The sequence below is a fragment of the Halopelagius longus genome (assembly GCF_900100875.1).
In the GTDB taxonomy this organism is placed as follows: domain Archaea; phylum Halobacteriota; class Halobacteria; order Halobacteriales; family Haloferacaceae; genus Halopelagius; species Halopelagius longus.
The window spans coordinates 602,510-711,408 of record NZ_FNKQ01000003.1 but is presented as its reverse complement, the minus strand read 5'-3'; the positions used below and the strand labels follow the sequence as shown (position 1 = coordinate 711,408).

At 67.2% G+C, this 108,899-nt stretch carries 124 protein-coding genes and 1 tRNA gene (2 of these 125 running past the window's edge); 58 read left to right on the top strand and 67 right to left on the bottom strand.

Going from position 1 to position 108,899, the window contains the following annotated elements:
- Positions 1-362, top strand: the 3' portion of a protein-coding gene (locus BLS11_RS14430) for a DUF7537 family lipoprotein (RefSeq protein WP_139172803.1). Its footprint begins 382 nt before the window's first position; the window shows 362 of its 744 coding nt (coding positions 383-744); the start codon falls outside the window, past its left edge; it ends in the stop codon at positions 360-362.
- A 57-nt stretch (positions 363-419) separates the two neighbouring features.
- Positions 420-794, top strand: a complete 375-nt coding sequence (locus BLS11_RS14425; RefSeq protein ID WP_217629021.1) for a hypothetical protein — start codon at positions 420-422, stop codon at positions 792-794.
- 9 nt (positions 795-803) lie between these two features.
- Here the strand turns inward: BLS11_RS14425 and BLS11_RS14420 are convergent, their stop codons facing one another.
- The 16 genes from BLS11_RS14420 to BLS11_RS14345 all read right to left on the bottom strand — a co-directional run bounded on the left by BLS11_RS14420 (position 804) and on the right by BLS11_RS14345 (position 17,121).
- Entirely contained in the window at positions 804-1,976 is a 1,173-nt protein-coding gene (locus tag BLS11_RS14420; protein ID WP_092538444.1) for an MFS transporter, read from the bottom strand.
- Between the two features lie 111 nt (positions 1,977-2,087).
- A complete protein-coding gene (gene argF, locus BLS11_RS14415; protein WP_092538443.1) occupies positions 2,088-2,984 on the bottom strand; it encodes an ornithine carbamoyltransferase in 897 nt (298 codons plus the stop codon).
- Positions 2,985-2,999: 15 nt separating this feature from the next.
- Complete coding sequence (locus BLS11_RS14410) at positions 3,000-4,073, bottom strand: [LysW]-lysine hydrolase (protein WP_092538442.1); 1,074 nt, start codon at positions 4,071-4,073, stop codon at positions 3,000-3,002.
- Complete coding sequence (locus BLS11_RS14405; RefSeq protein ID WP_092538441.1) at positions 4,070-5,206, bottom strand: aspartate aminotransferase family protein; 1,137 nt, start codon at positions 5,204-5,206, stop codon at positions 4,070-4,072. Before BLS11_RS14405 ends, BLS11_RS14410 begins: the two co-directional genes overlap by 4 nt.
- Entirely contained in the window at positions 5,203-6,108 is a 906-nt protein-coding gene (locus BLS11_RS14400) for an acetylglutamate/acetylaminoadipate kinase (RefSeq protein ID WP_092538623.1), read from the bottom strand. The genes BLS11_RS14405 and BLS11_RS14400 overlap by 4 nt, the downstream gene beginning before the upstream one ends.
- Positions 6,109-6,194: 86 nt before the next feature.
- Positions 6,195-7,244, bottom strand: coding sequence for an N-acetyl-gamma-glutamyl-phosphate reductase (gene argC / locus BLS11_RS14395; RefSeq protein ID WP_092538440.1), 1,050 nt, complete (start codon positions 7,242-7,244; stop codon positions 6,195-6,197).
- The gene (lysX, locus tag BLS11_RS14390; RefSeq protein WP_092538439.1) at positions 7,241-8,110 is read right to left on the bottom strand and encodes a lysine biosynthesis protein LysX; all 870 of its coding nucleotides are present in this window, start codon (positions 8,108-8,110) and stop codon (positions 7,241-7,243) included. Before lysX ends, argC begins: the two co-directional genes overlap by 4 nt.
- Position 8,111: 1 nt before the next feature.
- Positions 8,112-8,291: a lysine biosynthesis protein LysW gene (gene lysW / locus BLS11_RS14385; RefSeq protein WP_092538438.1), complete on the bottom strand. Its 180-nt coding sequence runs from the start codon at positions 8,289-8,291 to the stop codon at positions 8,112-8,114.
- A gap of 241 nt (positions 8,292-8,532) precedes the next feature.
- Positions 8,533-9,996, bottom strand: a complete 1,464-nt coding sequence (gene argH / locus BLS11_RS14380) for an argininosuccinate lyase (RefSeq protein WP_092538437.1) — start codon at positions 9,994-9,996, stop codon at positions 8,533-8,535.
- A 4-nt stretch (positions 9,997-10,000) separates the two neighbouring features.
- Complete coding sequence (locus BLS11_RS14375; RefSeq protein ID WP_092538436.1) at positions 10,001-11,227, bottom strand: argininosuccinate synthase; 1,227 nt, start codon at positions 11,225-11,227, stop codon at positions 10,001-10,003.
- A 376-nt stretch (positions 11,228-11,603) separates the two neighbouring features.
- Complete coding sequence (locus tag BLS11_RS14370) at positions 11,604-12,065, bottom strand: DUF2243 domain-containing protein (RefSeq protein WP_092538435.1); 462 nt, start codon at positions 12,063-12,065, stop codon at positions 11,604-11,606.
- 45 nt (positions 12,066-12,110) lie between these two features.
- The gene (locus tag BLS11_RS14365; protein WP_092538434.1) at positions 12,111-13,298 is read right to left on the bottom strand and encodes a cation:proton antiporter; all 1,188 of its coding nucleotides are present in this window, start codon (positions 13,296-13,298) and stop codon (positions 12,111-12,113) included.
- Between the two features lie 3 nt (positions 13,299-13,301).
- Entirely contained in the window at positions 13,302-13,787 is a 486-nt protein-coding gene (locus BLS11_RS14360) for a cation:proton antiporter regulatory subunit (RefSeq protein WP_092538433.1), read from the bottom strand.
- Between the two features lie 69 nt (positions 13,788-13,856).
- Positions 13,857-14,477 carry a diacylglycerol/polyprenol kinase family protein gene (locus tag BLS11_RS14355; RefSeq protein WP_092538432.1) on the bottom strand — a complete coding sequence of 207 codons (621 nt, stop codon included), beginning with the start codon at positions 14,475-14,477 and terminating at the stop codon, positions 13,857-13,859.
- 6 nt (positions 14,478-14,483) lie between these two features.
- Positions 14,484-16,274 carry a glycine--tRNA ligase gene (glyS, locus tag BLS11_RS14350; RefSeq protein WP_092538431.1) on the bottom strand — a complete coding sequence of 597 codons (1,791 nt, stop codon included), beginning with the start codon at positions 16,272-16,274 and terminating at the stop codon, positions 14,484-14,486.
- Position 16,275: 1 nt separating this feature from the next.
- Positions 16,276-17,121, bottom strand: coding sequence for a CBS domain-containing protein (locus BLS11_RS14345; protein ID WP_092538430.1), 846 nt, complete (start codon positions 17,119-17,121; stop codon positions 16,276-16,278).
- A 267-nt stretch (positions 17,122-17,388) separates the two neighbouring features.
- On the opposite strand from BLS11_RS14345, the gene BLS11_RS19490 reads away from it, so the two are divergent.
- The 6 genes from BLS11_RS19490 to BLS11_RS14320 all read left to right on the top strand — a co-directional run bounded on the left by BLS11_RS19490 (position 17,389) and on the right by BLS11_RS14320 (position 23,629).
- The gene (locus tag BLS11_RS19490; protein WP_175454459.1) at positions 17,389-17,556 is read left to right on the top strand and encodes a DUF7556 family protein; all 168 of its coding nucleotides are present in this window, start codon (positions 17,389-17,391) and stop codon (positions 17,554-17,556) included.
- Between the two features lie 183 nt (positions 17,557-17,739).
- Complete coding sequence (locus tag BLS11_RS14340) at positions 17,740-18,159, top strand: PPC domain-containing DNA-binding protein (RefSeq protein WP_092538429.1); 420 nt, start codon at positions 17,740-17,742, stop codon at positions 18,157-18,159.
- Between the two features lie 3 nt (positions 18,160-18,162).
- Positions 18,163-21,762, top strand: a complete 3,600-nt coding sequence (locus BLS11_RS14335) for a DNA polymerase II large subunit (RefSeq protein WP_092538428.1) — start codon at positions 18,163-18,165, stop codon at positions 21,760-21,762.
- Between the two features lie 219 nt (positions 21,763-21,981).
- Complete coding sequence (locus BLS11_RS14330; RefSeq protein ID WP_092538427.1) at positions 21,982-22,284, top strand: DUF7130 family rubredoxin-like protein; 303 nt, start codon at positions 21,982-21,984, stop codon at positions 22,282-22,284.
- 60 nt (positions 22,285-22,344) lie between these two features.
- Positions 22,345-23,241: a ketopantoate reductase family protein gene (locus BLS11_RS14325; protein WP_092538426.1), complete on the top strand. Its 897-nt coding sequence runs from the start codon at positions 22,345-22,347 to the stop codon at positions 23,239-23,241.
- Positions 23,242-23,302: 61 nt separating this feature from the next.
- On the top strand, positions 23,303-23,629 hold the full coding sequence (locus BLS11_RS14320) for a DMT family transporter (protein ID WP_092538622.1): 327 nt from the start codon (positions 23,303-23,305) through the stop codon (positions 23,627-23,629).
- A 58-nt stretch (positions 23,630-23,687) separates the two neighbouring features.
- Here BLS11_RS14320 and BLS11_RS14315 read toward each other — a convergent pair whose 3' ends face one another.
- The 3 genes from BLS11_RS14315 to BLS11_RS14305 form a co-directional block, all read right to left on the bottom strand.
- Positions 23,688-25,226 carry a sulfatase gene (locus tag BLS11_RS14315; protein ID WP_092538425.1) on the bottom strand — a complete coding sequence of 513 codons (1,539 nt, stop codon included), beginning with the start codon at positions 25,224-25,226 and terminating at the stop codon, positions 23,688-23,690.
- A 124-nt stretch (positions 25,227-25,350) separates the two neighbouring features.
- Positions 25,351-25,713, bottom strand: coding sequence for a NifU family protein (locus BLS11_RS14310; protein ID WP_092538424.1), 363 nt, complete (start codon positions 25,711-25,713; stop codon positions 25,351-25,353).
- A 38-nt stretch (positions 25,714-25,751) separates the two neighbouring features.
- Entirely contained in the window at positions 25,752-26,069 is a 318-nt protein-coding gene (locus tag BLS11_RS14305) for a DUF5783 family protein (protein WP_092538423.1), read from the bottom strand.
- Positions 26,070-26,207: 138 nt separating this feature from the next.
- Here BLS11_RS14305 and BLS11_RS14300 point away from each other — a divergent pair, with 138 nt between their 5' ends.
- From BLS11_RS14300 to BLS11_RS14290, 3 genes are read left to right on the top strand one after another with little or no spacing between them, the layout of a single operon-like run.
- Positions 26,208-27,041 carry a phosphoenolpyruvate hydrolase family protein gene (locus BLS11_RS14300; RefSeq protein ID WP_092538422.1) on the top strand — a complete coding sequence of 278 codons (834 nt, stop codon included), beginning with the start codon at positions 26,208-26,210 and terminating at the stop codon, positions 27,039-27,041.
- Entirely contained in the window at positions 27,038-27,472 is a 435-nt protein-coding gene (locus BLS11_RS14295; RefSeq protein WP_092538421.1) for a cupin domain-containing protein, read from the top strand. The genes BLS11_RS14300 and BLS11_RS14295 overlap by 4 nt, the downstream gene beginning before the upstream one ends.
- Entirely contained in the window at positions 27,469-28,677 is a 1,209-nt protein-coding gene (locus BLS11_RS14290) for a Tm-1-like ATP-binding domain-containing protein (RefSeq protein ID WP_092538420.1), read from the top strand. The genes BLS11_RS14295 and BLS11_RS14290 overlap by 4 nt, the downstream gene beginning before the upstream one ends.
- Positions 28,678-29,889: 1,212 nt before the next feature.
- On the opposite strand, the gene BLS11_RS14285 is transcribed toward BLS11_RS14290, so the two are convergent.
- The 7 genes from BLS11_RS14285 to hemC all read right to left on the bottom strand — a co-directional run bounded on the left by BLS11_RS14285 (position 29,890) and on the right by hemC (position 37,162).
- A complete protein-coding gene (locus tag BLS11_RS14285; RefSeq protein WP_139172802.1) occupies positions 29,890-30,081 on the bottom strand; it encodes a hypothetical protein in 192 nt (63 codons plus the stop codon).
- 44 nt (positions 30,082-30,125) lie between these two features.
- A complete protein-coding gene (locus tag BLS11_RS14280) occupies positions 30,126-32,720 on the bottom strand; it encodes a PAS domain S-box protein (protein WP_092538418.1) in 2,595 nt (864 codons plus the stop codon).
- A 126-nt stretch (positions 32,721-32,846) separates the two neighbouring features.
- Positions 32,847-34,259, bottom strand: coding sequence for a RecJ family nuclease (locus BLS11_RS14275; protein ID WP_092538417.1), 1,413 nt, complete (start codon positions 34,257-34,259; stop codon positions 32,847-32,849).
- A gap of 26 nt (positions 34,260-34,285) precedes the next feature.
- Positions 34,286-34,417 (bottom strand): hypothetical protein, encoded by a 132-nt coding sequence (locus tag BLS11_RS19880; protein WP_258555477.1) that lies wholly within the window; start codon positions 34,415-34,417, stop codon positions 34,286-34,288.
- A gap of 18 nt (positions 34,418-34,435) precedes the next feature.
- On the bottom strand, positions 34,436-35,179 hold the full coding sequence (locus BLS11_RS14270; RefSeq protein ID WP_092538416.1) for a uroporphyrinogen-III synthase: 744 nt from the start codon (positions 35,177-35,179) through the stop codon (positions 34,436-34,438).
- Positions 35,176-35,967, bottom strand: coding sequence for a uroporphyrinogen-III C-methyltransferase (cobA, locus tag BLS11_RS14265; protein ID WP_092538621.1), 792 nt, complete (start codon positions 35,965-35,967; stop codon positions 35,176-35,178). Before cobA ends, BLS11_RS14270 begins: the two co-directional genes overlap by 4 nt.
- Positions 35,968-36,049: 82 nt before the next feature.
- A complete protein-coding gene (hemC, locus tag BLS11_RS14260) occupies positions 36,050-37,162 on the bottom strand; it encodes a hydroxymethylbilane synthase (protein ID WP_092538415.1) in 1,113 nt (370 codons plus the stop codon).
- A gap of 138 nt (positions 37,163-37,300) precedes the next feature.
- Here hemC and BLS11_RS14255 point away from each other — a divergent pair, with 138 nt between their 5' ends.
- A complete protein-coding gene (locus BLS11_RS14255) occupies positions 37,301-37,738 on the top strand; it encodes a hypothetical protein (protein ID WP_092538414.1) in 438 nt (145 codons plus the stop codon).
- Between the two features lies 1 nt (position 37,739).
- Here BLS11_RS14255 and BLS11_RS14250 read toward each other — a convergent pair whose 3' ends face one another.
- A complete protein-coding gene (locus tag BLS11_RS14250; RefSeq protein ID WP_092538413.1) occupies positions 37,740-38,192 on the bottom strand; it encodes a hypothetical protein in 453 nt (150 codons plus the stop codon).
- Positions 38,193-38,293: 101 nt separating this feature from the next.
- Between BLS11_RS14250 and BLS11_RS14245 the strand changes: the two genes are divergently transcribed.
- A complete protein-coding gene (locus BLS11_RS14245) occupies positions 38,294-39,103 on the top strand; it encodes a YhjD/YihY/BrkB family envelope integrity protein (protein WP_092538412.1) in 810 nt (269 codons plus the stop codon).
- A 21-nt stretch (positions 39,104-39,124) separates the two neighbouring features.
- Here BLS11_RS14245 and hemL read toward each other — a convergent pair whose 3' ends face one another.
- Positions 39,125-40,462 (bottom strand): glutamate-1-semialdehyde 2,1-aminomutase, encoded by a 1,338-nt coding sequence (gene hemL, locus BLS11_RS14240; protein WP_092538411.1) that lies wholly within the window; start codon positions 40,460-40,462, stop codon positions 39,125-39,127.
- 185 nt (positions 40,463-40,647) lie between these two features.
- Between hemL and BLS11_RS14235 the strand changes: the two genes are divergently transcribed.
- Positions 40,648-42,450 carry an alkaline phosphatase D family protein gene (locus BLS11_RS14235; protein ID WP_092538410.1) on the top strand — a complete coding sequence of 601 codons (1,803 nt, stop codon included), beginning with the start codon at positions 40,648-40,650 and terminating at the stop codon, positions 42,448-42,450.
- Positions 42,451-42,493: 43 nt separating this feature from the next.
- On the opposite strand, the gene BLS11_RS14230 is transcribed toward BLS11_RS14235, so the two are convergent.
- The 4 genes from BLS11_RS14230 to hemB all read right to left on the bottom strand — a co-directional run bounded on the left by BLS11_RS14230 (position 42,494) and on the right by hemB (position 46,458).
- The gene (locus tag BLS11_RS14230; protein WP_092538620.1) at positions 42,494-43,210 is read right to left on the bottom strand and encodes a CPBP family glutamic-type intramembrane protease; all 717 of its coding nucleotides are present in this window, start codon (positions 43,208-43,210) and stop codon (positions 42,494-42,496) included.
- 197 nt (positions 43,211-43,407) lie between these two features.
- Positions 43,408-43,776, bottom strand: a complete 369-nt coding sequence (locus BLS11_RS14225; protein ID WP_092538409.1) for a nitrogen regulatory protein GlnK1 — start codon at positions 43,774-43,776, stop codon at positions 43,408-43,410.
- 2 nt (positions 43,777-43,778) lie between these two features.
- Positions 43,779-45,125, bottom strand: a complete 1,347-nt coding sequence (locus tag BLS11_RS14220) for an ammonium transporter (RefSeq protein ID WP_092538408.1) — start codon at positions 45,123-45,125, stop codon at positions 43,779-43,781.
- A 352-nt stretch (positions 45,126-45,477) separates the two neighbouring features.
- On the bottom strand, positions 45,478-46,458 hold the full coding sequence (gene hemB / locus BLS11_RS14215; protein WP_092538407.1) for a porphobilinogen synthase: 981 nt from the start codon (positions 46,456-46,458) through the stop codon (positions 45,478-45,480).
- Positions 46,459-46,579: 121 nt separating this feature from the next.
- Here hemB and BLS11_RS14210 point away from each other — a divergent pair, with 121 nt between their 5' ends.
- Positions 46,580-47,098, top strand: a complete 519-nt coding sequence (locus tag BLS11_RS14210) for a DedA family protein (protein ID WP_092538406.1) — start codon at positions 46,580-46,582, stop codon at positions 47,096-47,098.
- 124 nt (positions 47,099-47,222) lie between these two features.
- On the opposite strand, the gene BLS11_RS19480 is transcribed toward BLS11_RS14210, so the two are convergent.
- Both BLS11_RS19480 and BLS11_RS14205 read right to left on the bottom strand, forming a co-directional pair.
- Positions 47,223-47,387, bottom strand: a complete 165-nt coding sequence (locus tag BLS11_RS19480) for a DUF6757 family protein (RefSeq protein ID WP_175454456.1) — start codon at positions 47,385-47,387, stop codon at positions 47,223-47,225.
- 65 nt (positions 47,388-47,452) lie between these two features.
- Complete coding sequence (locus BLS11_RS14205) at positions 47,453-48,283, bottom strand: PHP domain-containing protein (protein WP_092538405.1); 831 nt, start codon at positions 48,281-48,283, stop codon at positions 47,453-47,455.
- 143 nt (positions 48,284-48,426) lie between these two features.
- Here BLS11_RS14205 and BLS11_RS14200 point away from each other — a divergent pair, with 143 nt between their 5' ends.
- A complete protein-coding gene (locus BLS11_RS14200; RefSeq protein ID WP_092538404.1) occupies positions 48,427-48,711 on the top strand; it encodes a DUF5789 family protein in 285 nt (94 codons plus the stop codon).
- Here BLS11_RS14200 and BLS11_RS14195 read toward each other — a convergent pair.
- Entirely contained in the window at positions 48,708-49,697 is a 990-nt protein-coding gene (locus BLS11_RS14195; protein ID WP_092538403.1) for a DUF5784 family protein, read from the bottom strand. The two genes, BLS11_RS14200 and BLS11_RS14195, sit on opposite strands and share 4 nt — an antisense overlap.
- A 100-nt stretch (positions 49,698-49,797) precedes the next feature.
- Between BLS11_RS14195 and BLS11_RS19475 the strand changes: the two genes are divergently transcribed.
- Positions 49,798-49,971, top strand: coding sequence for a DUF5786 family protein (locus BLS11_RS19475; RefSeq protein ID WP_175454455.1), 174 nt, complete (start codon positions 49,798-49,800; stop codon positions 49,969-49,971).
- A 14-nt stretch (positions 49,972-49,985) separates the two neighbouring features.
- Here the strand turns inward: BLS11_RS19475 and BLS11_RS14190 are convergent, their stop codons facing one another.
- The 3 genes from BLS11_RS14190 to BLS11_RS14180 all read right to left on the bottom strand — a co-directional run bounded on the left by BLS11_RS14190 (position 49,986) and on the right by BLS11_RS14180 (position 53,450).
- A complete protein-coding gene (locus tag BLS11_RS14190; protein WP_092538402.1) occupies positions 49,986-50,711 on the bottom strand; it encodes a DUF7530 family protein in 726 nt (241 codons plus the stop codon).
- A complete protein-coding gene (locus tag BLS11_RS14185) occupies positions 50,712-51,734 on the bottom strand; it encodes an NAD(P)H-binding protein (protein ID WP_092538401.1) in 1,023 nt (340 codons plus the stop codon).
- Between the two features lie 840 nt (positions 51,735-52,574).
- Complete coding sequence (locus tag BLS11_RS14180) at positions 52,575-53,450, bottom strand: YkgJ family cysteine cluster protein (RefSeq protein WP_092538400.1); 876 nt, start codon at positions 53,448-53,450, stop codon at positions 52,575-52,577.
- A 93-nt stretch (positions 53,451-53,543) separates the two neighbouring features.
- Between BLS11_RS14180 and BLS11_RS14175 the strand changes: the two genes are divergently transcribed.
- The 7 genes from BLS11_RS14175 (at position 53,544) to BLS11_RS14150 (ending at position 59,188) form a co-directional block, all read left to right on the top strand.
- Positions 53,544-53,747, top strand: a complete 204-nt coding sequence (locus tag BLS11_RS14175) for a DUF7561 family protein (RefSeq protein ID WP_092538399.1) — start codon at positions 53,544-53,546, stop codon at positions 53,745-53,747.
- A gap of 253 nt (positions 53,748-54,000) precedes the next feature.
- The gene (locus tag BLS11_RS14170) at positions 54,001-54,456 is read left to right on the top strand and encodes a response regulator (RefSeq protein WP_092538398.1); all 456 of its coding nucleotides are present in this window, start codon (positions 54,001-54,003) and stop codon (positions 54,454-54,456) included.
- Positions 54,453-56,129 carry a bacterio-opsin activator domain-containing protein gene (locus tag BLS11_RS14165; RefSeq protein WP_092538397.1) on the top strand — a complete coding sequence of 559 codons (1,677 nt, stop codon included), beginning with the start codon at positions 54,453-54,455 and terminating at the stop codon, positions 56,127-56,129. Before BLS11_RS14170 ends, BLS11_RS14165 begins: the two co-directional genes overlap by 4 nt.
- A 138-nt stretch (positions 56,130-56,267) precedes the next feature.
- Entirely contained in the window at positions 56,268-56,525 is a 258-nt protein-coding gene (locus tag BLS11_RS14160) for a hypothetical protein (RefSeq protein WP_092538396.1), read from the top strand.
- Between the two features lie 41 nt (positions 56,526-56,566).
- Entirely contained in the window at positions 56,567-56,689 is a 123-nt protein-coding gene (locus tag BLS11_RS19875; protein WP_258555475.1) for a hypothetical protein, read from the top strand.
- 107 nt (positions 56,690-56,796) lie between these two features.
- Entirely contained in the window at positions 56,797-58,653 is a 1,857-nt protein-coding gene (locus BLS11_RS14155) for an ATP-dependent DNA helicase (protein WP_092538395.1), read from the top strand.
- A gap of 340 nt (positions 58,654-58,993) precedes the next feature.
- Positions 58,994-59,188, top strand: coding sequence for a DUF7317 family protein (locus BLS11_RS14150; protein WP_092538394.1), 195 nt, complete (start codon positions 58,994-58,996; stop codon positions 59,186-59,188).
- 15 nt (positions 59,189-59,203) lie between these two features.
- On the opposite strand, the gene BLS11_RS14145 is transcribed toward BLS11_RS14150, so the two are convergent.
- Both BLS11_RS14145 and BLS11_RS14140 read right to left on the bottom strand, forming a co-directional pair.
- Positions 59,204-60,331, bottom strand: a complete 1,128-nt coding sequence (locus tag BLS11_RS14145) for a 60S ribosomal export protein NMD3 (RefSeq protein WP_092538619.1) — start codon at positions 60,329-60,331, stop codon at positions 59,204-59,206.
- A 128-nt stretch (positions 60,332-60,459) separates the two neighbouring features.
- Positions 60,460-61,350, bottom strand: a complete 891-nt coding sequence (locus tag BLS11_RS14140; protein ID WP_092538618.1) for an NAD-dependent epimerase/dehydratase family protein — start codon at positions 61,348-61,350, stop codon at positions 60,460-60,462.
- A 77-nt stretch (positions 61,351-61,427) separates the two neighbouring features.
- Here BLS11_RS14140 and htpX point away from each other — a divergent pair, with 77 nt between their 5' ends.
- The 3 genes from htpX to radA all read left to right on the top strand — a co-directional run bounded on the left by htpX (position 61,428) and on the right by radA (position 64,211).
- Positions 61,428-62,297, top strand: a complete 870-nt coding sequence (htpX, locus tag BLS11_RS14135) for a zinc metalloprotease HtpX (RefSeq protein WP_092538393.1) — start codon at positions 61,428-61,430, stop codon at positions 62,295-62,297.
- 4 nt (positions 62,298-62,301) lie between these two features.
- Positions 62,302-62,907: a PspA-associated protein PspAB gene (pspAB, locus tag BLS11_RS14130; RefSeq protein WP_092538392.1), complete on the top strand. Its 606-nt coding sequence runs from the start codon at positions 62,302-62,304 to the stop codon at positions 62,905-62,907.
- 272 nt (positions 62,908-63,179) lie between these two features.
- Positions 63,180-64,211, top strand: coding sequence for a DNA repair and recombination protein RadA (gene radA / locus BLS11_RS14125; protein ID WP_092538391.1), 1,032 nt, complete (start codon positions 63,180-63,182; stop codon positions 64,209-64,211).
- Positions 64,212-64,375: 164 nt separating this feature from the next.
- Here radA and sufU read toward each other — a convergent pair whose 3' ends face one another.
- The 4 genes from sufU to BLS11_RS14105 all read right to left on the bottom strand — a co-directional run bounded on the left by sufU (position 64,376) and on the right by BLS11_RS14105 (position 67,449).
- Positions 64,376-64,798, bottom strand: coding sequence for a Fe-S cluster assembly sulfur transfer protein SufU (gene sufU / locus BLS11_RS14120; protein ID WP_092538390.1), 423 nt, complete (start codon positions 64,796-64,798; stop codon positions 64,376-64,378).
- A 72-nt stretch (positions 64,799-64,870) separates the two neighbouring features.
- Positions 64,871-66,151 carry a bifunctional cysteine desulfurase/selenocysteine lyase SufS gene (gene sufS / locus BLS11_RS14115; protein ID WP_092538389.1) on the bottom strand — a complete coding sequence of 427 codons (1,281 nt, stop codon included), beginning with the start codon at positions 66,149-66,151 and terminating at the stop codon, positions 64,871-64,873.
- Positions 66,152-66,403: 252 nt separating this feature from the next.
- A complete protein-coding gene (locus tag BLS11_RS14110) occupies positions 66,404-66,706 on the bottom strand; it encodes a DUF424 domain-containing protein (RefSeq protein WP_092538388.1) in 303 nt (100 codons plus the stop codon).
- Positions 66,706-67,449: a tetratricopeptide repeat protein gene (locus tag BLS11_RS14105; RefSeq protein WP_092538387.1), complete on the bottom strand. Its 744-nt coding sequence runs from the start codon at positions 67,447-67,449 to the stop codon at positions 66,706-66,708. The genes BLS11_RS14110 and BLS11_RS14105 overlap by 1 nt, the downstream gene beginning before the upstream one ends.
- Before the next feature lie 148 nt (positions 67,450-67,597).
- Here BLS11_RS14105 and thpR point away from each other — a divergent pair, with 148 nt between their 5' ends.
- On the top strand, positions 67,598-68,158 hold the full coding sequence (thpR, locus tag BLS11_RS14100; RefSeq protein ID WP_092538386.1) for an RNA 2',3'-cyclic phosphodiesterase: 561 nt from the start codon (positions 67,598-67,600) through the stop codon (positions 68,156-68,158).
- Here thpR and BLS11_RS14095 read toward each other — a convergent pair whose 3' ends face one another.
- A complete protein-coding gene (locus BLS11_RS14095; RefSeq protein WP_092538385.1) occupies positions 68,159-69,097 on the bottom strand; it encodes a DMT family transporter in 939 nt (312 codons plus the stop codon). It lies immediately after the preceding gene.
- A 149-nt stretch (positions 69,098-69,246) separates the two neighbouring features.
- Between BLS11_RS14095 and BLS11_RS14090 the strand changes: the two genes are divergently transcribed.
- The 6 genes from BLS11_RS14090 (at position 69,247) to ftsY (ending at position 72,824) form a co-directional block, all read left to right on the top strand.
- The gene (locus BLS11_RS14090; RefSeq protein ID WP_092538384.1) at positions 69,247-69,399 is read left to right on the top strand and encodes a 50S ribosomal protein L39e; all 153 of its coding nucleotides are present in this window, start codon (positions 69,247-69,249) and stop codon (positions 69,397-69,399) included.
- A 3-nt stretch (positions 69,400-69,402) separates the two neighbouring features.
- Entirely contained in the window at positions 69,403-69,681 is a 279-nt protein-coding gene (locus BLS11_RS14085; RefSeq protein ID WP_092538383.1) for a 50S ribosomal protein L31e, read from the top strand.
- A gap of 3 nt (positions 69,682-69,684) precedes the next feature.
- Positions 69,685-70,350 (top strand): translation initiation factor IF-6, encoded by a 666-nt coding sequence (locus BLS11_RS14080; RefSeq protein ID WP_092538382.1) that lies wholly within the window; start codon positions 69,685-69,687, stop codon positions 70,348-70,350.
- A 211-nt stretch (positions 70,351-70,561) separates the two neighbouring features.
- Positions 70,562-70,747: a 50S ribosomal protein L18Ae gene (rpl18a, locus tag BLS11_RS14075; protein ID WP_092538381.1), complete on the top strand. Its 186-nt coding sequence runs from the start codon at positions 70,562-70,564 to the stop codon at positions 70,745-70,747.
- Positions 70,747-71,208: a prefoldin subunit alpha gene (pfdA, locus tag BLS11_RS14070; RefSeq protein WP_092538380.1), complete on the top strand. Its 462-nt coding sequence runs from the start codon at positions 70,747-70,749 to the stop codon at positions 71,206-71,208. Before rpl18a ends, pfdA begins: the two co-directional genes overlap by 1 nt.
- Positions 71,209-71,261: 53 nt before the next feature.
- Entirely contained in the window at positions 71,262-72,824 is a 1,563-nt protein-coding gene (gene ftsY / locus BLS11_RS14065) for a signal recognition particle-docking protein FtsY (protein ID WP_092538379.1), read from the top strand.
- Between the two features lie 268 nt (positions 72,825-73,092).
- On the opposite strand, the gene BLS11_RS14060 is transcribed toward ftsY, so the two are convergent.
- A complete protein-coding gene (locus BLS11_RS14060; protein WP_092538378.1) occupies positions 73,093-73,707 on the bottom strand; it encodes a LysE family translocator in 615 nt (204 codons plus the stop codon).
- A gap of 163 nt (positions 73,708-73,870) precedes the next feature.
- Here BLS11_RS14060 and BLS11_RS14055 point away from each other — a divergent pair, with 163 nt between their 5' ends.
- Both BLS11_RS14055 and BLS11_RS14050 read left to right on the top strand, forming a co-directional pair.
- On the top strand, positions 73,871-75,271 hold the full coding sequence (locus BLS11_RS14055) for a signal recognition particle protein Srp54 (RefSeq protein ID WP_092538377.1): 1,401 nt from the start codon (positions 73,871-73,873) through the stop codon (positions 75,269-75,271).
- Positions 75,272-75,516: 245 nt separating this feature from the next.
- A complete protein-coding gene (locus tag BLS11_RS14050; protein ID WP_092538376.1) occupies positions 75,517-76,479 on the top strand; it encodes an AAA family ATPase in 963 nt (320 codons plus the stop codon).
- A gap of 81 nt (positions 76,480-76,560) precedes the next feature.
- Here the strand turns inward: BLS11_RS14050 and BLS11_RS14045 are convergent, their stop codons facing one another.
- From BLS11_RS14045 to BLS11_RS14030, 4 genes are read right to left on the bottom strand one after another with little or no spacing between them, the layout of a single operon-like run.
- Positions 76,561-77,265, bottom strand: a complete 705-nt coding sequence (locus tag BLS11_RS14045) for a DUF7519 family protein (RefSeq protein ID WP_092538375.1) — start codon at positions 77,263-77,265, stop codon at positions 76,561-76,563.
- Complete coding sequence (locus BLS11_RS14040) at positions 77,262-78,527, bottom strand: DUF58 domain-containing protein (protein ID WP_092538374.1); 1,266 nt, start codon at positions 78,525-78,527, stop codon at positions 77,262-77,264. The genes BLS11_RS14045 and BLS11_RS14040 overlap by 4 nt, the downstream gene beginning before the upstream one ends.
- A complete protein-coding gene (locus BLS11_RS14035; protein WP_092538373.1) occupies positions 78,524-79,234 on the bottom strand; it encodes a DUF7269 family protein in 711 nt (236 codons plus the stop codon). Before BLS11_RS14035 ends, BLS11_RS14040 begins: the two co-directional genes overlap by 4 nt.
- Positions 79,231-80,040: a DUF4129 domain-containing protein gene (locus tag BLS11_RS14030; protein WP_092538372.1), complete on the bottom strand. Its 810-nt coding sequence runs from the start codon at positions 80,038-80,040 to the stop codon at positions 79,231-79,233. The genes BLS11_RS14035 and BLS11_RS14030 overlap by 4 nt, the downstream gene beginning before the upstream one ends.
- A 250-nt stretch (positions 80,041-80,290) precedes the next feature.
- Between BLS11_RS14030 and BLS11_RS14025 the strand changes: the two genes are divergently transcribed.
- From BLS11_RS14025 to BLS11_RS14000, 6 genes are all read left to right on the top strand, one after another.
- Positions 80,291-80,872, top strand: coding sequence for a magnesium transporter (locus BLS11_RS14025; protein ID WP_092538371.1), 582 nt, complete (start codon positions 80,291-80,293; stop codon positions 80,870-80,872).
- On the top strand, positions 80,873-81,430 hold the full coding sequence (locus BLS11_RS14020; protein ID WP_092538370.1) for a magnesium transporter: 558 nt from the start codon (positions 80,873-80,875) through the stop codon (positions 81,428-81,430).
- An 18-nt stretch (positions 81,431-81,448) separates the two neighbouring features.
- Positions 81,449-81,691: a hypothetical protein gene (locus tag BLS11_RS14015; protein WP_092538369.1), complete on the top strand. Its 243-nt coding sequence runs from the start codon at positions 81,449-81,451 to the stop codon at positions 81,689-81,691.
- Positions 81,692-81,733: 42 nt separating this feature from the next.
- The gene (locus BLS11_RS14010) at positions 81,734-82,717 is read left to right on the top strand and encodes a nucleoside recognition protein (RefSeq protein ID WP_092538368.1); all 984 of its coding nucleotides are present in this window, start codon (positions 81,734-81,736) and stop codon (positions 82,715-82,717) included.
- A gap of 208 nt (positions 82,718-82,925) precedes the next feature.
- Complete coding sequence (locus BLS11_RS14005; protein WP_092538367.1) at positions 82,926-83,249, top strand: HalOD1 output domain-containing protein; 324 nt, start codon at positions 82,926-82,928, stop codon at positions 83,247-83,249.
- Between the two features lie 198 nt (positions 83,250-83,447).
- On the top strand, positions 83,448-83,969 hold the full coding sequence (locus BLS11_RS14000) for a gamma carbonic anhydrase family protein (RefSeq protein ID WP_092538366.1): 522 nt from the start codon (positions 83,448-83,450) through the stop codon (positions 83,967-83,969).
- A 30-nt stretch (positions 83,970-83,999) separates the two neighbouring features.
- On the opposite strand, the gene BLS11_RS13995 is transcribed toward BLS11_RS14000, so the two are convergent.
- Together BLS11_RS13995 and BLS11_RS13990 are read right to left on the bottom strand one after the other, a co-directional pair.
- The gene (locus tag BLS11_RS13995) at positions 84,000-84,413 is read right to left on the bottom strand and encodes an RNA-binding domain-containing protein (protein WP_092538365.1); all 414 of its coding nucleotides are present in this window, start codon (positions 84,411-84,413) and stop codon (positions 84,000-84,002) included.
- On the bottom strand, positions 84,410-84,988 hold the full coding sequence (locus BLS11_RS13990; protein WP_092538364.1) for an AAA family ATPase: 579 nt from the start codon (positions 84,986-84,988) through the stop codon (positions 84,410-84,412). Before BLS11_RS13990 ends, BLS11_RS13995 begins: the two co-directional genes overlap by 4 nt.
- Positions 84,989-85,177: 189 nt before the next feature.
- On the opposite strand from BLS11_RS13990, the gene BLS11_RS13985 reads away from it, so the two are divergent.
- Both BLS11_RS13985 and BLS11_RS13980 read left to right on the top strand, forming a co-directional pair.
- Positions 85,178-85,612 (top strand): YccF domain-containing protein, encoded by a 435-nt coding sequence (locus tag BLS11_RS13985; RefSeq protein ID WP_092538617.1) that lies wholly within the window; start codon positions 85,178-85,180, stop codon positions 85,610-85,612.
- A 50-nt stretch (positions 85,613-85,662) separates the two neighbouring features.
- A tRNA-Arg gene (locus BLS11_RS13980) sits at positions 85,663-85,737 on the top strand.
- A gap of 452 nt (positions 85,738-86,189) precedes the next feature.
- On the opposite strand, the gene BLS11_RS13975 is transcribed toward BLS11_RS13980, so the two are convergent.
- The 5 genes from BLS11_RS13975 to eif1A all read right to left on the bottom strand — a co-directional run bounded on the left by BLS11_RS13975 (position 86,190) and on the right by eif1A (position 90,858).
- Positions 86,190-86,795 carry an FxLYD domain-containing protein gene (locus tag BLS11_RS13975; protein WP_092538363.1) on the bottom strand — a complete coding sequence of 202 codons (606 nt, stop codon included), beginning with the start codon at positions 86,793-86,795 and terminating at the stop codon, positions 86,190-86,192.
- Between the two features lie 189 nt (positions 86,796-86,984).
- On the bottom strand, positions 86,985-88,640 hold the full coding sequence (gene thsA / locus BLS11_RS13970; protein WP_092538362.1) for a thermosome subunit alpha: 1,656 nt from the start codon (positions 88,638-88,640) through the stop codon (positions 86,985-86,987).
- A gap of 258 nt (positions 88,641-88,898) precedes the next feature.
- On the bottom strand, positions 88,899-89,441 hold the full coding sequence (locus tag BLS11_RS13965; protein WP_092538361.1) for a KH domain-containing protein: 543 nt from the start codon (positions 89,439-89,441) through the stop codon (positions 88,899-88,901).
- A 112-nt stretch (positions 89,442-89,553) separates the two neighbouring features.
- Entirely contained in the window at positions 89,554-90,483 is a 930-nt protein-coding gene (gene rio1 / locus BLS11_RS13960; RefSeq protein ID WP_092538360.1) for a serine/threonine-protein kinase Rio1, read from the bottom strand.
- A 78-nt stretch (positions 90,484-90,561) separates the two neighbouring features.
- The gene (gene eif1A, locus BLS11_RS13955; RefSeq protein ID WP_092538359.1) at positions 90,562-90,858 is read right to left on the bottom strand and encodes a translation initiation factor eIF-1A; all 297 of its coding nucleotides are present in this window, start codon (positions 90,856-90,858) and stop codon (positions 90,562-90,564) included.
- A 167-nt stretch (positions 90,859-91,025) separates the two neighbouring features.
- Here eif1A and BLS11_RS13950 point away from each other — a divergent pair, with 167 nt between their 5' ends.
- On the top strand, positions 91,026-91,214 hold the full coding sequence (locus BLS11_RS13950) for a DUF7470 family protein (protein ID WP_092538358.1): 189 nt from the start codon (positions 91,026-91,028) through the stop codon (positions 91,212-91,214).
- Here BLS11_RS13950 and BLS11_RS13945 read toward each other — a convergent pair.
- Together BLS11_RS13945 and BLS11_RS13940 are read right to left on the bottom strand one after the other, a co-directional pair.
- Positions 91,211-91,999, bottom strand: a complete 789-nt coding sequence (locus tag BLS11_RS13945; protein ID WP_092538357.1) for an alpha/beta hydrolase — start codon at positions 91,997-91,999, stop codon at positions 91,211-91,213. The two genes, BLS11_RS13950 and BLS11_RS13945, sit on opposite strands and share 4 nt — an antisense overlap.
- 90 nt (positions 92,000-92,089) lie before the next feature.
- On the bottom strand, positions 92,090-93,085 hold the full coding sequence (locus tag BLS11_RS13940; RefSeq protein WP_092538356.1) for a tyrosine--tRNA ligase: 996 nt from the start codon (positions 93,083-93,085) through the stop codon (positions 92,090-92,092).
- A gap of 93 nt (positions 93,086-93,178) precedes the next feature.
- Between BLS11_RS13940 and BLS11_RS13935 the strand changes: the two genes are divergently transcribed.
- Positions 93,179-93,478: a PLDc N-terminal domain-containing protein gene (locus BLS11_RS13935; protein WP_092538355.1), complete on the top strand. Its 300-nt coding sequence runs from the start codon at positions 93,179-93,181 to the stop codon at positions 93,476-93,478.
- Between the two features lie 51 nt (positions 93,479-93,529).
- On the opposite strand, the gene BLS11_RS13930 is transcribed toward BLS11_RS13935, so the two are convergent.
- Together BLS11_RS13930 and BLS11_RS13925 are read right to left on the bottom strand one after the other, a co-directional pair.
- On the bottom strand, positions 93,530-93,985 hold the full coding sequence (locus BLS11_RS13930; protein ID WP_245698913.1) for a hypothetical protein: 456 nt from the start codon (positions 93,983-93,985) through the stop codon (positions 93,530-93,532).
- A gap of 73 nt (positions 93,986-94,058) precedes the next feature.
- On the bottom strand, positions 94,059-96,038 hold the full coding sequence (locus BLS11_RS13925; RefSeq protein ID WP_092538354.1) for a DUF460 domain-containing protein: 1,980 nt from the start codon (positions 96,036-96,038) through the stop codon (positions 94,059-94,061).
- A gap of 132 nt (positions 96,039-96,170) precedes the next feature.
- On the opposite strand from BLS11_RS13925, the gene BLS11_RS13920 reads away from it, so the two are divergent.
- Positions 96,171-97,184, top strand: a complete 1,014-nt coding sequence (locus BLS11_RS13920) for a prohibitin family protein (protein WP_092538353.1) — start codon at positions 96,171-96,173, stop codon at positions 97,182-97,184.
- A 2-nt stretch (positions 97,185-97,186) separates the two neighbouring features.
- Positions 97,187-97,552, top strand: coding sequence for a DUF8108 domain-containing protein (locus BLS11_RS13915; RefSeq protein ID WP_092538352.1), 366 nt, complete (start codon positions 97,187-97,189; stop codon positions 97,550-97,552).
- 34 nt (positions 97,553-97,586) lie between these two features.
- Here BLS11_RS13915 and BLS11_RS13910 read toward each other — a convergent pair whose 3' ends face one another.
- Both BLS11_RS13910 and rnz read right to left on the bottom strand, forming a co-directional pair.
- Positions 97,587-98,507 (bottom strand): PhzF family phenazine biosynthesis protein, encoded by a 921-nt coding sequence (locus BLS11_RS13910; protein ID WP_092538351.1) that lies wholly within the window; start codon positions 98,505-98,507, stop codon positions 97,587-97,589.
- A 60-nt stretch (positions 98,508-98,567) separates the two neighbouring features.
- Positions 98,568-99,509 carry a ribonuclease Z gene (gene rnz / locus BLS11_RS13905; RefSeq protein WP_175454470.1) on the bottom strand — a complete coding sequence of 314 codons (942 nt, stop codon included), beginning with the start codon at positions 99,507-99,509 and terminating at the stop codon, positions 98,568-98,570.
- 154 nt (positions 99,510-99,663) lie between these two features.
- Here rnz and BLS11_RS13900 point away from each other — a divergent pair, with 154 nt between their 5' ends.
- From BLS11_RS13900 to BLS11_RS13885, 4 genes are read left to right on the top strand one after another with little or no spacing between them, the layout of a single operon-like run.
- Positions 99,664-100,152, top strand: coding sequence for an SHOCT domain-containing protein (locus BLS11_RS13900; protein WP_114936172.1), 489 nt, complete (start codon positions 99,664-99,666; stop codon positions 100,150-100,152).
- 33 nt (positions 100,153-100,185) lie between these two features.
- Entirely contained in the window at positions 100,186-101,229 is a 1,044-nt protein-coding gene (locus BLS11_RS13895) for an AAA family ATPase (protein ID WP_092538349.1), read from the top strand.
- Entirely contained in the window at positions 101,230-101,835 is a 606-nt protein-coding gene (locus BLS11_RS13890; RefSeq protein ID WP_092538348.1) for a protein sorting system archaetidylserine decarboxylase, read from the top strand.
- A 36-nt stretch (positions 101,836-101,871) separates the two neighbouring features.
- Entirely contained in the window at positions 101,872-102,258 is a 387-nt protein-coding gene (locus BLS11_RS13885; protein WP_092538347.1) for a hypothetical protein, read from the top strand.
- Here BLS11_RS13885 and BLS11_RS13880 read toward each other — a convergent pair.
- Complete coding sequence (locus BLS11_RS13880; RefSeq protein ID WP_092538346.1) at positions 102,255-103,244, bottom strand: methyltransferase domain-containing protein; 990 nt, start codon at positions 103,242-103,244, stop codon at positions 102,255-102,257. The two genes, BLS11_RS13885 and BLS11_RS13880, sit on opposite strands and share 4 nt — an antisense overlap.
- Before the next feature lie 136 nt (positions 103,245-103,380).
- Here BLS11_RS13880 and BLS11_RS13875 point away from each other — a divergent pair, with 136 nt between their 5' ends.
- From BLS11_RS13875 to BLS11_RS13860, 4 genes are all read left to right on the top strand, one after another.
- Complete coding sequence (locus tag BLS11_RS13875; protein ID WP_092538345.1) at positions 103,381-103,734, top strand: DUF5658 family protein; 354 nt, start codon at positions 103,381-103,383, stop codon at positions 103,732-103,734.
- Positions 103,735-103,796: 62 nt separating this feature from the next.
- Positions 103,797-104,360 carry a TATA-box-binding protein gene (locus tag BLS11_RS13870; RefSeq protein WP_092538344.1) on the top strand — a complete coding sequence of 188 codons (564 nt, stop codon included), beginning with the start codon at positions 103,797-103,799 and terminating at the stop codon, positions 104,358-104,360.
- A 75-nt stretch (positions 104,361-104,435) separates the two neighbouring features.
- The gene (locus tag BLS11_RS13865) at positions 104,436-104,819 is read left to right on the top strand and encodes a DUF7473 family protein (protein WP_092538614.1); all 384 of its coding nucleotides are present in this window, start codon (positions 104,436-104,438) and stop codon (positions 104,817-104,819) included.
- Between the two features lie 60 nt (positions 104,820-104,879).
- Positions 104,880-105,893, top strand: coding sequence for a CPBP family intramembrane glutamic endopeptidase (locus BLS11_RS13860; protein ID WP_092538343.1), 1,014 nt, complete (start codon positions 104,880-104,882; stop codon positions 105,891-105,893).
- A 24-nt stretch (positions 105,894-105,917) separates the two neighbouring features.
- Here BLS11_RS13860 and hisG read toward each other — a convergent pair whose 3' ends face one another.
- On the bottom strand, positions 105,918-106,790 hold the full coding sequence (gene hisG / locus BLS11_RS13855; RefSeq protein WP_092538342.1) for an ATP phosphoribosyltransferase: 873 nt from the start codon (positions 106,788-106,790) through the stop codon (positions 105,918-105,920).
- Between the two features lie 95 nt (positions 106,791-106,885).
- Here hisG and BLS11_RS13850 point away from each other — a divergent pair, with 95 nt between their 5' ends.
- Positions 106,886-107,380, top strand: a complete 495-nt coding sequence (locus BLS11_RS13850) for a metal-dependent hydrolase (protein WP_092538341.1) — start codon at positions 106,886-106,888, stop codon at positions 107,378-107,380.
- 20 nt (positions 107,381-107,400) lie between these two features.
- Here the strand turns inward: BLS11_RS13850 and BLS11_RS13845 are convergent, their stop codons facing one another.
- Positions 107,401-107,913 (bottom strand): winged helix-turn-helix transcriptional regulator, encoded by a 513-nt coding sequence (locus BLS11_RS13845; protein WP_092538340.1) that lies wholly within the window; start codon positions 107,911-107,913, stop codon positions 107,401-107,403.
- Complete coding sequence (locus tag BLS11_RS13840; RefSeq protein WP_092538339.1) at positions 107,910-108,245, bottom strand: DUF7471 family protein; 336 nt, start codon at positions 108,243-108,245, stop codon at positions 107,910-107,912. Before BLS11_RS13840 ends, BLS11_RS13845 begins: the two co-directional genes overlap by 4 nt.
- 153 nt (positions 108,246-108,398) lie before the next feature.
- Between BLS11_RS13840 and BLS11_RS13835 the strand changes: the two genes are divergently transcribed.
- Positions 108,399-108,899: the start of an amidohydrolase gene (locus tag BLS11_RS13835; RefSeq protein WP_092538338.1), read on the top strand. The gene runs 804 nt beyond the window's last position; the window shows 501 of its 1,305 coding nt (coding positions 1-501); it begins with the start codon at positions 108,399-108,401; the stop codon falls past the right edge of the window.

Below are 108,899 nucleotides of genomic sequence, written 5' to 3'. Positions count from 1 at the left end.
CGGCCCCTCGGTCGAAAGACGCCGCCGCCGTCCCCGACTCGTTCGTCCGCGACGACAGACTCGCGCAGTTCCTCCGCGCCGCCGACCACGAACCCGTCGGCACCGTCGAACGCGACGGCGAGACGCTGGTCGTCCTCGAAGCCGACGAGTCGGACCTCTCGGCGGACGCGTTCGGCGACTGGAACGTCTCGACGTTCCGGTCGCAGGTTCTCGTCGGAAGCGACGGCCTCGTCTACGAGTTCCGCGGCGCGGCCGAGGGCACCGACGCCTCGGGTGAGGAGTTCCGCGTCGCACCCCGCTACTCGCTCGAAGCGGTCGGAAACGTGAGCGTCGAACGGCCCGCGTGGGCCGACGGGGAGTAATCCTCAGTCGGCACGTTCCGCCCGATTGATATGTGTGCCGCCGAAACTGGCTGACGGATGCCGCCCTCCAATCCGCTCATCGACCCGGAAACCGGCGATATCGACCTGCATCGACTGTACTACGAAGCGCGCCCCATCGCCGAACTGACAGTGGTGTTCGTCGGCGTGGCACTCCTCCCGTTCGCCGCCGCGTTCCTCTTCGGTCCCTCGTGGGTCGGTGCCCCGTTCGCCGTCCTCGGCCAGTTCGTCCTCGCCGTCGGCGCGGGCGTCGTCCTCCTGTACGTCATCTCCCGCGCGATTCAACTCGCCGCGGAGTCGGGCGGCGACGGTGTCGACGAACGACGTTCGTCGGCCCACCAGACCGAGTCTCGCGACGTTGCCGAACAGGGTTCGGCAAGCAGTCAGGATTCGCCTGACGACGCCGACGAGTAGCGAATCGCCTCAGTAGTCGAGTCCGAGAACCCTGTTCCCGGCGAGCAACCCGCCGGCGACGGCGAGAAGCGCCATCAGGAAGCCGAACGAGACGGTCCACCCGAAGAGGTCCGCGAGAACTCCGACGACGACTGACCCCGATGCGGCGACGGCCATGTACGTCGTCCGAATCAGGCCGAACCCGGAACTCTGCTCGGCCGCCGAGAGGTTGTCCATGAATCGGGGGAACACCGCCGCGCCCCACCCCATCCCGAGTCCGAGGAGGCCGATGCCGGCCCACGTCCACGGCAGGCCGGGCCCGGCTAGGAGGACGGCGAAGCCGGCGATGCCGGCGACCATGCACGTCCCCGCCGCCGCGTCGCGGCCGAATCGGTCGGCGAGTTCGCCGACGCCGACCTGCAGGACTCCCTGCGCGACGAAGTAGCCCGCGAAGAGCGTCCCCGCCATCGTCTGCGAGTAGCCGTGATGCTGGACGAAGAACGTCGGGAGGAAGGATGCCAACGCCTGCCACGTGAAGTCCGCGAGGGTGGCGACGACGCTCGTGAAGGCGATACTCGGCCGGGAGAGAAGCGTCAGTATCGGTCCGAGGTCGAACCGCTCTCGCATCGGTTGCTCGGGCCGTCGCGGTTCGGTCGGGCGAATCCGCCACCAGAAGAGGGCGGCGACGGGCGCGGCGAGGGCCGCGACGAGTCCGACGGCCGTCCGCCACCCGTGGGAGACGGCGACCCACGTGACGGCGACGGGCGTCACGAGTCCCGCGAGGGGGCCGCCGGAGTTGTGCAGGCCGATGGCCTTGCCGATGTCGTCGTACGTCCGGGTGATGAGCGCGGTAGCGACGCTGTAGTGCAGGCCCGCCGCGGCCCCCAGCAGGATAGTCCCGAGGAGGAACACGGCGAATCCCGGCGCGACGGCTATCAGGAGCGTCGTGAGGCCGGTACCGGCCACGGACACGAGGACGACGACGCGTTCGCCGAACCGGTCCGCGAGGACGCCGCTCGGAAACTGGACGGCGGCGTACGCGACCCACATCGCCGTCAACGCCCCGCCGATGAGGGAGTTCGAGATGTCCAACTCGGCGGCGATGTCCGGGATGAGCGGGCTTATCGCCAGTCGTCCGACCATCGTCACGAAGAACGCGACGGTACAGAGCGTCAGAACCGTCTCTCGGTATCTCCATCTCATCCGACGAAACTCCGAGTGACCGGCGGTCGGTCTCTACGCTCCGCGAGGGCCGCCGCCGGGTAAGAAACCACGAAAGGGGCCGGTTACTCCGGTTCCGATACACCCGGTCCGCTACTCGAGCAACTCCACCAACAGCCCCTTCTGGGCGTGCAGGCGGTTCTCCGCTTGGTCCCACACGAGGGCGCGGTCCGATTCGAGAACGTCGTCTGTTATCTCCTCGCCGCGGTGGGCGGGCAGGCAGTGCATCACCTTCGCGTCCGTGCCGGAGAGGAGGTCCTCGTTCACCTGATACCCCTCGAACGCCTGCAGTTTCTCGTCGCGTTCGGACTCCTGTCCCATCGAAATCCACACGTCGGTGTACACCACGTCGGCGCCTTCGACGGCCTCCTCCGGCGTGTCCACGATGGTCGGTTCGTGACCCAACTCGGCGGCCTGTTCGACGCACTTCTCGGACATGCCGTAGTCGGGCGGCGTCGCCACCGTCAGGTCGAGTCCGGCCATCGCCGCGCCGACGACGAACGACTGGCCGACGTTGTTACCGTCGCCGACCCACGCCGCCTGCACGCCGTCGAACCCGCCGAACTGTTCCCTGATGGTCAGAAGGTCCGCGAGCGTCTGGCAGGGGTGGGCGTCGTCGGTCAGGCCGTTGACGACCGGCACGTCGGCGTACTCGGCTATCTCCACGAGGTCCTCGTGGGAGAACAGGCGCGCCATCACCGCGTCCACGTACCGCGAGAGCACGCGCGAAGTGTCGGATAAGGGTTCGCCGTGACCCAGTTGGATGTCGTCGGGGCCGAGGAAGACGGCGTGGCCGCCGAGTTGGGTCATGCCCGTCTCGAAGGAGATTCGCGTCCGGGTGCTCGGCTTCTCGAACAGCATCCCGAGCGTTCGCTCGGGGAGTCGAGCGTCGTCCGCGCCGCTCTTTATCGCCGCGGCGCGGTCGAGTATCGTCTCCAGTTCGTCCGTCGTCACGTCGTCGATGTCGAGGAAGTGGTCGGTTTCGAGCATCCGGATAGTCTCCAGTTAGTCTGTGAGCGTCTCGCAGACGTCCGTCAGTACCTCGATGGAACTGTCGTACTCCGCGAGGTCCAAGTGTTCGTTCGGCGAGTGATCGAGGTCCGAGTCGCCGGGGCCGTACGTCGCCATGGGGCAGTCCCACTCCCCGGCGAAGATGTTCATGTCGCTGGTTCCGGTCTTCCGAAGCAAGCGGGGTTCGCCCTCCGCCTGCCGGATGGCGACGCGGAACGCCCGCGCCACCTCGGTTCGGGGACTCGTCATCACGGGCGGGATGGGCTTCTCCCAGTGGACGCTCCCGCGCGTGAGTTCGCCCTCGGCGACTTCGCGCACGTCGTCGATGGTGAGACGCGGGGGGACGCGGAACTGCACGTCCACCGTCGCCTCCACCGCCAGTCCGTCCTCCGTGGGGCCGCCGTCGAATTTGACGGGCTTCGTCGTCACGGTGTCGAAGACGCCGTCGGACTCGTCCGCGTCGAAGAACTCCGCGACGCGGGACCACCAGTTGACGGCCGACTGGATGGCGTTGTTCTCCGGCCGGGAGGAGTGGCCGAGTTCGCTCGTGGCGACGTACGTTCCCGAGAGGAACCCCCGGTAGCCGAGGGTGATTCCGTCCCACCCGGAGGGTTCGCCGTTGACGACGGCGCCGGGCTCCTCGCGGTCCTCGACGAGGTGCCACGCGCCGCGGGAGTTCGTCTCCTCGCCGACGACGCCGACGAACGAGACGCCGGTTTGGACGGCGGCGACGGCCATCGCCGCCAGCGGTCCGGTGGCGTCCACGCTTCCGCGGCCCCACAGCACGCCGTCTTCGACTTTCACGGGCACGTCGCCCGGCACGGTGTCGATGTGAGAGGTCAGAAGCACCGAGTCGTCGGCGGGCGCGCGCACGTTGCCCACCTCGTCTATCCACACCTCGCGGTCGTGTTCCTCGAAGTACTCCTTGAGACGCTCCGCCGCGGCCGCCTCGTCGCCCGACTGCGAGGGGATGGAGACGAGGTCAGCAAGCAGCGTCTGCGCCTCGGTCAGGCCCTCGGTCAGTCCCTCCTGCACTTCGAAGGCGTCGTGGTCGAGTTCGATGCTCATCTCAGCACCTCCGCGAACGACTCGACGAACCGGTCGGCGTGGGACTCCTCTATCGTCAACGGCGGGAGGAGGCGCACGACGGTCCGACCGGCGGGGAGCGCGAGAATCTGCTCCTTCAGCGCGAGGTTCTTCAGCACGCGGTTCGCGCCGCGCTTGACCTGTATCCCTATCATCAGGCCGTTGCCGCGAACCTCCCGCACCGGTAGGTCCTCCTCCTCGGCGACGCGTTCTATCTCGGAGCGGAGGTACTCGCCCACCTCGGCGGCGTGGCCGGGCAGGTCCTCCTCGACGATGGTGTCGAGCGTCGCGTTCGCCGCGGCGCAGACGACGGGGCCGCCGCTAAAGGTGGACCCGTGGTTGCCGGGGTTTTCGGCTATCCAATCAGCGACCATCGTCGCTCCGAGGGGGAGGCCGTTGGCGATGCCCTTCGCGGACGTTATCGCGTCGGGGACGACGCCGACCTGTTCGCACGCCCAGAGCGTGCCGGTACGGCCGACGCCCGTCTGAATCTCGTCGAAGACGAGGGCCGCGCCGACGTCTTCGGTCGCCTCGCGGGCGACTTCGAGGTACTCCGCCGTCGCGGGGTGGATGCCCCCCTCGCCCTGCACGGGTTCGAGGAAGACGGCGGCCGTCTCCTCGTCTACGGCCTCGCGCAGTTCCTCGGCGTCGCCGTAGGTGACGAACTCCACGTCGCCCGCCAGCGGTTCGTACGGCCGCTTGTACTCGTCTTTCCACGTCATCGCCAAGGAACCCATCGTGCGGCCGTGGAACGCGCGCTTCGTGGCGATCACCTTCGAGCGTCCGGTCGCCGACCGGGCGAACTTCATCGCCGCCTCGTTGGCCTCGGTGCCGGAGTTACAGAGCCAGACGTTCGAGAGATCGCCGGGCGCGAGCGTCGCGAGTTTCTCGTACAGTTCGGTGCGGGCGGCGACGGGGTACGACGCCTGCACGTACGTCAGTTTGGCCGCCTGCTCCCGTATCGCCTCGGTGACGGCGGGGTGGGAGTGGCCGAGGGCGGCGACGGCGTACGACGCGCCGAAGTCGAGGTACTCGGCGCCGTCGGGGCTGTACAGGTGCGCGCCCTCGCCGGACTCGATTTCGATGGGCTTCTCCGAGAAGACGAAGCCGCTCATTCGGCGGTCACCTCCTCCTCGTCGAGAGCCGTATCGTACACGTGCGTCCCGCCGCCCGAAAGCGCCTCCACGATGGGGTCGCGGTTGTTCGCGTCGGCGACGATGACCTCCGTCGCGCCGCCGGAGAGCGCCTCCTTCGCCGCCATGACCTTCTTCGTCATGAAGCCCTCCGCGGCCTCTTCGAGGGCGTCGAACTCGGCGGCGGTCCTGACCGACTCGATGAGCGTCGCGTCGTCGTCGGGGTCCTCGTAGACGCCCGCAACGTCCGTGAGGACGACCAGTTGCGCGCCGAGTGCGCCGGCGACTGCCGCCGCCGCCCTGTCTGCGTCGGCGTTGACGGGAACGCCGTCGTCGGCCAGCATCGGGACGGTGACGACGGGGACGTAGCCGTCGCCCAAGAGCGTCGTCAGGAGCGAGTCGTTCACGTCGGTAATCTTCCCCGAGTGGTCGCCGCGCTTTATCTTCTTCTTGCCGTCCTCGATAACGCGGACGGCGGACTTGCGGGGCCCCGTGAGGAGGCCGCCGTCGACGCCCGAGAGACCGAGGGCGTCCACGCCCGCCTCCCGCAGGGTGGCGACGATGTCCGTGTTGAGTTTCCCGGGCATCACCATGTTGAACACCTCCATCGTGCGCTCGTCGGTGAAACGACCGACCACGCCGCCCGGCGTCTCGACGTAGGTGGGTTCCTCGCCGAGTTCTTCGAGCGTCTCGTCTACGGCGGTCGAACCGCCGTGGACGACGACCACCTCGCGGCCGTTGGCGACGAGGTGCGCCACGTCCTGCACCGCACCGGCCGGGTCCACGGCGCGCGCGCCGCCTATCTTCACGACGACCGGCGGGTCGTCGCTCGGCGGGTCCGGACTCTCGTCTCGGAGGTCGGTCTCGCCTCCGTCTGCGAGCATCTCGTGTGTCTCCGAGTCGTTCGACTCGCGCGCTTCGCGTGCGTCGGTGGTGTCTGTGGTGTGCATCGTGTTTGTGGTCGGTCAGTCTAGGGCGCTCCGACGGGGTGGAGACCGGTGAACTCCAGTCCGGCCGTCTCCTCCAATCCGAGGGCGACGTTCGCGCCGTGGACGGCCTGCCCCGCGGAGCCTTTCATCATGTTGTCGATGGCCGAGAAGACCACGACGCGGCGGTTGCCGGGGTCCAACTCGAAGCCGACTTCGCCGTAGTTCGTCCCGGCGACGGCCTTCGGTTCGGGGTAGCGGTAGACGCCGCCGCCCCCGGCGACGGTGCGCATGAACGGTTCGTCGGCGTACGACCCGCGGTACGCCTTCCAGAGGTCGCCCTTCGAGACGGGCGCGTCGGGGAAGACGTGGCAGGTGGCGCTGGCGCCGCGAACCATGTCGACGGCGTGGACAGTGAACGACACCGAGACGCCGAGGAACTCCTCGATTTCGGCCTCGTGGCGGTGGCCGGTCGGCGCATAGGGGCGGACGATGCCCGACCGTTCGGGGTGGCTGGAGGCGTCGCCGCCGCCCGCGCCGCCCTCCGAGGATCCGACCTTCACGTCGACGACTATCTGCTCGTCGCCCGAGAGGTGGCCGGCGTCCAAGAGGGGCTTGAGGCCGAGGATGGTCGCCGTCGCGTTGCACCCGCCGGAGGCGATGAGGTCCGCGCCGGGCAGGCTCTCGCGGTTTATCTCCGGCAGGGCGTACTCCGACTTCTCTAAGTACTCGGGGCAGTCGTGCCCGTCGTACCACTCGTCGTACTGCTCCTCGGAGTTCAGGCGGAAGTCCGCAGAGAGGTCGACGACGGTACCGGCGGCGTCCTGAAACTCGTCTATCTGCTGCATGGAGACGCCGTGGGGCGTCGCCGCGAACAGCACGTCCACGGATTCGAGGTCCTCCGGCGAGGTGAAGCGGAGGTCCATCTCCCGCAGGTTCGGGTGGACGTGGCCGACGGTCTTCCGCTCCTTGGAGCGACTCGTCGCCTGTACCACGTCGAAGTTCGGATGCTGGTAGAGCAGGCGGAGCAGTTCCCCGCCGGTGAAGCCGCTTCCGCCGACGACGGCGGCGGTGTACGTCTCGCCTGCCGTCATGCGGTGGCCTCCGCGACGTGTTCGTCGGCCTTCGCTTCCAGCCAATCGACGACTTCCGCGGGCACGTCCACGTCGACGGCCTCGTTCAGCGCCTTGAACTCGACGGTGTGGTTGACTTCGTGGACGGTGTAGTCATCTCCCGTCTCCATCAGGTCCACGCCGAGCAGTCCGCCGCCGACGGCGTCGCTCGCCTGTTCGACGAGTTCGAGCGCTCTGTCGTCCAACTCGAAGGCCTCGACTTCGCCGCCCTTCGCGGCGTTCGTCAGCCAGTGGTCCGAGGAGCGAGTCATCGCGGCGACGGGTTCGCCGTCGACGGCCAGCACGCGGATGTCGCGGCCGGGCTTCTCGACGAACTCCTGCACGTAGAACACCTTGTGCTGGTAGTGCCCGAGGGTGGCCTTGTGTTCGAGGATGGCCTCGGCGGCCGATTCGGAGTCCACCTTCGCCATCAGCCGTCCCCACGACCCGACGACGGGCTTCAACACGCAGGGGTAGCCGAACTTCTCGATGGTCTCCATCGCCGAATCGACGGTGAACGCAACCTCCGTGTTCGGCGTGGGGACGCCCGCCCGTTCCAGCGCGAGGCTGTTTTTCACCTTGTCGGCGCAGACGTCGGCCGTCTCGGAACTGTTGACGACGGGCACGTCGTAGGCGTCGAGGAACTGCGTGATGTACAGACTCCGGCTGGTCGCCAGACAGCGGTCCACGACGATGTCCACGTCGTCGAACGCCGCCGGCGGTTCGCTGATGTTGAACTGCTCTTTCCGGACGTCTATCTTCGCCACCTCGTGCCCGCGCTCGCGGAGTTCCGAGAGGAGCAGCTTCTCGTCTCTCCGAATCCGGGAGTAGAGCAGCCCAACCTTCATCTCACTCGCCCCAGTCCTCTTCGAGTTCGGGCGCTTCTTCCAGTGTCACGGGGTCCAGAGAGACGACTTCCAACTCCGCGCCCGTGGCGGGGCTGTCCACGATTTCGCCGACTTCGACGTCGGCGGGGAGCTCGATTTCCTCTCCACTCAGCGGATCTTCGGCGGTAATGGTTTCTGCCATCGTATCTTCGGCTCAGCGAGCCAGAGACTTAAACCCATCGAACTTATCAACGAAATTAAAAGAACGGAGAAGCCTCTCGCGGCTTCAAAGAGGCGAACAGACCGGCCGTGTGGAAAGTGCATCAGATTCCATATGTTATTCGTCCCCGAGAGGGGACGGCGGTCGTGGCGGTCGCGGCACTCGTCGAAGTGGCTCTTCGTCGGTCCGTGCGGTGGGAGTCCGGTGGTAGGGGAGCGTCGAGTCAGACACGGGCGTTCACCTCCGCCGCGAGTCGGCCGTCTGCCGATTCGAGGGCCTCGGCGCGTTCGGCGCGGCCCTCCTCGTGAGCGTCGAAACGCGCCGCCGCCTCGTCGAGTTGCGTCGCCACGGCCTCCGGGGCGGGACCGCCCGCGGAGTCGCGACTGGCGACGCTGTAGGCGGGGTCGAGCGTCCGTTCGACGTGCTCACGACTCACGTATTCGAACAGGGTGTCACCTAAAACGTCCTCTGCGACCGCGTCAAGTGTTGCGAGGTCCGGCGTCTCGCCGTCGGCGCGGTTCGCCGCCTCCGCGACCACCTCGTGGGCGGTGCGGAACGGCAGTCCGGCCATCGCGAGGGCGTCCGCGACGCCCGTCGCCGTCGAGAAGCCGTCCGCGGCGGCGTCCGCGAGGGTCTCTTCGGGCCACTCGGCGGTGGCGACGGCCCCCGCGGCGACTTCCGTCGCGGCCGACACGTCGTCCACCGCGCGCCACGCGTGCGGCGTCGCGCGTTGCAGGTCGCGGTTGTACGCGCGGGGAAGTCCCTTCAGCGTCGTCAGCAGGCCGTTCAGTCCCGACGCGGCGTCGCCCGCGGTGGCGCGGACGAGTTCGAGCGTGTCGGGGTTGACCTTCTGCGGCATGATGGAGGACGTAGAGGAGTAGTCGTCCGAGAGTTCGACGTGGCCCTTGTTGGCGAAGACGACGAGGTCCTCCGCGAGGCCGGAGAGCGTCACCGCGTGCGTCGAAAGCGCCGAGACGGACTCCGCGAGGAAGTCCCGCGCCGAGGAGGCGTCCATCGAGTTCCCGAGGACGCCGTCGAAGCCGAGCAGTTCCGCCGTCCTCTCGCGGTCCACGTCGAACGGCGTGCCGGCGAACGCCGCCGCGCCGAGGGGCGAGACGTTCGTCCGGTCGTAGGCGTCCAACAGGCGGGCGGTGTCGCGGGCGAACGCGGCCTCGTACGACAGGAGGAAGTGCGCGACGGTGGTCGGTTGGGCGGGTTGCAGGTGCGTGTAGCCGGGCATCACCGTTTCGAGGTGCTCCTCGGCAGTCTCTCTCAACGACTCGCGGAGCGCTAGCGTCGATTCGACGGCGTCGAGGAGGTCACGGCGTAAGCGGTAGCGGATGCAGGTGGCCACCTCGTCGTTGCGACTGCGGGCGGTGTGCATCTTCCCGCCGTCGGGGCCGACGCGCTCGATGACGGCCGTCTCGATGGCTTCGTGGACGTCTTCGCCGTCGGGAAGCGCGCCGTGGCCCGCCGCCTCGACGTCTTCGAGGGCGGCGAGGACGTCGGCGGCCACCTCGGACTCGACGATACCCTGCTCTTCGAGCATCACCACGTGCGCGCGGTCGACGGCCACGTCGGCCGCGAAGATGCGCTCGTCGGCCGCGAGACTCGACATGAACTCGCGGGCGGGACCGCCGCTGAACCGGTCGCGGCGGACGACGCCGCTCGACTCCTCGTCGCTCATCCGTCTATTCCTCGTCGCCGCCGTCGGCGGACAGTTCGGGCTTGTCCTTCGTCGCGTTCTCGACGGCGGCGTTCGCGAGGCGCGACTGGAAGCCGTGGTACTTCGCGACGCCGGTGGCGTCCTCCTGGGTGATGTCGCCGACCGTCTTCGTGTTGAACGAGGCGGCCTCCTCGGAGTACACCGAGAACTCGGACTCGCGGGCGACGGGGCGGGCGCGCCCGCCGTCGAACTTGATGGTGACCGTGCCGGTCACTCTCGTCTGCGTCTCCGCGATGAAGCCCTCCAGCGCCTTCACGAGGGGCGCGTCCACGAGGCCCTGATACCCCTTGTTCGACCACTGCTGGTCCACCTGCGCCTTGAAGTCGCGCTCCTCCTTCGTGAGGACGAGTTGTTCGAGCGCTTCGTGGGCGGTGAGAAGCGTCGTCGCCGCAGGGTGCTCGTAGTTCTCGCGCACCTTCAGGCCGAGCATGCGGTCCTCCATCATGTCGGTGCGGCCGACGCCGTACTGCCCGGCGAGTTCGTTGAGGTGTTCGATGAGGTCAGCGGGCTCCATCTCCTCGCCGTCGACGGCGACGGGGTAGCCGTCCTCGAAGGCGATTTCGACGGTGCCCGTCTCGCCCTGCGGCGTCTCGGTCCACTCGTAGATATCCTCCGGCGGGACGTAACTCGGGTCTTCGAGTTCCCCGCCCTCGATGGAGCGACTCCAGAGGTTCGTGTCGATGGACCAGACGCCGTCGTTACCGCTCTGGACGGGCAGGCCCTTCTCGTCGGCGTACTGCTTCTCCCACTCGCGGGTCAGGCCCATCTCGCGGACGGGCGCGACCACGTCGAGGTCGGAGGCGCGCCACACCGTCTCGAAGCGGAGTTGGTCGTTGCCCTTCCCGGTACACCCGTGCGCGAGGGCGTCGCAGCCCTCCTCCTGTGCGACGTCGAGGATGGCGTTGGCGATGACCGGGCGCGCCAGCGCCGTCCCGAGGGGGTAACCCTGGTACGTCGCGTTCGCGCGAACCGAGTCGAAACACAGGTCCGCGAACTCGTCTTTCGCGTCGACGACGTGCAGGTCGAGTCCGTGCGCGTCCGCCGTCTCCTTCGCCTCCTCGAACTCCGATTCCGGCTGTCCGACGTCGACGGTCACGCCGACTACCTCGTCGTAGCCGTACTCCTCTTTCAGGAGCGAGACGCATACTGTCGTGTCGAGTCCGCCGGAGAACGCGAGTGCCACGCTTGTCATGTACCTCCGAATCGTGTCCTCTCCCGTATAAATTACACGGTTCTGTGTAGCGAAATAATAGCACAGAAATGCCTATAGGGTCGCTAGTGGCTGTTGAGTTCGTTTCGTCGAAACCGTCGGAATGTGTAGTATAGTTGGCCCTAACGGGCCGGTCGTCGTCGTCGCGGGACCGTCGCAGTCTGCGACGGAGTAAGAAGAACGGACGCCTCGGCGGTCGTGCCGCCGAGACGCGTGGCTCCGGAACCGCCGAACCGTCCGGCGTCCGCGAGCCTCGTCATCGGTGGTTCGAACAGACCGTGGGCTATTAAACGCTTTCGGGGATGCAAACCTTGCCGAACCGCGCTCTCCGGCGCGTTCTCTCCGCGCGCGAGGCGCCTCAGTCCGCGGACTCGGTGAGGACCAAGATTCCGACGCCCACGAGGAGGAGACTCGCGCCGACCCAGTGGGGGTTCAGCGCCTCGCTCCCGTGAACCACGTCGTGGATGTGGAGCACGTAGTGGTCGATGACGCCGTCGAAGACGTTGAACAGGCCCGCGCCGACGAGGACGCTCCCGACGAGTCGCGTCCCCGAGTGCGGCCGTTCGGCGCGGTTGACGGCGCGCCACACCGCCGCCGCGCCGACGGTCATCACTCCGAGTGCGCCCAGCGAGAACAGGCCGTCGAAGTAGACGTTCGTCCGCAACCCCGAGAGCGTCGTCGGCGCGTACAGCGCCGACAGCAGGTGGTGCCACTGCAGGACGAGGTGAAAGAGGAGGACGTCGAACAACGCCCCGAGTCCGAACCCGAGCGCTCCGCCTCCGAGTAACAGGGGTCGCTCGCGGCGGGCGTGAGTGCGCACACGTTCCGTTCGGCGCTCTCCGTGAAATGTCTGCGGCTTGAACGCTCACGGCTGCGCGTCGCCGCGGCGCAACAGTCGCTCCACGGCGTCGGAACGCTCCATCAGCACGGTCCCGAGGGCGCTCATCACGAGGACGTAGCCGACGGCGAAGGCGGGGATGACCTCCCGCATCACCCGCGTTGACCCGCCCGCCGCCAACGCCGCGATGACGAGGGAGAACTCCCCGCGCGGGACCATCCCGAGGCCGACGCGGAGCGACCGCCGCGCCGTGAGGTCGTACACCCGCCCGCCGAGGTAGCCCGTCAGCACTTTCGTCGGCGTCGTCGCGACGACGGCGACGGCCACGGGAACGACGACGGTGACGAGCAGTCGCGGATCGGTGCCGACGCCGATCCAGAAGAAGAAGACGGCGGCGAACACGTCCCTGACGGGGGTCAACGTGCGTTCGATTCGCTCGCGGTGACCGCTGGTCGAGAAACCCATCCCGACGAAGAACGCCGCGACGGCCTCGCTGACGCCCAGAGAGAGGGCGACGCCCGCGACGGGCACGACGACGCCGAGCGTCCGGAGGACGAACGGTTCGGGGTCAGAAACGTCGAGGACGCGCGAGAACAAGGCCGTTCCGTACTGCACGACGACGAGCAACGCGCCGAGGAAGCCGAACGCTATCGCGATACCCTCGGCGACGGATTCCAGCCCCTCGCCGCCGGCGACCAGCGAGGTGACGAGCGCGAGGTAGGCGGCCATCACGAGGTCCTCGAAGACGAGGGTGCCCAGGATCGGCTCCGACTCGGGGTTGGCTATCCACCCGAGATCTATCACCGTCTTCGTGATGATGGCCGACGAGGAGACGTAGACGATGCCGCCGAGGAGTAGCGACTCCACCACCGACCACCCCAGAAGGATGCCGATGGCCACCCCGACGGGGAGGTTCACCGCGATGTCTATCGCGCCCGCGCGCGTGATGTTCTGCTTCGACTGGAGCAGTCGGTCCAGACTGAACTCCAAGCCGAGGAAGAAAAGCAGGAGGACGATACCCATCTCCGCGAACAGCGTCACCACCTCGCCGCCCTCGACGTACGGGAGGCCCACGCGCCCGGCGACGTACGGTCCGGCGAGGACGCCGCCGACGACGTAGAGGGGGATGACCGACAGGCCGAAGCGGAGTGCGACGGCGCCCGCGACGGCGACGACGACGAACAACTCGCCCAGCGACAACAGCGACGCCGCCATCGATTACGCGTCCTCGACGTACGCCTCGAACTCCTCGCAGGCGTCTTTCCCGCCGATGACGACCAGCGTGTCGCCCGCCTCGATTCGGGTGTCCCCGCCGGGCGAGGCGAACACCTCCTCGCCGCGTTCGACGGCGATGACGGACGCACCCGTCTCGTTACGGAAGTCCGACTCGGCCAGCGTCTTCCCCGCGATGGGGGAGTCTTCGCCCACTTCGACCCAGTTCAACACGGTGTCATAGCCGAGCCTCGTCTCTATCTCCTCCGTCCGGACGGGTTGGAAGTACGCCCCCTCCAGCAACGTGCCCACCTGCCGCGCCAACTGGTCGGACAACTCGAACAGTTTCTCGGAGTCGCTGTCGGGGTCCGGTCGCAGGAACACCTCGCGCCGTCCGGTGTTGTGCGTGACGATGACGAGTCGCTCCCCGCCGTCTAACTCCACCTCGTGTTTCTTGCCGACGCCGGGCAGGTCGCTCTCGTAGACTGTCATGCCGTGACGTACGTCGCGGCCGGTAAAAACACCCCGTGGCCGTCCGCCGATGGCGACGCCGACGCCGACTCAGCCCGCGGCGAACAGGACGCCCGCGATGGCGAGGCAGGCCGTCGGCGGAATCGACAGGTTGTCGTCGACGACGTAGCCCGCGACGACGGGTTTCACGCCGTCGGCGAGCGTCGCGCCCAACGCGCCCGCGACGGCGGCGGCGCTCCCGACGACGAGTCCCGCCGCGGGGACGAGAAACGGGAGTCCGACGCCGAGACAGACGAGGAACATCGCCGCGAGCGTCGAGACGCGCTTCCGTTCGCCCGCCTCCCGCGTCCGGCCGAGCAGACCGCTCACCGGGTCGCCGATGGCGAGCATCAGCATGCCGGGAACGGCGATTTCCGGTCGAAACAGGAGGGCGACGGCGGTGGTGCTGAAGATGTACAGCGCGTACCCCGCGGGGTTCGTCTCCTCGTAGGAGCGGGTGAGTTCGTCGAACACCTTCCAGTCGAGGCCGACGACCAGTCGGACCACCTCCAGTCCGGCGACGACGGCCGAGAGGCCGAGCATCATCCAGCCGAGTTCTCGCCACGTCAGGAGGCCCAGCAGGTACGGGAGGGGTAGTCCGACGCCGCAGGCGTGGACGAGGCGGCGCTTCACCTCGCTCTTGCTCGGACGGGCGGGGGCGGGAGGACTCACGCTCGATTAGGCGTCCGCGGTGACTTCCTCGTACTGCTGGGCCACCTCGTCGAACGACCGGTCGCCGTCGGAGAGGGCGCGCAGTTGGCCGACGAGTTCCGAGACGGGAATTCGGACCTGCCGCCCGGAGTCGCGCGCCCGGACGGTGACGCTGTCGGGGCCGTCCCCCTCGAGGCCGTCGCGGTCCACCGTCACGCAGAACGGCGTGCCCACCTCGTCCTGCCGGCGGTAGCGCCGCCCGATGCTGCCGGAGTCGTCGTAGACGACCGAGAACCCGGCGTCGCGCAGTTGCTCGACCACGTCCTCGGAGCGGTCGATGAGTTCCTCGACGTTGCTGACGAGGGGGAACACGCCCACGTCGGTGGGGGCGACGCCCGGTTCTAAGGAGAGGTACGTCCGCTCTTCGCCGTCCACCTCGTCCTCGCTGTAGGCGTGCGCCAAGAGCGTGTAGACGGTCCTATCGACGCCGAACGACGGTTCGACGACGTGCGGGGTGATGTGCTCGCCCGCGATGGTCTGCTCTTCGACGCGGAAGTTCGCCACGTCGGCGTCCACGGCGAACTCCTCGCCGTCGACTTCCACCGTCACCTCGTCGCCCTCGAAGGCGTCGGGGTCCCGTTCGGCGAGCGTCTCCAACGCCTCCGCGATGTCGGCGGCCTGCCCGCCGAACTCGGGGCCGAGAACGCTCATGTCGGGTTCCACGACGGCGCGTTCGACCGTCTTCGGTTCGTCGTACTGCCGGAAGACGGTGAACTCGTCGTCGCCGTACTCGCCGTGTTTCGAGAGGTCGTAGTCGCCGCGGTAGGCGAAGCCCGCGATTTCGATCCAGTCGCCGTCCACCTCGCTTTCTGCGTCCCAGCAGTCCGCGGCGTAGTGGGCGCGTTCGCCGGTGAGGTGTTGGCGGAACCGGAAGCGGTCCATGTCCACGCCGATTCGCTCGTACCACCCTTGGGCGATGCCGAGGAAGTAGCCGACCCACGCGTTGCCGATGACGCCTTCCTCGACGGCCTCGCCGATGGTCGTCTCGACGTACTCGCCGTCGTCCTTCTGTTGCTCCTCGGCGGGGTAGAGGACGACTTCGACGTCCTCGACCGACGAGAGGTCGGGTTCGTCGCGTTCGGGGTCGACGAACTGCTCTAACTCCGCCTGCGTGAACTCGCGGGTGCGGACGATGCTCTTGCGCGGCGAAATCTCGTTTCGGTACGCCCGGCCGATCTGGGTCACGCCGAACGGGAGACTGTTGCGGGCGTACTCCTTGATGCGCGGGAACTCCACGAAGATGCCCTGCGCCGTCTCCGGGCGGAGGTAGCCCGGCGTCGAAGAGCCGGGGCCGATGTTCGTCTCGAACATGAGGTTGAAGTCCTCGACGGACTCCCCCGCCAGTTCCGCGCCGCAGTTCGGACACCGCAGGTCGTTGTCCGCGATGAGGGACTCGACTTCCTCGACGGGGTAGGACTCGGCGTCCTCGACGTCCGTCTCGTCCTCGATGAGGTGGTCCGCGCGGTGGGACTCGCCGCACTCGGGACACTCGACGAGCATGTCGTCGAAGCCGTCGAGGTGGCCCGACGCCTCGAAGACCGGTTCGGGCATGATGGTCGGCGCTTCGATTTCGAGGTTCCCCTCCTTGACCGTGAACCGGTCGCGCCACGCCTCCTCGACGTTGCTCTTCAGGGCCGCGCCCTGCGGGCCGAACGTGTAGAAGCCCGCCGCGCCGCCGTAGGCGGCGTTCGACCCGAAGAAGTAGCCGCGGCGCTTGGCCAGTTCCGCGAGTCGTTCACCTTCCGTTCGCTCCGACATCTTACAGTGCCTCCAACAGGTCGATGTCGCGGACGATGCCGAGCAGTTGGTCGCCGCCCATCAGCGGAATCTGCTCGATGTCTTCGGTTATCATCGACTGTGCGGCCTCCTTTGCGGACTTCCGCTTCGAGACGGTCACCATCTCGGTGCTCATGAACTCCGAGACGGGTTCGACGGGAATCTCCACGTTCCGGGTCGGAACGTAGCGGTTACCGACGCCTTGGATTCCCTCCCACATCCAGTCGTCCTCCTGTCCGGCCACCGAGTCGCCGGTTCCGTCCTCGCCCTCGACGACGCGGGCGACTTCGATGATGTCCACCTCGGTGAGGATGCCGGCTATCCCGCCCTCCTCGTCGAGTGCGACGGCGTAGGGGACGTTCGCGTAGTATATCTCGCGTTCGGCCACCGTCAACGGCGTCTCGACCCACGTCGTGTTCACGTCGCGGGTGGCCACCTCGTCGGCCGTCGCGTCGCACTCGACTTCGCCGCGGGCGATGGCGCGAACTACGTCGGTGACGGTGACGATACCTTCGAGTTCGCCGTCCACGACGGGGATGCGCCGGAAGCCCTCCTCGACCATCAGGCGGGCCACCTCCTCGACGGACGTGTCGCGCGTCGTCGTCGGAACGTCGCGCATCAGAACGGCGAGTTGGTCCTCGTCGGGGTGTTCGATGAGTTCCTCCCGAGATATCAGCCCGCGGTACTCCTCTCTGTCCTCGCCCTGCTTGACGACCGGAACGGAGGAGAAGCCGCGCTCTTGGAGATATTCAAGAACGTCGTCGCGCGTCCCCGGGAGTTCGACCGTAACGACGTCCTCTCGGGGGGTCATCGCGTCGGCTACGTGCATACCGCGCCATACTGCCCGCCACCTCTTGTAGTCTGCGAACGTCTGCGGCGATTTCCCGCGGACGCGACGGCCGCGAACCCCACCGTCTCCGTCGCCGAACCGCTCCGAACGCGTGGTGGTCGTACGGCGGAACCTCCTCCAGAGAGACTCGAAGTATTCCACCCTCGGTGGAATTTTCCTCGAATGTTGGAACATATTTCCGAGTACGCCTACAAAGAGAACAGTCATTCCGACGGGTTTATATACGAGTGTTACACAGTAACAAACATGACGCCGAATGCGACGGCGAACATCGGTGCGACGCGCGCCGAGGTCATGGCCTCGGTGGACTCCAGCCCCTCCCGTTCGGAGTTCATCATCGCGGACATCTCCCGCGACGAGGCGTGGATTTCGATGCGGGTAGAGGACGCGCCGTCGCTTCCGGAGTGGGCCTGAACGCTCGGGCCCGCCGAGGCGGGGGCGCGGGCACGTCCCCGAATCGGTGCTGACGGTTCGGCGCACGACGTTCGACGGTCCGCCGCACGGGCCGGTGCCGCTTTTTTGCGGACGCAGACGACGGAGGGTCACGGCTACCGAGGAGTCTGAAAGTTTTTGGTGGCGTCCTTCGTTGTCCGTCCCATGAACTATCGGGAGGTCGAGTCCAGCCGCGAGTTCCTCGTCTCGTTGGACAACGGCGCGGACTGGCGCGAGGAGATAGAGGAGTTCGCCGAACTCGAAGACGTCGAGTCGGCGTGGTTCAACGCGATGGGCGCGGTGCAGGACGCCGACGTGTGGTTCTACGACCAAGACGAGAAGGAGTACCGGTCGGTGACGTTCGACGAACCCCTCGAAGTCGCCGCCTGCGTCGGCAACGTCGCCCTCCTCGACGGCGAACCGTTCGCCCACACCCACGCGGTCCTCTCCCGACGAAGCGGGCAGTCGCTCGCGGGTCACCTCAACGCCGGCACCGTCTTCGCCGGCGAGGCGTACATCCGCGCGTTCGACGAACCCCTCGAACGGGAACACGACGACGTGACCGACCTCGACCTCTGGTTGTAAGCCGTGAGAAAGGACGACGAACGGTACTTCACGCGCATCGAAGACCGCCTCGACGAAGCGTTCGACACCGCGCGCGCGGCGAAGGCGCAGGGGTACGACCCGGAGACCGAAGTCGAGATTCCGGTCGCAAAGGACATGGCCGACCGGGTGGAGAACATCCTCGGCATCCCGGGCGTCGCCGAACGCGTCCGCGAACTCGAAGGGCAGATGTCCCGCGAGGAGGCCGCCCTCGAACTCGTCACGGACTTCGTGGAGGGGAGCGTCGGCGACTACGACTCCCGCGAGGGCAAAGTCGAGGGCGCGGTTCGGACGGCCGTCGCCCTCCTCACCGAGGGCGTCGTCGCCGCCCCCATCGAGGGCATCGACCGCGTCGAGATTCTTGAGAACGACGACGGCACCGAGTTCGTCAACGTCTACTACGCCGGCCCGATTCGCTCCGCCGGCGGGACGGCGCAGGCCCTCTCGGTTCTCGTCGCCGACTACGCTCGCTCGCTCCTCGGTATCGAGGAGTACAGGGCCAGAGACGTCGAGGTCGAACGCTACGCCGAGGAAATCGCCCTCTACGACAAGGAGACCGGCCTCCAGTACTCGCCGAAGGACAAGGAGACGAAGTTCATCGCCGAGCACATGCCCATCATGCTCGACGGCGAGGCGACGGGCGACGAGGAGGTGTCGGGCTTCCGCGACTTAGAGCGGGTGGACACGAACTCCGCCCGCGGCGGCATGTGTCTCGTCATGGCCGAGGGTATCGCCCTCAAGGCTCCGAAGATTCAGCGGTACACCCGCCAACTCGACGAAGTCGATTGGCCGTGGCTCCAGGACCTCATCGACGGCACCATCGGCAAGGACGGCGACAAGGACGAAGAAACGGACGACGCCGACGCCGACGCGGACGCCGCAGAGGAGAGCGAGGACGGCGCAAAAGAGGAGGCGGAGGACGACTCGCCCGCGGACCCCGCCGGCCCCGCCCGCGTCGAACCGGCGACGAAGTACCTCCGCGACCTCATCGCCGGCCGCCCGGTCTTCGGCCATCCCAGCGCCGAGGGCGGGTTCAGACTCCGCTACGGCCGGTCCCGGAACCACGGATTCGCGACGGCGGGCGTCCACCCCGCGACGATGCATCTCGTGGACGACTTCCTCGCCACCGGGACGCAGATAAAGACCGAACGCCCCGGGAAGGCGGGCGGCGTCGTCCCCGTCGACTCCATCGAGGGGCCGACGGTCCGACTCGCCAACGGCGACGTGCGCCGCATCGACGACCCCGAGGAGGCCCTCGAAGTCAGAAACGGAGTCGAGAAGATCCTCGATCTGGGCGAGTACCTCGTCAACTTCGGCGAGTTCGTCGAGAACAACCACCCGCTGGCACCCGCCTCGTACGTCTTCGAGTGGTGGATTCAGGAGTTCGAGGCCGCGGGCGCGCCCGTGCAGGCGTTCGAGGACGACCCGAGCGTGGACCTCGAACACCCCTCGCCGGAGGACGCCTTCGAGTGGGCCGCCGAGTACGACTGCCCCCTCCACCCCGACTACACGTACCTCTGGCACGACGTGAGCGTCGAGCAGTTCGAGACGCTTGCGGACGCCGCCGCGGACGGGCGCGTCGTGGACGCGAAGGCCGACGGCGGAGTGGCCGTCCGCCCCGAAGGCCCCGAGGGCGGCGACGGCGTCCTCGAACTCGAACGCACGGAGACGGTCCGGAGCGTCCTCGAACGCTTGCTGGTCGAACACTCCCAGTCCGACGAGACGATTCGCGTCCCCGAGTGGCGTCCCCTCGTTCGCTCTCTCGGACTGACGACCGACCTCGAACGGACGTGGGAGAGCGACGATATCTCGCCGGAGGCCCGGCAGTGGGACGGCGGCGAGAACGCGGTGAAGGTCGTCAACGAGGTGGCACCCTTCGAGATTCGCGAACGCGCGCCGACGCGCATCGGCAACCGGATGGGTCGCCCGGAGAAGTCAGAGTCGCGCGACCTCTCGCCGGCGGTCCACACCCTCTTTCCCATCGGCGAGATGGGCGGCAACCAACGCGACGTGAGCGAGGCCGCCCGCGCCCGAAACGACGAGGGTACCCGCGGCGAGGTGAACGTCCGCGTCGGCGACAGGGAGTGCCCCGACTGCGGCACCCACACGTTCAAATCGAAGTGTCCGAACTGCGACGCCCACACGGAACCGTACTACGAGTGCGAGGAGTGCGGCACCGTCCGCGAACCCGACGAGTCCGGGCGCGTCTACTGCGACCGGTGCGAACGCGAAGTCGAGAGTCCCGACTGGTTCCAGATCGACCTCTCGACGGAACTCCGCGAGGCGTTGGAGAACGTCGGCGAACGCGAGTCGTCGTTCCCCATCCTGAAGGGCGTGAAAGGTCTCACCTCCTCGAACAAGACGCCCGAACCCATCGAGAAGGGCATCCTGCGGGCGAAGAACGGCGTCTCCTCGTTCAAGGACGGCACCGTCCGCTACGACATGACGGACCTGCCCGTCACCGCCGTCCGCCCCGAGGAACTCGGCGTGACCGCCGAGCACTTCCGCGGACTCGGGTACGACACCGACATCGACGGCGAACCCCTCCAGTTCGACGACCAACTGGTCGAACTCAAAGTGCAGGACATCGTCCTCTCGGACGGCGCGGCCGAGCACATGCTGAAGACGGCCGACTTCGTGGACGACCTTCTCACCCAGTTCTACGACCTCGACCCCTTCTACGAGGTGGAGGAACGCGACGACCTCATCGGCGAACTCGTCTTCGGGATGGCCCCCCACACCTCCGCGGCCGTCGTCGGCCGCGTCGTCGGATTCACGTCGGCAGCGGTCGGATACGCGCATCCGTACTTCCACGCCGCGAAACGTCGCAATTGCGACGGTGACGAGGACTGCGTGATGCTGCTCATGGACGGACTGCTCAACTTCTCGAAACAGTTCCTCCCGGACAAGCGCGGGGGGCAGATGGACGCGCCCCTCGTGATGTCCTCGCGCATCGATCCCTCCGAAATCGACGACGAGGCGCACAACATGGACATCGTCCGGCGGTACCCCCTCGACTTCTACGAGGCGACGTTGGAGATGGCCGACCCCGGCGAGGTGGAGGACCTCATCCAACTCGGCGAGGACACCCTCGGCACCGACGACGAGTACCGCGGGTTCGACCACACCCACGACACGACGGACATCGCCCTCGGACCCGACCTCTCGGCGTACAAGACGCTCGGGTCGATGATGGAGAAGATGGACGCGCAGTTGGAACTGTCGCGGAAACTCCGCGCCGTGGACGAAACCGACGTGGCCGAACGCGTCATCGAGTACCACTTCCTGCCGGACCTCATCGGCAACCTCCGGGCGTTCGCCCGACAGGAGACGCGGTGTCTCGACTGCGGCGAGAAGTACCGCCGGATGCCGTTGACCGGCGACTGCCGCGAGTGCGGCGGCCGTGTGAACCTGACCGTCCACCGCGGGTCGGTGAACAAGTACATGGACACCGCGATTCAGGTGGCCGAGGAGTTCGGCTGTCGCGACTACACGAAACAGCGACTCGAAGTGTTAGAGAAGAGTCTGGAGTCCATCTTCGAGAACGACAAGAACAAAGCCTCGAAGATTTCGGACTTCATGTGAGCCCACCTTTTTACGTCTCGGGTTCGCTTCGCTCACCCTCGACGCAAAAATCTGGACCAAAAAGCCGCGAGACTCCTTTTCAGTCGCCTCGCGGTACGTCACCTCGACTGCTCTACTACCGACCGCTCTCCGTTCTCTCGCGTTTCTCGCCCGCTATCGCGGCGGCCCCTTAAAATGTCGGCGGGGAGAGTTATCTGATTGGCGAGCGAACCCCCGTCCATGTCCGAAGAAAGCCCCCAACCGAAAGTCGGCATGACAGTGTACACGGAAGACGGCCGTCCCCTCGGCAACATCCGCGGGTTCGACACGGACGGCTTCTTCGTCACCACGGAGGAGGGAATCGACAAGATGTCCGTCGAGCACGAACGCTCCGGGCACGAGTTCGGCGAGGCCGAACTGATGTGGCGGTGCACGAACTGCGGCGAGATGGGCGAGTTAGACGACGAGGAGGAGCCCCTCCCGGACACCTGTCCGAACTGCGGGACGGAGAAAGAGGAACTGATGTACTGGACCGAGGACTAGTCGCGGAGCGCCGAGGCGGCATCCAACTGCTTTTTCCGCGGGGTCGCAGTCGAGTCGAGCATGGAGATTCTCGTCTTCGGCGCGGGGAGCCTCGGGTCGCTCGTCGGCGGCCTGTTGGCCCGCGTCCACGACGTGACGCTCGTCGGGCGCGACCCGCACGTCTCGCAGGTGAGAGCAGACGGCCTCTCGGTCACCGGCGCGGCGGCGGCCCGCGTCGCCCCGGACGCGACCACCGACGGCGAGGGACGGACCGCCGACCTCGCGGTGGTGACGGTGAAGTCGTTCGACACCGCCGCCGCCGCCGAAACGCTCGCCACCGGGGAGTTCGACGCCGTCCTCTCGTTGCAGAACGGCCTGACCGAGGAGACGCTCGCGTCGAGGCTCGATACGACGGTGCTCGCGGGGACGGCCACCTACGGCGCGCACCTCCGCGAACCCGGACGCGTCGCGTGCACCGGCGTCGGGCGGGTGGTGCTGGGCGCGCGAACCGGCGGCAGCGACCCCGCCGCCGAACGCGTCGGCAAGGCGTTCCGCGACGCCGGCCTTCGGACCCTCGTGGCGACGGACATGCCGCGCCGTCGCTGGGAGAAGTTGGCCGTCAACGCCGGTATCAACGCCGTGACCGCCCTCGCGCGCGTCGAGAACGGCTCGCTCGCCGACGGGCCGGCCGCCGAGGTGGCGCACCGCGCGGCGCGCGAGACGGTCCGCGTCGCCCGCGCCGAGGGCGTCCCGCTAACCTACCGCGGGGCGCGCGCCGCACTCGTGGAGGTGGTGTCGGACACCGCCGAAAACCGGTCGTCGATGCTGCAGGACGTGGACGCGGGCCGACGGACCGAGGTGGAGGCCATCCACGGCGAGGTGGTCGAACGCGCCGACCGACACGGAATCGACGCGCCGACGAATCGGACGCTGGCGGGCCTCCTGCGCGCGTGGGAGGCGGGGCGCGGCGTTCGCTGACCGCCGAGTGCGCCGGGACGATTCCGCACCCGTCAAGACGCCGCCGCCCGAACCGGCGAGCGTGAACCAACAGACCGCGTGGCTGGTCCTCCTCGCGGCCGCCTGCTTCGAGACGGTGTGGGCGGTCGGATTGGAGTACGCCGACGGCTTCTCGAACCTCCGCGCGACGGCGGTGGTGGTCGTCGCCCTCGTCGTGAGCATGGCCGGCCTCGCCAAGGCCGTCGAAGTGTTGCCCGTGGGGACGGCCTACGCCGTCTGGACCGGCGTCGGCGCAGTCGGCACCGTCGTCCTCGGCATCGTCCTGTTCGGCGAGTCCACGTCGCCGGTCCGACTCGTCTGTCTCACCGCCATCGTCGCCGGAGTGGTCGGACTCCGCTTCGCGGCGTAAACGGAGGAAAATCAGCGTTCGGTCGTGTGGGGGTCCTCTTCTTCGCGCGTCCGTTCGCCTATTCGAGGTATCCGAGGTCCCTGAGGCGCTCTTGGGCGTCTTCGTCCATCTCCTCGACGGTGTCGTCGGACACCTCGTCGTCCAAGGCGTCGGTCCACGCGCCGCCGACGGCCGCCTCGAACTCCGAGAGCATCGCCTCCGTCGCCTCGATCTCCGCGTCGCCCTCGCCCGCGAGGTTCGTCGTCTCCTCGGGGTCGGTGTCGAGGCGGTACGCCTCGTCCTCGATGCGGTCGATGCGGACGTACTTCGCGTCCGTCCGGCGGGCGGCGCGCATCCGCGAGTAGAACCGCGACTCCTTCGGGAGCGTGATACCCGCGTCCGAGGCCTTCTCCTCTAACTGCTTCAGTTCGACCACCGGGCGGGAGTACTCCACGAAGGCGTACTCGCCGTCGCCGATTTGGCCGGGGTCGTCGTTCGCCGCCTCGGCGAACTCGCGGTACGACTGCGAGAGCAGCGACCGGGTTCGGTCGAGTGCGACGGCGTCGTCGCCGGGGTCCGCGGGCGCGCCCCCTTCGACGTCGAGGGCGTCGAGGACGGTGTGATAGAGGTCGACGAGTTCCACTTGGTCCTCGCGGCGGTCCTCGTCCAGTTTCGGGTGCTTGACCATCAGGGGGACGTTCACGAGGGGGTCGTACAGACAGAACTCGTGGCCGTACAGGTCGTGTTCGCCGTGGAGTTCGCCGTGGTCCGCGCAGACGACGACCATCGTGTCGTCCCACCGGCCCGTCTCCTTCAGCCAGTCGAACAGGCGACCGAGTTGGTCGTCGATGTGCGCGATTTCGGCGTCGTACAGGCCCCGGATGGCCTCCCACTCCTCGTCGTCGATGTCGCGCGCACCGGAGTTGTACTCCTTGGAGTTCTGGCATATCTCCGTGGAATCGACGCCGGGGGCGAACTCCTCGGCGAACTCCTCGGGCGGGTGGTACGGCAGGTGCGCGTCCATCAGGTTGATGAACGCGAAGAACTCCTCGGAGTCGTCGATGAACGACTTCGTCTGGTCGATTACGGCGGGCGTCTTCGAGTCCGCGCCCTCACCGCCGGCGAGGTACTCGTGGGCGGTGTTGCCGAGGCTGACGAGTTTGTCCGCGATGGCGCGGAGCGCTTCGTTGTCGTTCATCGTCTTCCACGCCTTCGCGAGGGGGCCAGACAGGAAGTCGCCGGGCATCACCTCGAAGAAGTTGTTCTGGTCGTCGAAGCCGTCGGTGAGGTGGGTGTACGGCGTAATCCACGCGTTCGAGGAGTAACACGCGGTGTCGTACCCCGCCCGCGAGAGCGTCTGTGCGAGCGTCGTCGCGCCCTCCAAGTAGGGGTTCTCCTGGTCGGCCCCGTGGTGGCTCGGGTACATCCCGGTGAAAAGCGACGCGTGGACCGGGAGCGTCCACGGCGCGGGGGCGACGGCCTGTTCGAACACCGTCGCCTCCTCCGCGAACGATTCAAGCGCCGGCGTCGTGGGCTTCTCGTAGCCGTACGGCGTGAGGTGGTCCTTCCGGACCGTGTCCATCACGACGAAGAGGACGTTGTCGGGCGACTCGGTCATACCCCGCAGTGCGGGCGAACGCGGGATAAACTTCCTGTTCTCGCCCGTTCGCTCCCGCTACGTGCGGCGCAGTCGCACCGCTTGTCGGGGTGCGAAAACGGAAAAATCGAGGTATCCGCGGCGTTCAGAAGGGAGCCTGCGGCCCTTCGTCGCTCTCGCCGTCGTCGCCTTCGGTGTCGCCGGGGAACGACGGAGACATGCCGCCGCCGTGACCGCCGTCGCCGCCCATTCCGGTTTCGGCGTTGACCTTGTTTATCTCGGGAATCTCCTTGACCATGCGGCTCTTGATGGCCTGAATGGTCATCGGCGAGATACCGCATCCGGAGCAAGCGCCGCCGAGCATGATGGTGACTTCGCCCGACTCGCGGTCGAGGTGCTGGATGGCCGCGGAGCCACCGTGCATCTGAATCTGCGGGAAGTTCCGGCGGAGGAAGTTCGTGACCCGGTCTTTGAGGTCGTCGTCTCCGTCGGTCGCGTCCGTACTCATGGTTCGGGGTTCGAGACGAACCGGCTTAGGCCTTTGGTTCAGGACTGTAGGCCGAAGACGCGCCGGAGTTCGGCCCGAATCTCGTCTGTGTAGCGCTCGAGCGTCGCGTCGAGTTTCTCGTCGTCCACGACGACGCTCGTCAGTCGTTCGTGGGGGTTCTCGGGCAGGTCGATGCGGAACTCGCCGTCCTCGTACATCGGTTCGGACTCGTTGAGAATCTCCTGGTCGATGCCGTGAATCAGCGTCGAGTCGTACTCCTCGTTCATCGTCTCGAAGGCGTTCTTGTACGCGCGCTGAAGTTCGGGGAAGTAGTGGACGTACTTGTCCTCGAACTTCTCTGGGTCGAAGTCGGCCATACCCGGACGTTCGCCGTCGCGAATAAAAGTCGGCGTGGTTCCGTCCGGCGAGTTTCGCGTCGGCGGACCGGGCGGGAACGTTCACGCGCGCCGACAAAATTGCAACGAGTTAACATAATCTACGTCCATGATGCACTCATGGAGTTCGAGAGACAGGATTCGTTGGCACGGCTTCGGAACACCGTAGCGTCGGGCGATCCGATAATCGGCGCGGGGGCCGGGACGGGAATCTCGGCGAAGTTCGCCGAACGCGGGGGCGTCGACCTCCTCATCATCTACAACTCCGGTCGGTACCGGATGAACGGTCGGGGGTCTCTGGCCGGCCTCCTCCCGTACGGCGACGCGAACGAAATCGTCGTCGAGATGGGCCACGAGGTGCTTCCGGTCGTCGAGGACACGCCCGTTCTCGCGGGGGTCAACGGCACGGACCCGTTCCGGCAGATGGACGTGTTCGTCGAGAAACTGAAGCGGCAGGGCTTCTCCGGCGTCCAGAACTTCCCGACGGTCGGTCTCATCGACGAAGACAGCCAGTTCCGGCGGAACCTGGAAGAGACCGGGATGGGCTACGACGAGGAGGTCGAGATGATTCGGGAGGCGAGCGACCGGGGGATGCTCACCTGTCCGTACGTCTTCGACGAGGAACAGGCGCGGCAGATGGCCGAGGCGGGCGCGGACGTAATCGTCGCGCACATGGGCCTGACCACCTCCGGCGACATCGGCGCGGAGACGGCGTTGGACCTCGATACGGCCGCAGACCGGGTGCAGGCGATACGCGACGCGGCCGTCGAGGCGAACGAGGACGTGATGGTCATCTGCCACGGCGGGCCGATAGCGTGGCCCGACGACGCCCGGCACGTCATCGAGAACACGGAGGGCGTCGTCGGGTTCTTCGGCGCATCCAGCATCGAACGCCTCCCCACCGAGGAGGCCATCGAGAACCAAGCCCGCGAGTTCAAGGACATCTCGCTATGAGCGACGACGAGACGCGGTTCGTCTCGCCGGACGACGTCGAGAGTCTGGTGTTCGACTGGGGCGTCCTCAAGTGGCTCAACACCCCCGAGGTGACCGGTTCCGAGCGGTTCAGCGCGGGCGTCGTGCGACTCGAACCGGGCAAGGGCCACGAACGGCACGACCACCCCGAGAGCGACGAGATTCTCTACGTCCTCGACGGCGAGGGCGAACAGACCGTCGGCGAGGAGACGCGCGATATCGAAGCCGGCGAGGTGGTGTTCGTCCCCCGCGGCGTTCCCCACAGCACGGTCAACACGGGGTGGAAGACGCTCAGTCTCCTCGCGGTGTACGCGCCGCCGGGACCCGAAGACGAACTCCGCGAGATGCCAGAGTGCACCGTCGTCCCGCCGGGGGAACTGCCGACGCGAGACGCCGGAGGTGACGGCACGTGACCGTCGCACTCGTCGGCACCCTCGACACGAAGGGCGAGGAGTTCGCGTTCGCCCGCGACGTGTTGACCGACCACGGCGTGGACGTTCACGTCGTGGACGTGGGCGTGATGGGCGACCCCGCCTTCGAACCGGACACGACGAACGCCGACGTCGCGGACTACGCGGGGACGACGATCGAATCGCTCCGCGAGTCGGGCGACCGGGGGGAGTCGATGGACGCGATGGGTCGCGGGGCCGCCCGCGTCGTCGAAGAACTGCACGACGAAGGCGTCTTAGACGGCGTTCTCGGCCTCGGCGGGTCCGGAAACACCTCCGTCGTCACGACGGCCATGCGGGCGCTTCCGTACGGCGTCCCGAAACTCGTCGTCTCGACGATGGCCTCCGGCGACACGCGCCCGTACGTGGGCGCGCGCGACATCACGATGATATACTCCGTCGCCGACATCGAGGGGTTGAACCAACTCTCCCGCCGCATCATCTCGAACGCCGCCCTCGCGATGGTCGGCATGGTGACCAACGAGGCGGACGTCGAGGTGACCGACAGTCCGACCGTCGCCGTCACGATGTTCGGGGTGACGACGCCCTGCGTGAAGGCGGCGCGGGCGTGGTTGGAGGACCGCGGCTACGAGTGCATCGTCTTCCACGCCACCGGCACCGGCGGCGAGGCGATGGAGAACCTCGTCGAACAGGGCGTCGTCGACGCCGTCCTCGACGCGACGACGACCGAACTGGCGGACGAACTCGTCGGCGGCGTCCTCAGCGCCGGGCCCGACCGCTTGGAGGCGGCGGGCGAACGCGGCATCCCGCAGGTGGTCTCCGTCGGCGCACTCGACATGGTGAACTTCGGCCCGAAGGAGGACGTGCCCGAGGAGTTTCGCGACAGGCACCTCCACGTCCACAACCCGACGGTGACGCTGATGCGGACGACGCCCGAGGAGAACGCGGAACTCGGTCGCATCCTCGCGGAGAAACTCGGCGACGCCGCCGGGCCGACGGCCCTGTTTCTCCCCCTCCGAAGCGTCTCGATGCTCGACGCCGAGGGCGAGGACTTCGACCACCCGGAGGCGGACGAGGCCCTCTTCGAGGCGATTCGGGAGAACCTCTCGGAGAGCGTCGAACTCGTCGAACTCGACGCCGACATCAACGACGACGAGTTCGCCGAGGCGATGGCCGAGAAACTCCACGAGTTCGTGGAGGCGACGTAGCCCGCCGAACCGAATTTTGTATAGCGACATCTACTTTATGCCGTTGTTCGCGGCGATCTCTCCGAACCTCCCTTTCGACGCTCGATCGCTTCCGAACGGCAGTTTCAGGCGTCTCACGCGAAATCCGAGCGAATCCGGCGTCCCACCGGCGCTCTCACGAACGACTACCGGGCGAGACGGAGAGTTCCTGCCTGGTTCGACCCGAGAAGCGACGTCTCGACGGTATCGCGTCGCGCCCTCCTTCGCCGCGGACTCCCTGCTTTCGGCCCATCTCTCCGCGGCGTCGAGGGAGGCGGTCGGACCCGCCCGCGTCCGGAAGTCCGAACCGGGCACCACGACCCGGAGGCTGATTTTGACGCGTGACTTCTTTTTTGCAGCGTAGAGGGAGAATCAGCCGAACAGTACGACTGCGCATTTCCCTAATTATGGTCAGGTCGGTGCCGAGACCAAAGTTGCCAACCCGAGCTAAGCGCGATGACTGAGAATCCGACAATAGCCACGATTGCCCAGATATCTCCTTCACCGACGATTATTCTGTATACCTGCATAATCGCCGCGATACCGCTTGCGACGACGATTAATAGTAGTCGGCGTTGAGATACACCGGACATCCGTTCTCTGACACTACTACTGACACACCCATATATCTCTCCCAGCACAGAAAGAGAAACACGCGCTGTACCAAGCATCGTTGGTGGGGAAGGACGTTGAGTAATTCCTCTGTCTGTAGCAACTCTAAACCGCGACTCGATTCGGAAGCGAGTGGAGCGACCCCTCCTCCGAGGTTGTGAGGGCGCACTCACCCCCGTTTCGTACACCTAGAAACGGTATACGAATCCCCACGTCTGTGCCAGATATTATCTCACTCTCTCTGCTGAGGATTCGCTCTGCGGGACACGAGAGCATCGACTCGGCGGCGTCCGAGTGCGATACGACCCTCCCCTTTCGCGGAGAACTCGGGCGGACGCTACCCGTCGTTTCCTCCTCCGAACTCGTCGCTTCGGTCGGTTTACCCCGATATTCCGCCGTTCGACCGGCTTTCGACCCACTCGCGCCGCTTTCGACGACCGGAGACGGACGCCGGTCCCGCACAGGATATATCTCATGACGCTATACGAAATCGGGTAATCGTCGGAACGGGGAGGCTCCGTCGAAGGCGTTCGCTCGCGGCGGTTCGTGACCTCCGAGGACGGCAAAAAGCGGCGAGAGCAACTACAGCGGAAGGTGATCGAGGAAGTCGGCGCTTTGGCGGTCGAGGCGGTCGAGGCGGTCGAGTCTGTTGCCGAGAAGGTCCCGCATCAGTATCACGAGCGAGTTGTCCTCGCCCGTGATGGCCGTCTCGACGGGCGCGCCGTTCGATTCGCCGATCGACCCGAGCAGGATGGCCTCGCGGTCCGCCAACACCAACCGGCCGAGTTTCTCCCGTTGGGGCGGCAGGTTCAGCCAGTCTAACTGCGGTTCCCAGATCGTCGCTCGGGGGACGCGTCAGCGGACAGTCCCGCCCCGTCGAGTATCTCGGTCAGTAGCTTCCGTTCGCTGGTCCGGAGGTGTTGGTGAAACGTCGCGGGGGAGACGCCGAGAATCTCCGCGAGGTCCTCTCCGCTGTTCTTCCGCGGCCACTCGAAGTACCCTCGGCGGTAGGCCAGTTCGAGAGCGGTGCGCTGTCGTTCGGTCAACGACTCGAGCAGTCCCTTCTCGGAGACGACCGGCCGTTCGACCGTCTTTCGCCGTTGGAGGAGGACGTCGGCGCTCGGGTACGACGCCTTCACCTCCTCGACTATCTCCGCCGTCTCGACGTGCGGCGGCAGTTCCATCGTCGCCGTGAGTCCGGCGTCGTTGACGACGATTCGGCTCACGCGTCCGCCGCGGGCGACCACCTGTGAGATGAGCGGCGGACTCCGTATCCGCACTCTGAACTCCGACTCGTCGTCGCTCACCTCGGTCACGTTCGCGTCCGAAATCGACGGCACTCCCGCCGCGAGTCCGAGAATCGTCGCCTCCGATTCGGGCGGGGCCGTCCCGACGAGGACGTAGCTCTCCTGTCCGGTCGGCACCACCTGCGACACCTCTAGCCGCGGGATGTCCGACTCCTGACCGTCCAAGAGGTCCGCGAGGTTCCGGAACTGGAGCGTCACCTCCGTCATCTCCCTCGTGAGGAGGGCGTGCTTCTGCGTCGCCGCGGCGATGGCGTGGCCGACCATCTCGCCGAACGACCCGAAGATCGACTGCACGTCCGGGCCGAACGCGTCTCTCTCCTCGGCGTAGATGCCGAGCACCCCGTAGACGGTCTGTTCGTAGACGATGGGTATCGTCGCGACCGACCGCACGCCGCGTTCGAGGGCCGCCTCCCGCCACGGTCCGAACGCCTCGTCCGTCTCCACGTCGGAGACTATCTGTACGTCCCGGGTCTGGACCGCCATCCCGGCGGGCCCCTTCCCCGTCTTCCGTTCGTCGAGGGTCACCGTCACGTCGTCCACGTAGCCTTTATCGTCGCCCGCCCGCGCGACGGGGGTGAGCGTCTGGTCGGCCAAGTCCACCTGCCCTATCCACGTGAACGCGTAGTTGTCCTTGCGGGCGAGTCGGTCACAGACCAACTGCTCTATCTCCTCGCGGGAGGACTCGGTTATTATCGCCCGCTGAATCTCCTGTGCGAGCCTGTTCAGGCGGTTCAACGCCTCCAGTTCCTCCCGCTGAACCTCCAGCGTCCGGGTGTAGGCGTGTCGGTCTATCGCGGTTGCGACGATGTGGGCGATGTTCTCGACGAAGTGGACGTCGTACGCGGAGAAATCCCGCGCCGCCGCGTCGTGGACGCCGAGGATACCCCACGGGTCGTCCACGGGACCGATTATCGCGTCGATTCCGCTCCGGACGCCGAAGTCGGCGATTCCGTCGGCACCGTCGAACCGGGAGTCGGTCTCGAAGTCCTCGACGACGACGGGCCGTTCGGTGCTGAGCGTGTACCCCGCCTGCGTCGTCTCCGAGACGGGGATGGTCGCCGACCCGACGACGTCGTCGTCCCACCCGACGCCCGCGCGGAACCGGAACTGCCCGTCGGCCGCGTCCAGTTCGAGCACTTCGCAGTACTCCGCGTCGAGGGTGTCGGCCACGCGCCCGACGACTTCGTCGAGGAGCGAATCGACGTCGGTCGCAGTGAGTGCCTCGTGGCCCAACTCCGCGACCGTCTCCTGTTGGGCCGCCTTCGCGGCCAGTTCTCTCTCGGCCTTCTTTCGCTTCGAGATGTCCCGGAACAGGCCGACGAAGTACCGGTCTCCCTCGAAGAAGAAGTCGTTCAGCGAGATACCCAGCGGAACTTCGTAGCCGTCCTTGTGCTGTCCCGGCAGTTCGACGTACCCCCAGTCGATGTTGCGTTCGCCGGTGTCGAGGTACGTCTGGAGGGCGTCGAGGTGGACGTCCCTGAGTCGCTCGGGGATTATCTGTATCTTGCTCCCGCCGACTAACTCCTCGGGCGAGTGGCCGAGAATCCGCTCGACGGCGGGGTTCGCGTACTGTATCCGGCTGTCGGCGTCGAGGACGATGATGCCGTCTCGGACGGCGTCGGCGAGGGCGACGAACGCTTTCGCCGGCGCGTCCTCGGGGCGTTCGCGTCCGTCGCTTCCCTCGCGTTCGCGGCGACCCTTCGGCCGGACGACGCCGAGATATCGCTCGCCGCCGTCGGGTCGTTCGACCCGTTGGAGGTGGACCTCACAGAGGACGGCGGTCCCGGACTCCGTCTCCAACGACGCGGTGGTATTCACCGACTCGCGGGGGTCCGCGCCGTCGTTCTCTCGCAGGAGGGTCTCCACCGACGGCGGCAGGTGTCCGGACGCCGCGAGGTGAGAGAACGGGCGGTCGAGAAGCGCCTCCCGAGCGAACCCGGTGAGGGCGGTGAACGCCTCGTTAACGTCGGACACAGTGCCGTCGGGGGTCAACTCGAACGTCGCAATCTCCGCTCGCGACAGCAGGTTCCCGACGGGAACGTCCATCGTCGGGCCCTCGTTCGTCGTCTCGCACGGCGGAGATGTGCCGTTCGGTGCGGGGGACATCTCCCCCAGTTCGGAGCGCTACGGAGATAAGCGCCGCGTCAGTTACGTTCCGTTCGCCCGAATTTCACACGGTTTCACGCGTTTTACGCCCCGATTTCCGGCGGAATCGGAGGCGAAAACGCCGCTTCAGCCGAGTTGCTCGCCGACGAGGCGGTCGGCCTCCGCGACGAACTCCCGTTCTCTCCCCTTCGGGATGGTCGCGCCCGCGGCGACGTCGTGGCCGCCGCCGTCGCCGCCGACGGCCTGCGACGCCTCCCGCATCACCGCAGAGAGGTCGAGTCCCTTCCGCACGAGGACGTGCGACCCCCGAGCGGACACTTTCACCTCCGCGTCGGACTTCTCCGCGAACGCGAGTATCGGCTTGCTCCGGGAGATGCCGCCGGACCCGACTGCCATCCCGGCGACGATGCCGACGATGGTCTCGCGGATTCTCGTCCCAGCGTCGAACCACTGGACGTTCTCCTCGACGGTCGTCCCCTCGTTTTTCACCCACTGGAGCCCCTCCGAGAGGTTGCGCCGGTGGTTTCGGAGCAGTTTCCGGGCGCTGTCGAGGGCGCCCTGCCGGTTCCCGAGACAGACCGCGAGTCCCACGTCCGCGCGTTCGTACCGCGCCGTCGCGTTCAGGAGCGTGGAGAACTCGCTCACGTCGCGGAGTTCCGTCCCCGCCTCCTCGTCGGTCAGCGTGTACGTCGTCCCGACCAGATTCTCGATTCTGTCGGCGGGGACGCCCGAGGCGATGGCCCGGCGCAGCAGTGCGCTCACGAGGGTCTTCCGTTCGTCCATCGTCAGGTCCACCCACCGCCGCCACTCGCCGTCGGCCTTCAGGTCCAAATCGAGGTCCGAGAGGAACTGCACCGCGCCGTTCGCGTCGTTGGAGATGCCGGGGATGCGAACGTCGCTGGCGTACTCCAAGAACTTCGGGAGGGGGCGGGTCTGCCGCCCGTAGAGGACCAAATCCCGCGCCTCCTCTACGACGCCCGCGGCGACGCCCTCCTCGACGATGCCGGCGTTCGCGCCGTGCAGGCCGCCGTCGGAGTTCTGCATGTCGCCCACCGCGCCGACGACGGCGAGGGCGGCCAAGTCGCGGTTGTCGCACCCCTTCGGTTCGAGTGCGCGAGCGAGAACGTAGCTCGCGCCCGCCCCGGAGAGTTCCGACGCGCCGTCGATGCCGAAGAGCAGCGGATTGAGGTGGTACTCCGTCTCTGCGTCGGCCGGTTGGTGGTGGTCGGCGATGACCGGCGTGAAGTCGCCCGCCTCCTCGCGGGGGGCGATGACGTCCAACTGACCGCTGCCGAAGTCGGTGAACAGCACGGTGTCGTACTCAGTGGCGGCTATCCGCGCCACCTCCGACTCGTCTAACTGCTTCGAGAACACCGTCTCGAAGGGTATCCCCGCCCGTTCCAACGCCGTCGAGGCGACGGCGGCGCTCGTCAACCCGTCGGCGTCGATGTGCGAGGCGAGGAGAACTTCGTCCGCTTCGCGCAGTCGTTCCGCGCACGCCTCGGCGCGCGACTCCAGTTCGGGGACGGGACCTGCCATTACCCGGTGTAGGTTCGGTCTCGGGTTTAAACTCTCGCCTGCGCGCCGTCGCCCCGCGTCCGGCGCTCGACGGCCGAGAGCAGTGCCGTCGCGGCGAAGATGCCGTCGTACCAGAGGCCCGCGGCGACGGTGCCGACCGACCGCCGGTCACGCGCCACCGCTCGGGTCCTCCGGACTCACTCGTGGTAGGTGGGGGCGGCGCGTTCGACCACGTCGCAGACGAGTTCCTCGAAGTCGGCGGCGTCCGGAACCACGTCCACGTCGATGCCGAGCGATTCGGCCGTCTCGCGCGTCGGCGGGCCGATGGCACCGACGACGGCGTCGTTCAGGCCCTCGATGGCCTCCTCGCGGACGCCGCGTTCCGCCGCGGCGTCGAGGAAGTTCTCGACGGTGAGAGAGGAGGAGAAACAGACGCCGTCGAGTTCGCCGCCCGCGGCCATCACCGTCGATTGGCCCGCCCCTTCGGGGCGGACGAGGCGGTACAGCACCGTCTCGTGTACCTCTGCGCCCGCCTCGCGCAGGCCGTCTAAGAGCACGTCGCTGCCGTGGTCCGACCGGGCGACTTCCACCGTCGCGCCCGCCACCTCCTCGCGGAGGTGTTCGACCAGTCCGGCGGAGGTGTACTCCTCGGGCACCCGGTCTACGGTCCACCCGGCGTCGCGGGCGGCGTCGGCCGTCGCCGCGCCGATACAACAGAGCGTCGAATCGCCGGGGCTCCACCCCGCATCCGCGAGCAGTTCGACGCCCGTCTTGCTCGTCAGGACGACGTACTCCGCCGCCTCGGGCGTCGCTTGCGTCGGTTCGACTTCGAGCATCGGGTCGGGGACGGGACTCGCGCCGAGCGAATCGAGCAGTTCCACCGCGTCTGCGAGTCTGTCGTCGTCCGGGCGGAAGACGGCGACGCGAACGTCGCGGTTCACCCCTCGCGCACCTCCGGGTCGGCGGGGGTTCCGGCCGGGAGTTCGCCCGTCCGGTTCCGGAGGAACTCGACCACTCGGTCTCTCGTCGCCGCCACGTCGCCGATGACCGTTATCGCGGGCGGTTCGATGCCCTCGGCGTCGCGCACGTCGACGATGGTGTCGAGCGTCCCGGTGGCGACGCGCATCTCCGGCCACGTCGCGCGTTCGACGAGTGCCACGGGCGTCTCGCCGTCCATCCCGGCGTCCCGAAGCGCCGCCGCGTAGTCGGGCAGTTTGCCGACGCCCATCAGGACGACGAGCGTCCCGCCCGTCGCGGCCAGCGCCTCCCAATCGACGGCCGACTCCTCCTTCGTCGGGTCCTCGTGGCCGGTGACGAACGAGACGGAGGAGGTGTGGTCGCGGTGCGTGACGGGGATGCCCGCGACGCCCGCGCCGGCGATGGCGGAGGTGATGCCCGGCACCACCTCGAACGGGACGCCCGATTCGGCGAGGTGTTCCATCTCCTCGCCGCCGCGGCCGAAGACGAACGGGTCGCCGCCCTTCAGGCGCACCACCGTCTTGCCCTCGCGGGCGAGTTCGACCATCCGGTGGTTCGTGTACTCCTGCGGCGTCCACTCGCCGCCCGCGCGCTTGCCCACGTCCTCGCGTCTCTCCTCGGGTATCTGGCCGATAATCTCCGGGCCGGGGAGCTTGTCGTGCAGCACCACGTCCGCCTCCGAAAGCAGGCGCTTTGCCTTCACCGTCAGCAGTTCCGGGTCGCCCGGTCCGCTTCCGACGAGGTAGACCATCCCCGGCGCGGCGTCCGCCGCCGCGTCCGCGTCGTCGCCCGCCCCGGTCCGCGCGTCGTCGGTGGGTTCCTCGCTCATCGTCTCACTCCTCGTCTGCGAGTTCGCGGGCGGCCGCGACGAGTTCGTCGGCCCCCTGTTCGGCGAGCGTTTCGGCGAACTCGACGGCGGCGTTCGCGTGGTTCTCCACCGGCAGGTCCCGGGACCCCCGGACCTCCTCCTCGCCGTCCACCGAGAGGATTCGCGCGGTGACGTGGACGTGTTTCCCCTGCAGTTTGGCGTGCGCGCCCATCGGCGCGACGCACCCGCCGCCGAGTTCCGCGAGGACGGTTCGTTCCACCGTCGTCTCCACGCGGGTTCGCGGGTGGTCGATGGCGTCGCGCACGTCGTCGGCCACGTCGCCGTACTGCGTCGTGACCGCTATCGCGCCCTGCCCCGGCGCGGGGACGAACTCGTTCGTCGGCAGGCGGACGTACTCGACGTTGTGAAGCAGGCCGCTCCGTTCGAGGCCCGACTCCGCGAGGACGATTGCGTCGTACTCGGTGTCCACGTCGCGTTCGAGGGCCCGGCGCTCTATCTCGCGGAGGCCGTCGAACCACTCCTCGATGGACTCGTCGAACTCCGCCTCGTACTCCTCGCCCTTGGCGGACGCCACGGCCTGTTCGCCCTTCTTCTCCCTGTCGGCGTCCACGCGCTTCTCGTGTTCGGCCTGTAGCGACGGCGCGAGGAGCTTCTCCACGCGGGTGTCGACGTTGCCGCGGAGGGGTTCGACCTCCAAATCCGGACGGGCGGCGAGAATCTCGGCTTTCCGCCGGAGCGACGACGTTCCCACCGTCGCGCCCGCCGGGAGGTCCTCCAGTTCGGAGCCGTCGGGCGTAATCAGCACGTCGCCCGCGGGCGCTCGCGGCGGGATGCCGGCGACCACGAGGTTCTGCGGGCTCTCCGTCGGCATGTCCTTCATCGAGTGGACGGCGGCGTCGACGCTCCCGTCGAGCACCTTCTCGTCTAACGCCCGGACGAACGCGCCGGTTTTGCCGAGTCGGTGGATGAGTTCGTCGCGCACCTCGTCGCCGCGCGTCTCCACCTCCACCAGTTCTACCTCGAATCGGCGGTCGGAGAGCGCCTCCCGGACGCTCGCCGCCTGCCGGAGCGCGAGGTTCGACCCTCGCGTCGCCAGTCGGAGTGTCCCGCGTGTCATCGTTGTCGAAACGTGCGCGCCGGTGGGTGAAAAGGCCACCACTTCCGTCCGCGCGTCCGTCACCCCGTCTTCGGCCGGTTCGGCGTCGTCCCGTCCGCTCGCCGAAACGTATTCAGCATCCGATACGAATCGTCGCCCGTGTCCCTCCCCGCCCGCCTCGGCGACGAACTCGCCGACCTGTTCCGCACCGCCCTCGTATGGGCGGGCCTCCTGCCCGCCGTATCGCCGATAGATACGGTCGTGACAGCCGTTCCCAGTCTCCCCGCCGCGCCGGGGTGGCTCTCGCTGGTCGCGGCCGCCGTCGCCGTCGGGGTGGGTGAACTATACGTCCCCCGGCGCGTCGCTCCTCCGCGTCTGGGCGTTCGGCCTCCTCACGTCGCTCTCGGTCACCGTCTTCATCGCCGCTGTCGTCGGGTTCACGACGCTCGGGTCCGCGGGCGAGTCGTGCCCCTCGCCGCCGCGTACGCGGTCTGTTGGCTCTGCTCGCTCGGGTTCGCGGTCGCTCTCGTATCGCGTCGGGTGCGGCAGAAGATGGTCGTCCGCGTGGACCCCGCGGCCCGCGGCCGGTCGGAGTAGGTTACGGCGTTCCGACCGCGCCGTGGCGCTTGTAGAGGTAGTACAGCGACGCGACGACGCTCAGGGAGAACGCGCTGAGGACGACGCTGGCGAGAGCGACGAGTCCCCACACGAGGGGGTCGGGCGTCCACTCAGCGCGGGACTCCGCCACCGCCCGCGCGTCCACGTACGTCGCGATGGGGTACATCACCGTCAGCACCAATCCGACCAGTCCGGCGGCGGGGACGAGGAAGAACGCGGCCCCGAACGTGAGGAGGCCGCCGGTCAGAAACAAATCGAAGAGGAAGCCGAACAGGAAGAAGACGCCCCCGACGAGGGCGGCGAGGCCGAACGCCGGGACGGCCGCTATCCAGTACCACCACCGGGAGTCGACGTCCGCCCGCGGGAGGATGTCGCCCAACGGGTCGTCGTACTCCCGCGTCGCACCCGCGTCTGTTCGCACTTCTGCGTCCATAGTTGACAGGACGCGCTCCGGGGAGAAAAAGGGAGCCGGTGGTTCCGACGACGCGGCGACGCCGCTACAGCGGTTTTACGTCTCGACTCCGTAGGCGGGGTATGTCGTATCTCGGCGGGCGGTCCGACTTTCTCTTGGCGGTCCTCCGAGCGACGCAGGAACACGACGTGGAGTACCCGGCGGCGTCGCTGGCGTACTACGGCTTCGTCGCGCTGTTTCCCCTGTTGCTGTTGGTGCTGACGCTCGTCGACCGGTCGGCGGCCGTCCGGGTTCACGAGGTGACGCCGCCGTTTCTCACGCCCGACGTCCAGGCGTTGGTGTGGGAGGCGGCGGTGACGAGTTCGGGGCGACTCGGCTCGACGGTGCTCGCGATTCTCGTCCTCGCGTGGAGCGGAGCGAACGTCGCCGTCGGCTTTCTGACCGTCGTCGAACGCGTCGAGGGCGAGGACGACCGATCGTACTCCGAGCAACTCCGCGGCGCCGTCGCCGTCCTCCTCTCTTTGGTTCTCGCGCTCTCTCTGATACTCTGTACGAGCGTCGTCTTCTCGCTGTTCCCGAACTCGCCGTTCGTCTCCGCCGCCGCCGTCGTGACCCTCCTCGCCGTCCTCACCGTCGCGTTCCTCCCGGCGTACTACGTCCCCGCGCGGCGGATAACCGAACCGACGGCGGCGCTTCCCGGCGCGTTCATCGCGGCGGTCGGATGGACGACGCTCCTCGTCGTCGTCCACCTCTACGCCGTCAACGCCTCGCGGTACGCCATCTACGGCGTCATAAGCGGCATCATCATCATCCTCACGAGCGTGTACGTCGCCTCGTTCGTCCTCTTCTTGGGCCTCATCGTCAACGAGACGCTCAGCGGCGAACTCGCCGCCGCCGACGCCGACGCAGACAGCGCGTTCGACACCGGATAGCGAGAGCTCCGATATGCGGAGCTACAGCGTCTCTTTGTACGCTTCCAACGTCTGCTCGATGTCCTCCTCGGTGTGGGCGTAGGAGACGAACTGCGACTCGAACTGGTTCGCCGTGAGGAAGACGCCGCGGTCTTTCATCTCCTGCCAGAAGATGCGCTCCCAGCGCTCGGTTTCGGCGTTCGCCACGTCCGCGCCGGTCTTCGGGCAGTAGTCGTACCGCGGGCAGGACTCCCGTTGGACGCATCCGGCCTCGCACGCGCCCGTCAGGTCGTCCGGCCCCTCGCGCGTGAAGATAACCTTGAACATCGAGTCGGTGCCGACGACGGTGTAGGAGGGGGCGTTGTCCTCCACGACGTCGGTCAGGCCGCGGCGGAGTTTCTCGCCGAGTTCGTTCACGTAGTCGTAGACGTCGTTCTCCGCGGCGTACGTCAGGTAGGCGTGACCCGCGGCCATCGTCACCGGGTGCCCGGAGAAGGTGCCCGACTGGAACACGTCGCCGGAGGGCGAGAACTGCTCTATTATGTCCGCGCGCCCGCCGATGGCGCCGACGGGGAACCCGCCGCCGACTATCTTCCCGAACGTCGTCACGTCGGGCGTGACGCCGAACTTCCCCTGCGCGCACTGCAGGCCGCCGACGCGGAAGCCGGTGATGACCTCGTCGAATATCAGGAGCGACCCGTACTCCTCGGTCACCTCGCGGAGGTGTTCGAGGTAGCCCTCGACGGGGTGGACGATGCCCGTGTTGCCGAGGATGGGTTCCGTCAGGACGGCGGCGACGTCGTCGCCGTACTCCTCGAACACCTCGTCTACGGCCTCGGGGTCGTTGAACGGCACCGGGATGGTGTGCTCGGCGAACGAGTCGGGGATGCCCTTCGTACTCGGAGCGGTGTCGCCGGGTTCGCCCTCGACGAGGGTGGACTCCTGTGCGCCGTGGTAGCCGCCCTTCATGACGACTATCTTGTCGCGGCCGGTGTACCCGCGGGCGAGGCGCACCGCGGACACCGTCGCCTCGGTGCCGGAGTTGACGAACCGCACCTTCTCGACGCTCGGGACGTGCCGCGCGACGAACTCGGCGTGTTCGACCTCTATCTCGGTGGGCGCGCCGTACATCGGGCCGTCGGAGGCGTACGACTGCACCGCCGAGCGAACCGGGTCGGGCATGTCGTGGCCGTACAGCAACGGCCCGTAGCCCAGCACGTAGTCGATGTAGCGGTTCCCGTCCGCGTCTACGACGTGCGCGCCGTCGCCGCGTTCGACGAAGAACGGGTACGGTCGCACCGCGCGAACCGATGAGTTGACCCCGCCGGGCATCACCGAAAGCGCCCGGTCGTACAGGTCGCGGGACTCGTCGTGATTCATGGGCGGCGGTTCGGCCGGTGGGAAAAAGAAGTGCGGGGTTCGGGAGTCGAACCGACCCCGTTCGACGCCGACGTACCGGTCCGGTCGCGACTCCCTCTCCCCGTACCGCTCACCCCCTCTCCCCAACTGTCAATATACATATTATAAACTGCTACTATACAGTCGGACGCCCGCCTAACTGCCTCATGGCGGACAAACAAGACGACGTGAATGTAACAAACAGAAGAAACTTCATGAAAGCGGCTGGTGCCGCGGCGGTCGGTGCCTCCGCGCCGCTTCTCGACGCCGACATCGTCCGCGGCGTCAGCGCCGAGTCGGTCGAGGAAGGCGCCGTCGATTGGACGACGGACGGGGCCGACGCCGACGCGTTCCCCTTGTCGGTCGCGAGCGGGGGTCCCACCGACTCCGGGGCCATCCTCTGGACGAAGCTCTCCGAGGGCGCACACTCCGACTCCGACCCCGTGTACGTCCGGGTCGGAACCGACGAGTCGTTCTCGGAGACGGTGTACGAGGGGAAAGTCGAGGCCGACTCGGTCACGGCGGACCACGACCGAGTGGTGAAGGTGGACGTGGACGGGGAACTCCCGGGCGACAGCCACCTCTACTTCCAGTTCCACCACGCGGGTGCGAACAGTCAGGTCGGTCGCTGTCGCACGCTCCCCGCGCCGGACGCGAGTCCCGACAGCGTGCGTCTGGCCGTCGTCACCTGCCAGTCGTACCAGAGCGGCTACTACCCGGCGTACGGCTACATCGCCGAAGAGGACGTCGACTACATCGTCCACCTCGGCGACCAAATCTACGAGTACGCGGGCGACTCCGAACTCGAAGGGCGCTCCGTCGAACTCCCCAGCGGTAAGGACGTGGTGTGGAACTTAGAGGACTACCGGCACCTCTGGCAGACGTACCGCGGCGACGAGTTCTTCCAGCAGGCGCTGGCCAACCACACGCTCATCCCGACGTGGGACGACCACGAGATAATCAACAACCGCTACTGGGACTACGAGAACCAGAACCCGTGGACGGACGACCACCCCAAGAGCGACGACCCCGAGTTCCTGACGAAGCTGTTCGAGGCGGGGATTCAGGCGTGGTGGGAGTACAACCCCGCGCGCGTCCAGTACGACCCCGAGGCGGACACGCTTCTCGACCAGTTCCACCTGTGGCACAGCGTCCGCTTCGGCGACCTGCTGGAACTGCCGGTCACCGACGAACGCCTGTTCAGTTCGCTCCCGCCGGGCGGCGACGACGCCGGGCAACGCCAGTGGGGGACGCCGCCGAACGCGCCCGAGGCCGACGACGGCGACCGGACGCGACTCGGCTTCGAGCAACGGAAGTGGCTCCTCGAGACGCTGAAATCCACCGACGCGACGTGGAAGGCGTGGACGAACGAAGTCGCGCTCTCGCCGCTGTGGCTCGCGTTCGGCGACGACTCGCAGTTCGGCCGGAACTACGACGCGTGGGACGGCTACCAGCACGAACGGAGGGAGATCCTCGGCCAACTGTCGCACTTCGACGTGAACAACTTCGTCGCGTTCACGGGCGACATGCACACCTACATGGTGTCGAACCTGCTGAACGACTGGGAGAGCGTCGAGAACCGCACGCCCGTCGTCCCCGAGGAGGAGAAGGTCGGCGTCGAACTGATGACGCCCGCAATCTCCAGCAACTCCGGCACCTCGGACTTCTGGAGCGTCGGCGAGCAGATAGCCGAGGAGCAGGGCTCGGACGACCTGACGAACGAGCGGATGACCGAAGTCGTCCTCGAAGAGAACCCCCACGTGGAGTTCTTCAACGCCAAGTACAACGGCTACTCCGTCGCGGAGTTCACCCCCGACCACTGCACGTGGACGACGTACGCCGTCGACGACTTGGTGGACGACGCCGACGCCGCCTGCGACGTCCTCCGGAAGTACCGCGTCCCGGCGGGGAGCGTCGAACTGGAGCAACTGGAAGCGACCGACTCGCCCGAGGGCTTCTCCGAGAAGTAACGAGGCGAACTGGGGCGACTCGGGAGCGTTCGTCCCCGGGGCGCTACCGGTCGCCTCCCAACCACCGAACGACGGCCGCCTCCTCTTTTTCGTCGTCGGCGTCCTCGGGTGCGTACCGTTCGACAGCGAGCAGTCCGACCACGTCGTTCACCGTGTGCACCGCCACGAGGACGGGAAGCGACCGAAACCACAGGTACAGAAGCGTCGTCAAAAGCGCGGGTTGAGCGATGCGGACGACGGCGTTGCGGTCCCACGTCTCCCCGTGGTGACCGAGCGTGAACGCCGCGAACGAGACGAACCCGGCGACGGGGTAACTGCCGGTGAGAGCGAGCAGTCGCTCGACGGCGTAGCCGTGGAACGCGAACTCCTCCGTCGCGCCCGCCGTGAACGCGACGAACAGTCGCTCCGGAATCGACAGCGAGGCGAACGACCGAATCCCCTCCAGGAGGCTCTCGCCGCCGTCGCCCACCCGCGCCCACACGGGAGCCATCAGGAAGTTCGTCCCGAGCATCACCGCGACGCCGACGGCCACGTCGCCGAGGAACTCGGGGGCCGACCCGACGCGCCACCCGACGGACGCGAGCGTCTTCCCTTCGAGGGCGACGACGACAAGGAGGACGGCCGGAACGACCCACTTCCAGAGGTGGTCCCGGAGTTCGTCGTCGCCGGTCAACTCGAGCGCTTCCCTCGCGCGGTCCAGCAGCTCGAAGCCGACGAGGGCGACGACGAGTCCCGCGAGGGTGACCGGCGAGGCGTCCATACTCGGAGTTCGAACGAACCCCCGGTCTTTGCTCTTTTCGTCTTTCCGGTTCGCTACCTTCGCACCTCGTCGGCCGGCCTCTCCGACCGGAAACTCGCGGCCCACGTCGGGTGCCGCGCCGAGGACGCGTTCGTGCGGTCGCTTTCGGCGTACTCGCGCGAAGAAAATGACCGTCGAACCGCGTCGGAACCGACCGCTCAGACGGCGTCGCGTCCGGTCTTGCCCGTGCGGACCTGCACGGCGTCGTCGACGGGCATGATGAACACTTTGCCGTCGCCGGGTTCGCCGGTTCGGGCGGCCTCTGCGATGGCGTCCGCCACCGTTTCGGCGGAGATGTCGGCGACGACGCACTCTATCTTGACCTTCTGGTGGAGGTCGACGGTGTACTCCTCGCCGCGCCACTGCCCTTTCTTGGCCGGTTGCGACCCCCGGCCGGAGACGTTCGTCACCGTCAGCGACGGCGCGCCGACCTCCGCCAGCGCTTGCTTCACGTCGCCCAGCTTGTCCGGCCGGACGACGGCCATTACCAGTCGAATCTCTCCGTCGTTGGGTACGTCTTCACTCATAGTTACTCCTCACGCTCCGCTTCCGTGAACACACCGCCGTCCGCGCGGACGCCGGCGTCCGATTCGGGGCCGAACTCGGGGTAGGTGTCTACGCCGTGCTCCGAGGTGTCGAGTCCCTCGCGTTCGTGTTCGCGCGTGACGCGCGCCTGTCCCGCCGCGCGGAAGACGCCGAAGACGGCCGCCGTCGCGGCGAACGTCCACGCGGCGATGACCGCGACGCCGACGACCTGCGGGACGGCCGCGCCGACGAACGAGGCGCTTCCGGACCAGACGCTCGTGGCGAAGGCGGGGTACAGGAGCGCACCCAGCACGCCCGCGGAGCCGTGAACCGGGAACACCGCGCAGACGTCGTCTATCTTCAGGCGCTTCTCGACGAACGAGAAGACGAGGGGTAGTTGGACGCCGCAGAGGAGGCCGACGACGACTGCGCCGGGCCAGACGATGGCGTCAGCGAGGGACGTGACGCCGACGAGGCCGGCGAGCAGGCCGTTCGCGACGTACAGCGTGTCGACCTTCCCGGTCCGGTACATGGCCATGCCGGCCGCGCCGATGGCCCCGGCGGCCATGCCGAGAGTCGTCACGAGGGCGGCGCGGCCGACGTAGGTGAACGCGCCGAGGGTCACCTCGCCGCTCTCGGTGAGGGCGAGGGGGGAGGCGGCGGTGCCGACGTTGAAGCCGTACCAGCCGAACGCGAGAATCAGAGTGCCGAGGACGGCGAACGTCATCGAGTGACCGGGGATGACGTTCGCGCTCCCGTCGGCGTTGTAGCGGTCCATCCGCGGACCGATGATCCACGCGGCGGTCAGGCCGGCGATGCCGCCCATCCCGTGGACTATCATGCCGCCCGCGAAGTCGTGGAAGCCCATCGCGTCGAGGAAGCCGCCTCCCCACGTGAATCCGACGACGACGGGGTAGACGACGCCCGCCAGAAGGACGGTGTAGGCGACGTACGCGCGGAGTCTCGCCCGTCCGGCCACCGCGCCGGAGACGATGGTTGCGGCGGTCATCGCGAACACCGCGCCGAACAGCCAATCGACCCACGCCGACGTGGCTTCCGGCGCGTACAGGTCCGCGAACGCCCCGCCCACGGAGACGGAGCCTCCGCCCGTGAGTCCGCCGACGATAGTCGAGACGGCGGCTCCGAGGAGGAAGTAGACGATGACGCCGACGCTCCACGTCAGCAGGTTCTTCGTCAACTGGTTCGCGACGTTCTTCGAGCGGACTTGCCCCGCTTCCAGCATCGCAAAGCCCGCGTGCATGAAGAAGATGAGGAACGTGACGGTCAGCACCCACACGAGGTTCACGCCCTCTACCACCGCCGCGAGGTCGGTTTGCAGGGGACTTAGCATTCGATACCTCCGTCGAACGTCGTCGTTTCGCTGGTGAATGGACGGTCGTACATTATTTTCGTGTATTCTCCGAGGTTTGTCTCGAAGTTCTCGTCATATCTGTACTCCTGATTGCTTATAACAGTTAGTGTTGACAAATGATGGTTTCGGGCGCGTATAATCGACGCACGTCCGATATAAATGCGTGTACAAGAAATATAAGGTCGTAATTCGGCCAGTTGCTGGACAAATGTTGCCGGACTTTTCGACGTACGTCTTATCGGAAATCAGACAACGAGGCTCGCCTGGAATCGGCGGAGCGTCCGGCGTGCGCGCGACGTTCGGTCCGGCGGGACATTCTAAAACTACTGACTCACAGGCGAGCGGCCAGGTCCTCGGCGAAGTACGTCACGATGAGGTCCGCGCCCGCGCGTTTCATCGACACCAGCGACTCGTACGCGGTCTCCTCTAAATCGACCCACCCCTTGTCGGCGGCGGCGTGAAGCATCGCGTACTCGCCGGAGACGTTGTACGCCGCCACCGGATGCTCGAACTCCTCGCGGACGGCCCGGACGATGTCGAGGTACGCGAGGGCGGGCTTCACCATCAGTACGTCCGCACCCTGTTCGACGTCGAGTCGGACCTCTCGAAGGGCCTCCCGGGCGTTCGCGGGGTCCATCTGGTAGTGCCGCCGGTCGCCGAACGCCGGCGCGCCGTCGGCGGCGTCGCGGAACGGGCCGTAGAACGCGCTCTCGTACTTCGCGGCGTAGGACATGATGGGGACGCTCTCGAACCCGGCGTCGTCTAACCCTTCCCGAATCGCGCCGACCATGCCGTCGGTCATCGAACTCGGCGCGACCATGTCCGCGCCCGCCTCGGCGTGGGAGACGGCAATCTTCGAGAGGAGTTCGAGCGTCTCGTCGTTGCGAACGGTGAGGTTCGGGTCCTCGCGGGCGCGGTCCTCCAGTACCCCGCAGTGGCCGTGGCTCGTGTACTCACAGAGGCAGACGTCGGTGATGACGTAGGCGTCCGTCTCGGCGGTGATTCGGCGCGTCGCCTCCTGTACGACGCCGTCTTCGGCCCACGCGCGCGTCCCGCGTTCGTCCTTCGACTCGGGGATGCCGAACAGCATGACCGCCTCGACGCCCGTCTCCAGTACCTCTCTCACGCGCGCGACGGCCTCCGAGAGCGGGACCCGTTCGTGGCCGGGCATCGTCTCGATGGGGACGCGTTCGTCCGCCGTCGCGTCCACGAAGACGGGCGCGACGAGGTCCGTCGCGTCCAGTCGCGTCTCGCTGACGAGGGGTCGCACGCCGTCCGTGCGGAGCCTGCGCGGTCGGTCGCTGAAGTTCATTACCGGTGGTTCGGTCCGACCGGGAAAAACCACATCGCTCTCGGTGCGGCGTCCGTCGGACGGTTCTCACGCGGTGCGGCGAGCGAAAAGCGTTTGCCGACGACGGGGATAGTCGAAGGCGATGGACGCCCTGCCGGTACAAGTCGCGCAGATGCCCGCCGAACTGCAGGCGCTTTTGAACTCCCGGTGGGCCTACGTGGCGCTGTTCTGCGTCTTCGTCTTAGAGGGCGCGATGTTGATGTACTTCATGCCGAGCGAACTCGTCGTCCCCGCGGCGCTCGTTCTCCTCGGCGTCGACCAACTCGTCGGCGTCATCGCCGTCGCCGTCCTCGGGGCGACGGTCGGACAGTACGCCCTGTTCAAAGTCGCCCAACGCGGCGGCCGGGAGTATCTCCTCTCGAAGCGATGGTTCAAGATAAGCGAGGAGAAACTCGACAGATTCGACGGCTGGTTCGACCGCTGGGGACCGATAGTCGTCCCGGTGAGCAACACCCTCCTGTTCACGCGCGGGATGATAACCGTCCCCGCCGGGTTCTCCGACATGAACGACAGGAAGTTCGTCGTCCTCTCCGCCGTCGGGACGCTCTCGTTCGAGTCGATCCTCGCGGCGCTCTACGTCTACTTCGATACGATGCTGTGAGGGCGGCGCGGGTCGGTGCGGTCCGTCCGGGTCGGTTTCTATTCGGGCGGGACCGCTCGTAACACGGAGTCACCCCGTCCGGTCGATGTCTCCTCGACACCGAGCGCGCCTCGTACTCCGACGATCACTCGGAGCGCTCGATGTCGATCTGCTCTCTCAGGGCGGCGAGTTCTTCTGAGTCGGCGAGTTCCTCCACTCGCTCTCGGAAGTGCCGCTCGCAGAGACCCACCTTGATTCCGTCTTTCTCGGCGGCGTACGCGGCCTCGCGGTCGCAGTAGTGGCACTTCATACGTTACCTTCGCTCTTCACCCGGTTTAACTCTACGCTCCCGGTTATCGGCGACGAGAGCGGTCGTCAGACGCCCGGCACGCGCGCGGCGAACGCCTCGAACGCGTCCCGCGGCGGCCCGGCGACGCCGAGGGTCTTCTCGTGCGCGTCGCTCCCGCCGGTGGCGATCAGGTCGTTTCGCTCGACGTACTCGGCGAGGAGCGCCTTGTCTTCCCGCTCTTTGCTCTCTCCGCCGTAGGGGTAGAACCGCTCGACCGCGTCGAGTTCGGACGTGAGTTCCAGCGCCGACTCCGGGTCGGGGTACCGGAACGGGTGCGCGAGTCCGACGACGGCGCACGACTCCCGCAGGGCGGCGACGCCCGCCTCGAAGTCGGGGACCCACCGCGCGACGTAACACGGTCCGTCGTCGCCGATGAGGTGGTCGAACGCGCCCTGATAGTCGTACGGCGCGTCGCTCTCCTCGATGGCCCGCGCGACGTTCGGCCTGCCGACGCCCTCGCGCAGTTCCACGTCGAGGGAGACCCCGAGGTGCGACTCCACCCGTTCGACGATTCGCCGCCCGCGGTCCTTCCGGTCGGCTTGGATTCGCTCCGTCAGGTCGCGTATCGCGGGCGCGTCCTCGACGCCGTACCCGAGGAGGTCCACTCGCTGGTCGCCCGCGTCCACGCGGAGTTCGATGCCGCGGACGACGGTCACCCCTTCGAGGGTCGTCACGGGCGCGTCGAGTTCCGGGTGAACCCTGTCGTGGTCGGTGACGGCCACCACCGGGACGCCGCCCTCCCGCGCCGCCGCCGGCAGTTCCGAGACGGTGAGCGTCCCGTCCGAAGCCGTCGTGTGGAGATGTAAGTCTGCGACCGGCGTCGCGCCGTCGAACTCGCCGTTGCGGTCCCGTATCACGGCCTTCGCTCCGCCCGGCGGCGGCAAATCGCTTGCGTCTCTCCCCTCTCCCCACGTGCATTAATGTTCATTAAGGAATCCAAGGAGACTTATCACCATCATGGAAAACCATTATAGTTCTCCGCCGGATTCGTCCGGGTGTAATGCGCCTGAACGGAACCGGCGATCTGATAGACGCCCACGAGTATCCCGCGACCACCGAAGAACTCGTCGAACAGTACGGCGAGCACACCATCGAACTCCCGAACGGGTCCGAGACGCTCGCGGAGGTACTCGAACGCGCGGGTTCGGAGACCTACACCTGCGCGGACGACGCGCGGAACGCGGTGTTCTGCGGTCTCGGCCACGAGGCTATCGGTCGTCGGTACTACAGCGACCGAGACGTCTACACGGTCGGCGAGAACGGTCCCCAACAGGTTTCTTTCTAAAACGGCAGTTCGAGGGGCACCCGCCCCTTCGTGTACCCGTCCACGCGGCCGTCGGGCCGCGTCCGAAACACCACCGCCGGACGGTGGTGGACCTCCGGCTTCTCGCTTTTGACGGCCATCCAGTCGTCGTCCGGGAACGACGAGCAGTCGACGAACAGGACGACGCCGCCGCCGTGTTCCTGTAACTGCCCGACGGACTTCGTCTCGGCCGTGTCGCGGACGGCGGCGACGCCGGTGCCCGCGTTTCTGCGGTTCGGCGGCAACGGCCTCGTCACCTCGACGAGGGTACCGTCGCCGTCCTTCTGGACCCGGTAGTCGATGGCGTGCCCCGTCGAGACCGGAATCTCCGGTTCGAGGTCGTAGCCGGCGTCGTGGAGCACCCTCGCCGCGTTGAACTCGCCCATAGCGGCCGTCATCCGCGTGAGGTCCAGATACTCGGAGGTGCCGAGTTTGCCGGCCATCACCTCCCGGTCGTCGTCTAAGACGCCCGTCCGGAGGAACGACTCGAAGTACTCCAAGGCCTCCTCGGCCGTCGCGTCGGGGAATCCGGCGGCGTGGTCTCGGAAGAACGTCCGCGTCGTCTCCCGGCCGTCCTTCGAGAGGAAGACGGGCAGGAAGTACCACGAGAGGTGCGGGTACGGTTCGAGCCACGGCGACTCCTCGTGGAGTTGCGCCGTCAGTTCCTTCGTCGCCCACCGCGAGACGCCGTGCGGTACTTCGGTGAAGCCGTACTTCTCGGTCTTCCACAGACACTTCGGCGTCTCCGTGTTCCCGAGCCAGTACGCTTCGTCGTCGTTCCACAGAAAGAGCGCAACGTCGCCGTTGTCCATCTCGAATCGGTACCCCTCGAACGCGGAGGGGGGCTTGAACCACGGCGAGGTCATCGTCGCGCCGAGATTTCGGTCGAGGTCGTCGTAGACGTCCCGACGGACCCGGTCTGCGGTCCATCGGCCGGGCGCGTGCCGGAATCGAAGCGGGCGTGCCACACCTCCTATACGCGGTCGGCGGGTTTATCCGTTCCGCGTCCGGCTCGAAATATTCGGCGATAATTATATATGACTCCGATTACCAAAGGTATGTTGTACCATGTCAATGGGGGCATACGACGAAGACGAACACGAGCGCCGTGAGCGAAAGAACGGGTCCGTCGACGCGGGGTTCGACGACGAGCGTACCGTCTACCACGGCAAAGTGGAGTACGACTCGGGGGACTCCGCGGAGGCCCTCTTAGACCAGTTCCGCGAGATGAAAGACGAGTGACCGCTCTTTTCCCGTCACCGAACTCGTAGCGACGCCGCCGCCGCCGTGGAGACGACGGAGACGGCGACGACGTGTCCGCCGACCGCAGTGAGCAACACCGGTCGGTCCGCGACGAACGGCAGGACTGCGATCTGCGAGAGGCCGAACAGGACGTTCCAGGCGTCCACGCGGCGCAACGCCCTCGCCGTCTCCTCGTCGAACGCGTAGGTCCGGGACCGCCACGCGGCGACGACGGCGGTCCACCACGAGGTGCCGATGCGGTAACAGAGGTCCCACAGCACCAGAAGCATCAGGTAGACGACGATAATCGGCGGTTCCGGCCCGAACATCGACTCGACGAGGGGCGTCGCCGCCCGCCGCGGTTCGAAGACGAACAGGTGCGTCACGAGGGCGACGAACGCGAGGACGCCGAGGACGACTTCGATGCTCGACCCGAACAGCAGTCGCCCGTAGGCGTCCGGCAGGTCGAGGCGGCGCGTCGTCCGTCCCATCCGGAGCATCACGACGCTCCCGACGGCGGCGACGGCCACCGCGACGGTGCCCGGGAGGACGGCGTTCCAGAGGTCGTACACCCACGCGAACGCCACCACTCCGACCTCGAACAGGCCCAACTGGATGGCTATCGCCTGCCCGTCGGTGAGGTGGACGCCCGGAAGCGCGCCGACGATGCTCTCGTACACCCACGCCTCGCCGTACTCCGTCTGCGCGGCGGGTCGGTTCTCCGGAGGCCCGTCTCCCATCTACCGGTCCACCGCGCTCGACCCCGCGTCCGCCCCCGAGTCGGCGGCCTCCGTCCCCTCGTCTCCGTCGTCGCCGAACGGCGGCGCGATGTCGGGGCTCTCTTCGTCCCCCTCGTTTGCGCCCGCTTCGTCCTCCCCGTCGGCGGGCGGTCCGAGCGCGTTCGCTACGGCCTCGTCGAACGACGTGAGTTCGACGGAGACGTGCTCTTTGATGCTGTCGTCGCGGACGACGACTTCGTTCTTCAGGCCCTCGATGAGGGGTCGCGCCACGGAAGGGGGGATGTCCGTCACGAGGCCGACCCAGTACGACGAGAGGCCGGGCGATAGCACCGGTATCTCGATTAGGCGGGGGCGGCGGCCGAGGTGGTCGCCGACGCGTTCGAGCATCTCGCCGTACGTCAGCACGTCCGGGCCGCCGATTTCGTACGTCCCGCCCGCCGTCTCGGGCGCGTCGAGGACGCCGACGAGGTACGCCACCACGTCGGAGACGGCGACGGGTTGACACGGTGTATCCACCCACCGCGGCGTCAGCATCACCGGCAGGCGGGCGGCCAGTTGCCGGACCGTCTCGAACCCGGCGCTGCCGTCGCCGATGACGATGGCCGCCCGGAGCGTCGTCAGTTCGTAGTCGCCCTGTTCGAGGATGTGTTCGACCTCCCGGCGCGAACGCAGGTGCGGCGAGAGTCTGTCGCGTTCCTCGCCGAGTCCGCCGAGGTAGAGTACCCGCTCGACCCCGGCCTCCGACGCCGCCCGCGAGAAGTTCCGCGCCCCGAGTCTGTCCCGCCGTTCGAAGTCCTCGCCGGACGCCATCGAGTGGACGAGGTAGTACGCGGCGTCCACGTCGAGTGCCGACTCGAACGTCCCCGCTTCGAGGACGTCGCCCTCGACGACGCGGACGCCCTCGGGACCGTCGTAGTGGTCGGCGTCGCGGGTGAGAACGGTCACGTCGTGGCCGGCGTCGAGGAGTGCGGGGACGAGGTTGCTGCCGACGAACCCCGTCGCCCCCGTGACGAGTACGCGCATGGCTCGTTTTGGGGTTGCGACGCTGTTAACGCTTCTCGCCAGTCGGCGTCCGAACCGTAGTCGGTGCTACGATTTCTTTATTCAGTACCCGTGCTGAAACAAGCGCTAAGTACAGGGCATCCACTCAGCATCTGAAGAGCGGTGGCTGTCTCTCGTCCGACGACGTTCTCGGGCGTCGGCCTCGCCCATACATGACCGGACGCAAGCAGGAACACGACGACGAATGCCACGAGTGAGAGCCCGCTGACACGGACAGCCCCGTCAGAATTTTTTCACAGACGGGGTCGAGAGAGTACACCCTCTACCCTATCGAATTTATGACCCATTTAGGAAGGCTTTCAATCGGCCGCCTCTAATAGTGAACTGGTCTTTCGGGTTGGGTCATCACGGACGCGTTCCGTGGTGTCACTAACCTTTGGAATCAACCGCACAGAGCCTTCCGCGATTGTCGAGACGTCCCCTCGCCGCCATGAACATTCACTCATTTGTACTAAAATCGGATAACCGCTGTCGATGGGTAAATAGAAAGAGGGCAATTCTGAGAGACAGGGCAATTGTTCCGGGGACGATGTATGCAATATCTGGCACACATCCTCCACCGAACCCTGCGCAGAGCGGATTTTGTATCGCATGCCAGATTAGCCCTACACCGGCGAAAATAACGAGGACGGCAAGGCTTCGCAGGAGCTGGGATTGATTCATATCGCCTTCTCACAACCGGGAGGACATACCCGTTCGGAAGAGAAAAAGTGGTATTTGATAGATACGCGCACTTACCGAGCATATCCGGCCACTGAGTTTCGACCCCTGTCTCGAATACAGAAACGGTCTCACCGGCTACTAATCGCCGTCCACCGCGTCCCACCCCGGCGTCTTCGGCGCGCCGCGGGACTCCTCCACGTCGAGGTGCGCGTCCGCTTCGTCCCCGAGTTCGCCCGCGAGTTCCGTCCACTCCGCTATCGACTCACCGACCCACGAATCGGCGGCTAAGACCTCCTCGCGGGTCTGTTCGGCCCGGTCCTCGTTCACCTCCAACGACCCCGCGTGCGACCCGGCGGCGACGCCGACGAACTCCGCGCGGTCCTCGGGCGTCAGGTCGCCGCGGCGCATCCGTTCGACGACGCCATCGAGGCGACCCGGGTCGGGGTGAGTGAACACCTTCGAACCGACCGCCTGCGGGCCGAGGAGCAGTCCACGTTGTCCCTCGGGGGCCTCGTCGTCAAGCAGTCTCTCGCCGCCGAACGCGGACTCGACGCGTTCGCACTCCGTCTCTTGGTCGAGAGCGAGGTTGTGGCCGGGGTACTCCGCGCACTCGTCGGGGTACTCGTCGTCGCCGTGAATGCGGCACTGGAGCGTCTCCGGGTCGAGGAAGATACAGGACCGGAGCCACCGCCGCGAGTGACCGAACGGCCCGACGGGTTTCGGCGGTTTTCGGAGGCCGACGAAGAACGCCGGGCGGCCGCCGATGGCGGCGACGTCCACGCCGTCTACCTCGACGCCCCCCTCCCGTTCCTCGGCGGCGGCCCACATCCGGGGGACCATCGCGTCGCCGACGCCGCGTTCGACGAACGCGACCACCTCGTCGCGGGTGAGGGGGACGAGGTTGTACACGTCGTCTAGCGGTTCCCGCGGGCCGCGCCGACCGCCGCCGCCCTCGGCCGCTAGCGGTCGCCAGTCGAGACAGCAACCGGCGCACCCTTCGCAGTCAACGCGCATGCCTGTATACTACGTCACACACTCGCATGAATCCTCGGCGCGGCCGCACGGGGCGACGGAGGAGGTTTACGTGTCGGGTCCCTCTCGTCGGCCATGACGACGGAACCGTGCGACGGGTGCAGGAAGGCGGTCCGAATCGCCGGCGGCATCGGCGACTTCTGGAGTTTCGAGACGAGTTCGACCGGCGGCATCACGCTCGAACTCGACGACGGCGGCGAGTTCTTCCTCTGTTACGACTGCATCGAACAACTGCCCGACGACAGAACCGTGACGAGCGACGACGTGAGTGCGCTGTAACGCCGCCGACTCGCGTGTCCCGAACTCCGCCCGGACGAACGCGCCCTCCCGGCGGCCGTCTTCTCGCCGGTCGCTCGATGAGTCTCCTTCCGAGACGTTCTTCGAATCGGTTCAGTGGTGGGCTTATCCGTCTCTACTGTCTCCGTACGGTACATGAGTGTGTTCGAGGAGAGACTCGGCGTCGGACGCCGCCCGGGGGCGGCGACGGCGGGTCCGACGTTCGACTTAACCTTCCCGAGGACGGAGTGATACCGTGAGCAAATCGAACGGGGGCCCGATAGATATCCTCCTCGTCGAGGACAACCCCGGCGACGTTCGTCTCACGCAGGAGGCGTTCAAGGAGGGACAGATACGCAACGACCTGCACGTCGTTCGGAACGGCGAGGCCGCCTTGGACTTCCTCTACCAACGCGGCGAGTACGAGGACGCTCCGCGCCCCAACCTCGTCCTCTTGGACCTGAACCTGCCGAAGGTAAGCGGGATGGAGGTCCTCGACGAAATCAAGGACGACGCGTCACTGCGGCGCATTCCGATCATAATCCTCACTGGTTCGAAGGCCGAAGAAGACATAATACGGGGCTACGAACTGCAGTCGAACGCCTACCTCACCAAACCGGTCGATCCCGACGAATTCATCGAGCTCGTCCGGTCGTTCGAGGAGTTCTGGTTCACGCTCGTTCACCTCCCTCCATCACGAGAGTACCAATGACGGACGAGACGACGCTCACGATCCTCCTGATAGAAGACAACCCCGGCGACGCTCGCTACATCCGCGAGATCCTCCGAGAGGCCACCGAACTCCCGGAACGGACGGCGGAGGCGGGCTCCGGTGCCAGCGCAAGCGTCGGTGCCGAGCAGGTGACGCGCGAACGCGCCGAACCGACGGTGATACGCGAGTCGCGCCTCGAACCGGGGATAGAACGACTGGACAGCGACCCACCGGACGTGGTCCTCCTCGATTTGGACCTCCCGGACAGCACCGGTCTCGACACGCTCTCGGCGGTGCTCGAACGGACGGAGGAGACGCCGGTCGTCGTCCTCACGGGACTCCGCGACAGACAGACGGGGATGGAGGCGCTCCGTCGCGGGGCCGACGAGTACCTCGTCAAAGACGAGATTAACGCGGACATCCTGACCCGCTCCATCTTCCACACGATGGAGCGGAACGAACAGGAGCGACAGCTCAGACAACAGCGCGAACAGTTGGCCGCGCTGAACCAACTGAACAGCGTCGTCCAAGACATCACGGGGGCCGTCCTCCGACAGTCCTCCCGCGAGGAGATAGAGCGGCTGGTCTGCGAGCGCTTGGCCGAAACCGAGTCGTACCTGTTCGCGTGGATAGGCGGCGTCGAACGCGCGAATCCGGGCGTAACCGTGCAGGCCGAAGCCGGAACTGGGGACTATCTCGACGAGGTAGACGTCACCTACGACGACAGCGAAACCGGGCAGGGTCCCACCGGACGGGCCATCCAGACGAAGGAGATGCAGGTGGTCCAACACGTCCTCGAGGACCCCGACTTCGAACCGTGGCGAGACACCGCCGTGGAGTACGGCGTCCGGTCGTCGGCGGCGATACCCATCGTCCACGACGGTATCCTCTACGGCGTGTTGAACGTCTACTCGGCCCGCCCGGAGGCATTCGGCGGCGAGGAACGGGAGGTCGTCGGCACACTCGGCGACATCGTCGGTCACGCCATCGCCGCCATCGAACGGAAGGAGGCGCTCATAAGCGACAACGTCGTCGAGATAGAGTTCGAGATTCGGAACATCTTCGACTCCCTCGGCGGCGGCTCCGGGTCGGGGACGATAACGCTCGACCGGACGATTCGCGTGGACGAGGACCACTTCCTCACGTACGGCTCCGCCGACGAGGAGGGCCGCGAGACCCTCCAGAAGGTCGTCGAGGCGCTCCCGTCGTGGGACTCCGTCTCGGAGGTGGGCGAACGCGACGGCATGACGCGCTTCTCGGTCCGACTCACCGACCCGCCGGTGGTGGCGCTTGTCGCCTCGCAGGGCGGCCGCGTCCGCGAGGCGAAGATCGAGGACGGCGACTACCGGGTGGTCGTCCACCTGCCGCAGGGCGCCGACGTGCGCCGCGTCGTAGACGGCGTACAGGAGGCGTACCCCGACGCGAGGGTCATCGCCCAGCGACACACCACGCGAACCGAGCGCTCGGACGGCGAGGCGACGAACCCCCTCGACAACCTCACGGAACGCCAGCGCTCGGTGCTGGAATCCGCCTTCTACGGCGGGTTCTTCGAGTGGCCGCGCGAGAGTTCCGGCAAGGAGATCGCCGAGACGCTGGGCATCTCCGCGCCGACGTTCACCCAGCACATGCGCGCCGCGGAGCAGAAGATTATGTCCTCGCTTCTGGGCGAGTGACGCGACGCGAATCGCTCCGAGACGCGACCTGACTGCTTCTCGACGGGACTTCGATACTCCGCCGGACGGCCTCCTCTCGACCCCAGACCTGTCTCTCACATCACAAGACGTATTCGGCGACTTTCACTACCTCTGAGTATGCCCGACGGCCCCGCCGCCGACTCGCTTCGGTACGCCCTGAACCCGGAACTGCTGAAACTGTACGGCGTCACCTACCTCGGCTACCTCGTCGCCGTCCACTCGCAGAACGCCTTTCACATCATCACGGACGTCGAACCGTGGGAGAGTCTCGTCGAACTCCCCTTCGTCCTCTGCGGGATAGCGCTCTTCCTCGGCGGCTTGGTCGGCATCTTCCATCGCGTCCGCTCCGATACGACGCGGACCGGGCGACGCTGAGTCGAGAGAAAGTATCTATAGGACGAGTGCCACGACTCCCCGTGTACAACGAATTCGCCACCTCGCCCAGTGGACTCGAACTGCTCTTCGTACTCCTCTTCTGGTTGCTCGTGATGCTGGCCCTGTTCGGGATTCTCCGACTGATAGTACAGAGCGCCCGATGACGACGAACGCCCCGCGCGTCGACCGCTTCGCCGGCGAACGTGTCTGACGACCGAGACGCGACGGGGCCGATGGAAGGTTTTTACCTCGGCGCGAAGCAGGGACGCACGTGGACCCCTCGCGCATCCTCCCTTCGTTCCCGGCCCCCAGTTACCGCGGAACCCAAGAGCAAGCCCTCCGCGACATCCGCGACGCGTTCGCCGCCGGAAACGACGTCGTGTTGGTGCGCGCGCCGACGGGGAGCGGGAAATCCCTCCTCGCGCGTTCCATCGCGGGCGCGGCCCGGACCGTAGAGGAGGCGGCCCCCGCGGAGGCGACGGACGCGTACTACACGACGCCGCAGGTGTCGCAACTCGACGACGTGGCCGAAGACGAACTCCTCGACGACCTGCAGGTCATCCGCGGGAAGCGCAACTACACCTGCATCATCAACGGCGAGGAGGACACGCCCGTCGACCGGGCGCCCTGCGCCCGACAGAAAGGGTTCGACTGCACCGTCCGCCACCGGTGTCCGTACTTCTCGGACCGCGCCATCGCCTCGAACCGACAGATAGCGGCGATGACGCTCGCGTACTTCATGCAGACCGCCGGCTCGGACGTGTTCCGTAAGCGTGACGTGGTGGTGATAGACGAGGCGCACGGACTCGCCGAGTGGGCGGAGATGTACGCCACCATCGACCTGAACCCGCGCACCGTCCCCGTCTGGGACGACGTGGGCGTTCCGGACGTGACCGCAGCCGACGACCCCGTAGAGCGGACGGTGCGGTTCGCCGAGGCCCTGATGGGCGTCTGCAAGCGCGCGAAGGACGAACTCCTCACGAAACCGGAACTGACGCCCGAGGAGGCGGCGCGGCGCGACCGGTTGCAGGAACTCCGCTCGGAGTTGAAGTGGTTCATCGAGGACTACAGAGACCCCGAGAGCGCGACGACGTGGGTGGTGGACCAACCCGACGGCGAGGGGATGAGCATCAAACCGCTCGACCCCGAGCGATACCTCCACCACACCGTCTGGGACCGCGGCAACAAGTTCGCCCTGCTCTCTGCGACGATTCTGAACAAGGAGGCGTTCTGTCGCGGCGTCGGCCTGAACCCCGACGACGTGGCCCTCGTGGACGTCGAGCACACGTTCCCCGTGGAGAACCGACCGCTGTACGACGTGACGCGGGGGAAGATGACGTACGAACACCGCGACGAGACGCTCCCGAAGGTGGCGCGCGTCCTCGTCCGACTGATGGCGCACCACCGCGAGGAGAAGGGACTCGTCCACTGCCACTCCTACGCCATCCAGTCGGAACTGAAGCGCCGCCTCGCGCAGTTGGGGCTCGGGAACCGAATCCGCGCCCACGACAGGCAGAACCGCGACGCCGAACTGGAGTCGTGGAAGGCGACGGACGACCCGGACGTGTTCCTCTCGGTGAAGATGGAGGAGGCGTTGGACCTGAAAGGTGACCTCTGTCGCTGGCAGGTCATCTGTAAGGCGCCGTACCTCAACACGAACGACACCCGCGTCGCGCGCCGCCTCGAAGACGGCCAGTGGCCGTGGTACCGCCGCGCCGCCCTCCGGACCGTCATCCAAGCGTGCGGGCGCGTCGTCCGCGCGCCCGACGACTACGGCGCGACGTACCTCGCGGATTCGAGTCTTTTGGACCTCTTCGAGCGAACCCGCTCGGACATGCCCGCGTGGTTCCGCGAACAGGTGGACCGCACGACGACGCCCGACCTCCCCGAGTTCGACCCCGAGGCGGCGGGCGCGCGGGCGGGTGCCGGGTCCGGCGGGCTATCGAACGCGGGAACCGCATCGACGTCGACGCGGACCGGTCGCTCCGGGGGGACTCGCGACACCTCCTCGGGAGCGAAGGGCGGCGACTCTCGCGCCGACGGCCGGTCCGACTCCGCCGCGTCCGGTAGCGACTCAGACGGCGGTCGCTCCAAACACCCGCTCTCGGACGTGTGGGGCGACGGTTAGTAGAACAGGTAACTGGCGCCGGCGATGAACATCGATCCGACCATCAGGAAGGTCAACACGAGGGCCATCAGTTGCTGTCTGTCCATACGGTTTCCCGACCCCCCGAGGGTTTCAATTCTTCGCCCCGATTCTCGCCCCCGAGACTGGCAACTATCACACCGACCGCAACGATGCTTCGCCGAATAGTTAATGATTGTCCATTGCTTTGGGCGTGTGTTGTCTCATAATCCGATTAGAGTTCCGAAACCACACATTATCTTCCTTATATGCGCTCACTCTGGCAAGCGTTCTCACGAAATAGTTAACACCCTCTGTTCTGTTTGTACGGCTGTAATCGGCCATGCACACACACGCCCTGACCACGGCGATGACGCTGTACCGGAGCGGGACCCTCTCGCTCTCCGAAGCGGCCGCCCGCGCGGGGAGGTCCGAAGAGGAACTCCTCGTCGCGCTCAAGCAACACGGCATCCCCGTGCGAGACGACTCCGAAACCGCGGTACCGACCGGGTCGGGCACCCGCGTCGGCGCGGACTGATTCGACCGTAAAATCCTATTCTGCGTCCGTTTCGACCGCGTCAGACGGCAGTATGTGCAGTCCGGCGCGACTCTTCAGCACCGGCACCGTCGCCTCGTCGGGGTCGAAGTACGACGGCCGGGCGATGGTCTTCGACTCGTACGTCTCGGGGTCTAACACCTGTACGGAGTGTTCGTCCTCGACGGTGACGACGGTTGTCTCTTCTGCGTCCTCGGCGGTTCCGAGCGTCCGCGCGTCGGGCGTCTCGCCCTCCTCGAACCGGGCTTCGTACTCTTCGCCGGTGTCGAGGCGGACGCCCTTCAGGTTCCCTTGGACGCTGCGGACCAACACGGGCCCGCCGTCGTCGTCGTCGGGGTCGATGATTTCGCCGGGCGTGAACTTCGGCAGGCGCACGGCGTAGGTGACGCGGTACACCTCGTTGCCGTCGCCGTCCTCGGTGACGAGCGTCGGGTACTCCTCGAAACTCCCGCCGAGTTCGCGGACGATGCGCTTGGAGACGCCGCGGCCCATCTGGTTCGTCGATATCTTGATGTCCGGACCCTCGGGCGTCTGGTTTATCTCCGAGATGAACGCGTCCCTGTCGCCCTTCTCCTCGCGGGCGGCGATGTACGTCTCGGCTATCTCGGTGGCCCGCGCCTGTTCTTCCTTCGTCGGCGTGCGGTCGTTCGCGCGCACTTGGACGGTGCTGGAGTAGTATCCCCCGGCGATGCGACCGCACCGCTGGCACGTCTCGCGGGAGATGCGCACGGGAACCGTCACGTCCTCCTCGACGTACGTGCCGCGGACGACGCCGGAGAACGTGCAGTGGATGCGGATGCTGTTTTCGTCCACCTGTTCGGCCTCGATTCCCCAGCGCACGTCCTCGGCTTTGAGGTGGACGCCCAGCGACTCGCTCACCTCCTCGATTGCGATGTCGGTGTAGTCGCGCGCGCCGACGTCCACCCACCGGTTGCCGCGATGGACCGCCCCGCACTGCGAGCAGACGCGGACCTGAATCTCGTCGGGCGCGTCTACCAACTCGAAGTCCTCGAAGTAGCACTCGTTACAGAGCACCTCGTCTCGCTCTCGGGGCGTCCCGGGGAGCGGTTCGCTCCGCTCCGGAACCGGGTCGCCGCAGCGCGGACAGAAGTCGCCAGAACTCATTCGTACGGCGTAGGCCGCGAGGACTTTTAAGGTGCACGACAGGCGCGTCGTCCGCCGTTCGGCGGCGTTCTGCAGGAGTCGGTCGTTCGGCGTCGGTTCGCCGGGAGTCCGCCGTCCGGGCCGCGGCGTCACCGCGTCAGCGACGGCCCCGGCACGGACTCCGATTCCGCCTCGCGCCACGAGTGCTCGGGCTCCCAGTCGAGGTACTCCGCCGCCTTCGCCGTCGAGAGCGCCGACGCCTCGCCGTCTATCGCGCAGTCGTCGGGGAGTCCGCCGAAGAACTCTTCGACCACCTCGGCGGTGGGGCGGCCGAGGTAGTTGTCCCCGGCGGCGGCGTGGAACGCCTCGTGGCCCTCGAAGTCGGCGTCTACGGCGGCGGCGACGATGCTCGCCACGTCGCGCACGTCCACGTAACTCCAGAAGTTGCCCGCGCCGCCCGACAGGTCGCCGGACTCGGCCACGTCGCGGCAGTTGTACTCGCCGGGATACTGTATCCACGACGGGCGAACCGCGGCGACGGGGACGCCGTACCGCCGCGTCACCATCTTCGCAACCTCCTCGCCCGCGACTTTCGACGCGCCGTAGGGGTCCTCCGGACGCAGGGGGTGCGACTCGGTGACGGGCAACTCGTCGGGGAGCGTCTTCTCCTCGGCGAAGGGGAACCCGTAGGCCGATTCGCTGGACGCCCAGACGACGCGCGCACCCGCGCGGCCCGCGCCCACGAGGACGTTGTAGGTGGCGAGCGTGTTCGTCTCGAAGACGCGTCCCCCCGCGTGCCGCGTGGGGGAGGGGAGTGCGGCCCAGTGGACCACCGCATCGGGGGCAAGTTCCGCGAGGAGGTCCAACGCCTCGCCCCTCTCGGTCAGGTCCGCCGCGCGGAAGTCAACGTTCGCGCGGGCGTCCACCTCGAAGCCGGGGTGGTCGATATCGACGCAGACCACCTCGTACTCGTCGGCGAGGGCGTCCGCGATCCAACGACCGGACCGACCGCCAGCGCCGGTGACGACGACTGTCTCCATGCGGACGACGACGCGGTAAACCGCCATAGTTCCCCTCCCTCCAACAGCGTTTATTATCCTGAGCGCGAAGTGACTGTATGGAATGGAAACGGGATTGGGGACTGCGTGGGCGCATGGCGTTCACGATGTTCCTGCTCTTCGCCCTGTACATCGTCTTCGTGGCGGTGCTCGTGCGAACCGGGTACGTAGTCGCCCTCCCCTTCGTCGTGTTGTTCCTCGGCGCGCAGTTCTTCTTCAGCGACAAACTCGCGCTCTACAGCATGGGCGCGAAGGAGGTGTCCGAAGAGGAGTACCCCGAGTTGCACGCGACCATCTCGCGCCTCTCCCAGCAGGCGGACCTGCCGAAACCGAAGGTGGCAGTCGCCGACTCGCGCGTCCCGAACGCGTTCGCCACCGGACGGTCCCAGAAGAGTTCCGCCGTCGCCGTCACGACCGGTCTCCTCCGAACGCTCGATAGAGACGAGTTAGAGGGCGTCCTCGCGCACGAACTCGCGCACGTGAAGAACCGCGACGTGATGGTGATGACCATCGCGTCGTTCCTCTCGACGGTGGCGTTCATGGTCGTCCGCTGGGGCTTCTTCTTCGGCGGCGGCAACCGCGACCGGCAGGGCGGCGGCGTCCTCGTGGCCGTCCTCGCCTCCCTCGTGGTGTGGATAATCTCGTTCTTCCTCATCCGCGCGCTCTCGCGCTACCGCGAGTACGCCGCGGACCGGGGGGCGGCGCTCATCACCGGCAGGCCCTCCGCACTCGCCTCCGCCCTCCAGAAGATATCCGGGCGGATGGACAGCGTTCCGAAGAACGACCTGCGGGAGCAGTCGGAGATGAACGCGTTCTTCATCATCCCCATCAAGAGCGGGTTCGTCGGGAAGTTGTTCTCGACGCACCCCTCGACGGAGAACCGCATCGAGCGACTCCGCCAGCTCGAACGCGAGATGGAGACGGCCTGAACCGATGGGCCTGTTCGACTCCATCCGCTCCGTGCTCGGAATCAGCGCCGAGGCCGACGCGACGCGCGACGCCGACCCCGAGGACCTGTTCGGGATGAGCACCGCCTACCTGACGATGGAGGCGGACTTAGGCTACGACTCCGTCGACGCGGCGGCCCTCTGTTTCTCCTCCGTCGACAGCACGGACTTCGAACAGACCGTCTCCGAGGTTGAGGCCATCCTCGGCGCGGGCGAGGAGGAGACGGGGACGACGTTCGAGGTGCGCGAGGACTCCCACGGGTGGGAGTGGGTCGTCCTCGAAGACGACGACCCCGAGGACCTCGTCACGAGCGTCCACTTCGCCGCCGACGAGTTCATCGAACGCGGCTACGGGTCGCGCCTCCTCGCCGCCGTCTTCGGCTTCGAGAAGGAGGGCCAACGCGCGTACTGGATATACTCGTTCCGCCGCGGGGCGTACTACCCGTTCGCGCCGGAACGCGGCAAAGAGCAGAACGAACGCGTGCTGATGAAACTAGAGTCCGTCCTCGACGGCGAACTCGAAATCGAACCGGACAAGGAGTACTGGTACCCGATGTGGCCCGACCGCACCGGCGGCCACCCGTGGGAGTGACGCCCCCTCGCCGCGGTAACGTCTCTCGTTCGATTCCCTTCGTCCGACCGTCTCCCGTCCGACCCGACCCGCTCCGTTTTCGGTCCCGATTTTCTCCGCGCGACGCCGATTCGTCCCCGCCGAGAGGGTTCGTCCGTCGTCGCCGTCGAGATACCCATCTCACTTGAACGTTCACCGATTCGAATCTGTGACCCCGCCGCAGTCCGCCGGTTTCACTTTCACTCCGCTGTTAACGAGGCTTTATGTGGGTATAGGCCCGAGGAGAAAGTACGATGGCAGAAGACGATCTAGAGAGCCTCCCCGGCGTCGGTCCCGCGACGGCGGACAAACTCATCGAGACGGGATACGAGAGCTACCAGAGCATCGCGGTCGCGAGCCCCGGCGAACTGTCGAACAAGGCGGACATCGGCAGTAGCACGGCGTCGGACATCATCAACGCGGCCCGAGACGCGGCGGACATCGGCGGTTTCGAGACCGGGTCGATGGTCCTCGAACGGCGCGAACAGATCGGCAAACTCAGCTGGCGCATCCCCGAGGCCGACGACTTGCTCGGCGGCGGTCTGGAGACCCAGTCTATCACCGAGGTGTACGGCGAGTTCGGTGCCGGGAAGTCGCAGGTAACCCACCAGATGGCGGTCAACGTCCAGCTTCCGCGCGAACACGGCGGCCTCCACGGCAGCTGTATCTTCATCGACTCCGAGGACACGTTCCGCCCGGAGCGTATCGACGACATGGTCCGCGGTCTGGACGACGAGACGCTTCAGGCGACGATGGACGACCGCGACATCGAGGGGACGCCGGACGACGAAGCGGCGATGCAGGAACTCCTCGACGACATCCTCGACAAGATTCACGTCGCGAAGGCGTTCAACTCCAACCACCAGATCCTCCTCGCGGAGAAGGCCAAGGAGCTCGCCAGCAAGCACGAGGACACCGAGTATCCGGTCCGTCTGGTCTGCGTGGACTCTCTGACCGCTCACTTCCGCGCCGAGTACGTCGGCCGGGGCGAACTCGCGGAACGACAGCAGAAGCTCAACAAGCACCTCCACGACCTGATGCGCATCGGCGACCTGTACAACTCCATCGTCCTCGTGACGAATCAGGTCGCGTCGAACCCCGACTCGTACTTCGGCGACCCGACGCAACCCATCGGCGGGAACATCCTCGGGCACACCTCGACGTTCCGTATCTACCTCCGGAAGTCGAAGGGCGACAAGCGTATCGTCCGCCTCGTGGACGCGCCGAACCTCGCGGACGGCGAGGCGGTCATGCGCGTACAGGACGGCGGTCTGAAGCCCGAGTAAAGCCGCTCAGGGTACGGTCGCAGTCTCCGCGTCACTCCGACGCACGCATTCCCCCGGGTCACACCGGATTTCCGTTTCTTCGGCGTTCGCTTTCCCGTTTTTGCCACAATTCGATAGTAGCGACTCCGCGCGCGAGACGAACGAGAGGAGAGAGACGGAGAGCGTTACTCTTCGGTGGTCGTCCGGTCGATGTCGATGTCTTCGCCCTCGTAGAGTTTCGCGCCGTCCTGTGCGACTTTCTCCGCGAGGACGGCGCACTTGATTCGCATCGGCGAGATGTCCACGCCGAGCATGTCGACGATGTCGTCGCGGTCCATCGCTTCGAGCTCCGAGAGCGTCGCCCCCGGGAGCGTCTGGGTGAGCATGCTCGCGGAGGCCTGACTGATGGCGCACCCGTCGCCGGTGAAGCTGACGAAGTCGATGGTGTCGCCGTCGTCCTCCAGTTTGACGTGCATCGTGATGGTGTCGCCGCAGGAGGGGTTCTCACCGGTGTGGGTGAACGTCGGGTCCTCCATCTCGCCCTTGTTCCGGGGGTTCTTGTAGTGGTCCAGAATCTGCTGCCGATACATGTCGGAGCCCATGCCCATAGTTATCTGCGATACGGTGGTGCGGCCAAAAAGGGTTCCGGGGCGGGAGAATTCCGCGGCGAATCGCCCGAATCAGGCGAACAGTTGCCGCGCGTCGTCGATGGCCTCGACCAGCTTGTCGACCTCCTCTCTGGTGTTGTAGACGTAGAACGACGCCCGCGTGGAGGCCGGCACGCCGAGTTCGTCGTGGAGGGGTTGCGTACAGTGGTCGCCCGCGCGAATCGCGACGCCGTGGTCGTTGAGGATGCTCGAGAGGTCGTGGGAGTGGACGCCCTCTAAGTTGAAGCCGACCAGACCGCCCCTGTCGTCGCCGGGGGGGCCGTAGATTTCGATGTCGTCGAAGGCGGCGAGTTCGTCGTAGGCGTACTCCGCGAGATGTTCCTCGTGGGCTTGGACGTTCTCCATGCCGATGTCGTCGAGGTAGTCGATGGCCGCGTGCAGGCCGATGGCCTGCGCTATCGGCGGCGTCCCGGCCTCGAACTTCCACGGGAGGTCCTCCCACGTGGAGTCATCGTAGGTGACGCTGCGAATCATCGACCCGCCGAAGATGTAGGGGTCCGTCTCCTCCAGAATCTCCTCTTTGCCGTAGAGGACGCCGATGCCCGTCGGACCGAGCATCTTGTGCCCCGAGAACGCGAAGAAGTCCGCGTCGATGTCCTCGACGTCCACGGGCCGGGTCGGGACGGACTGCGCGCCGTCAACGAAGATGTACGCGCCCACCTCGTGGGCCATGTCGGCGAGTTCGGAGACGGGGACGACGGTTCCGAGGGTGTTCGAGACGTGGACCGCACTCACCATCTTCGTGGAGTCGTCGATGAGTTCCGTCGCGTGGTCCATGTCGAGGTAGCCCTCGTCGGTGATGCGGATGTACCGAACCTCCGCGCCCGTCTTCTTGGCTATCTGTTGCCACGTGACGAGGGAGGCGTGGTGTTCCATCTGCGTGAGGACGACGCTGTCGCCGGGGCCGAGCTCCTGCAGGCCCCACGCGTAGGCGACGAGGTTCATCGCCTCGGTGGTGTTCTTCGTGAACACGATCTCCTCGCGTCCGCCCGACGCGCCGATGAACTCGGCGGCCCTGTCGTGGGCGTTCTCGTAGGCGACGGACGCCTCCTGGCTGAGGTGGTGGATGCCGCGGTGGACGTTCGAGTTGTAGCCGTAGTAGTAGTCGACGATAGCCTCGACGACCTGTTTCGGCGTCTGACTCGTGGCCGCGTTGTCGAGATACACTAACGGCAGGGAGTCGTCTGGGCTCTCGCCGGGCGTCGTGATGTCGCCGCCGACTTTCCGTTCGAGGATGGGGAAGTCCTCGCGGATGGCCGCGACGTCAACTGGGTACGATTCCTGCGCTTCCATTGAAGACAGGTAGCGTCCACAGCACTAACACGTCTTCGGTCCCGGCGTCGAATCGAAACTGGATTCGGTTACGCTCCCCCGGCGTCGCGGTCGAAAACGGCCGCGCGACTCGTCCGTCGCGCCCTCCGTTCTCCCCGCCTGCGGAGGGGTGCCGTCGCTCTCGACCGTCGGAAATCGGAGTAAAACCGGACGCCGCGGGGTGCGTCCTCTCCGTACGGCGTCCGATGCAGAAGGCGAGCGTTCTCGTTCGCGTTACCGCATCCAGAGCAGTTGCGCGTGGCGCGTCTCGCCCACGTCGAGGACGGTTTCCTCGTCTACGATTCCGGCCTCGACGGCGACGCCGACGGCGCGTTCGCCGACGATGTTCGCCACCGTCGCGCGCGTCAGGCTCTCGACGACGGCGTCCTCGTCCGCGCGCGTCGCCTCGTCGCCGCCGTAGAACTCCTCGGTCACCTCGAGCGACACCGACCCGTTCTCGTACGTCTCGCCGAGGCAGTCGTCGTCGCAGACGGAGACGAGAAGCCCCTCCGGCGTCTGTCGTTCGCGGAGTAGCATCACCGGTCCTCGACGAGTTGCTGCTCTTGCTGCCTGCGGAGTTCGTTCGCCTGCTCTTGGACGCGTTCGGCTTCCTCGCTTTCCCCGAGTTCTTCGAGGGCGCGGGCCTTCTCCTCTAACACGTCGGCGGTTCGCATCCCGAGGCGGATAGCGTTATCGAACGCGTTCACGGCGTCCTCGTTCAGGCCGCGTTCTCGCAGGAAGAAGCCCCGGTTGTACCACCCCTGCGGGAAGCGCGGGTCGGCCTCGACGGCGCGTTCGGCGTGTTCGAGCGCCTCGTCCGTCTCGCCGAACTCCCAGAGGGCGTAGGCCAGATTCGTGTGCGCGTCCGCCTCGTGTTCGGCCGCGTCGATGCTGAGCGCCTCGCGGTACGCGCCTATCGCTTGGTCGTACTCTTCGAGTTGGGCGTGTGCGGCCCCCTTGTTCACCCACGCCTCCTGCTCTTCGGCCGACCCGTCCTCGGCGAACCGGGCGGCGCGTTCGAACGTCTCGGTGGCCTCCTCGAAGCGGTTTATCTGCATGTACGAGAGGCCGACGTCGATGAGCTGTTCTACGTCCACCTGGTCGGACGCGACGTTACGCTCGTCCAGCGTGTCCGTGATGACGCGCGTGTCCACCGGGTCCTCCTTGGTGGGGTCCATCTTCAACTCGGGCGGGTCCAGCGAGAACTCCTCGTAGTCCTCGTCGAACCCTTGTCCCTCGGAGAACTGGTGGGGACGGTCTCGCTCGCCGTCTTCTGCCATACGCCGCGGTTAGGTGCCGGGACGGTTAAGCACTACGTCACGGTGCGCCCGTCGTCCCCGCGGCGTCGTCTTCGCGGCCTCCGCCCAGTTCGACCGCCCGACGGCCGCCACCGCCGACATTTACGGTCGCGGCGGTCCGAATCCCCGTATGCGACTCTTCGTGAGTATCGACCTCCCCGAGACGCTGACGGAGGCCGTCGCGGACGCGCAAGCCCGTCTCTCCGACGCCGACGGCCTCCGGTTCACCGACCCCGAACAGGCGCATCTCACGCTGAAGTTCCTCGGCGACACGGATTCGGAGCGCGTCCCCGAAATCGAAGACGCGATGGAGTCCGCCGTCGCCGAGGCGGGCGTCGGCCCGTTCGACGCGACGGTCGGCGGGTTCGGCGTCTTCCCCTCGCTCGACTACATCAGCGTCGTCTGGACCGGTATCCGGGACGGCGCGGGCGCGGCGGAGACGACGCGCCTCCACGAGGCGGTCGAACGCGAGACGGTCGAACTCGGCTTCGAGGAGGAGTCCCACGAGTTCACGCCGCACGTCACCGTCGCGCGGATGGACGACGCGCGCGGGAAGGACCTCGTCCAACGGGTCGTCGAGGAGGAGGACCCGGAGTTGGGGACGTTCCGCGTCGAGGACATCCGGCTGAAGGAGAGCACGCTCACCGACGAGGGGCCGAGGTACGACACGGTGACGCGGGTGGAGTTGTAGTCAGTCGGCGTCGTTCGCCCGCGTCCGACCGGCGGTCCGCATCCGACGGAGTTCGCTTCGAATCGACTCCCGCTTCACGAGGACGAAACCGACGAAGATGGTGACGAAGCCGGCGACGGTGTTCGCGTCCAGCGTCTCTCCGAGGGCGACCCACCCGGCTATCGCGGCGAACACCGGGATGACGTACTCCATGAGGCTCACCTCGACCGGCCCGATTCGGCCCAGAAGCCAGAAGTACAGCAGGAACCCGCCCGCGCCGGCGACGACGGAGAGGTACGCCAGTGCCGCGAGAGCGCCGGGCGTCCACGACGCGTCGGCGTACGACTCCCACGGAAGCGCGAGGGTGGTGACGTGCAGGAACGCCGCGCCGACGACCATCATCCACGCCTGCGTGGAGACGAGGGGGAGCGCGGACTTCGCGTCGTGGGTCAATACCGCGCCGAGGGCGAACGCCACCGCGGAGGCGAGAACGAGGACGACGCCGCGGAGTTCCGACCCGAGGAGGTTCGAGGGGTCCGGGTCGGCGATGACGACGACGCCGACGAAGCCGAGCGTGACGCCCACCGCGCCGACGGGCGTCAGTCGCTCCGTCGAGGCGGTGAGGCGCGTCAGCGCCGGGGTGACGACGGGGATGAGGCCGAGTAGGACGGCGGCGACGGCGCTCGAGACGTACTGCTGGCCGGTGAACAGGAAGGCGTGGTGGACGCCGATGGTGAACACCCCGCCCGTCAGGACGGGAACCCACTCCGCTCGCGTCCGCGGGCGGAGCCTATCGCCCCGGGCGGAGGCGAGACAGAAGAGGAGCGCGGCCGCGAGCGTGAATCGGACGGCGGCGAACAGCGCTGGGGGAAGCGACCCGAGGCCGACTTTCGTGGCCATGAACGCCGTCCCCCAGACGGCGGAGACGAGAAGGAAAACCGCGGTAGTTCGGTGACGCATCGATTATCCAGTCGGGGTCGCCCGTCGTGAATGACTCGGTTTCGCGACGGTACTCCGCCGCAGTCGTCGGATTCGGACTGCGACGCTCTCGCACGGTGCGGGGCCGAAGGAACAAGATTTTATGCGGGCCAGAGAAAACATCGTCCACTATGAGCAAGAAGACGAAGGCGAAGAAGAAGCGGCTGGCGAAACTCGAGCGTCAGAACAGCCGCGTCCCCGCGTGGGTCATGCTGAAGACGGACATGGAAGTCACGCGCAACCCCAAGCGCCGCAACTGGCGGCGGAGCGACACGGACGAGTAACCAATGAGCGCAAGCGACTTCGAAGAACGCGTCATCACGGTACCGCTCCGCGACGCCAAGAACGTCCCCTCGCACGAGGCGGCGGACCGCGCGATGAAGCTCATCCGTCAGCACCTCGCAAAGCACTTCAAAGTCGAGGAAGAGGCCGTCCGTCTCGACCCCGACATCAACGAGGACATCTGGGCGCACGGTCGCCAGAAACCGCCGAGCAAGTTCCGCGTTCGCGCGGCTCGCTTCGACGAGGACGGCGAACCCGTCGTCGAAGCGGAACCGGCAGAGTAAACGGTGCTTCGCGCCTCCTTCGCCGGTTCGTCGTACGTCGGCGTCTTCGCTCGCGTCACCGACGACGTGCTCATCGTCCGCCCGGACGCGGACGACGGCCTCGTCGAGTCGATGAGCGACGAGCTCGGGGTTCCGGCCGTGAAGACGACCGTCGGCGGGTCGGGAACGGTCGGCGCACTCGCGACCGGTAACGAGAACGGCGTGCTCGTCTCCGCCCGTGCGACCGACCGCGAGAAGGAGGCGATAGCCGAGGCGGCCGACCTCCCGGTGACGGAGCTTCCGGGCCGAATCAACGCCGCCGGGAACGTCGTGTTGGCGAACAACTACGGCGCGTGCGTCCACCCCGACCTCTCGGAGGAGGCCGTCGAAGCGGTCGAGGACGGCCTCGGGGTGCCGGTCGAACACGGCGACCTCGCAGACGTCCGAACCATCGGCACCGCCGCCGTCGCAAACGACAGGGGCGTCCTCTGTCACCCGAAGTCCCGCGAACCGGAGCTCGAAGCGCTGGAGGAACTCCTCGACGTCCGCGCGGACATCGGGACGGTCAACTACGGCGCGCCCCTCGTCGGCTCCGGCCTCATCGCCAACGACTCCGACTACGTGGTCGGCGAGGAGACGACCGGTCCCGAAATCGGTCGCGTCGAGGACGCACTCGACTACATCGACTGAGCCGTTCGCGGACGGCCGTCGCCGCCCGACCGAGCGGTCGCACCGACTCTCCTCTCGCTGCTCTCGCCGTCGCTTTCGTCCGGCCGTTCGCGAAGAGTCTTCGCGGGCGGTCGATTACCTCCTTCGAACCCGGTTCGCTCCGTCTGCGGTCGAGCGTCGTTGGGTGTCCCGAGTAGGAAGATACTTCCCCGCGCATCCACACCCTCGGAGTATGAGCGAATTTACTGTGAGCGGTCGGTACCAGAGCCGCGACGGGTACCGTCAGTTCGAGACGACCGTCGAGGCTCCGAACGAAAACGTCGCCCGAGAACGGGTGTACGCCAACGTCGGCAGTCGCCACGGCCTCAAGCGCGTCCAGATTGACCTCGAAGACGTCGAGGAGGTGGCCGCCGCATGATGGGTGGCGGTCAGCAGCAACTTCAGCAGCTCTCGCAGGAACTGCAGGCTATCGACGAGGAAATCGAGGAGCTCGAAGGCGACATCGAGGAGCTCGAAGACGAGAAAGACGAGATAGACGAGGCCGTCGAGGCCATCGAGACGCTCGAAACCGGCTCCACGGTGCAGGTTCCGCTCGGCGGCGGCGCGTACCTCCGCGCGGAAGTGCAGGACATCGACGAGGTCATCGTCGGCCTCGGCGGCAACTACGCCGCCGAACAGGAGCAGGACGACGCCATCGACGCCCTGCGCACGAAGCAGGACGTCATCGACGAGCGCATCTCCGAACTCGAAGGCGAAGTCGGGGACCTGGAAGACGAGAGCAGCGAACTCGAACAGCAGGCCCAGCAGATGCAACAGCAGATGCAGCAACAGCAGATGCAGCAGATGCAGCAACAGCAGCAGAGCGACGACGACGAGTAAACACCCCGACCACGACGCGACGCGGTAGCGTCGCGTCCTAACCCCTTAGCACGATGTTTGACGGACTGAAAAAGAAACTCCAGAACTTCCGCGACGACGTCGAGGACACCGCCGAGGAGAAAGCCGAGGAGCAAGCCGAGGCGGCCGACCAGACCGCGTCCGGTGACGTCGACGAACAGGGTTCGTCGGCCCGCCAGACCGCGTCTGGCGACGACGTCGAGAGCGAGGCCGAGACGGATTCGGACGCGTCGGCGGCCGTCGCCGACGAGGCGGCGTCCGAACCCGACACCGAAGCGCCGACGGCCGACTCGTCGGCCGAAAGCGCCCCCGACACCGACGCCGCGTCGGCAGTCGGCCCGTCGGGCGCGGAGGACGCGTCCCCCGCCAAGGAGGCGGCGACCGAAGCCGAATCCGAAACGTCGGACTCGGAGGTCGAAATCGAACCGAACGCGACGGCGGACGCGTCGCTACACGCCGACCCCGAACCCACCGAAGAGGCCGAAGAACGGGTGCCCGACCAGTCCGACGACGTCGACGAGCGAAGCTCGTCGGCCCATCGGACGCAGTCCGATGACGTCGAGGCCGCGACGGACGCGGAGGCGGCGGAACCCGAACCGGACCTCGAAGAGGTCGCAGACGACGACGCGGAGTCGCCCGAACGGGAGTCCATCGCCTCCGAGGCGGCGTCGGAGGCCCTCGAGAAGGAGGAGAAGAAGAAGTCCGGCGCGGGCCGCCTGAAGCGCGCGGCGGCGTTCGCCACGGGGAAGATAATCATCGAGGAGGAGGACCTCGAGGACCCCCTCTGGGAACTGGAGATGGCGCTCTTAGAGAGCGACGTGGAGATGACCGTCGCCGAGGAGATTCTCCAGACCATCCGCGACAAGATGATCGGCGAGACGCGCGCCCAGGTCGACACCACGGGCGAACTCGTCGAGGAGGCGCTTCACGACGCCCTCTACGACGTCATCAGCGTCGGCCAGTTCGACTTCGACGAGCGAGTACAGGAGGCGGACAAGCCCGTCACCATCATCTTCACCGGCGTCAACGGGGTCGGCAAGACAACCTCCATCGCGAAGATGGCGCGCTACTTCGAGGAGCGCGGTCTCTCGACCGTCCTCGCGAACGGCGACACGTACCGCGCGGGCGCGAACGAGCAGATTCAGAAGCACGCCGAGAACCTCGACAAGAAACTCATCAGTCACGAACAGGGCGGCGACCCGGCGGCCGTCCTCTACGACGGCGTCGAGTTCGCCGAGGCCCACGACATCGACGTCGTCCTCGGCGACACCGCGGGCCGACTGCACACCTCCAACGACCTCATGTCGCAGTTGGAGAAGATAGACCGGGTGGTGGACCCCGACATGACGCTGTTCGTCGACGAGGCCGTCGCCGGACAGGACGCGGTCCAACGCGCCAAGAAGTTCAACGACGCCGCCGAAATCGACGGCGCAATCCTCACGAAGGCCGACGCCGACTCCAACGGCGGCGCGGCCATCTCCATCGCCTACGTCACGGGCAAGCCCATCCTGTTCCTCGGCGTCGGGCAGGACTACGACGACATCGAACGGTTCGACCCCGAGTGGATGGTCAACCGACTGCTGGGCGAGGAAGAGTAGCCGGACGGTTTCTCCCGTCTCTCTCCGACCTCTCTCCTTTCACTCGACTCCGCAAATCGAGAGCGACGTCTCTCTAACTCCGATTCGGTGTCGGTAGAACGCGCGGGAGATGTCGCTCACGAGTGTTAGAGAGACGGGGTAGGTCAGTCAGCGGTGACCCGCGTGGAAACCACACGGGACGAAAGGACTGCCTGACCGTGCCGTCTACTCACCACTCTCTTCCGTCGCTACAAAACACCTCCGGTCGCCGGACCCGACCCCTCCGTCTTTACTCCGCGGCGAGTGCGACGCCGAGTGCGACCATGACGCCGCCGCCCGCCCAGTTCAGCGCCGAAGAGAGTCTCGTCTCCGCGAGTGCGCGCCCGACGCGCACCGACGCGAGGGCGACTACCGAGAGGTACGCCGCCGTGAGGACGGCGTACGTCGCGCCGAGGAGCGCCATCCTGACCTCGGCACCCGCCCCCGCGCCCGCGAACCCGGGGAGGAAGGCGAGGAAGAACAGCGCCACCTTCGGGTTCAGGGCGTTCACGAGGACGCCCCGGCGGAAACTCCCCTCGGGGTCCGTCTCCACCTGCGGGTCGAACTCCCCCTCGCGGAGGGCGGAGACGCCGAGGTAGACGAGGTACGCCGCGCCCGCGTACTTCAGCAGTCGGTACGCCGTCGGCGCGGCCCGCAGGAGTGCGGCCAGTCCGAGCGTCGCCGCCGCGGTGTGGAGCAACACGCCCGTCGAGATGCCGAACGCGGACCGGACGCCCGCCCCGCGGCCCTGCATCCCGCGGGCGAGGACGTACATCGTGTCGGGGCCGGGCGTGAGTACGAGGGCGAGTGCCGCGCCGCAGAAGGCGAGATAGGTGGCCGCGGAGAGACCGGCGACGGAGGCCATGCGCGTCGGTTGTCGGTCCCGATAGAAGAATCTCCGGCCCGCGAGGCGGGCCCGGGAGTGCGGCGACGAGGGCGTCGGTGTACGCCGCCGCCGAACCGGACCGCCGAACGCCGTCCGACCGACGGATAAAGCCTTTACACGTCGCCTCGCGTAGACTGTTTCAATGGTACTCGACAATCTCGGGAGTTCCCTCCGCGGCAGTCTCGATAAGCTGCAGGGGAAATCTCGTCTCAGCGAGGAGGACGTCGAGGAGATCGTCAAGGAGATTCAACGCTCCTTGCTCTCCGCCGACGTCGACGTGAGCCTCGTGATGGACCTCTCTTCGTCCATCAAAGAGCGCGCCACGGAGGAAGAACCGCCGGGCGGCACCTCCGCGCGCGACCACGTCCTCAAGATAGTGTACGAGGAACTCGTCGGTCTCATCGGCGAGTCCACCGAAATCCCCCTCGAACCGCAGACGATCATGCTCGCGGGTCTGCAGGGGTCCGGGAAGACCACCACCGCCGCGAAGATGGCGTGGTGGTTCTCGAAGAAGGGCCTGCGCCCCGCCGTCATCCAGACGGACACGTTCCGCCCCGGCGCGTACGACCAAGCAAAGCAGATGTGCGAACGCGCCGAGGTGGACTTCTACGGCGACCCCGACGAGGAGAACCCCGTCAAAATCGCCCGCGAGGGCCTCGAAGCCACCGAGGACGCCGACGTCCACATCGTGGACACGGCCGGCCGACACGCCCTCGAAGAATCCCTCATCGACGAGATAGAGGACATCGAGTCCGTCGTCGAACCGGACCGCTCGCTCCTCGTCCTCGACGCGGCCATCGGGCAGGGCGCGAAGGAACAGGCCCGCGAGTTCGACGACTCCATCGGCATCGGCGGCGTCGTCATCACGAAACTCGACGGGACGGCGAAGGGCGGCGGCGCACTGACCGCCGTCAACGAGACGGATTCGTCCATCGCCTTCCTCGGCACCGGCGAGACGGTGCAGGACATCGAACGCTTCGAGCCGAACGGCTTCATCTCTCGGCTCCTCGGCATGGGCGACCTGAAGCAACTGTCCGAACGGGTCGAACGCGCCATGGCCGAGACCCAAGAGGAGGACGAAGACTGGGACCCCGAGGACATCATGAAGGGGTCGTTCACGCTGAAGGACATGCAAAAGCAGATGGAGGCGATGAACAAGATGGGTCCCTTGGACCAGGTCCTCGACATGATTCCGGGTCTCGGCGGCGGGTTGAAAGACCAGTTGCCGGACGACGCGATGGACGTCACGCAGGACCGCATGCGCTCGTTCGACGTCATCATGGACTCGATGACCGAGGAGGAACTGGAGAACCCGCGCGTCATCGGCGCGTCGCGCGTCGAGCGTATCTCGCGAGGGTCGGGTCAGGACGAGGAACTCGTCCGCGAACTGCTCCAACAGCACAAGATGATGGAGCGCACCCTCAAGCAGTTCCAAGGCATGGGCGACGGCGACATGCAGCGCATGATGAAGAAACTGGAGAACCAAGGCGGCGGTGGCGGCGGCATGGGCGGTATGGGCGGCCTCGGCCCGTTCGGCGACTGACCGCGCCGCCCGACGAGGCCGACCGTCCGCCGACGAATCGCCGACCGACCGAACGTCTTTCTCTCCTCTCTTCGATCGCGCGCCGTCAGCCTCGCGTCCGACGAACGCGCCCGCGGACGGCGGTAAGGCAGACGTTAAACGGCGGAACGGCCGACTGTCGGACCTCTGCGGGCGGTCCCGCGGCGCGCCCGGTCGGACGGGTTTACTGACGGTCTACTAATGCTCCGTACGGGAGTCTTCCCTCCATGGACGTCGCAGACTGTTCGAGACAGTGTGAGATGATTCTCGACGAACTATCGAACGCGGTCATCGCCGACCGCTCGGTGTTAGAGTCGATACTCGTCGGCTACCTCTCGCGGGGCCACGTGCTCTTGGAGGACGTGCCCGGGACGGGGAAGACGCTCACCGCGCGGTCGTTCGCGCGGGCGTTGGGACTCTCCGCCTCGCGGATACAGTTCACGCCGGACCTGCTCCCCGCCGACGTGATGGGGACGCACGTCTTCGACGAGCGGACGAGTTCGTTCGACTTCCAACCGGGGCCGGTGTTCGCGAACGTCGTCCTCGCGGACGAGATAAACCGCGCGTCGCCGAAGACCCAGTCCGCCCTGCTGGAGGCGATGGAGGAGGGGCAGGTGACGGTGGACGGCGACACGTACGACCTCCCGGACCCGTTCTTCGTCATCGCGACGCAGAACCCCGTCGAACAGGAGGGGACCTTCGAACTGCCGGAGGCCCAGAAGGACCGCTTCATCGTCAAGACGAGTCTCGGCTTCCCGGACGAGGAGGGCGAGCTCGAAATCCTCGACAGGCGTGCCGACCGGACGGAACAGACGCCCTCCGCGAGCAGAGTCTGCGCGGACGGGATGGCCGAAGCGCTCAGACAGTCGCCTGAACGCGTCCACGTCGGGCGCGAGGTTCGACGCTACATCGCGCGGGTGACGCGGGCGACGCGGGAGGACGGCCGCGTTCGCTCCGGCGCGTCGCCGCGGGCGACGCAGCGACTGTTCGAGGCGAGTCGCGCCGTGGCCGCCGGGGACGGGCGCGAGTTCGCGACGCCGGACGACGTAAAGCGGATGGCCGGGCCGGTGCTGGCGCACAGACTCGTCCTCACGCCGGACGCGCGCGTCGAGAACGTGGACAGGCGGGACATCGTAGCGGACATCCTCGGCCGGTTGGACGTGCCGTCCGTCGAGCGCCGAGTTCAGTGAACGAGGTAACGCAGTAACGGGGCGAAGAGCGGTAGAAGAAGTGCGGAAAAACGGGATGTGACGGTCCCGGGGTGGTTCTGCTCAGTTCGACAACGCGAGCAGCAGCGCCACCGCGCCGCCGAGCAAAAGCAGCAACCCGACGAGGGGCACGTCCGTCACGTTCAACTCGGAGACGCCGAACGCCGCGCCGACGACGGCCGCGCCGTACGCCGCCGTCGCGCCGGAGTGGCCGAGTTCGACGGGCCACGCCCGCGCGCGCCGGCCGACGTGTTCGCCGAGGGAGACGGCGTTCTCGCCCGCGTCCCACGCGACGACGGTCGCGGCCGTCGCGGCCAGAATCGGGACGGCCTCCACGCCGGTCATCAGTCCGGCGAGGAGGACGCAGACGACGAGTGCGCCGCTCCCGGCGCTGACGAGGCGGCGGGGTCGAATCCCCGGAACCGGGGCGAGGCCGGCGCCGAGGAGGCAGACGCCGAGTAAGCCCGAGGCGACGACGAGGCGGTGCGGTAACGTCTCGGCGGCGAGGACGCCGACGCCGACGCCGCCGACGGCCAGTCCCGCGCCGACGGCGAGCAGTATCGCGCCGAGCGACTTGCGTCCGATTCCGCCGTCGCCGCTGACGTTCACCGCCGTACGCGCCGCGAGTGCGCCGAGGACGACGAGAGCGACGGCGGCGGCGAGCGAGAGCGCCGACGCGCCGTCGGGCGCGACGAGGGCCACCGTGCCGACGGCGGCGGCGAGGGAGGCGGCGCTCCCGACCCGCGTGGGGTACGAGAGGAACGTCACAGGCCGCGCTCCTTGGCCCGGAGCAGTTCCGGACCGAGCGGTTCCTTCGGCGACCACGGGACGACGGTCACGCCGCCGCTTCGGAGCCTGCGTATCCTGTCGTCGCGTTCGACCGCCGCGAAGCGACTGCCGGGCGTGTCGTCGGCCGTCACGTCCGGACAGACGACCGTCACCGCGGTTCGGCTGCTCTCCAGTTCCAGCGCGAACGACGCCACCTCCTCGTCGGTCAACGGCGAGAAGAGGAACACCTGCGTCTGCTCGCCGAGGCGGCGGCGAATCTCCTCGAACTGCCCGCTCGTGGACCACTCGGCGTCCACCGACGGCGGCACCGTCGAGAACGCGGGGTGACTCGCCATCAACTGGCGGGCGTCGGCGAGGTGGTCCGTCCCGCGGCCGGGTCGGTGCCAACAGAGTTCCCGACCGACCGCGGCCAGACCGACGGAGTTTCGACCGCTTCCGACCGCCGTCAGCAGTTGCGAGATGGCCTCCCGGCTACAGGCGACGGCGTTGGGTTCGTCCTCGTCCGTGGCGCGGTACGCGGCCGGGCGGGCGTCCAGACAGAGCAGCACCGACGCCGGACGCTCCTCTCGGAACTCGACGGTCGAGAGTTCGCCCGTCTTCGCCCGGCGCTTCCAGTCGATGCGGGACATCGGGTCGCCGGAGTGGTACTCGCGGGTCTTGTGGAACTCGATGCCGCTTCCGCCGTCGGCGGTCAGCACCCGACCGCTCCCGAGCGTCGTCTGTTCCCGGAGCGGAACGTCCGGGACTGCGGCGGCACACTCGATTGCGGCGTCCGTCGAGACGCTCGTCTCGACTTCCGTAGCGCCCGTGATGTCGCGGGCCACCGCCGTCGCGGGGTCGAACTGGTGGCGGCCGTGTTCGGCCGTCACGGCGTAGGAGAACTCCGTCGTCGAACCCGGTCGGAGGACGGCGGCGTGCCGCGGCGTCCCCTCGCTGACGCTCAGCATCGGCGGGACGCCGTCGACGATTCGGAGGTCGGTCAGCGTCGAGTCGCCGACGTTTCGGACCCGGACGGTCACCGTCACGTCCTCGCCCGCCGCGGGGTCGGTCGGCGTCATCGACCGCGACACGTCGAGTTCGACCGAGGGCGGCGACCGGAGCCATGGGTACGCCGCGAAGCCAGCGCCGACCGCTCCGGCGAGCAACACCAGCGGTTGCGTCGCGAACACGCCCACCGCGCTCGCGAGCAAGGCGACGGCGGCGACGCCGCGCCACCGCCGCGTCCGGCGGACCGTCGTCATCGCGCACCTCCCGACGCGTTCGCGGCGTTCGCGGCGTTCGCGGCGTTCGCGGCGTTCGCACCGTTCGCCGCACGTCCGGTCGAGGGAGCCTCGCGGGCGTCGGTTCCGTGTTCGTTTTCGCGCCCGTCGAGGCGGCAGACTTCCTCGGCCGCGCGCCGGGCGCCGCGTTGGAACGACGACCGCCGCGAGAGGAGGGCGGCGAACCGCGCCCGCAACGGCGAGCGTCGCGCGTCGCTCACGAACGCCGCCGCCGTCGCGTCGTCGGTCCACTCGCCGCTCTCGACCATCGCGTTCGCTCGCTCCCGAGAGACGTTCTCTCGCCGCATCACCGCTCGCTCGGCCGCCCGCCGAATCCGGTCGCGGAGTCGCTTCTCCTCCTCGGTGGGGCGGTGCGGGAGCAGGTGCATCCGCTCCGTGACGCTGCGGTCGAACCGAACGCCGGGATAGGCGGCGTGTTGGACCGTCTCCGGTTCCGGCATCGTCGCTTGGTCGATGCCGTCGAGTCCCCGGAGGGCGACCACGGCGACGACGAGGACGGTGGCGAGGATGCCGACCGCGGCCGCGAGCAGGTAGTCGTTGCCGACCGCTTCGACGAGGGCGTCCGACGGGACGGCGTTTCCGACGGCCGGCACCGCGACGACGAGGACCGCGAGCGAGAACACGGCGATGCCGACGAGGCCGAGCGCTATCCGGACGTTCCGCCTCATCGCTCCTCCCCTCCGTCGGTCAGGAGGTCGGTCCGCACGTCGAGGCGGTCGAGGTTGCGCCGCACCTCTGTGCGGCGGGCCTCGGTCACCTCGCGTTCGCCGTACTTCACCTCCTCGAAGACGCGGCGGATTCGCTCGACCGCGTCGGGGTCGAGGCCGTTTTCGACGGCGGCGTCGGCGCACTCCGCGGGCGTCTTCTGCCACGGGTTCTCGACGCGCGTCGCGCCGACGACGGTGAGCCACGCCCGTTCGATATCGTTCTTCGGCGCGGGGACGCCCGCGGGCTCGTCGGGCCTTTCGCCCTCCGGCGGTTCGAGGAACGACGCCACCCGGTCGCGGTAGTAGACCAGGAGCGCCAACACGAGAACCGCCGCTAACAGGGGAAGCCAACTCTGTCCGGGGTCGGGGACGTCGCCGATGCCGCCGACCGACTGTTCGGGCTGGTCGCCCTGCGAGGAGCTGGAACTCTCCGGTTTGTTCTTCTCTACGTCCTTCTGCTGTTGCCCGGAACTCCCGCCGTCGCGCCGTTGGTGCCGCTGCTCGGGTCCGTCGTCACCGCTCGCCTGCTTCGTCATCGACCCGTCGGACCCTTTCTCGGCCGACGTGCCGCCGGATCCTTCCTCGCCGGTCATGGCTCGCTTCAGCGTCCCGGTGTCCGACTGGCTGAGGGGGATGAGGTCGTGTCCGACGTTGATGACTTCGTCCGGCGTCGACGAGACGGACGATTGGAGCGTCGTGGAGGCGACGCCCACCGAGGTGATGCACGCGAACGCGACGACGAGCGTTGCGATTGCTCGTACGTTCATCTTCGTGTTCGTCGGGGTGTCTCTCCGACTCGATTCGTTGTGACGACGGGGTACTGCGGGGGGGTCGCGTCCGTCGCCGCGACTGGCGAACAACTCACGTCGGTACGAGTCGTCGGCTGTACGGCCTAAGGCATTTTTTGGAGGTATACGGGACTCTCCGCGAAACTAACTGGTAGTTAGCGACCGCCTTCCCCCCGCCCGTTCGTCGCCAGACGCCCGACTTTTAACGTCTCCGTACGTTCCATCGACTATGACACTGCGCGACGCCGCCGCGGAGGCGTACAGGGAGGCGCTTCCGGCGCTCGTCGCGTCCGTCGGGGGCGGCCTCCTCGCCGGCGTCGTCCTCTCCGGGATGGAGGCCGAACTGAAGGCGGTTCCCGGCCTCCTCGTCATCGTGCCGGCGTTGCTCGCCACGCGGGGGAACGTCTACGGGTCGCTCGGCGCGCGAATCGCCACCGCGCTCCACCAGGGGCTCATCGAACCCCGCCTCTCCGGGGCGGACGAACGACTCCGCGCCGCGGCGGCGGCGGCGTTGGCGAACGGCGTCCTCGCGTCGGTGTTCGCCTCCGTCGTCGCGTACTTCCTCCTCCTCGTCCTCGGTAGAGAGGTGGCTTCGGTGTGGGTGCTCGTCGGCGTCGCCCTCGTCGCGGGCGTCCTCTCGGGTCTCGCGCTCACCGCCGTCGTCATCGCAGTCGTGTTCGCGGGCTACCGGCGGGGACACAACCCCGACACGCTCGTCGGTCCCCTCGTCACCACCACCGGCGACGTGTTCGGCGTCCTCTTTCTGCTCGTCGCGGTTCGGTTCGTGCTTCTCGTCGGGGGTGTCGTCTGAATGCGGACGGAGTGGACGGTCAGAGCCATCACGCGCGCGATGCTCCCCGTCCTCCTGATATTGACGCTGGTCGAACTGGGAAGCGGACTCGTCCTCGGGAGTTTCGAGGCGCAACTGTACCGGTACCCCTCGCTTTTGGCTCTCGTCCCCGTCACCATCGGCACCGCGGGTAATCTCGGAAGCATCCTCGCGGCGCGCCTCTCGACGGCGTTCCACCTCGGGACGCTCACGTTCGACCCGGCGGACGAGGAACTGGCCGGCAACTCCCTCGCCACCGTCGCCCTCTCGGTGACCGTCTTCCCCGTCATCGGCGTCGGCGCGTGGGGGCTGACGGCGCTTCTCGGCGGCGTCCAACTCCCGGTTACGACCGTCGTCGCCGTCTCCCTCCTCTCGGGCATCGTCTTGGCGTTCCTCGCCATCGGCGTGACGATGACGACGACGTACGCCGCCTACCGGTTCGGCCTCGACCCCGACGACGTGGTCATCCCCGTCGTGACGAACACCTGCGACGTTCTCGGCGTGGTGGTGCTTTTCGTCTCCGTGCAGCTATTAGTGTGAGCGAATCGAGGCCGAGATATGACGGTGCTCGACCGGGGGACCGCACTCGCCGTCGCGGCGGGTCTGTTCCTCACCGCGATGGGCGCGTTAGCCATCGTAGACCCCAAGATTCAGGGCGCGCGTGACGTGAACGTCATCGACTCCGAGGAGGTGGGTTCGGGCGAGAAGTTCGGCTCCCGCCTCGGCGGCGTCGTCCTCGCGGCGATGGGACTGTTCGTGCTCTTTCTCGTCGTCTACATCAAACTCGGGTACGGCTTCTAGCGAATCGACGCCGATTAGGTCCGTCGGACCCGACGCTCGAACGTGCAGGTCGTCGAAACGTTCGCGTCGCTGTGGCCCGTCCTCGCGGAGGTTCTCCCGCGCGTCGCGAGCATCGCCGCCCTCATCGCCGTCGGCGTGTTCCTCGCGAACGTCGCCGTCGGGTTCGGCTTGGTGCAGTACGTGGCCGCCGTCTCGCGGTACCTGACGCGCCCGGCGAACCTCCCCGACGAGGTGGGCACGGCCATCTTCACCACCGCCGCCTCGACGACGGCGGGGTACGGGATGCTCGCGGAGTTCCGCGAGTCCGGCATGTTAGACGACAGGGCGACGCTCGTCGCCGTCACCATGAACACGTTCTTCGGATTCGTCCAGCACATCTTCACCTTCTACGTGCCCGTCCTCGTCCCGATCCTCGGCCTCGAAGTCGGACTGCTGTACGTGGGGACGCGGGCGGCCGTCTCCTTGGCCATCACCGCCGTCGGCGTCCTCGCGGGCGCACTCCTCCTCTCGGAGCGAAACGTCGATAGAACCGCCGCGGCCCAGACGGACGGCGGCCCGGACGCGGAGGACGACGACTCGGCCCGAGACGTCGTCGCGGCGGCGGCGCGGAAGACGTGGCCGAAGTTGAAGCGCATCGTCCCCCGTCTCGTCGTCGTCTACCTCGTCGTGACGCTCGTCGTCCGGACGACGGACCTCCAAGCGCTCACCGCCGCGGCGGACCCCCTCGCGACGTTCGTCGGCCTCCCCGGCGCGTCCATCCCGGTCATCGCGGTGTTCGCGTTCGATACCACCGCGGGCGCGGCCACCATCGCCCCGATGGTCGGTGGGACGTTCACGCCGCGGACGGCGGTGGCGACGATGCTCCTCGGCGGTATCGTCTCCTTCGCCGTCTCGACGTTCAAGCGCTCCATCCCCTTCCAGTACGGCATCTGGGGCCCCCGCTTCGGGTCGAAAGTCGTCGCCGTCAACACCGCCCTGAAGGTGGTGTTCATCGCCGTCGCGTTGGTGTTCCTACTCGCCGTCTGATTTCGGTCCGAGAGAGACGCGCACGCCGTCGGGTGCGGACGAGCCCCACTCGTTCGGGAACCGCCGCGGCGGAACTCGCTACGGGCCGTCGAATCGAACTCACCGGGTAGGGACGGTAGATACTGGTACTGTTCCACCCAGTCTCTTCAGTAGCCGTACATATAGGTTTCGGCATAAGTCTGTTTTACTTACAATGAGATCACCTGACATGGCATCGAATGACAACCTCTCCGGTCGAGACGACAACCGCGTTGAACTCCACGTCCCGAGGGGCGAATCGGAGTCCGTGATACAGGTGACGTTACGAACGTTGGCCGTCATGCGGAACGTTCCGATCAGCGACCTCGAACCGCTGTACGAACGGATCGAACCCGACGCGTTGGTCGACCTACTCAGCCACGCGGAGGAGTGTAACGCGGCGGTCAGCGTCGAGTTCACCGTGGAGGGGCACACCGTCGCCATCTCCCACGAGGAGGGCGAGCATCTCGGCGATTCGAATCCGGTCGTGGTCGAAGTCGTCGACGACGCCTGACACCGCGACGCGCCGCGAACCGGAGTCGTCCCTCGCCGAGATGCGGCGCTGGTTCGACTCTCCGCTCCGTCGGGTCGTTCGAGCACGCCGACACTCGCGTTACGGCGGTCGAAGACCGTCTCGTCTCGACGACTTCGGTCGGTTCGCCCTCGAACGAGTGCTACAAACTACCAAGGGACTGCGGTTCGAACTTCCTCCATGGACGGCAGAACGTACGAGTTCGAGGGGGGACGGCCGGAGATTCACGAGAGCGCTCGCGTGAGTCGGGAGGCGACGCTCGTCGGGGACGTGCGGGTGGGCGCGGACGCCAGCGTCTGGCCGGGCGTCGTCCTGCGGGGCGACGTCTCCGCGGTTCGCGTCGGGGCGGAGTCGCACGTCGGCGACAACGCGGTGTTGCACGCCGCCACACTCGGGGAACGCGTCATGGTCGGACACGGCGCGGTGCTGAACGAGGCGCACGTCGAAGACGGAGCGCTCGTCGGGTTCAACGCGACGGTGAACACCGGCGTCAGCGTCGGCGCGGACAGCATCGTCGCCTCCGGCACCGTCGTCCCCGAGGAGTACGAGATTCCGCCGTCGTCGTTCGTCCGCGGCGTCCCGGCGCGCGTCACGCCGCTTTCGGAGACGGAGGTGGATCCGACGGAGACGTTCGAGGCGTACCACTCCGGTGCGTACACGGACCTCGCCTCGCGGCACGCGGAACTGTTCGAGGGGGAGTGAAGGGGAGGAGAGTACGCGGGACGGCCGGACCTACCGGTCGAAGTCCAGCGGTTTTCCGTCCTCGGTGGGCGGGGCGATGTGGTTGATGAACTCCTCGACGGACGGTTCGCGGACGTCGACGTAGACTTCGATGTCGCCGAGTTCGTCGGGGTTGCCGACGGCGAAGTTGACGACGCCCTTGAACGCCGCCTGCTTCTTCAGCGCGAAGGAGAAGCCGTCCTCGTCGGCGCGCTTCTCGAACTCACGGCGGGCGGTGTCGAGTATCTCCTGTTCGTGCAGTCGCTCCGAGAAACGGTCTAACGAGTGGGTCTCTCCGACCAACTGTCCGGCCTCGTGTTCGAACTCGACGTTCGGAAAGAGGTTGCGCACGGCGTCTTCGACCCGGTCCGTCACTTCCGTCTCTCTGACGGGCGCGACGATTCGCGCCTCGATGCTGTATATCATTCTGTCACCTCGTTTCTCTCGCGGAGTGCCTCGGGTCCCTCGCGAAGGAGCGTCAGCACCTGCTCGCGGAACCGTTCGAGCGTGTCGGTGTTCTCGATGCGCACGTCCGCGCGGTCCATCGCTTCGTCCATGCCGAAGCCGAGTTCGCGCTCCTCTCGGGCTTTCAGCGCCTCGCGGTCTAAGTCGCTGTCGTCGCGCGCCCGGTCAAGCAACCGTTCGGCGCGCACCTCGAACGGGGCCTCGATGCTCGCGAGGACGAACTCGTCGCCGAACGCCATCTCGAAGCAGTCCAGTTCGACGCCCGAGCGCAGGCCGTCGACGAGGACCACGTCGGCGTCTTCGAGTTCCGACTCGATGAGCGGTAGCGACCGCTCCGCGATGGCCGTCGGACCGTCCTCCTCGCGGAGCGCGGTGGCTACCTCGCCGTGGTGTTCCGCGGGGTCGAGTCCGCGTTCGCGACACTCCTCGCGGATGACGTCGCCCATCGTCACGACGGGGATTTCCTCCTCGCGGGCGACGGCGGCGGCTTCGCCCTTGCCGCTGCCCGGGAGGCCCACGGTTCCGATGACCTTCATCGTCGCCCGTTTCACGTCTGCCGGACTTAGGGCTGCCGTTCCACCTTTTTACGGTTCGGGTGCGCGAAGCGCACCGCTCACCGTAAAAATCTGGACCAAAAAGGCCGCTCGCTCCCTCCGGTCGCTCGCGGTTCCACGCCCTTGTCCTCCCTTCCGGCATCATCCGGCGAGCCTTTTCCTTTCGAGCGACTGTCTTCCGACGTAAACGACCGCTCTCTCGTCGTCCGGGCTCTGTGGTTCGTCCTCGTCGGGTGGTGGGCGACGCCCCTCGTCGCCAACCTCGCGTGGGCACTCAACGTGACCGTCTTCCTCGCGCCGGTCGGCGTCAAACTCGTCAACCTCGTCCCGACGGTGCTGACGCTGAAGGAACCGCGCTCTCTGACCGACCCGGACTCCGCCCGCGGTCAGCGCTCGCTTCTCGTGCGGGCGCTGTACTTCGTGTTCGCCGGGTGGTGGCTCGGGTTCCTCTGGGCGAACGCGGCGTCGTTCCTCGCCGTCACCGTCACCAGACTACGTCTGGTGGCCTGCCGAAGTCCCTTCGGCACCGTCGTCGGCCTCCCCGTCGCGGTGTGGATGCTCAATCGCCTGCCCGCGGTCACCTCGCTGTACCGATTCGACGGGTAGCGGACGAAACCCACATCGCTTTTCATCTGTCGGGGTTTGTGTGAGAACGAGGGCACGTAGCTCAGTCCGGATAGAGCGTCGGACTTCTAATCCGACGGTCGTGGGTTCAAATCCCATCGTGCCCGCTATCTGCGAACGAAGTGAGCAGTAGCGGCGCGTACGGGATTTGAATCAGGGAGCGAAGTGAGCGACCGTGGTTCAAATCCCATCGTGCCCGCTCGGCCTCGTTCCACTCGGCCTCACGGCCACGATGTTGTCCCACTCACTCGCTACGCTCGTTCGCGGGACTCCCATCGTGCCCGCTATCCGCGAACGAAGTGAGCCGTGAGTAACGAGTGTGCCGTTCTCTCTCCCGACGACTGACGCCTTCGTCACTTCACGTCCAACGGCCGCCCGCACTCCGGGCACTCCTCCTCTACGATGGTCACCTGCGCGTCGCAGTCGGGACACACCTCTCGGTAGCACGCGGGGTCTCCCATGCCAACATCTACCTCACTCCGGGGGAAGAACGTTGCGTCCGTTCCGTCGGACGACGGAACGGGTCGTCACCCGCCGATAACGGCGGACTTCGGCCGGTCTACCCCTGAGTCTGCGTTTCGGTCGCAGTACCGGTCGCGGTTCCGTTTCCTCCCGACTCGGTGCCTTCCATCTGCGTCGTCCCGGTGGCCCATATCTCGTACTTGTTGAAGTCCTGCACCCACTCCGAGGAGAACGAGACGACGAAGTTCCACGTCTGGCCCGGTTTGAGGGTGTTCACGTTCTGCGCCTCCGTGGACGTGTAGAACTGCCCCGCTCTGTCGCCCGTCTCGTTCAGCGGCGAGACTTTCACCTCGGCGTACTCGAACGTCTTGTCCGTGGTGTTCTTCAGAACGCCCTCGACGCCCGCGGCGTCTCCCGACTGGAAGAAGTTGTGTTCCGTGATGTTCAGACCGTTCGTGGACTCGGCGGTCACTACCGTCCCCTCCATCGACCCGGACGTGCCGGTGGACTCCGTGGTTCCGGTCGCTTCGGTTCCCGACTCCGTCTCGGCCGTCGTCTGCTCTGCCGTGGTTGTTTGGCCCGCCTCGGTTCCGCCAGCACCCGTTTCGGTTCCGCCGCCGGATTCGCCGCTACACCCGGCGAGGCCGACGCCGATTGCCACCGCCCCCATTCGTTCGAGAAACGCTCGGCGACTCTGGTCCATTACGTTCGTGGTATATGCTCCCGAAGTACGTGGCTATCGCGGCTACACAGTTTGGCGCGGCGGGACGGAGCCGTCGCTGTCGGGCAGGTAGCGTCGAAAGAAAGTCGGGTTCGGCGTACGGGCCGACGTTCGAGAGGCGATTCGAGGCGGAAGATCGGATGGGGGTGGGTGTGGCCTATCGGGGGGCGCTCACATTGCGCCGCCCATGCCGCCCATACCGCCCATGCCGCCCATACCGCCGCCCATGCCGCCGCCGGGCATGTCGTCGCCGTCGTCGTCGCCGCCCGTCTGGCCACCGGAGAGGTCGCCAGCGGCGATGACGTCGTCGATGCGGAGGATCATGACGGCCGCTTCCGTCGCGCTCTCGATGGCCTGCGTCTTCACGCGGAGGGGTTCGACGACGCCCTCGGCCTCCATGTCGATGACTTCGCCGGTGTAGGCGTCGAGACCCGCCGCGAACTCGCCGCCGTCGTGGCGGGCTCGGAGGTCCACGAGCGAGTCGATGGGGTCGAGACCGGCGTTCTCGGCGAGCGTGCGCGGGATGACGTCGAGCGCCTCAGCGAACGCTTCGACGGCGAGCTGCTCGCGGCCGCCGACGGAGTCGGCGAACTCGCGGAGCTTCAGGGACAGTTCGGTTTCGGGTGCGCCGCCGCCGGGGAGGACCTTCCCGTCTTCGAGCGTCGTGCGAACGACGCCGAGGGAGTCGTCGATGGCGCGTTCGACTTCGTCGACCACGTGGTCGGTGCCGCCGCGGAGGATGAGCGTGACGGACTTCGCGTCCTCGACGTCCTCGACGAAGATGCGCTCGTCGCCGCCGACGTCCTTCTGGGCGACGGAGCCGGCGAAGCCGAGGTCGGACTCCTCGATGTCGTCGAGGGAGCCGACGACGCTCGCGCCGGTGGCGCGGGCGAGACGCTTGAGGTCCGAGGACTTCGCGCGGCGGACCGCGAGGATGCCCTCCTTCGCGAGGTAGTGCTGGGCCATGTCGTCGATGCCGTCGCCGACGAAGACGACGTCGGTGCCGACGTCGACGAGCTCGTCGACCATCTCCTTGAGCTGTTCTTCCTCTTGGTCGAGGAACTGCTGGAGCTGGTCGGGGTCGGTGACGTTGACCTCGGCGTCGATTTCGGTCTCGCGGACTTCGAGCGCGCCGTCGAACAGCGCGACGTTGGCGTCCTCGACCGCGTACGGCATGTTCTCGTCGACGCGCGTCTTGTCGATGATCGCGCCCTCGACGAGTTCGGAGTTGTCGATGGAACCGCCGACGACCTTCTCGACGGAGACGTTCTCGGTGTCGATACCGTCCTCGTCTGCGACGGCCAGTACGGCGTCTACGACGAGTTCGGCCAGAAGGTCCTTGGCGGATTCGGCGCCCTTACCGGTCATCGCCGTGGCGGCGATTTTGACCAGCGTCTCGCGGTCGTCCTCGGACACTTCGATGGCGTTCTCGTCGAGAATCTCCTTGGCCTTCTCGGAGGCCTGACGGAACCCTTGCGCGATGGTCGTCGCGTGGACGTCCTGTTCGATGAGTTCCTCGGCCTGATCGAGGAGTTCGCCCGCGATGACGACGGCCGTCGTCGTCCCGTCGCCGACTTCGTCCTCCTGCGTCTCGGAGACCTCGACGATCATGTTCGCCGCGGGGTGGTCGATGTCCATCTCCTTGAGGATGGTCACGCCGTCGTTGGTGACCACGACCTCGCCGGAGTTGTCGACCAGCATCTTGTCCATCCCCTTCGGACCCAGCGTGGTCCGGACGGACTCGGCCACGGCCTTCCCGGCCGTGATGTTCATCGATTGCGCGTCCTTCCCCTGTGTGCGCTGGGAGTCTTCGCCCAGAATAATCATGGGCTGTCCCTGCTGCATTCGCTGAGACATATTCACTCGTGAGGTTGTTTGCGATTCTATAAAAAAGTAACGGCAGGGCGCCTGACAAAACGGCGCACGGGGGAGGGGTCAACCGTGCTAGCAACTGCCATGATTTCGGGGTGTTTATTACGCCGCCGGTCGGCGTCGTCGGGCGAATCGCCTCCGGTCGTCGGCGGGCGGTACGGCGGCCGAGAAAAACGGGAGCGAAGGCGGCCGAGGCGAGACGGCGGTTCGGATTCAGCCCGACTGCCGGACGTCGAACCCGTCGGTGAGTTCGTTGTGCTTCCGTTCGAGGAAGGAGTACACCGCGCCGTGCGGCGCGCCGTCGAGTATCATCCCCGCCGCGCGGCGGACCGCCTGCACTTCTTCGGGTTGCCCGATGGCGCCGAGCGTCGAACCCTTGATGACGACTTCCGCTCCGGTGAGTTCCTCCATGAGTTCGCGAGTGCGGCCGTTCTCGCCGATGAGTCGGCCCTTCTGGCGTTGGAGGTCGTTCTTGTTGCGGGTGTACTCGGAGAGGTCGACGAGTTCGAAGGTTCGCATCTCGTCGTCGAGAAGCGACAGGGCGGACTCGGGGGTGAATCCGCGACCAACGGCCCGGACGATGTCCGGCGCGACGAGTCCGCTGACCGGGTCGCCGACCGTCTCGATGGCGACGGACCCCGACTCCGAGTCGATGTCGAGGCGGACCTCGGCTCTGCGCTCTATCTCGCGCATCGTCTCGCCGCCTTCGCCGATGAGGACGCCGATTCGGTCCTGCGGGACCTTCACGTGTTGCATGCCTCTGGCTACCCGGTGGAGCGGTTTAAGGGTTTGTTCGACCGCTCCCCCCGCGTCGGCGCGTCTCGCTCCGAGGAGAATCGCGGCCTCGATCGGCCGCCGAAACCGGATTTCAGTCCTCTTCGTTCACGCCAGCGTCGTCGGCGTCGGTTTCGTCGGCCTCCGAGGGGTCGTTCGGCGCGCCCGACGGGTCGGGGTCCGCCGTCGTGACGAACTCGTAGACGTCGTCGCCGGCCGTCTCCAACCCCTGTCGCGAGAAGAACTTCGCCACGTTGGTGCAGTCCCGCCGGAGGAACTCGTCGGCGTTGGGGTGGTGGACGGTCACCGCCTGTCCGAGGTCGATGACGACGAGTTCGCCCTCGTGGATTATCATGTTGTACTCCGAGAGGTCGCCGTGGACGAGGCCCGCGGAGTAGAGTCGCCGCATGTACTCGCGGACGACTTCGTAGGCGGTCTGGGGGTTCTCGACGTTCACCTCGGCGAGTCGCCGCGCCCGGTCTTCGACCAGTCCGACCAGTTCCATCACGAGGACGTTCCGCTCGACGGCGATGGGTTCGGGGACGCGGACGCCCGCCTGCCGCGCCCGACTGAGGTTGGCGAACTCCTTTTGGGTCCACGCGAGGACGACCTGCTTCTTGTCGTGTCCGATGCCCTCGAAGCGCGGGTCGCCTTCGAGGTAGTCGCGCATGTGGCGGAAGTTCGAGGCGTTGATTCGATAGATCTTCGCCGCCACGTCCCGTCCCTCCTCCCCGAGGGCCTCGTAGACGTTCGCCTCCTTCCCCGTCGAGATGGGTCCGCCGAACGCGTCGATGTAGCCGTCTTGGACCAGTTTGTAGATGGCCGCGAACGTGGCGTCGTCGAACACCGACTGTTCGACCTTGAACTGATCCGCGTCTTTCAGCCGTTTTCGAAAGTCGTCGAACTCGCGGTCCCGACGGCGAGCGATGCGGTCCGCCTCCGTGTCGGAGACGTCTATCTCTTCCCACTCGTCGCCGGGCACGTCGGCTTCGTCCGAGGCGATTAGGCCGAACTCATCGCTCATCTACCGGTCACTACGGGACGGCGCGGTAAAAGCGTCACAGGTGTCCTCGGTCGGCGGAGACGCGTCCTCGAAAACGGGTTACTGGATGTGGCCCTCGTCGCGGAGTTGGTCCGCTTCGGACTTCTCGTAGCGCCACGTGATGTCGCCTTTCTCGTCCTGCCAGTCCCACGGTTCGACGAGCACTACGTCGTCCTCCCGGATCCAGATTCGCTTCTGCATCCGACCCGGGATGCGCGCGGTTCGTTCGACGCCGTCGGCGCACCGCACCTCGACGCGGTTCGCACCGAGCATGTTCGTCACGACGGCGAAAACCTCGTCCTCGTCGGGCATCCGCAGGTCGCGACGCCCCTGATTTTCGTTGTCGTTCTTCGCCATACGTGGGCGATTAGTCGTCTTGCTGTTTAAACCCGCGGTTCTCTCCGGCCGTATTTTAACCGCTGACGACTGTTACCGGCGCTGTGACGCCGATTGCGTTCCCGATTCCGCCGCCGCGTCGCGGCGCGAACGGTACCCTTAGGTGCCCGTCGCCGCCACGCGGTGACATGCTCGACAAACTCGGAGCGAAGGGTATCGCCGGTCTGGTCGTCATGGTCGCCGGATTCGGACTCGTCGCGTGGAGTGCGCCCGTCGTGGCGGCGGGTCTGGGTCTCATCGTCGTCGGACTCGTTCTCGTCGCCGGCGGCATCGCGCAGTCGGTGATGGGGATGCTCGGGATGGGAGGAATGCCCTAGTTCAGCGACTCCCGCAGGAAGGAGAACGCGTCCTCGCGCACGCGAGGGTACCAGTACGAGGAGTGCAGGAACACGTGGTCCGCCTCGGGGTACGTCCGCACCTCGGCTTCGTCCCCCGCCGCCGCCATCGCCTCGGCGAGTCCCTCCGAGGACTCGGCCGGAACCACCTCGTCTTCTTCGCCGTGCAGCAGAAGCGTCGGCGGCGCGCCCCCGGAGACGTGGTTCACCGGTTGCGCCGCCTCGTAGCGGTGGGGCACCTCCTCGGGCGTGCCGCCGAGGAACCGTTCTGTGACCCCGTCCTCGTCGTCGCCATCGAAGGCGTACGGACCGCTGATTCCGACGACCGAGTCCGGGCGGGTTCTGACCGGCGAGTCGTCGCCGAACTCGCCCTCCGGCGCGAGTGCCGACAGCACCGCGAGGTGCGCGCCCGCGGAGTGGCCGACGGCGGCGAGTCGGTCCGGGTCGCCCCCGAACGACTCGGCGTTCTCCCGCGCCCACGCGAGTCCGGCGCGCACGTCGCGTATCTGCGCCGGGAACGTCGCCTCGTCGCTGAGGCGGTAGGAGAGTTCGACGGCGACGAATCCTTCGCTCGCGGCATCCAGCGCCCACCGGGCGAACTGCCCGCGCGCGCCGGTTTCCCACGCGCCGCCGTAGACGAAGGCGACGACCGGTCGGTCCGTCGCCTCCCCCGACTCGGCGTAGTACGCGTCGGCGTACAGCGTTCGCTCGGGGCGTTCGACGACGCGACGGTCGCGTTCGACTGTGAGAGAACTGTCGGCGCTCATACCGGACGGCGAACGTCCGGTCACCTCAACGTTTCGACAGCTGCAACCGCGACGGGCGGTAGAAAAACGGTTCGAGCGGGGGAACGCCGCTCAGGAGCGCTGTTCGGCTATCTTCTCGCGGCCCGGCGCGATGAGTTCGTCGAGGTAGTCCGCGAGTGCGCCCTTCGCGTCGGCGGGGTGGAGTTCGCCGGATTCGAGGTCCGACTCCAGCGACTCGTAGTCGTCGTACTCCAAGTCGCCGCCGTACTTCTCGGGGCGTTCGACGACGACGCTCTCGAAGCGCGGGAACACGTGGTACTGGAATATCTGCAGCACGGGGTTCTCCCGTTCGTTGCCCTCGCCGTCGGGTTCGGGGTCGGCCGTCGGCGGGCAGAACGCCTTGTTCACCTTCTCTCTGAGGTCCTCTTCTGTGTCCTCCATCGAGATGGTGATGCCCTCCGAGGAGGACATCTTGCCGACGCCCGTCGAGAGGTCCGCGAGGATGGGCGTGTGCACCGCCGGGCGCACGTCGTAATCGAGGGAGGGAAGCACCTCGCGGGCGAGCATGTGGACCTTCCGCTGGTCGAGTCCGCCGACGGCGAGGTCCAAATCGAGGTACTCGATGTCGAGCGCCTGCATCAGGGGGTAGACGGCCTGCGACACCTTCGGGTTCGACCCGCGCTGAATCTCCGCCATCGCGCGTTCGGCCCGCGAGATAGTCGTCTCCAGTTCGAGGGCGTGGGTGTCGAGGACGTACTCCTCGTCCATCTGGTACTCGGAGCCGAGGACGAACTCGGTGTTCTCCTCGTCGAGGCCGTAGGCGACGAACTGTTCGCGCATGCGGTCTGCCGTCTCGCGAATCTCCTCGAACGTCCCCTTGTCGTTGAGGTACGCGTGCACGTCCGCGAGCAGGATGACCACCTCGAAGCCCGCCTCCTGCAGGTCGATGAGCTTGTTGGCCGTCAGCATGTGGCCGATGTGGAGGACCCCGGAGGGTTCGTACCCGACGTACGCTCGCTTGCCATCGGGGTCGTCGGCTAGCGCGCGTACCTCGTCCTCCGTGACCACCTCGGCGGCGTTCCGGGTGATCAGGTCGTAGGCGTCCATACGTGTGCGTGTCCGCGGTTCGGGATATGACTTCTGGAAATCGCCGCGCCGAGAAAGACCAAACTGATACCGCACCGGTCGTACCGTTCGGTAATGGCAACCACTCGCTCGCCGATACTCATCCTCGTCGGCTTGGTCGCCGCCGCGTTCGTCCCCCTCGCGGTGATGTGGGTCGTCGTCGGCGGCGTCGAAGGAGTCGCCTACCTCCTCGGATTCGCGGCGTACTTCCTCGTCGCCCACGTCGCGCTTCCCGGCGGCGTCTACTTCGACGCCCGCGAACGCGGGAGCAACTCCGTGCTGGCGTGGACGGCGCTAGCCTTTTTCCTCCCCTTCGTCGGCGCGGCCTTCTACTTCCTCGTCTGGCAGTCCCGACTCGGCGAACTGGCGCGGTAATACAGGCTTTCGGGGGACGAACCCCGATACCGGCGGATACCGTTTTCCGACTCAGCGTGCCGCTACCTCCGACTCCTGAACCCACCCGAACGCCCGGCGGAGACGCGCCCACCCTCGACGCCAGACGAGCCAGTACGCGGGAACGACGCCCGCTGCGAACAGGAGAGCGTAGTACAGTAACTCGAGGGTGAAGCTGTCGACGAACGGCGGAAGTACACCGACGTACCGCAGAGCGAGCCAGAGCTGTACGGTCAGAATATGGCCCACGACGAACGTCCCGACGGCTCTTTCGGTCAGTCCGGCGGGTTCCGTCCGACCGCCGATTTCGCTCCGGTACAGTAGATACCCGACGACGAGAGGTTGGAAGACGGTACAGCCGACTGCCCACAGCAGGCTCGAGTCGCTTCCTCGCTCCTTCGCGTCGAGATATATCCAGTACGCGAGGAGAACGGACATCAGCGCGTGGAAGGCGGAGAACGGGGAGCCGAGAACGTAGGAGAATGTCACGTCAACGTATACGTCGCTACCTCCTATCTACTTTTCTATAGGTTGACAGTTATCCCCCAAATCCAAACGACCCTCAGCGACTCTCGCTCCGCGTCTCCGCGCGGTGCTCGCTGATTATCTGGTCCATCATCGCCTCCTTTTGCTCCTTGCGGCGTTCCTCGGCGCGGTCCTCCCAGTCTTCGATGACCTCGGCCACGTCCGCCTCGCGGGCGACGGCGAGTTCGTCCACCTCCTGCAGTCGCACGTCGTCGGCCGGGCCGACGGGTATCTCGTGTTCGAAGAGCACTTCGTCGGCTTCGCTGGAGAGGCCGCCGACGCCGCGGAGGACGACGCGGGGGTTCGTCTCGGCGAGACGTTTCGCCGTCGCCCGCCCCGCGCCGGAGGCGTCCCGCAGGAACACCACGTCGCCCGCGGCGAGTCCGTACTGCTCGTCCGCGCGTTCGACGGCGTCCGTGGTGAACTGCTCTACGACTTTCACCGGCACGAGGTCCTTCTCGGTGTTGACGTCCGCGAAGTTCGAGTGGTCGAGTTTCCACAGCGTCTTCAACCGCTCCAGTTTCCGGTCGAGCGTCTCGTTTTCCTCCTCTAAGGTCTCGACGCGGCGTTCGAGGCGGCCGTTCTCGCGTTCCAGTCGCTGGACCTCGCGGCGCTCTCTGGCCTCCCGACGCTCCTCGCGTTTCGCCTCGGACAGTTCCGATTTGTACTCCTCGATGGTGTCGTCCTTCTCGTCGATGGTCTCCTTGAGGTCCTCGACGTGGGATTCGAGGCGTTCGACCCGCGTCTCCAACCGGCGAATCTCCTTTTCCTCGTCGGTGAGTTCGCGCTGCTGGTGCGTCGATTCGTCGTCCTCCTCCTGTGCGTCGTCGTCCAAGTCCCGGAGGACGGCTTCGACGGACTCCTCGCCCGCGACGACGCGGGAGATGACCGTCCCGCGCTCTACGTCCGGCGGCACCTTCCGGGTGATGCGCTCGAACTGGTCCTCGTGGTCGTCGAAGGCGAACAACGCCGCCGCCAGCGCGTCTCGCTGGTGGTCGTTCTCGTACTCCGCCTCGCGGGTGCGGTGGAGTTTCTCGTCCACCGGCAGGTCCGAGTTCGGCACCCACCCGGCCGCGTCGAAACTCCGGCGGAACTTCTCCACCGTCTCGGGCATCGGCGTCACGTCGGCGGCGACGATGACCGGCCGCCCGCGTTCGATGAGCCACTCGATTATCTCGGCGGTGTCGGCCGTCCGCGTCGAACGCACGTCGAGGACGTGCCCGTCTAAGTCCACCACCGCGGCGGCGGTGGTCGTCCCGGGGTCGATGCCGACGATGACGTGGTCGCGGCGCTTCACGAGCGGTTCGAACTCGATGCCGTCGAGGCGTTCGCGCTCTATCTCCACGCGCGTGTCGCCCGCCCGACCGGACGAGACGGGGATGTCCTCGGGCCGCGCCTCGACGAGGAACGTCGCGTTCGAGTAGCCGCCGTACTTCTCGGTCACGTCCTTCTCGTACTCCAAACCGGCCTGCTTCAGTCGCTTCTCCACCTCCCGAGCGCGCCGCTTCACCGACCCGTGGATGCGGCGGGTGTAGCGGTCCTGACTCCACCCGCCCTTGCCGGTCGAGCGACCGCGGGAGACTTTCACCGTCGTGGTGTTCGTGAAGGCGGACACCTCGACGCCGACGTTCGCGGCGGCGAGGCGGGCGGCCGTCTCCGCCTCCTTCATCGGCTTCTTGCCGTAGGGGACGCCGTGTCTGGAGGCGACCCGCGAGAGCGGTTCCGGCCGCTCCGCTCCCGTCACCTGCACCAATCGAGTTTCGGAGGGAAGCGACCGGAGAAACCGAACTAAGTCGTCTTTGTCCGTCGCCAACTCGTACATGTTGTCGGTGGCGACGAGGGCGGGCTTCTCGCGGTCGATGAGGCGTCTCAGTTTCCGGTGGGAGACCACGTCGCGGTCGATGTTCTCCCCGTCGAAGGCGACGACGGCGTACGACGGCGCGTCGCCGCGCACGTCGCCGCTCTGGATGTCCACGCCGAAGACGAGGGAGTCGAGCGCACTCGTCCGGTCGTTCACAGACTAGTTTGGTCGGAGACGAATATATACCCCACGCCGGGGACGCCCTCGAACCGACTCCCAGACGCCGGTTCGGCGCGCCGGGAGAACTGATTCGGAACAGACATATAGGACAGTATTGATTTTCGATTGATGGGTATCGACGTCCCTCCACCCTCCACCTCCGCCGCGTCGCTGACTCGAATGGTCCTCGTGGGCGCTCTCGCCCTCCTCCTCGTCGCCGCCCCCGTCACCGGCCTCCTCGCGTGGGAACCGGTCGAAGAGGGGAACGTGAAGGTAGTCAAAAAGTGGGGCGCGACGACCGGGGAAGTGTTCGAACCCGGCGCGCACTTCATCAACCCCGTCGCGCAGTCCACGGTGCCGATTTCGGTGCGACCGCAGTCGTACACGATGTCCTCGACGTCCGGCGAGGGCGACGTCAAATCGAGAGACGACGCCATCACCGTCCTGACCGAGGACGGCCTGCGCGCCGACATCGACGTGACCGTCCGCTACCGCGTGGACGCCTCGAACGCGGTCACGTTCTACCGCGAGTACCGGACGCTCGAAACCGCCGAGGAACGTCTCATCCGCCCCTCGATTCGCTCCACCCTCCGGACCGAGGCCGGTCGCCTCCCCGTGACGGTCATCTACACCGGCGAGGGGCAGACGCAACTGAAAACGGCCGCGGAGGAGGCGTTGGCGGACGAGTTCGGTAACGCCGGCCTCATCCTCGAAGCGGTACAGGTGCGCAACGTCGAACTCCCCGACGAGTACGCCCAAGCGGTCGAACGCAAGGAGATAACCGAACAGCGACGCCAGCAGAAACAGGACGAGTTGGCGGTCGAACGGCTCGAAGCCGACCGCAAGCGCATCGAAGCGAAGGGCGAGGCGGACTCGAACCGCATCATCGCCCGGTCGCTCGACCAGCGAGTGCTCGCCCAGAAGTACATCGACAAACTGGACGAGACGGACACCGTCTACATCCCCGTCGGCGACGGCGGCTATCCGCAGTTCGTTCAGTCGCTCGACTCCGCGAACTACTCCGCCGCCAGCAACGTCTCCGCGAACGTCACGGCGACCGCCGATTCGGACGCCGACTCCGCTTCGACGAACGTCTCGGGCGCGCGTTCGAACGCGACGGCGAACGACTCCGCGAACGCCTGACCGTGCGACTCGCCCGCGAACTCGCCGCCGCCGTCGCCCTCCTCGTCGCCGTCGGCGCACTCGCTCGGACCCCGGCCGGCCGGTTCGTCCTCCCGGCCGTCTCCGTCGCGGTGGCCGTCACACTCGCGTGGACGCTGACGAGGCCAGCGGCGTATCCGCGAACCGCCGTCGGCGTCCGAACCCGCGTCGTGGAGTCGCCGGCGGACGGGCGCGACGACTCGCCCCCGTGCGTCGAGTGCGGGTCCCCGGCGACGACTCGCCGACGGTACGTCCGCGAGGGCGTCGTCCTCGGCGTCCCACTCGTCCTCCTCGACGACGGGGAGAACGACTACTGCGGCGACTGCCTCGCTCTCGCCTCGCGGGACTGAGAGGCGGCGTCCCCGCGTCGGCGGTCCGAGTCGGTTACCGAAGCGTTCCGTCCGCGACGGGGACGACGCGCCCGCCGACGCGCACCGTCACGTCGCCGTCGCTTCGCGCCTCGCCGTCGTCCCTCGCCTCTGCCTCCGCCTCGTCGTGCGCTTCGAGATGCAGGAGCGACGGGCGTCCCATCTCGTACCCCTGTTCGACGGTGACGCTCACTTCCGGGGAGTCGAAGTAGCGGTGCCGCGCGAGGTAGCCCGCGAGGCACCCGTTCGCGCTCCCCGTCGCGGGGTCCTCCGGCACGTTGTACCCGAGGGCGAACATCCGCGCCGCGAAGTCGTGAGACCCGTCCCTCGGGTCCGGACAGAACGCGAAGAGGTTCTCGACGCCCACGTCGTCGAGCAGTTCGTCGTACGCCCGCCGGTCCACCGCGATACGTTCGAGGGCGTCGCGGTCGGTCAGCGGAATCAGCACCGCCGGGAGGCCGGTAGAGACGACCTGCACCGGCCACTCGTCGTCGACGTCCGAGGCGTCGAGCGACAGCACCTCGGCGACGCGTTCGGGTTCGACCGTCTCGCCGAACTCCGGGGGGTTCTGCGTCATCCACAGCAGTTCTTCGCCGTCCGCCTCGCGGACTTCGACGGGAATCCGCCCGACGGGGAGGTTCAGCGTCACCTCCTCGCCGGCCCCGAACTCCTCGCGGAGGACGGCGGCGGTGCCGAGCGTCGGGTGTCCGGCGAACGGAATCTCCTCCTTCGGCGTGAAGATGCGCACGTCGTACCCGCCGTTTCGCTCCTCGCCTGTCTCCACGAACGTCGTCTCCGAGTAGTTCATCTCCCGCGCGATGTCGAGCATCTCCTCGTCGCTCAGTGACGCGCCGTCCTCCACGACGGCGAGTTGGTTCCCGGCGTACCGGCGTTCGGCGAACACGTCCACGAGGTGAAAGCGGTTCTCCGCGCTCATGCGAGTCGGTGCGGCGGCGTCGCTCAAAAGGCTACGCGATGTGTGGTACTGGTTCGCGAACTACTCCGAGTCGGCGTCCGCGTCGGGGTACGGAATCTCCATCTTCTCTCCGTCCTCGGGGACGAACACCTCCTCGCCCTCGAACACCTCGCGGGCCTCGTCGAGTATCGGCGTCGGGTCGCCCGCGTATCGGGAGGAGATGTGGGTGAGTGCGAGTCGTCGCGCCCCCGCGCGGTTCGCTATCTCGGCGGCCTCCCGGCCGGTGGAGTGGCCGGTGGACCGCGCGCGTTCGGCCCAGTCGCCGGCGAAGGTGGCGTCGTGGACGAGGAGGTCCGGTCGGTCGGCCGCCTCGACGGTGCCGCCGACGGGTCGGGTGTCGCCGGTGTAGACGAGCGTTCGCCCGGGTCGGGGGTCGCCGACGACCTGTTCGGGTTCGACCACGGTGCCGTCGTCGAGTTCGACGGACTCGCCGGCGTGGAGGCGGCCGAACGCGGGACCGACGGGGACGCCGAGTTCCTCCGCGCGTTCGCGGTCGAACCGCCCCGGCCTGTCGTCCTCGACGAGTGCGTACCCCATCGACCGGACGTTTCGGTGCTCCGTCTCGAACGTCCGAACCTCGTAGCCGTCGCCCGAGAGTGCGACGCTCCCCGGTCGCACCTCGTGGATGTTCACGGGGTAGCCCGGTTGGTAACCGCCCGCGTTCACGAGGCTCTGGAGGTGCCGCTTTCCCCCCGGCGGCGCGTGTATCGCGATGGGCTCCTCGCGGTCGTTGAAGTCCCACGTCTGTATCAGCCCGGGAATCCCGAGGACGTGGTCGCCGTGGAGGTGCGTGACGAACAGGTGGGAGACGGAGAAGCCGGTTCCGAACCGCATCATCTGCCGTTGGGTCCCCTCGCCGCAGTCGAACAGCAGTCGCTCCCCCTCGCGTGCGACGAGGAGGGCGCTCGGACCCCGTTCCGTCGTCGGCACGGCACCGCCGGTCCCGAGAAACGTCACGCGCATCGACATGCTCGTTGCTCGGGCGCGACGGCGGTAAACCGTGTCGAATCGGCGAGGCGAGGAAATCGGCGGACGGCGACCCGACGGAGGGGACGTCGGCGACGCGCCGGCCGAGCGAGACGTGGCTTTATTCGCGGCGGACTCTAATATCGATGACATGAGTGACCGGAGCCAGTGGTGGGGAGGGGACTGGGGTGACGACTGGGAGGACGCCTCCCTCGACGACGACCCCATCGTCGAGGCGACGAGCCTCCTCGTCGTCGGCCTCGGTCTCGCCTCGATGGTCGGAATCGTTCCGATACAGCCGTTCTGGATGGTGTTCGTCATCGGATTCGCCGTCGTCGTCCCGTTGGTGGCGCTCCTGCGAAAGCACCAACTCGACTCGGCGAACGCGGAGGCCGACCGGACGACGGACGCCGCGGAACGGACGGCCGACGAGGACGAGGGCGACACCGAGTTCGACGACGCCCTCGCCCGAATCCGCGACCGGTACGCGCGGGGCGAACTCTCCGAGGAACAGTTCGAGCGGAAACTCGAACTCCTCTTGGAGACGGAGACGCCGGAGGACGCCCGGGAGCGCGTCCGACGCGCGAGAGCGGAACGCGCGGCGCGAGAGGCGCAGACGGAGACGGAGTCCGAGTCGTAGGGTTTCTTACCGTCCGACCGTTACCACCGACCGATGGACGCGCCCCTGTGGACGGAGACGCACGCCCCGTCGCTGTCCGACCTCCCGCAGGCGGAGGTTCGCGAGCGATTGGGCCGAACCGTGGACGAACCGATGAACCTGATACTGCAGGGGCCGCCGGGCGTCGGAAAGACCGCCGCCGTGCGGGCACTCGCCCGCGAGGCGCACGACGACCCGGACAACGACTTAGTCGAGATCAACGTGGCCGACTTCTTCGGCCGCACGAAGAAGCAGATTCGCCAAGACCCCCGGTTCGCGCAGTTCCTCACCGGCCGGAGTCGGATGGCGAAACGCGACATGATAAACCGCGTGCTGAAGGAGTCGGCGGGCTACGCGCCCGTCTCCGGCGAGTACAAGACCATCCTCTTGGACAACGCCGAGGCCATCCGCGAGGACTTCCAGCAGGCGCTTCGCCGCGTGATGGAGAAGCACCACCGGACGACGCAGTTCGTCATCACGACGCGGCAACCGACGAAACTCATCCCGCCGATTCGCTCGCGGTGTTTCCCCGTCCCCGTCCGCGCGCCGACGACGGAGGAGACGAAGGGCGTCCTCCGCGACGTCGCCGACGCGGAGGAGGTGACCTACGAGGAGATGGCCCTCGACATCGTCGCCTCGAAGGCCAACGGGGACCTCCGCCACGCCATCCTCGCGGCGCAGAACGCCGCCATCGAGGGCGACGGCGAGATAACGACGGACGCCGCACAGGAAGCGCTCTCGGCCGTCGGCCACGACGACGACCTGAAGGACGTACTGGAGACGGCCCGCGAGGGCGAGATTCGGGACGCCCGGAAGACGCTCACGACGCTTCTGGACGACGAGGGGTACGAGGGACAGGAACTGCTCCGCGACATCCTCCGCGTCGCCGACACCTACCCCGAGGAGTTCGGGGACGACGACCTGATTCGCCTCCACCGCCTCGCCGGCGGCGTCGATTTGGACCTCGCGGAGGGACTCGACGCCCGCCTGCACCTCTCGCATCTCCTCTCTGCGTGGGCCGCCGGCCAGACGGAACTCGACGAGGAGTCGCTGGCGTAGATGCGATTCGCACCCGGCGTCCGGCGGTTCTCCCTCCCCGCGTTCCTCGCCGCCGCCGCCCTCTCCGTCGTCGCGCCGCCCGCCGCCGCCGTCGCCTTCGCCGTCGGCGCGTTCACGCTCTGGTTCTTCCGCGACCCGGAACGGCGGCCGTCGACGTGGGGCGTCGTCTCCCCCGCCGACGGCCGCGTCTCCGTCGTCCGCGAGGAGGACGAGCAGATTCGCGTCGGCGTGTTCATGAACGTCACCGACGTGCACGTCAACCGCGCGCCGTTCGACGGCACCGTCGAACGCGTGACCCACCGACCGGGCGCGCACCGCCCGGCGTTCTCGAAGGAGTCGGAGCGAAACGAACGCGTGGACGTTGACGTCTCTACTCCGGAGGGACCGGCGGAACTGTCGCTCATCGCCGGCGCGTTCGCCCGCAGAATCCACCCGTACGTCGAGGAGGGCGACGACCTGACGCGCGCCCAGCGAATCGGCCACATCGACTTCGGCAGTCGCGCCGACGTGCTGCTCCCGCCCGTCTACGACCGCGAGGACGTGTTGGTCGAGGTGGGCGACACGCTCCGCGCCGGAGAATCGGTCGTCGCGAGACGTGACGAGTAGCCAACTATTATCTTTCCCTCGGGCGACTCTCGACCCGTGCCCGGTCCCTCCAGATGGTGGTACGGCGTCGCCCCGTTCCCCGTCGTCGTCTGCACCGCGTTCCTGGCCGAAGTCGCCGCCCGCCGATTCGTCGCCGTCTCTACCGCCGCCGGTGACCCGAACGTCGCCCTCGGCCTCGCCTCGTTCGCTCTCGTCGCCCTCGCGCAGGGGGTGAGCGTCCTCGTCGCCGTCGTCGTCCTCGCGTCTCTCCTCCTCGACGTGCGGGCCCTTCGCAGGGCCGGAGAGTGGACGCCGACGTGGGCGTGGGGACTCGCGGGCGTCGTCCACTTCGCCGCCGTCGAGTTCACTCCCTTGTTCCTCGTCTCGGTGCCGTCGCTGGCGTACTACCTGTACAGACGCCGAGAGCGGGCAAAACCGCGCTAAACCCGTTCGAGGACGTGAACGTGGCGGTCCAGAGAGCGGTGGACCCGCCGCACGAACCGCTCTTCGACGCGCCACCCGGCGTCCTCGGCGGCGTCCTCCCACGACCGGTCGGCGACGAGAACCGCCGAGGGGGCGACCCGCGCCGCCTCCGAGAGCGCGCCGCCCACGAGGTCAGAGAGTTCGTGCCGCGCGATTTTCGACTGTCGACCGTAGGGGGCGTCGAAGACGATAGCGTCCGCCGCGTCGTCGCGGAACGGCAGGTCCGTCGCGTCGCCGCGGACCACCTCCCAGTCGTCCCGCGGGGCGAGTGCGGAGAGGTTCTCCTGTGCGCCGCGGGCCATCTTCCACTGGGCGTCGCTTCCGAGGGCGCGCGCGCCGACGAGGGCCGCCTCCACGAGGATGCCTCCGGTGCCGCACATCGGGTCGAGAACCGTCGCGTCCGGGAGTGACCGCCCGGCGGCGACGTTGACGTACGCGCGGGCGTCGAGGGGGGCCATGCTCCCCGGTTGGAAGAACGGCCGGTCGGTGGGCCGCCTCTCGCCGAAGTCGCGGACGCTCTGGGCCACTTCCCACCCGAGGTAACACGCCTCGCCGGCAAACACCGCGCGGAGTTCGTGGTCGGGGTCCTCCAAGTCCACGGAGAACCCCCGGTCCACGAGGACGCCGCCGAGTTCGCGTTCGGCCTCGCTGGTACTCGCGTCGGCCGTCGCCCGGACGTTTCGGCCTCGAACGGCCACCGACCCCTCTCGCGCTATCGACGCCGCCTCCAGCAGGGCGACGGCGCTCTCGACGCTCGCGTCCGTCCGACCGACGAGTTCGCTGACGCGGTGGGTGTACGCGAGGTGGCGAACGCGTTCGGTTCGGACGCCGCGGGCCGTGGCGACGCCCGGCGCGACGACGGAGACGGCGTCCGCGGCGGCGCGTCGGGCTTCGAGCGCGGCGAACGCCTCGTCGTCGGGTTCGCCTGCGAGTTCGAGGCAGTACACGGTCGGACGTGTCCGGCGGCGGCCATGAGGGTGTCGATGCGGCGGGGCGGCGCGCCGACGCAGGGCGCGCGAGAGGGGCGACGCGTTCCGGGAGGCGGGCGAAAAGGGAAGGCGTTCGAAGGTGTCTACTTCGACGATGGGTGTTCCCCTCGACGTCGTCTCGCTCTCCCCCGCCCCCGCGCCGTCTCCGCTCGAAGCCGTGCTGTGGGCCCTCGCAGTCGTGTTCTACGGCGTCGGCGACTACGTGACCACCGTGGCGGCGGCGTCGCGCCCCGACGCCGAGGAGCGAAACCCGATCGTCAGACGCGTCTTCGCCGCGCCGCTCTCGCCGCTCGTCTCTTTCGCCCTGCTGAAGGCCGCCGCGTTCGGCTGCTTCCTCGCGGGCTATCTCTTCGTCGGATCGTCGCCGGTTCGCCCGGCGATTCCCGGGGCCGTCGCTCTCGTCGGCGTGGTGGTGACGCTCCAGAACATCCGCGTGCTTCAGCGGTGACGATATCTGTCAGGTTCCGCACCAACCTTTTTAAAGGTTAAATACGTCGTTTAAGTTGTCACATGACCGACCCCAAGGACACGATCAACATCGAGAACGTCGTAGCCTCGACCGGAATCGGTCAGGAATTGGACCTTCAGAGCGTGGCGATGGACCTCGAAGGCGCGGACTACGACCCGGAGCAGTTCCCCGGTCTGGTCTACCGAACGCAGAACCCGAAGTCCGCGGCGCTCATCTTTCGGTCGGGGAAAATCGTCTGTACGGGCGCGAAGTCCACGGACGACGTTCACGAGAGTCTTCACATCGTCTTCGACAAGCTCCGCGACCTGCAGATTCCGGTGGACGAGGAGCCGGACATCACCGTCCAGAACATCGTCACGTCGGCCGATTTGGGGCGGAACTTGAACCTCAACGCCATCGCCATCGGTCTGGGGTTGGAGAACATCGAGTACGAACCCGAGCAGTTCCCGGGTCTCGTCTATCGACTCGACGAACCGAGCGTCGTGGCACTCCTCTTCGGGTCGGGAAAACTCGTCATCACGGGCGGTAAACACCCCTCGGACGCGAAGGAGGCGGTGGACGAAATCGTCTCTCGACTGAGCGAACTCGGTCTCTTAGAGGGATAGCCCGCGCCGCCGGTCCCCGGGTCGCGTCGCGCCGAAGTGGACGTACATAAGTTCTCGGCGTTCGTCGCCGCGTACATGTCCAACGGCGTCGCGGTCCTGCAGTCGGGGTCAGTCGGCAGTGCAGTCGCCGTCGCCGGAACGTTCGCGTCGTTCGCGCTGTTCCTCTCCGTCACCGCGTTCCTCGCGGCGCGGAACGTTCTCGGCGAGGTGTCCGCGCGGAAATCGCTCGTCGTCGGGTCGGTCCCCGCCGCCGTCGCGGTGGTGTTCACGACGTACGGCCTCCCGTCTCTGGCCGGCGTGGCCCTCGCCCTCCTCCTCGATGCAGCGACGGTGAAAGCCCTCTACGGGCGGTCGAACGGACTCACGGCCTACGTCACGTTCGTCCACTTCGTCGTCTCGGTCATCCTCGGCGCGGTACTGTTCGCCGGGTTGATGCTGCTCTCTACCGCCCCCTCGTAAGACGAGTTGGGACGCTGACATTCCGCAGGCTTCAAACCGTCCCGCGGTGCATCTCACCGCATGCGCGCCCGCGCCCTCGTCTGGAACGCCGACGAACGGCGGCTTCGCTCCCCGATTCGCCTCCTCGTCGCCGTCGTTCTCGTCTTCGTCGCCCTCTTCGGTTTCAGTCTCGCGGTGAACGCGTTCACCCCTCTGAACGATTCGCTCCCCGTCCTCGTCGTCCTCGCCGTCGGCGGGTCGGCCGCCCCGGGCGTCGCCGTCCTCGCGGCGGCGGCCCTCCTCGACAGGCGGACGTTCGCGGACGCCGGACTCGGGTTCGACCGCGACTGGTGGATAGACCTCGGCTTCGGCCTCCTTCTGGGGGCCGCCCTCATGACCGCCATCTTCCTTCTCGCCCTCCTCGCGGGGTGGGTTCGCGTCACCGGCACGTTCGTTAGCGGGCCGCGGACCGGCGGGTTCGCCGCCGGGATGGCGGTTCTCGCGCTCCAGTTCGTCGTCGTCGGGTTCGCCGAGGAACTGGTCGCTCGCGGGTACCTCCTGACGAACGTGGCCGAGGGACTCGCGGGCTACGTCTCGAACCGCGCGGCCGTCGCCGTCGCCGTCGTTGTCTCCTCGCTCGCGTTTGGCTTCGCCCACCTCACCAACCCGAACGCGACGCTCGTCAGCACGCTCGGTATCTCCTTGGCGGGCGTGTTCCTCGCGGCGGGGTACGTCCTCACCGACGAACTCGCCATACCCGTCGGCCTCCACATCACGTGGAACCTGTTTCAGGGCGGCGTCTACGGCTTCTCCGTCAGCGGTCTCGGCATCCAGACGAGCGTCGTCGCGACCCGAGAGACCGGCCCGGACGCCGTCACCGGCGGCGCGTTCGGCCCGGAGGCGGGCGCTCTCGGTGTCGGTGCGGTGCTCCTCGGCACGGCTCTCGTCGTCGCCTACGTCCGCGCCCGGTACGGGTCGGCCCGCGTCGCGCCCGGCCTGCTGAGACCCGACCTCAGGTGGCGCGAGGAGGGGAGAGAGGGGACGACCGGCGACGGGCGGCGACGAACCGCGCCGACGACCGACGAACGTCGGTGACTCGGCCCTCGCGCGGCCCGTCGCTCACTCGACCAACCGCTCTATCTCGGTGACGAGGATGCCCGAGGCGCCCACGTCCTTCAGGTCGTTGACCACCTCGAACACGTCGCGTTCGTCCACGACCACGTGGACGGCCACGTCGCCGGACGCGGTTCCGTCGTCGGCGTCGTCGCTCCCGGCGATGTCCATCACCGTCGGCCCGCCGAGACCCGGGATGACCTCGCGCACGTCGTCGAGTCTCTCCCGCGGCGCGTTCATCATCAGGTAGCGCTTGTCCTCTGCGGCGCGGACGGACTCGAACGCCGTCGCCAACTGCTCGACCTTCGGGTCCTCGACCACGTCCGGACGGGCGAACAGGCGAACCGACGATTCGAGCACTTCGTCCACTATCGCGAGGCGGTTCACCCGGAGCGTCGTCCCCGTCGAGGTGATGTCGATGATGGCGTCGGCCATCTCGACGTGCGGCGTCAGTTCCGTCGCGCCCGACACCTCCACCACGTCGGCGTCGACGCCCTTCTCGGCGAAGTACTCCCGCGCGATGTGGGGGAACTCCGTGGCCACCGTCTTCCCGTCCACGTCTTCGACCGTCTCGATGTCGCCGTCCTCGGGGGCCGCGAGGACGAGGCGGCAGGTGCCGAACTCCAGATCGACCAGTTCCGTCAGGTCGTGGCCCGACTCCCGCACTTGGTCGAGTCCGGTGATTCCGACCTCCGCGGCGCCGTCGCGGACGTACTCGGGGATGTCGGCGGCGCGGGCGAACAGGACCGTCACGTCGGGGTCCACCGTGTTCGCGTACAACTTCCGGTCGGTCCCGTCCTCGATGTGGAGTCCGGCGCGTTCGAGGAGTTCGACGCTCGGGTCGTGCAGGCGGCCCTTGTTGGGCACGGCGATGCGCATACCTCGGAGTCAGCGCCCGCCGACGTGTGCCTTTCGCTCGCCGGAAGTGGCTTCTGGCGCACCGTTTAATCCTCCGCGCACCTTCTTACCGCGGTATGGTCGCCCACGGTGTCCACGTTCTCGTCGGTCTGGCGTTAGCGTTCCTCTGCTTCCGTGCGGAACGACCGGAACCGTACCTCGTCGCGGCACTCGCCGCCGCGTTCCCCGACATCGACTCGTACGTCTTCCCCTCCCTCGTCGATTGGGGCTACGTCGCCGGGTCCACGTGGGCGCATCGGGGGGTGACCCACTCGGTGTTCACCGGCGTCGCGGTGGTTCTCGTCCTCTCGTACTTCGGACCGTGGCGCGCCGCGGCGGTGGGGTTCCTCTCGCACATCCTCTTGGACTACGTCACCGGCGGCGTCTTCCTCCTCGCGCCGTTCGTCACCGTCCGGCACGGCTTCTCGACGAACTGGCTGATTCTGAACAGCCTCACGGCCGTCTTCTCGGTGACCGTGATGCTCGCCGGGGCGCGGTACCTGCGGGTGGGAGACGGCTCCGGACCGCCCCGCTCGACTGCGGCGGCGGGGTTCCTCGACCGGTTCGACTGAACGACGCCCGCCGGCGCGGGCTATCCCTCCAAGAGCGAATCGACGAGGCGGGCGAAGCGGTCCACGAACCGTCCCGGGAGCGACGGCGACACGCGGGCGAGGAGTTCCGCCGTCTCGTCGGGGTGTTCGAGGACCAGCGTCACGCGGTTGCGGATGTCCCGTTCCTTGCGGACGATGTCCTGCTCGACGAGGTGGTCGAGGTGCCACTCCAAGGTGCTGCGGGCGATGTCCAGTTCCTCGGCCACGTCGTCCGGTTTGGCGGCCTCCTCCCGCAGGAGGACGCCGAGAACGTCGCGCGCCGTCTCCCGGCGGAACAGCGCGAGCGTCGCGCGCTCCCACTCGTCGAACTCCGGCGGGTAGTAGTGGGTTCTCCCGTAGTACTCCGCGCGGTTGACGGAACCGTCGCCGACGAGGCGGCGGATGTGGTGCTGTGCCTGCCCCGGCGCGAGGTCCAACGAACGGACGAGTTCGTTGAAGTGAACGCCCGGGTGCGACCCGATGTAGTCCGTTATCTGTGTGCGTGTCTCGGTCATCTCTGGTTTCCTCCGGCGGCGCGTTCGGTCCGTCGCGCGTAGTAGACGGCCGCGATGACGAGGCCGGCCATGACGACGTCGAGGCCGTGTTCCAGCAGGTGGTGCGCCGACGTCTCCACCATCCCCGCCATCGTCGCTCCGGCGACGGCCGTCCGCGCCGCGAGCGTCACCAGCGCGAGCGCCACGAGCAGGAACGAACGCGACCGTCTCCGGGCGAGTGCGCCCAGTGCGAGGCCGGCGACGACGAGCGACCCGACTCCCGCGAGCAGCAACACCGCCGTGAGCGGTCCGTCGTACCCTCCGTGGGCACCCGCGTGTGCTGGCGACAACATTGGTGAGTCGTTCGTCCCCCACCCTAAGAAGCCCGCCGATTCTCGATGTTCGGGAAACGCACTAGTCGACGTCTCGAACCGTCGTACTCGGCGATTTCTCTCCGTCGAGTGCGTCCGATGGAGTGATACGCCCGCCAGCGGAAACGGTCGAGTATGACGAATCTGCTGTTAGTCGCGGGCGGGCGGACGCTCCGTCCCGACCTGACCGTCGAACGGGCGGACGTGGTGGCGGACCGAGGCACCGGCCGCATCGAGGCCGTCGGCCCGGACGTCGCCGAGGAGTACGAGGTGGACGAAACCCTCGACGCCGAGGGCTGTCTGGTGATGCCGGGACTCGTCAACGCTCACACCCACGTCGCGATGACGCTCCTCCGCGGGTACGCCGACGACAAACCGCTCGACCCGTGGCTTCGGGAGGACATCTGGCCGGCGGAGGCCGCCCTCGAACCGGGTGACGTGCGCGCCGGGGCGAAACTCGGCATCGTCGAGATGATTCGCTCGGGGACGACGGCCTTCGCGGACATGTACTTCGACGTGGACGAGGTCGTCGCCGCAGTCGAGGAGGCGGGCGTCCGCGCCCGCGTCGGCCACGGCGTCGTCACCGTCGCCAAGGACGACGAGGACGCCGCCGCCGACGTCGAGGAGAGCCTCCGC

Excerpts from the sequence above, each read along its gene's own strand:
- BLS11_RS14185 (WP_092538401.1), bottom strand. The coding sequence starts at position 51,734 with ATGCGCGTACTCGTCACGGGGGCGACGGGGTTCGTCGGCAGCAACCTC.
- BLS11_RS13890 (WP_092538348.1), top strand. The coding sequence starts at position 101,230 with ATGCGATTCGCACCCGGCGTCCGGCGGTTCTCCCTCCCCGCGTTCCTC.
- BLS11_RS14420 (WP_092538444.1), bottom strand. The coding sequence starts at position 1,976 with ATGAGATGGAGATACCGAGAGACGGTTCTGACGCTCTGTACCGTCGCG.
- BLS11_RS19490 (WP_175454459.1), top strand. The coding sequence starts at position 17,389 with ATGACGCCGAATGCGACGGCGAACATCGGTGCGACGCGCGCCGAGGTC.
- BLS11_RS19480 (WP_175454456.1), bottom strand. The coding sequence starts at position 47,387 with ATGAAGTGCCACTACTGCGACCGCGAGGCCGCGTACGCCGCCGAGAAA.
- BLS11_RS14140 (WP_092538618.1), bottom strand. The coding sequence starts at position 61,350 with ATGGAGACAGTCGTCGTCACCGGCGCTGGCGGTCGGTCCGGTCGTTGG.
- BLS11_RS14105 (WP_092538387.1), bottom strand. The coding sequence starts at position 67,449 with ATGGCAGAAGACGGCGAGCGAGACCGTCCCCACCAGTTCTCCGAGGGA.
- BLS11_RS14410 (WP_092538442.1), bottom strand. The coding sequence starts at position 4,073 with ATGAGCATCGAACTCGACCACGACGCCTTCGAAGTGCAGGAGGGACTG.
- BLS11_RS13865 (WP_092538614.1), top strand. The coding sequence starts at position 104,436 with ATGTCCAACGGCGTCGCGGTCCTGCAGTCGGGGTCAGTCGGCAGTGCA.
- BLS11_RS14090 (WP_092538384.1), top strand. The coding sequence starts at position 69,247 with ATGAGCAAGAAGACGAAGGCGAAGAAGAAGCGGCTGGCGAAACTCGAG.
- BLS11_RS14015 (WP_092538369.1), top strand. The coding sequence starts at position 81,449 with ATGACGGTGCTCGACCGGGGGACCGCACTCGCCGTCGCGGCGGGTCTG.
- BLS11_RS14340 (WP_092538429.1), top strand. The coding sequence starts at position 17,740 with ATGAACTATCGGGAGGTCGAGTCCAGCCGCGAGTTCCTCGTCTCGTTG.
- BLS11_RS14300 (WP_092538422.1), top strand. The coding sequence starts at position 26,208 with ATGGAGTTCGAGAGACAGGATTCGTTGGCACGGCTTCGGAACACCGTA.
- radA (WP_092538391.1), top strand. The coding sequence starts at position 63,180 with ATGGCAGAAGACGATCTAGAGAGCCTCCCCGGCGTCGGTCCCGCGACG.
- BLS11_RS14220 (WP_092538408.1), bottom strand. The coding sequence starts at position 45,125 with ATGCTAAGTCCCCTGCAAACCGACCTCGCGGCGGTGGTAGAGGGCGTG.
- BLS11_RS14180 (WP_092538400.1), bottom strand. The coding sequence starts at position 53,450 with ATGCGCGTTGACTGCGAAGGGTGCGCCGGTTGCTGTCTCGACTGGCGA.
- BLS11_RS14405 (WP_092538441.1), bottom strand. The coding sequence starts at position 5,206 with ATGAGCGGCTTCGTCTTCTCGGAGAAGCCCATCGAAATCGAGTCCGGC.
- thsA (WP_092538362.1), bottom strand. The coding sequence starts at position 88,640 with ATGATTATTCTGGGCGAAGACTCCCAGCGCACACAGGGGAAGGACGCG.
- BLS11_RS13940 (WP_092538356.1), bottom strand. The coding sequence starts at position 93,085 with ATGGACGCCTACGACCTGATCACCCGGAACGCCGCCGAGGTGGTCACG.
- BLS11_RS14310 (WP_092538424.1), bottom strand. The coding sequence starts at position 25,713 with ATGAGTACGGACGCGACCGACGGAGACGACGACCTCAAAGACCGGGTC.
- BLS11_RS13935 (WP_092538355.1), top strand. The coding sequence starts at position 93,179 with ATGGCAACCACTCGCTCGCCGATACTCATCCTCGTCGGCTTGGTCGCC.
- BLS11_RS13945 (WP_092538357.1), bottom strand. The coding sequence starts at position 91,999 with ATGAGCGCCGACAGTTCTCTCACAGTCGAACGCGACCGTCGCGTCGTC.
- cobA (WP_092538621.1), bottom strand. The coding sequence starts at position 35,967 with ATGGTCTACCTCGTCGGAAGCGGACCGGGCGACCCGGAACTGCTGACG.
- BLS11_RS14160 (WP_092538396.1), top strand. The coding sequence starts at position 56,268 with ATGCCCGACGGCCCCGCCGCCGACTCGCTTCGGTACGCCCTGAACCCG.
- BLS11_RS14345 (WP_092538430.1), bottom strand. The coding sequence starts at position 17,121 with ATGCACGTAGCCGACGCGATGACCCCCCGAGAGGACGTCGTTACGGTC.
- BLS11_RS13875 (WP_092538345.1), top strand. The coding sequence starts at position 103,381 with ATGGGTGTTCCCCTCGACGTCGTCTCGCTCTCCCCCGCCCCCGCGCCG.
- lysX (WP_092538439.1), bottom strand. The coding sequence starts at position 8,110 with ATGAAGGTTGGGCTGCTCTACTCCCGGATTCGGAGAGACGAGAAGCTG.
- BLS11_RS14315 (WP_092538425.1), bottom strand. The coding sequence starts at position 25,226 with ATGACCGAGTCGCCCGACAACGTCCTCTTCGTCGTGATGGACACGGTC.
- hemL (WP_092538411.1), bottom strand. The coding sequence starts at position 40,462 with ATGAATCACGACGAGTCCCGCGACCTGTACGACCGGGCGCTTTCGGTG.
- BLS11_RS13990 (WP_092538364.1), bottom strand. The coding sequence starts at position 84,988 with ATGAAGGTCATCGGAACCGTGGGCCTCCCGGGCAGCGGCAAGGGCGAA.
- BLS11_RS14145 (WP_092538619.1), bottom strand. The coding sequence starts at position 60,331 with ATGAGTTCTGGCGACTTCTGTCCGCGCTGCGGCGACCCGGTTCCGGAG.
- BLS11_RS13850 (WP_092538341.1), top strand. The coding sequence starts at position 106,886 with ATGGTCGCCCACGGTGTCCACGTTCTCGTCGGTCTGGCGTTAGCGTTC.
- argF (WP_092538443.1), bottom strand. The coding sequence starts at position 2,984 with ATGCTCGAAACCGACCACTTCCTCGACATCGACGACGTGACGACGGAC.
- BLS11_RS13860 (WP_092538343.1), top strand. The coding sequence starts at position 104,880 with ATGCGCGCCCGCGCCCTCGTCTGGAACGCCGACGAACGGCGGCTTCGC.
- sufS (WP_092538389.1), bottom strand. The coding sequence starts at position 66,151 with ATGGAAGCGCAGGAATCGTACCCAGTTGACGTCGCGGCCATCCGCGAG.
- BLS11_RS13910 (WP_092538351.1), bottom strand. The coding sequence starts at position 98,507 with ATGAGCGCGGAGAACCGCTTTCACCTCGTGGACGTGTTCGCCGAACGC.
- BLS11_RS14210 (WP_092538406.1), top strand. The coding sequence starts at position 46,580 with ATGGACGCCCTGCCGGTACAAGTCGCGCAGATGCCCGCCGAACTGCAG.
- BLS11_RS14085 (WP_092538383.1), top strand. The coding sequence starts at position 69,403 with ATGAGCGCAAGCGACTTCGAAGAACGCGTCATCACGGTACCGCTCCGC.
- argH (WP_092538437.1), bottom strand. The coding sequence starts at position 9,996 with ATGAGCGACGAGGAGTCGAGCGGCGTCGTCCGCCGCGACCGGTTCAGC.
- BLS11_RS14165 (WP_092538397.1), top strand. The coding sequence starts at position 54,453 with ATGACGGACGAGACGACGCTCACGATCCTCCTGATAGAAGACAACCCC.
- BLS11_RS13845 (WP_092538340.1), bottom strand. The coding sequence starts at position 107,913 with ATGACCGAGACACGCACACAGATAACGGACTACATCGGGTCGCACCCG.
- BLS11_RS14425 (WP_217629021.1), top strand. The coding sequence starts at position 420 with ATGCCGCCCTCCAATCCGCTCATCGACCCGGAAACCGGCGATATCGAC.
- BLS11_RS14275 (WP_092538417.1), bottom strand. The coding sequence starts at position 34,259 with ATGGCAGGTCCCGTCCCCGAACTGGAGTCGCGCGCCGAGGCGTGCGCG.
- rpl18a (WP_092538381.1), top strand. The coding sequence starts at position 70,562 with ATGAGCGAATTTACTGTGAGCGGTCGGTACCAGAGCCGCGACGGGTAC.
- BLS11_RS14375 (WP_092538436.1), bottom strand. The coding sequence starts at position 11,227 with ATGACAAGCGTGGCACTCGCGTTCTCCGGCGGACTCGACACGACAGTA.
- BLS11_RS13950 (WP_092538358.1), top strand. The coding sequence starts at position 91,026 with ATGCTCGACAAACTCGGAGCGAAGGGTATCGCCGGTCTGGTCGTCATG.
- BLS11_RS13900 (WP_114936172.1), top strand. The coding sequence starts at position 99,664 with ATGAGTGACCGGAGCCAGTGGTGGGGAGGGGACTGGGGTGACGACTGG.
- BLS11_RS13840 (WP_092538339.1), bottom strand. The coding sequence starts at position 108,245 with ATGTTGTCGCCAGCACACGCGGGTGCCCACGGAGGGTACGACGGACCG.
- lysW (WP_092538438.1), bottom strand. The coding sequence starts at position 8,291 with ATGGCAGAAACCATTACCGCCGAAGATCCGCTGAGTGGAGAGGAAATC.
- BLS11_RS14360 (WP_092538433.1), bottom strand. The coding sequence starts at position 13,787 with ATGACAGTCTACGAGAGCGACCTGCCCGGCGTCGGCAAGAAACACGAG.
- hemC (WP_092538415.1), bottom strand. The coding sequence starts at position 37,162 with ATGACACGCGGGACACTCCGACTGGCGACGCGAGGGTCGAACCTCGCG.
- BLS11_RS14050 (WP_092538376.1), top strand. The coding sequence starts at position 75,517 with ATGGACGTCGCAGACTGTTCGAGACAGTGTGAGATGATTCTCGACGAA.
- eif1A (WP_092538359.1), bottom strand. The coding sequence starts at position 90,858 with ATGGCGAAGAACGACAACGAAAATCAGGGGCGTCGCGACCTGCGGATG.
- BLS11_RS14245 (WP_092538412.1), top strand. The coding sequence starts at position 38,294 with ATGTCGTATCTCGGCGGGCGGTCCGACTTTCTCTTGGCGGTCCTCCGA.
- BLS11_RS14000 (WP_092538366.1), top strand. The coding sequence starts at position 83,448 with ATGGACGGCAGAACGTACGAGTTCGAGGGGGGACGGCCGGAGATTCAC.
- hisG (WP_092538342.1), bottom strand. The coding sequence starts at position 106,790 with ATGCGCATCGCCGTGCCCAACAAGGGCCGCCTGCACGACCCGAGCGTC.
- BLS11_RS14200 (WP_092538404.1), top strand. The coding sequence starts at position 48,427 with ATGCGCCTGAACGGAACCGGCGATCTGATAGACGCCCACGAGTATCCC.
- BLS11_RS14035 (WP_092538373.1), bottom strand. The coding sequence starts at position 79,234 with ATGAGGCGGAACGTCCGGATAGCGCTCGGCCTCGTCGGCATCGCCGTG.
- BLS11_RS14225 (WP_092538409.1), bottom strand. The coding sequence starts at position 43,776 with ATGAGTGAAGACGTACCCAACGACGGAGAGATTCGACTGGTAATGGCC.
- BLS11_RS14095 (WP_092538385.1), bottom strand. The coding sequence starts at position 69,097 with ATGCGTCACCGAACTACCGCGGTTTTCCTTCTCGTCTCCGCCGTCTGG.
- BLS11_RS14325 (WP_092538426.1), top strand. The coding sequence starts at position 22,345 with ATGGAGATTCTCGTCTTCGGCGCGGGGAGCCTCGGGTCGCTCGTCGGC.
- BLS11_RS19475 (WP_175454455.1), top strand. The coding sequence starts at position 49,798 with ATGTCAATGGGGGCATACGACGAAGACGAACACGAGCGCCGTGAGCGA.
- BLS11_RS14005 (WP_092538367.1), top strand. The coding sequence starts at position 82,926 with ATGGCATCGAATGACAACCTCTCCGGTCGAGACGACAACCGCGTTGAA.
- BLS11_RS13965 (WP_092538361.1), bottom strand. The coding sequence starts at position 89,441 with ATGCAACACGTGAAGGTCCCGCAGGACCGAATCGGCGTCCTCATCGGC.
- BLS11_RS14295 (WP_092538421.1), top strand. The coding sequence starts at position 27,038 with ATGAGCGACGACGAGACGCGGTTCGTCTCGCCGGACGACGTCGAGAGT.
- BLS11_RS14060 (WP_092538378.1), bottom strand. The coding sequence starts at position 73,707 with ATGGCCTCCGTCGCCGGTCTCTCCGCGGCCACCTATCTCGCCTTCTGC.
- BLS11_RS14040 (WP_092538374.1), bottom strand. The coding sequence starts at position 78,527 with ATGACGACGGTCCGCCGGACGCGGCGGTGGCGCGGCGTCGCCGCCGTC.
- BLS11_RS14305 (WP_092538423.1), bottom strand. The coding sequence starts at position 26,069 with ATGGCCGACTTCGACCCAGAGAAGTTCGAGGACAAGTACGTCCACTAC.
- thpR (WP_092538386.1), top strand. The coding sequence starts at position 67,598 with ATGCGACTCTTCGTGAGTATCGACCTCCCCGAGACGCTGACGGAGGCC.
- BLS11_RS13975 (WP_092538363.1), bottom strand. The coding sequence starts at position 86,795 with ATGGACCAGAGTCGCCGAGCGTTTCTCGAACGAATGGGGGCGGTGGCA.
- BLS11_RS14110 (WP_092538388.1), bottom strand. The coding sequence starts at position 66,706 with ATGCTACTCCGCGAACGACAGACGCCGGAGGGGCTTCTCGTCTCCGTC.
- BLS11_RS14030 (WP_092538372.1), bottom strand. The coding sequence starts at position 80,040 with ATGAACGTACGAGCAATCGCAACGCTCGTCGTCGCGTTCGCGTGCATC.
- glyS (WP_092538431.1), bottom strand. The coding sequence starts at position 16,274 with ATGTCGGAGCGAACGGAAGGTGAACGACTCGCGGAACTGGCCAAGCGC.
- BLS11_RS14025 (WP_092538371.1), top strand. The coding sequence starts at position 80,291 with ATGACACTGCGCGACGCCGCCGCGGAGGCGTACAGGGAGGCGCTTCCG.
- argC (WP_092538440.1), bottom strand. The coding sequence starts at position 7,244 with ATGACGGCAGGCGAGACGTACACCGCCGCCGTCGTCGGCGGAAGCGGC.
- BLS11_RS14150 (WP_092538394.1), top strand. The coding sequence starts at position 58,994 with ATGCACACACACGCCCTGACCACGGCGATGACGCTGTACCGGAGCGGG.
- hemB (WP_092538407.1), bottom strand. The coding sequence starts at position 46,458 with ATGAACTTCAGCGACCGACCGCGCAGGCTCCGCACGGACGGCGTGCGA.
- BLS11_RS14020 (WP_092538370.1), top strand. The coding sequence starts at position 80,873 with ATGCGGACGGAGTGGACGGTCAGAGCCATCACGCGCGCGATGCTCCCC.
- sufU (WP_092538390.1), bottom strand. The coding sequence starts at position 64,798 with ATGGGCATGGGCTCCGACATGTATCGGCAGCAGATTCTGGACCACTAC.
- ftsY (WP_092538379.1), top strand. The coding sequence starts at position 71,262 with ATGTTTGACGGACTGAAAAAGAAACTCCAGAACTTCCGCGACGACGTC.
- BLS11_RS13870 (WP_092538344.1), top strand. The coding sequence starts at position 103,797 with ATGACCGACCCCAAGGACACGATCAACATCGAGAACGTCGTAGCCTCG.
- rnz (WP_175454470.1), bottom strand. The coding sequence starts at position 99,509 with ATGCGCGTGACGTTTCTCGGGACCGGCGGTGCCGTGCCGACGACGGAA.
- htpX (WP_092538393.1), top strand. The coding sequence starts at position 61,428 with ATGGAATGGAAACGGGATTGGGGACTGCGTGGGCGCATGGCGTTCACG.
- BLS11_RS14280 (WP_092538418.1), bottom strand. The coding sequence starts at position 32,720 with ATGTCCCCCGCACCGAACGGCACATCTCCGCCGTGCGAGACGACGAAC.
- BLS11_RS14190 (WP_092538402.1), bottom strand. The coding sequence starts at position 50,711 with ATGGGAGACGGGCCTCCGGAGAACCGACCCGCCGCGCAGACGGAGTAC.
- pspAB (WP_092538392.1), top strand. The coding sequence starts at position 62,302 with ATGGGCCTGTTCGACTCCATCCGCTCCGTGCTCGGAATCAGCGCCGAG.
- BLS11_RS13895 (WP_092538349.1), top strand. The coding sequence starts at position 100,186 with ATGGACGCGCCCCTGTGGACGGAGACGCACGCCCCGTCGCTGTCCGAC.
- pfdA (WP_092538380.1), top strand. The coding sequence starts at position 70,747 with ATGGGTGGCGGTCAGCAGCAACTTCAGCAGCTCTCGCAGGAACTGCAG.
- BLS11_RS14250 (WP_092538413.1), bottom strand. The coding sequence starts at position 38,192 with ATGGACGCAGAAGTGCGAACAGACGCGGGTGCGACGCGGGAGTACGAC.
- BLS11_RS13995 (WP_092538365.1), bottom strand. The coding sequence starts at position 84,413 with ATGATATACAGCATCGAGGCGCGAATCGTCGCGCCCGTCAGAGAGACG.
- rio1 (WP_092538360.1), bottom strand. The coding sequence starts at position 90,483 with ATGAGCGATGAGTTCGGCCTAATCGCCTCGGACGAAGCCGACGTGCCC.
- BLS11_RS14175 (WP_092538399.1), top strand. The coding sequence starts at position 53,544 with ATGACGACGGAACCGTGCGACGGGTGCAGGAAGGCGGTCCGAATCGCC.
- BLS11_RS14330 (WP_092538427.1), top strand. The coding sequence starts at position 21,982 with ATGTCCGAAGAAAGCCCCCAACCGAAAGTCGGCATGACAGTGTACACG.
- BLS11_RS14230 (WP_092538620.1), bottom strand. The coding sequence starts at position 43,210 with ATGGACGCCTCGCCGGTCACCCTCGCGGGACTCGTCGTCGCCCTCGTC.
- BLS11_RS14055 (WP_092538377.1), top strand. The coding sequence starts at position 73,871 with ATGGTACTCGACAATCTCGGGAGTTCCCTCCGCGGCAGTCTCGATAAG.
- BLS11_RS14365 (WP_092538434.1), bottom strand. The coding sequence starts at position 13,298 with ATGGCGGCGTCGCTGTTGTCGCTGGGCGAGTTGTTCGTCGTCGTCGCC.
- BLS11_RS14400 (WP_092538623.1), bottom strand. The coding sequence starts at position 6,108 with ATGCTCGCAGACGGAGGCGAGACCGACCTCCGAGACGAGAGTCCGGAC.
- BLS11_RS13920 (WP_092538353.1), top strand. The coding sequence starts at position 96,171 with ATGGGTATCGACGTCCCTCCACCCTCCACCTCCGCCGCGTCGCTGACT.
- BLS11_RS14235 (WP_092538410.1), top strand. The coding sequence starts at position 40,648 with ATGGCGGACAAACAAGACGACGTGAATGTAACAAACAGAAGAAACTTC.